Origin of the sequence: Candidatus Vallotia laricis (genome assembly GCF_020541325.1) — a bacterium.
GTDB classification, from domain to species: domain Bacteria; phylum Pseudomonadota; class Gammaproteobacteria; order Burkholderiales; family Burkholderiaceae; genus Mycetohabitans; species Mycetohabitans laricis.
The window spans coordinates 346,030-461,372 of sequence record NZ_CP047399.1 but is presented as its reverse complement, the minus strand read 5'-3'; the positions used below and the strand labels follow the sequence as shown (position 1 = coordinate 461,372).

The 115,343-nt window shown below is 42.5% G+C and carries 75 protein-coding genes, 8 tRNA genes and 1 pseudogene (1 of these 84 running past the window's edge); 21 read left to right on the top strand and 63 right to left on the bottom strand.

The window, feature by feature from the left end; genetic code table 11:
* Positions 1-798 precede the first annotated feature (798 nt).
* The 3 genes from lpdA to aceE all read right to left on the bottom strand — a co-directional run bounded on the left by lpdA (position 799) and on the right by aceE (position 6,638).
* A complete protein-coding gene (gene lpdA / locus GKR41_RS01825; RefSeq protein WP_226810155.1) occupies positions 799-2,508 on the bottom strand; it encodes a dihydrolipoyl dehydrogenase in 1,710 nt (569 codons plus the stop codon).
* Between the two features lie 42 nt (positions 2,509-2,550).
* Entirely contained in the window at positions 2,551-3,846 is a 1,296-nt protein-coding gene (gene aceF / locus GKR41_RS01820; protein ID WP_226810154.1) for a dihydrolipoyllysine-residue acetyltransferase, read from the bottom strand.
* Between the two features lie 92 nt (positions 3,847-3,938).
* The gene (gene aceE / locus GKR41_RS01815; protein ID WP_226810153.1) at positions 3,939-6,638 is read right to left on the bottom strand and encodes a pyruvate dehydrogenase (acetyl-transferring), homodimeric type; all 2,700 of its coding nucleotides are present in this window, start codon (positions 6,636-6,638) and stop codon (positions 3,939-3,941) included.
* A 2,168-nt stretch (positions 6,639-8,806) separates the two neighbouring features.
* On the opposite strand from aceE, the gene folD reads away from it, so the two are divergent.
* Together folD and GKR41_RS01805 are read left to right on the top strand one after the other, a co-directional pair.
* Positions 8,807-9,658, top strand: a complete 852-nt coding sequence (gene folD, locus GKR41_RS01810; protein ID WP_226810152.1) for a bifunctional methylenetetrahydrofolate dehydrogenase/methenyltetrahydrofolate cyclohydrolase FolD — start codon at positions 8,807-8,809, stop codon at positions 9,656-9,658.
* Between the two features lie 86 nt (positions 9,659-9,744).
* Positions 9,745-11,826, top strand: coding sequence for a M3 family metallopeptidase (locus GKR41_RS01805; RefSeq protein ID WP_226810151.1), 2,082 nt, complete (start codon positions 9,745-9,747; stop codon positions 11,824-11,826).
* 1,441 nt (positions 11,827-13,267) lie between these two features.
* Here GKR41_RS01805 and GKR41_RS01800 read toward each other — a convergent pair.
* Positions 13,268-13,341 (bottom strand) — tRNA-Arg (locus GKR41_RS01800).
* Between the two features lie 2,158 nt (positions 13,342-15,499).
* Between GKR41_RS01800 and GKR41_RS01795 the strand changes: the two genes are divergently transcribed.
* The 4 genes from GKR41_RS01795 (at position 15,500) to GKR41_RS01780 (ending at position 18,201) form a co-directional block, all read left to right on the top strand.
* Positions 15,500-15,576, top strand: a tRNA-Pro gene (locus tag GKR41_RS01795).
* 1,354 nt (positions 15,577-16,930) lie between these two features.
* Positions 16,931-17,233 carry an ElaB/YgaM/YqjD family protein gene (locus GKR41_RS01790; RefSeq protein WP_226810150.1) on the top strand — a complete coding sequence of 101 codons (303 nt, stop codon included), beginning with the start codon at positions 16,931-16,933 and terminating at the stop codon, positions 17,231-17,233.
* Between the two features lie 120 nt (positions 17,234-17,353).
* Positions 17,354-17,746 carry a phage holin family protein gene (locus GKR41_RS01785; RefSeq protein WP_226810225.1) on the top strand — a complete coding sequence of 131 codons (393 nt, stop codon included), beginning with the start codon at positions 17,354-17,356 and terminating at the stop codon, positions 17,744-17,746.
* On the top strand, positions 17,743-18,201 hold the full coding sequence (locus GKR41_RS01780) for a DUF3318 domain-containing protein (protein ID WP_226810149.1): 459 nt from the start codon (positions 17,743-17,745) through the stop codon (positions 18,199-18,201). The genes GKR41_RS01785 and GKR41_RS01780 overlap by 4 nt, the downstream gene beginning before the upstream one ends.
* Before the next feature lie 897 nt (positions 18,202-19,098).
* Here the strand turns inward: GKR41_RS01780 and nrdR are convergent.
* On the bottom strand, positions 19,099-19,572 hold the full coding sequence (nrdR, locus tag GKR41_RS01775) for a transcriptional regulator NrdR (RefSeq protein ID WP_226810148.1): 474 nt from the start codon (positions 19,570-19,572) through the stop codon (positions 19,099-19,101).
* Positions 19,573-19,590: 18 nt separating this feature from the next.
* Positions 19,591-20,838, bottom strand: coding sequence for a serine hydroxymethyltransferase (gene glyA, locus GKR41_RS01770; RefSeq protein WP_226810147.1), 1,248 nt, complete (start codon positions 20,836-20,838; stop codon positions 19,591-19,593).
* A 1,708-nt stretch (positions 20,839-22,546) separates the two neighbouring features.
* Here glyA and GKR41_RS01765 point away from each other — a divergent pair.
* Positions 22,547-22,622 (top strand) — tRNA-Lys (locus GKR41_RS01765).
* Positions 22,623-22,776: 154 nt separating this feature from the next.
* On the opposite strand, the gene purF is transcribed toward GKR41_RS01765, so the two are convergent.
* The 19 genes from purF to sdhC all read right to left on the bottom strand — a co-directional run bounded on the left by purF (position 22,777) and on the right by sdhC (position 43,253).
* Complete coding sequence (gene purF / locus GKR41_RS01760; protein WP_226810146.1) at positions 22,777-24,312, bottom strand: amidophosphoribosyltransferase; 1,536 nt, start codon at positions 24,310-24,312, stop codon at positions 22,777-22,779.
* Positions 24,313-24,349: 37 nt separating this feature from the next.
* Positions 24,350-24,868, bottom strand: coding sequence for a CvpA family protein (locus tag GKR41_RS01755; RefSeq protein ID WP_226810145.1), 519 nt, complete (start codon positions 24,866-24,868; stop codon positions 24,350-24,352).
* Positions 24,869-24,887: 19 nt separating this feature from the next.
* The gene (locus GKR41_RS01750; RefSeq protein ID WP_226810144.1) at positions 24,888-25,535 is read right to left on the bottom strand and encodes an SPOR domain-containing protein; all 648 of its coding nucleotides are present in this window, start codon (positions 25,533-25,535) and stop codon (positions 24,888-24,890) included.
* 90 nt (positions 25,536-25,625) lie between these two features.
* Entirely contained in the window at positions 25,626-26,951 is a 1,326-nt protein-coding gene (gene folC, locus GKR41_RS01745) for a bifunctional tetrahydrofolate synthase/dihydrofolate synthase (RefSeq protein ID WP_226810143.1), read from the bottom strand.
* Between the two features lie 28 nt (positions 26,952-26,979).
* Positions 26,980-27,852 carry an acetyl-CoA carboxylase, carboxyltransferase subunit beta gene (gene accD, locus GKR41_RS01740; protein WP_226810142.1) on the bottom strand — a complete coding sequence of 291 codons (873 nt, stop codon included), beginning with the start codon at positions 27,850-27,852 and terminating at the stop codon, positions 26,980-26,982.
* Positions 27,853-27,896: 44 nt separating this feature from the next.
* On the bottom strand, positions 27,897-28,895 hold the full coding sequence (gene trpA / locus GKR41_RS01735; RefSeq protein WP_239024479.1) for a tryptophan synthase subunit alpha: 999 nt from the start codon (positions 28,893-28,895) through the stop codon (positions 27,897-27,899).
* A 738-nt stretch (positions 28,896-29,633) separates the two neighbouring features.
* Positions 29,634-30,827: a tryptophan synthase subunit beta gene (gene trpB, locus GKR41_RS01730; protein WP_226810141.1), complete on the bottom strand. Its 1,194-nt coding sequence runs from the start codon at positions 30,825-30,827 to the stop codon at positions 29,634-29,636.
* Positions 30,828-30,879: 52 nt separating this feature from the next.
* On the bottom strand, positions 30,880-31,599 hold the full coding sequence (locus GKR41_RS01725; protein WP_226810140.1) for a phosphoribosylanthranilate isomerase: 720 nt from the start codon (positions 31,597-31,599) through the stop codon (positions 30,880-30,882).
* Complete coding sequence (gene truA, locus GKR41_RS01720; protein ID WP_226810139.1) at positions 31,596-32,393, bottom strand: tRNA pseudouridine(38-40) synthase TruA; 798 nt, start codon at positions 32,391-32,393, stop codon at positions 31,596-31,598. The genes GKR41_RS01725 and truA overlap by 4 nt, the downstream gene beginning before the upstream one ends.
* 545 nt (positions 32,394-32,938) lie before the next feature.
* Positions 32,939-34,054, bottom strand: coding sequence for an aspartate-semialdehyde dehydrogenase (gene asd / locus GKR41_RS01715; protein WP_226810138.1), 1,116 nt, complete (start codon positions 34,052-34,054; stop codon positions 32,939-32,941).
* 300 nt (positions 34,055-34,354) lie between these two features.
* On the bottom strand, positions 34,355-35,428 hold the full coding sequence (gene leuB, locus GKR41_RS01710) for a 3-isopropylmalate dehydrogenase (RefSeq protein WP_226810137.1): 1,074 nt from the start codon (positions 35,426-35,428) through the stop codon (positions 34,355-34,357).
* Positions 35,429-35,488: 60 nt separating this feature from the next.
* Complete coding sequence (gene leuD, locus GKR41_RS01705) at positions 35,489-36,142, bottom strand: 3-isopropylmalate dehydratase small subunit (RefSeq protein WP_226810136.1); 654 nt, start codon at positions 36,140-36,142, stop codon at positions 35,489-35,491.
* Between the two features lie 231 nt (positions 36,143-36,373).
* Positions 36,374-37,783, bottom strand: a complete 1,410-nt coding sequence (gene leuC / locus GKR41_RS01700) for a 3-isopropylmalate dehydratase large subunit (protein WP_226810135.1) — start codon at positions 37,781-37,783, stop codon at positions 36,374-36,376.
* A gap of 562 nt (positions 37,784-38,345) precedes the next feature.
* Complete coding sequence (locus tag GKR41_RS01695) at positions 38,346-39,632, bottom strand: citrate synthase (protein WP_226810134.1); 1,287 nt, start codon at positions 39,630-39,632, stop codon at positions 38,346-38,348.
* Between the two features lie 55 nt (positions 39,633-39,687).
* Positions 39,688-39,954 carry an FAD assembly factor SdhE gene (locus GKR41_RS01690; RefSeq protein WP_420885670.1) on the bottom strand — a complete coding sequence of 89 codons (267 nt, stop codon included), beginning with the start codon at positions 39,952-39,954 and terminating at the stop codon, positions 39,688-39,690.
* 10 nt (positions 39,955-39,964) lie between these two features.
* On the bottom strand, positions 39,965-40,669 hold the full coding sequence (locus tag GKR41_RS01685; protein ID WP_226810132.1) for a succinate dehydrogenase iron-sulfur subunit: 705 nt from the start codon (positions 40,667-40,669) through the stop codon (positions 39,965-39,967).
* Between the two features lie 30 nt (positions 40,670-40,699).
* On the bottom strand, positions 40,700-42,475 hold the full coding sequence (sdhA, locus tag GKR41_RS01680) for a succinate dehydrogenase flavoprotein subunit (RefSeq protein ID WP_226810223.1): 1,776 nt from the start codon (positions 42,473-42,475) through the stop codon (positions 40,700-40,702).
* Between the two features lie 4 nt (positions 42,476-42,479).
* Positions 42,480-42,842: a succinate dehydrogenase, hydrophobic membrane anchor protein gene (gene sdhD / locus GKR41_RS01675; protein ID WP_226810131.1), complete on the bottom strand. Its 363-nt coding sequence runs from the start codon at positions 42,840-42,842 to the stop codon at positions 42,480-42,482.
* Entirely contained in the window at positions 42,843-43,253 is a 411-nt protein-coding gene (sdhC, locus tag GKR41_RS01670; protein WP_226810130.1) for a succinate dehydrogenase, cytochrome b556 subunit, read from the bottom strand. It lies immediately after the preceding gene.
* 1,203 nt (positions 43,254-44,456) lie between these two features.
* Between sdhC and GKR41_RS01665 the strand changes: the two genes are divergently transcribed.
* The 3 genes from GKR41_RS01665 (at position 44,457) to GKR41_RS01655 (ending at position 50,845) form a co-directional block, all read left to right on the top strand.
* The gene (locus GKR41_RS01665) at positions 44,457-45,440 is read left to right on the top strand and encodes a malate dehydrogenase (RefSeq protein WP_226810129.1); all 984 of its coding nucleotides are present in this window, start codon (positions 44,457-44,459) and stop codon (positions 45,438-45,440) included.
* Positions 45,441-46,525: 1,085 nt separating this feature from the next.
* The gene (gene acnA / locus GKR41_RS01660) at positions 46,526-49,291 is read left to right on the top strand and encodes an aconitate hydratase AcnA (protein WP_226810128.1); all 2,766 of its coding nucleotides are present in this window, start codon (positions 46,526-46,528) and stop codon (positions 49,289-49,291) included.
* Positions 49,292-49,627: 336 nt separating this feature from the next.
* Positions 49,628-50,845: a DUF2863 family protein gene (locus GKR41_RS01655; RefSeq protein WP_226810127.1), complete on the top strand. Its 1,218-nt coding sequence runs from the start codon at positions 49,628-49,630 to the stop codon at positions 50,843-50,845.
* Positions 50,846-51,948: 1,103 nt separating this feature from the next.
* On the opposite strand, the gene GKR41_RS01650 is transcribed toward GKR41_RS01655, so the two are convergent.
* The 27 genes and pseudogenes from GKR41_RS01650 to GKR41_RS01520 form a co-directional block, all read right to left on the bottom strand.
* Positions 51,949-52,563 (bottom strand): NUDIX domain-containing protein, encoded by a 615-nt coding sequence (locus tag GKR41_RS01650; protein ID WP_226810126.1) that lies wholly within the window; start codon positions 52,561-52,563, stop codon positions 51,949-51,951.
* A gap of 186 nt (positions 52,564-52,749) precedes the next feature.
* On the bottom strand, positions 52,750-54,231 hold the full coding sequence (gene nuoN, locus GKR41_RS01645; protein WP_226810125.1) for an NADH-quinone oxidoreductase subunit NuoN: 1,482 nt from the start codon (positions 54,229-54,231) through the stop codon (positions 52,750-52,752).
* A gap of 23 nt (positions 54,232-54,254) precedes the next feature.
* The gene (locus GKR41_RS01640; RefSeq protein ID WP_226810124.1) at positions 54,255-55,757 is read right to left on the bottom strand and encodes an NADH-quinone oxidoreductase subunit M; all 1,503 of its coding nucleotides are present in this window, start codon (positions 55,755-55,757) and stop codon (positions 54,255-54,257) included.
* A gap of 12 nt (positions 55,758-55,769) precedes the next feature.
* On the bottom strand, positions 55,770-57,776 hold the full coding sequence (gene nuoL, locus GKR41_RS01635) for an NADH-quinone oxidoreductase subunit L (RefSeq protein WP_226810222.1): 2,007 nt from the start codon (positions 57,774-57,776) through the stop codon (positions 55,770-55,772).
* A 21-nt stretch (positions 57,777-57,797) separates the two neighbouring features.
* Entirely contained in the window at positions 57,798-58,103 is a 306-nt protein-coding gene (gene nuoK, locus GKR41_RS01630) for an NADH-quinone oxidoreductase subunit NuoK (protein WP_226810123.1), read from the bottom strand.
* A gap of 19 nt (positions 58,104-58,122) precedes the next feature.
* Positions 58,123-58,815 (bottom strand): NADH-quinone oxidoreductase subunit J, encoded by a 693-nt coding sequence (locus tag GKR41_RS01625; RefSeq protein WP_226810122.1) that lies wholly within the window; start codon positions 58,813-58,815, stop codon positions 58,123-58,125.
* A gap of 69 nt (positions 58,816-58,884) precedes the next feature.
* Positions 58,885-59,373 carry an NADH-quinone oxidoreductase subunit NuoI gene (gene nuoI, locus GKR41_RS01620; RefSeq protein WP_226810121.1) on the bottom strand — a complete coding sequence of 163 codons (489 nt, stop codon included), beginning with the start codon at positions 59,371-59,373 and terminating at the stop codon, positions 58,885-58,887.
* Between the two features lie 8 nt (positions 59,374-59,381).
* Positions 59,382-60,446: an NADH-quinone oxidoreductase subunit NuoH gene (gene nuoH / locus GKR41_RS01615; protein ID WP_226810120.1), complete on the bottom strand. Its 1,065-nt coding sequence runs from the start codon at positions 60,444-60,446 to the stop codon at positions 59,382-59,384.
* Positions 60,447-62,783, bottom strand: a complete 2,337-nt coding sequence (nuoG, locus tag GKR41_RS01610; RefSeq protein ID WP_226810119.1) for an NADH-quinone oxidoreductase subunit NuoG — start codon at positions 62,781-62,783, stop codon at positions 60,447-60,449.
* A gap of 86 nt (positions 62,784-62,869) precedes the next feature.
* On the bottom strand, positions 62,870-64,186 hold the full coding sequence (nuoF, locus tag GKR41_RS01605) for an NADH-quinone oxidoreductase subunit NuoF (protein ID WP_226810118.1): 1,317 nt from the start codon (positions 64,184-64,186) through the stop codon (positions 62,870-62,872).
* Positions 64,183-64,659, bottom strand: coding sequence for an NADH-quinone oxidoreductase subunit NuoE (gene nuoE / locus GKR41_RS01600; protein ID WP_226810221.1), 477 nt, complete (start codon positions 64,657-64,659; stop codon positions 64,183-64,185). Before nuoE ends, nuoF begins: the two co-directional genes overlap by 4 nt.
* Positions 64,660-64,781: 122 nt before the next feature.
* Complete coding sequence (locus tag GKR41_RS01595; RefSeq protein WP_226810117.1) at positions 64,782-66,035, bottom strand: NADH-quinone oxidoreductase subunit D; 1,254 nt, start codon at positions 66,033-66,035, stop codon at positions 64,782-64,784.
* Between the two features lie 84 nt (positions 66,036-66,119).
* Positions 66,120-66,722, bottom strand: coding sequence for an NADH-quinone oxidoreductase subunit C (locus GKR41_RS01590; RefSeq protein ID WP_226810116.1), 603 nt, complete (start codon positions 66,720-66,722; stop codon positions 66,120-66,122).
* A gap of 14 nt (positions 66,723-66,736) precedes the next feature.
* Positions 66,737-67,216 (bottom strand): NuoB/complex I 20 kDa subunit family protein, encoded by a 480-nt coding sequence (locus tag GKR41_RS01585; RefSeq protein ID WP_226810115.1) that lies wholly within the window; start codon positions 67,214-67,216, stop codon positions 66,737-66,739.
* 56 nt (positions 67,217-67,272) lie between these two features.
* Positions 67,273-67,638, bottom strand: coding sequence for an NADH-quinone oxidoreductase subunit A (ndhC, locus tag GKR41_RS01580; protein ID WP_226810114.1), 366 nt, complete (start codon positions 67,636-67,638; stop codon positions 67,273-67,275).
* A gap of 162 nt (positions 67,639-67,800) precedes the next feature.
* A tRNA-Leu gene (locus GKR41_RS01575) sits at positions 67,801-67,885 on the bottom strand.
* Positions 67,886-68,047: 162 nt separating this feature from the next.
* On the bottom strand, positions 68,048-68,458 hold the full coding sequence (gene secG / locus GKR41_RS01570; RefSeq protein ID WP_226810113.1) for a preprotein translocase subunit SecG: 411 nt from the start codon (positions 68,456-68,458) through the stop codon (positions 68,048-68,050).
* A complete protein-coding gene (gene tpiA / locus GKR41_RS01565) occupies positions 68,455-69,246 on the bottom strand; it encodes a triose-phosphate isomerase (RefSeq protein ID WP_226810112.1) in 792 nt (263 codons plus the stop codon). The genes secG and tpiA overlap by 4 nt, the downstream gene beginning before the upstream one ends.
* A gap of 105 nt (positions 69,247-69,351) precedes the next feature.
* Positions 69,352-70,356 (bottom strand): NAD(P)H-quinone oxidoreductase, encoded by a 1,005-nt coding sequence (locus GKR41_RS01560; protein WP_226810111.1) that lies wholly within the window; start codon positions 70,354-70,356, stop codon positions 69,352-69,354.
* Positions 70,357-70,466: 110 nt separating this feature from the next.
* Positions 70,467-72,611, bottom strand: coding sequence for a polyribonucleotide nucleotidyltransferase (gene pnp, locus GKR41_RS01555; RefSeq protein ID WP_226810110.1), 2,145 nt, complete (start codon positions 72,609-72,611; stop codon positions 70,467-70,469).
* A gap of 254 nt (positions 72,612-72,865) precedes the next feature.
* A complete protein-coding gene (gene rpsO / locus GKR41_RS01550) occupies positions 72,866-73,135 on the bottom strand; it encodes a 30S ribosomal protein S15 (protein ID WP_226810220.1) in 270 nt (89 codons plus the stop codon).
* A 1,358-nt stretch (positions 73,136-74,493) separates the two neighbouring features.
* Positions 74,494-76,038, bottom strand: a complete 1,545-nt coding sequence (locus GKR41_RS01545; protein ID WP_226810109.1) for a 2-isopropylmalate synthase — start codon at positions 76,036-76,038, stop codon at positions 74,494-74,496.
* Between the two features lie 376 nt (positions 76,039-76,414).
* Positions 76,415-77,266: pseudogene (gene pssA / locus GKR41_RS01540) on the bottom strand (CDP-diacylglycerol--serine O-phosphatidyltransferase); the annotation flags it as partial.
* A gap of 19 nt (positions 77,267-77,285) precedes the next feature.
* Complete coding sequence (locus tag GKR41_RS01535) at positions 77,286-77,924, bottom strand: phosphatidylserine decarboxylase (RefSeq protein WP_226810107.1); 639 nt, start codon at positions 77,922-77,924, stop codon at positions 77,286-77,288.
* A 119-nt stretch (positions 77,925-78,043) separates the two neighbouring features.
* A complete protein-coding gene (gene ilvC / locus GKR41_RS01530) occupies positions 78,044-79,060 on the bottom strand; it encodes a ketol-acid reductoisomerase (RefSeq protein WP_226810106.1) in 1,017 nt (338 codons plus the stop codon).
* Positions 79,061-79,140: 80 nt separating this feature from the next.
* Positions 79,141-79,632: an acetolactate synthase small subunit gene (gene ilvN, locus GKR41_RS01525; RefSeq protein ID WP_226810105.1), complete on the bottom strand. Its 492-nt coding sequence runs from the start codon at positions 79,630-79,632 to the stop codon at positions 79,141-79,143.
* A 69-nt stretch (positions 79,633-79,701) separates the two neighbouring features.
* The gene (locus GKR41_RS01520) at positions 79,702-81,471 is read right to left on the bottom strand and encodes an acetolactate synthase 3 catalytic subunit (RefSeq protein ID WP_226810104.1); all 1,770 of its coding nucleotides are present in this window, start codon (positions 81,469-81,471) and stop codon (positions 79,702-79,704) included.
* Positions 81,472-83,166: 1,695 nt separating this feature from the next.
* Between GKR41_RS01520 and GKR41_RS01515 the strand changes: the two genes are divergently transcribed.
* From GKR41_RS01515 to GKR41_RS01490, 6 genes are all read left to right on the top strand, one after another.
* Complete coding sequence (locus tag GKR41_RS01515; RefSeq protein WP_226810219.1) at positions 83,167-83,712, top strand: LOG family protein; 546 nt, start codon at positions 83,167-83,169, stop codon at positions 83,710-83,712.
* Positions 83,713-85,387: 1,675 nt separating this feature from the next.
* Entirely contained in the window at positions 85,388-86,116 is a 729-nt protein-coding gene (locus GKR41_RS01510) for a YebC/PmpR family DNA-binding transcriptional regulator (protein WP_226810103.1), read from the top strand.
* Between the two features lie 41 nt (positions 86,117-86,157).
* On the top strand, positions 86,158-87,435 hold the full coding sequence (purD, locus tag GKR41_RS01505; protein ID WP_226810102.1) for a phosphoribosylamine--glycine ligase: 1,278 nt from the start codon (positions 86,158-86,160) through the stop codon (positions 87,433-87,435).
* Between the two features lie 522 nt (positions 87,436-87,957).
* Complete coding sequence (locus tag GKR41_RS01500) at positions 87,958-88,626, top strand: nicotinate-nucleotide adenylyltransferase (protein WP_239024478.1); 669 nt, start codon at positions 87,958-87,960, stop codon at positions 88,624-88,626.
* Between the two features lie 1,107 nt (positions 88,627-89,733).
* The gene (gene rng, locus GKR41_RS01495) at positions 89,734-91,200 is read left to right on the top strand and encodes a ribonuclease G (RefSeq protein ID WP_226810100.1); all 1,467 of its coding nucleotides are present in this window, start codon (positions 89,734-89,736) and stop codon (positions 91,198-91,200) included.
* A 545-nt stretch (positions 91,201-91,745) separates the two neighbouring features.
* Positions 91,746-91,822, top strand: a tRNA-Met gene (locus GKR41_RS01490).
* Between the two features lie 189 nt (positions 91,823-92,011).
* On the opposite strand, the gene msbA is transcribed toward GKR41_RS01490, so the two are convergent.
* The 3 genes from msbA to GKR41_RS01475 form a co-directional block, all read right to left on the bottom strand.
* The gene (gene msbA, locus GKR41_RS01485) at positions 92,012-93,799 is read right to left on the bottom strand and encodes a lipid A export permease/ATP-binding protein MsbA (RefSeq protein WP_420885665.1); all 1,788 of its coding nucleotides are present in this window, start codon (positions 93,797-93,799) and stop codon (positions 92,012-92,014) included.
* A gap of 18 nt (positions 93,800-93,817) precedes the next feature.
* Entirely contained in the window at positions 93,818-97,351 is a 3,534-nt protein-coding gene (dnaE, locus tag GKR41_RS01480; protein WP_226810099.1) for a DNA polymerase III subunit alpha, read from the bottom strand.
* A gap of 1,465 nt (positions 97,352-98,816) precedes the next feature.
* On the bottom strand, positions 98,817-100,328 hold the full coding sequence (locus GKR41_RS01475; protein ID WP_226810098.1) for a DEAD/DEAH box helicase: 1,512 nt from the start codon (positions 100,326-100,328) through the stop codon (positions 98,817-98,819).
* A gap of 2,514 nt (positions 100,329-102,842) precedes the next feature.
* Between GKR41_RS01475 and rsxB the strand changes: the two genes are divergently transcribed.
* From rsxB to GKR41_RS01460, 3 genes are all read left to right on the top strand, one after another.
* Complete coding sequence (gene rsxB / locus GKR41_RS01470) at positions 102,843-103,736, top strand: electron transport complex subunit RsxB (protein ID WP_226810097.1); 894 nt, start codon at positions 102,843-102,845, stop codon at positions 103,734-103,736.
* Positions 103,737-103,793: 57 nt separating this feature from the next.
* Positions 103,794-104,438, top strand: coding sequence for an endonuclease III (gene nth, locus GKR41_RS01465; protein WP_226810096.1), 645 nt, complete (start codon positions 103,794-103,796; stop codon positions 104,436-104,438).
* Positions 104,439-105,197: 759 nt separating this feature from the next.
* Positions 105,198-105,274: transfer RNA gene (locus GKR41_RS01460), tRNA-Arg, on the top strand.
* 1,066 nt (positions 105,275-106,340) lie between these two features.
* Here GKR41_RS01460 and rpoZ read toward each other — a convergent pair.
* Genes rpoZ through GKR41_RS01445 form a run of 3 tightly spaced genes read right to left on the bottom strand, consistent with a single transcriptional unit; the run spans position 106,341 to position 108,203 of the window.
* Complete coding sequence (gene rpoZ / locus GKR41_RS01455) at positions 106,341-106,544, bottom strand: DNA-directed RNA polymerase subunit omega (protein WP_226810095.1); 204 nt, start codon at positions 106,542-106,544, stop codon at positions 106,341-106,343.
* Between the two features lie 54 nt (positions 106,545-106,598).
* On the bottom strand, positions 106,599-107,252 hold the full coding sequence (gmk, locus tag GKR41_RS01450) for a guanylate kinase (protein ID WP_226810094.1): 654 nt from the start codon (positions 107,250-107,252) through the stop codon (positions 106,599-106,601).
* Between the two features lie 9 nt (positions 107,253-107,261).
* Positions 107,262-108,203, bottom strand: a complete 942-nt coding sequence (locus GKR41_RS01445; RefSeq protein ID WP_226810093.1) for a YicC/YloC family endoribonuclease — start codon at positions 108,201-108,203, stop codon at positions 107,262-107,264.
* An 853-nt stretch (positions 108,204-109,056) separates the two neighbouring features.
* Here GKR41_RS01445 and hemW point away from each other — a divergent pair.
* Positions 109,057-110,337, top strand: a complete 1,281-nt coding sequence (gene hemW / locus GKR41_RS01440) for a radical SAM family heme chaperone HemW (RefSeq protein WP_226810092.1) — start codon at positions 109,057-109,059, stop codon at positions 110,335-110,337.
* Between the two features lie 111 nt (positions 110,338-110,448).
* Positions 110,449-110,533, top strand: a tRNA-Ser gene (locus GKR41_RS01435).
* A 1,650-nt stretch (positions 110,534-112,183) separates the two neighbouring features.
* Here GKR41_RS01435 and minE read toward each other — a convergent pair.
* The 5 genes from minE to serS all read right to left on the bottom strand — a co-directional run.
* Complete coding sequence (minE, locus tag GKR41_RS01430) at positions 112,184-112,438, bottom strand: cell division topological specificity factor MinE (RefSeq protein WP_226810091.1); 255 nt, start codon at positions 112,436-112,438, stop codon at positions 112,184-112,186.
* A gap of 11 nt (positions 112,439-112,449) precedes the next feature.
* A complete protein-coding gene (gene minD / locus GKR41_RS01425) occupies positions 112,450-113,265 on the bottom strand; it encodes a septum site-determining protein MinD (protein WP_226810090.1) in 816 nt (271 codons plus the stop codon).
* Positions 113,266-113,338: 73 nt separating this feature from the next.
* A complete protein-coding gene (minC, locus tag GKR41_RS01420) occupies positions 113,339-114,127 on the bottom strand; it encodes a septum site-determining protein MinC (protein ID WP_420885669.1) in 789 nt (262 codons plus the stop codon).
* Positions 114,128-115,122: 995 nt separating this feature from the next.
* Positions 115,123-115,213 (bottom strand) — tRNA-Ser (locus tag GKR41_RS01415).
* Between the two features lie 84 nt (positions 115,214-115,297).
* A protein-coding gene (gene serS, locus GKR41_RS01410) for a serine--tRNA ligase (protein WP_226810088.1) crosses the window boundary here: on the bottom strand, positions 115,298-115,343 show its 3' portion. It continues 1,247 nt past the right edge of the window; only the last 46 of its 1,293 coding nucleotides appear in the window; its start codon lies off the right edge, out of view; it ends in the stop codon at positions 115,298-115,300.

Here is a 115,343-nt window from a genome sequence, read left to right as displayed (position 1 = left end):
ACTAATTAATATTCAAGATAGTGCCGCTGATTGCCTTCTTCTAGAAAAATTGAGGCTTATTCATAGAATAAGTTAGCGTTCTATGAATAAACTGAAAATAAATTTAGAAGTGCATCACAGCGATATAATTTATTTCCGGGAGCATAAGACTTAGAAAGTAAATATCAATATGATATTTGGGGTAAGACTTGCATGTAGGTAAAAGATTTATGATTAATATGATTAAAGTTTATGAATACAAAAATGATAGAAGAAATTTAAGGATAAACCTATAGTAAATTCTGAATCAATACTAAAATCTTAGGAAGCACATACCAATCTCTTTTTTAAAAGATTTAGCAAAATTTACCATTACCGCAACTTAGTTACTATAAAGTCGCAAAATAAAAAATTTGAGCTGAGCTATCTTAGCAGCTATATAAGAACACTTTCCAATACAAGATTAGATGCATTTATATTATCGAGAAGCCGCTTGAAAAATCAGGAAAGGAGATGGCTTAAGATCCCTGGGGCTACTAAGAAAGCAGCTAACATTGCAATATCAATATCAGATTCTGATCTAGCGTGAAAACGCTAACATCGAGCGTCAAAAAACCATTATCGGGGACATATAAACGGTAAGAGAGAAACGACATTTCGTCCGAATATACCGCAGCAATCTAGGCGACACTATATATAATTTTATGGCTATGCTCTGCGATTTGTACGGTGTAAAGCCTTAGTATCTCTTGGATAAGCTTTACGAATGTGCGAATAAACCTTTAACCACTTCGCTGCGCAGTAGTCAAGACTTGCGCGCTACTTCTTATATTGCGGAGGCAGATCAGTACAAATGCCTTCGTACAGTTCTGCAGCCATCCCAACTAATTCTCCGAGCGTCGGGTGCGGATGAATTGTTCTACCGATATCCGTCGCATCTGCGCCCATTTCTATAGCTAGGCAAATTTCGCTGATCAGATCGCCAGCATTGATCCCAACGATACCACCGCCAATTACGCGACGTGTCTGCTTATCAAATAGAAGCTTTGTAAAACCTTCGTCTCGGCCATTCGCAATCGCACGGCCAGAGGCGGTCCATGGAAACACAGCCTTACCGTACTGAACTCCTTCAGATTTCAGTTGTAGTTCTGTCTTGCCAGCCCATGCAATTTCTGGGTCAATATATGCTACAGAAGGAATTTGCAGAGCATCAAAGTGAGATATTTCACCAGCAGCAGCTTGTGCTGCCACATGCCCCTCATGTACTGCCTTATGTGCAAGCATTGGCTGCCCTACGATATCACCTATTGCATAAATATCTGGCATGTTAGTGCGCATTTGCTTATCGACATCGATAAAACCAAATTCAGTTACTAAAACACCGGCATGCTCAGCACCGATTCGCTTACCGTTCGGACTTCGTCCGACTGCTACAAGCACTAAATCATAGCGCTGTGGATCTAGTGGTACACTCTCACACTCGAAATTTACATAGATTCCATCTGGCTTAGCTTCAGCAGCCGTAACTCTTGTATTCAACATTACCCTCGAAAAGCGTTTTTCATTAAACTTTTCCCATGCTTTCACCAGATCCTGATCTGCACCCTGTATTAAGCTATGAAGCGTCTCAGCAATATCAATACTCGACCCTAGTGTCGAATATACTGTAGCCATCTCAAGTCCTATAATTCCGCCACCTATTACTAGCATCCGCTTCGCGATTCTCGGCAACTTTAACGCTCCAGTAGAATCAATAATACGAGCATCGTCTGGCAAGAACGGCAATTTTACGGCTTGGGAGCCGGCTGCAATGATTGCTTTTTTAAATCGCACGATCTGCCTACCCTTTTCAGTACACACCTGAAGGTGATAGGGTGCGACGAACGTACCAATTCCAGTTATTACCTGTACGTTACGAGTCTTAACTAAGCTGGCAAGCCCCGTTGTAAGTTTACGTACTACGCTAAACTTAAACTCGCGTAGCTTGACCAAATCGATTTGCGGTCTTCCGAGCATAATCCCATGTGTTACTAGTATCGATACTTCCTCAATAACAGCAGCGATGTGCAGCAATGCTTTTGATGGAATACATCCGACGTTTAAACAAACACCGCCCAGTGTCGAATAGCGCTCGACGAGCACGGTTCTTAGGCCAAGATCGGCGGCACGAAACGCGGCCGAGTAACCACCTGGGCCAGCACCGAGAACTAATAAATCACATGTAATGTTAGCTTTATCAATATGAATCATAGGCGTCTGGTCTGCTATGGTACATGCGTCGTAAGCATATTTCCCCCGGTCTTCAGCTTTTATAACCGCACTCACGGTAGACACTTCATAACCGGCCTTAACCTTAACTTCTTCCTCTGTAGAGTCAGAGTAGCTACTTGGCAACTCCACTGACGCTTTTTTGCTCCCTAGCGTTAATATCGACTGCCCCTTATCGAGGATATTATTGATAGATACATTAATCATGCTGACATCCTTAAAATTGCCAATTTCAGACGCTGTAATTTTAACAAGACTCATTTACCGATCTTTCTATTCGCACGATGTGTTGATAGAGTCTGGTTATAGCATCACACGTCGGAAATCCTTGAGGATTTCGCTTAAGTATGCATTGAATCGTGCGGCTTCTACACCGTCAATTACACGGTGGTCATACGATAGTGAGAGCGGTAATATCAAACGTGGGATAAACTGTTTTCCATCCCAAATCGACTTATAGGCGCTCTTAGAAAGGCCTAAGATTGCTACTTCTGGCGAATTGATGATCGGCGTGAAATGCGTTCCGCCAATCCCGCCAAGTGATGAAATTGATATGGACCCTCCTTGCATCTGATCCGCCCTCAGCTTTCCTTCACGAGCTAGCCTTGCTAGTTCGGCTATTTCCCTGGCAATATCGAGTATCCCTTTACTCTCAGTATTCTTAAGCACTGGCACGACAAGACCATTAGGTGTGTTAGCCGCAAAACCAATATTTAAATATTGTTTAAGTATTAGATTATCTCCGTCTAGACTGGCGTTAAAAATTGGTAATTTTCTCAGCACAGCAACGACCGCTTTAATCACAAACGCGAGCATGGTTACCTTAATCCCTGTCTTATCGTTTTCCTTATTTAGTTGTACACGGAACGTCTCAAGATTAGTAATATCTGCTTCGTCATTATTCGTCACGTGCGGGATCGTGACCCAGTTTCGATGCAAATTCGCCCCCGAGATCTTTTTAATTCTCGATAGTAACGTAGTTTGTATTGGGCCGAATTTAGCAAAATCGATTTTCGGCGAGGGAAGCAAGCCTAATCCTAGATTGTCTAGTTCGGCAGTTGCGTCTATAGGCGGTGCGCATTTTTTATTTATCACACCCTTCACATAAGTAGTCACATCTTCGCGTGCGATCCTACCCCCCGGGGGGTTACCGGGTACGCGATCGATCTTAACACCAAGCTCTCTCGCAAACTTACGTACTGACGGACTGGCATGGCTAGTATGGCGTTCGCAGGAAATCCGAATCTCTTGTGTGCGCATTGGCGCAGCCGGCAACTCCAGGGGCTGTTGAACTAATTCGGACTCTGTAGCTGGTATTGTGGCTGCTAATGGTTGAACCCGCTTAGAGGGATCACAATCAGTACTTTCTAGTAAGACAATCAGTGTGCCTTCTGACACTACGTCACCGACATTAACTTTTAATGTTTTTACTATGCCAGCAATCGGACTTGGCACATCTATTACTGCCTTATCCGACTCGAGCGTGACTAGCGATTGCTCTGGCTCGACGACATCGCCCAGTTTAACCAACACTTCGATTACCGGCACGTTTTTGTAGTCACCGATGTCCGGAACCTTCACTTCGATCACTTCACTCATTTATTTTATCTCCAACAAGCTATATTTCGACGGACAACTATTGCTGTCACATACGGGGCAGGCAGGACATTTATGCGACGCGGGAAATAATATTAGATAGTTATTGGATTCGGCTTATCTAGATCGAGGTGGTATTTCTGCATCGCTTGCGCTACTAGTTTATATTTATCCGCATCTTCGTCAGCTAAGGCGTACAACGCGGCTATAGTAATCCAATAGCGGCCAACCTCGAAGAAATGACGCAGTTTCTCACGCGTATCGGAACGACCAAAGCCATCGGTACCAAGCACTACATATCGACGTGGTACGAATGCACGAATTTGCTCAGCTAGAGACCGAACATAGTCTGTAGACGCGATGACAGGCCCCCGTGTATTCTGCAGCAAGGTTTGCACGTGCGATAACTTGGGCACTGCGAGCGGATTTAGTAGATTCTGGCGCTGTATCGAATGCCCCTCACGAGCTAGTTCAATAAAACTCGGTACACTCCAAAGGTCAGCAGCGATCCCCCAATCATTTTTGAGTAACTCAGCTGCAGCAATTACTTCGTTTAGGATGGTGCCGGAACCTAGTAATTGCACACGTGGTGCATTTTTATTTGCATCAGATTTTTGCAACAAATACATACCTTTAAGAATGTGTTGAGTAACATGCTCACCTTCAGGCATGCCTGGGTGCTCATAGTTTTCATTCATTACTGTTAGGTAATAAAATACATCCTGTTGTTCCCGCAGCATCCGGCGTAAACCATCCTGAATAATTACTGCGAGCTCATAACAAAATGTCGGATCATAACTAACACAATTAGGGATTGATGACGCCCACAATAACGAATGCCCGTCTTCATGCTGCAGCCCTTCGCCATTAAGCGTTGTTCGTCCCGCGGTACCGCCAAGCAAGAAGCCACGAGACCGCATATCACCGGCAGCCCAAACCAAATCACCGACACGCTGGAAGCCAAACATCGAGTAGAAGATGTAAAATGGCACCATAATTTCGTTGTGTGTTGAGTAAGATGTCGCTGCTGCGATCCAGTCGCAAATTCCCCCGGCCTCGTTGATACCTTCCTGCAGAATCTGTCCTGTCATCGATTCTTTATAAAACATCAACTGATCAGAGTCTTCCGGCACATACTTCTGCCCCTCTTGATTCCAGATTCCAATCTGTCGGAACAGCCCCTCCATACCAAAGGTACGCGACTCGTCAGGCACGATAGGCACGACCCGTTTACCGAGAGACTTATCTTTAAGAAGAATATTCAAAATCCGCACAAACGCCATCGTAGTTGAAATCTCTCGTCCTGCGCCGCTACCCCCAAGTAGCGCTCCGAATGCGGACAGCGGCGGTATGTCTAACGAGGTATCGGCTCTCATCCTTCGCTGTGGTAAATACCCGCCGAGCGCTAGTCGTTTCTGACGCATATACTTCAGAGCCTTTGAGTCTTCTTCGAACTTTAGGTAAGGTACCTTAACAATGTCATTGTCTGAGATAGGTAGCTGGAACTGATCTCGGAACTTTTTTAGATGGTCTACCTGCATTTTTTTTTGCTGATGGGTAGTATTCATCGCTTGTCCGGCTCGACCCATTCCATAGCCTTTGATTGTTTTTGCTAGAATCACAGTCGGCTGTCCAACGTTATGTTGAGCTGCGTGAAATGCAGCATAAATTTTATGCGGATCGTGACCCCCTCGGTTCAAATTCCAGATGTCATCATCTGACCAATCTGCTACCAAAGCCTTAAGTTCCGGTGTGTTGAAGAAATGCTTACGCACGTAGGCACCTGACTCCGACTTATACGTTTGGTATTCGCCATCGACCACTTCCATCATCCGACGCATTAATACGCCCGTCTTGTCGCGCGCAAACAGTGCATCCCAGCGGCTGCCCCAAATCACTTTGATCACGTTCCAACCCGAACCGCGGAATTCGGACTCTAATTCTTTAATGATTTTTCCATTGCCTCGTACTGGCCCATCTAATCTTTGTAGATTACAGTTAATCACGAATATAAGATTGTCTAACTTTTCGCGTCCAGCCATACCAATCGCGCCGAGTGACTCCGGCTCGTCCGTCTCACCATCGCCGAGAAATGCCCAAACTTTACGCCCCGTAGTCTGTGCAATGCTCCGCGATTCGAGGTAGCGCATGAAGCGTGCTTGATAGATCGCCATGATCGGGCCTAGACCCATTGATACTGTCGGAAATTGCCAGAAATCCGGCATCAGCCATGGGTGCGGGTATGATGAGATTCCTTTACCTCCAACCTCCTGCCGGAAGTTGTCTAGTTGTTCCTCGGTGAGCCGGCCCAATAGAAATGCACGCGAATAAATGCCAGGAGATGAATGGCCTTGAACAAACACTAAATCGCCGCCATGTTGCGCGCTTGGCGCATGCCAAAAATGGTTATACCCAACGTCATACAGCGTAGCAGCCGACGCGAAAGATGCTATATGCCCACCAACGTTTGTGTTCTTGCTAGCACGCAGCACCATCGCCAGAGCATTCCATCGAGTGTATGAGCGAATCTGGTGTTCAACGTCTTGATCTCCTGGGTTTTGAGCCTGGGCTGACACCGGGATTGTATTAATGTACGGTGCATTCTCAGAGAATGGCAGATGATCTCCATGGGCACGTGCAAATTCAATCTGCTTCTCGATTAAATAATGTGCGCGTTCAGGCCCTACAGCCGACAGAACACCATCCAACGCTTCGAGCCATTCGATAGTTTCTTGTCGGTCATTATCTTTTTTGTCAGCGACATACTTCATCACTTCCTCAGGTGCGGCAGACATGGGTGTCTCCTAGTCCTAAATATGGGGGGGTACGGCACAAGGCGACCAGCTACCGAATCCCGGTCGGGTTTATAAAGAATTGTAAAGACCCGGTCTAAGCCGGCGCAACAAAATTCTTAAACGAGAGATGCTTCCTAAGCATATAAAAATCTTTTCAATATAACCAGGAAACTTAGCATCTCTCTAGGTTCTATCGCGGCACTTTTAGAAACTGATTGCCTTGCGCTTTTAACGTTTTCCCACATTCCTATCTAGTTCACTGAACAGCTTTTAAGCGTGTCGGGTACAGCCCGTATTACGACTTGAGTACTTTTTACGCTTACTCTTTCCATAGCCCAATTAATCTTAATAAGCCCAATTCTTTAAAAACTGCATTAGTATGAACAACGATATTAGAAAGATAGGCTGTATATAGCACCCTTAGAAGGGCCACGTTAAGCGCATAAAACGTTTGACCGCTGTCATAGGACGCATAGAGCTTTTGTAGAGCAGTTATAGTGTGATCTGAACCTCGGTTTATTCATGCAAATGTCGAGGCTCTGTCTAAGCAAGACAATGTTGCACGCCCCTTAATTCGCGCTTCTTCACGAAAGCATAGACCTCAGGTGTGAGCAGATCTGTTTATCAATGCTTACGATAGGTTGATTAATGGCCACGTGACTACTTTAAGAGCTAATTTTCTAGAGGGTCTGAATTTCACAGCACAGAGTCGTTTCTCAAATCATGTTCAGGTAGAATATTCCAGTCGGGCTGACTGGAAGAATTTAATCATTATTAATGAACTGAGATACCATTAACAATATAGGCTTTTTCGTTGGGCTTTTGTATTGCGCATATGCCGAAAGGATAGCACAATCTTTCAAGTATAACTTCATCACCCTCACTTGAGCTTCGCGAACGCTGGATCAGTTAGATATCGTTAATACCGGACATCGCCCAACCAATCAAACATATGTTCCAGTAGCTAGCAAGCGCTCATGCTTCCAGATAAAGCAGATTTATGCTGAGGCGTGAACTAGGCTGAAATATTATTCCTTAGCCACTGTATCAGCATCTATTTTTATATCCGCTCAGATTGCTAACTAAAATTAGCGGGCTCCATATACAACATATGGTAGCTTAGTGTTAATTAACTTGGTTATCACATGGCTAGCTTACCAACAAGCGCCTCCAACTTACAATACGTCTGGCCGACCTATTAATCACTTTATTAGTCGAATCAGCCTCATGAACACTAGTGCCGTAGTAAAGTGCGGTTGCGGGGTTTGTTCAAAATCTTGACAGACGCTTAAGGAAAGAGCTTTGTACGCAGTATGCACTATAGTAATTATAGCGTATCTCGAATTTATCTATCTCATTACCGATATACACACGTAGTTGCTAATTGTTAAAAACCAATGTAAGTAATAATTAAGCAGTTTTCCTAAACCCACTGAGAATCCGGCTTTGTCTTTCATTGCTTATTAGACTTTGAAAAAAGTTTAAAAACGTTTGTAAAAAGGTCTCTTCAGAAGTAGTACTTAAAGGAACACTTACTTAGTTTAGTTACACATAACAGACTGTATTAACAAAAGAGAAAATCTATAGGGGCGCTATGAAAGCGATTAATGCTATCGTCCACCGTTGTCCTATACTCCTTTAATCACTAAAATGATTCTCGATCTTTTAAGTAGATGGCTGAGCTGCTCATTTTAAACGTCCACAGATCTAGCATGTGCCATGCTTAAACCAATAGAAAATACAACTCTGTTAATTATCTATGTTACAAATTATAGCGATATGTCCATGTGCGTATTAGCGATAAAAATTATGATATTTTTGATCTAAAAATCGCTAAATTCGGATAATTAAAATAAGTCAAAAGACAAATAAAACGCTCTTAAAAAATCGATCACATGAAAGCAGGAATATAATAATTGGATTCTGAATCGGTTTTAGCATATTAAGACGATTGAAGTACACAGCGCACGTTTCATGCATACTAAACGTAAATATAGCAAATGACTTTCTACACCTAGCCTTGTCAAAAATAAAGACGCGCGAAACAAAGCAGCAACCCATAGTTGTATAATTCATTTCTAGGCACGCGCAACCACTTGCCGCACCAGCTGAAGTTTATAGTGCCTTCTTACTGCTTCGTACCTCGATTAACCGATCTAATACCCGCCATGACAGCCAGAATCATCGACGGTCTCCTTCTTTCTAAACAACTACGTGCCGAAGCAGCCCAACGTGTGGTCGCACTTACCGCACGAGGTTACCGGCCAGGATTGGCCGTTCTATTAGTTGGCAATAACGCTGCCAGTCAAATCTACGTGCGTAATAAAATCAAGGCGTGTGACGATAATGGATTGTATTCGGTCTGTAATCACTATACAGATAAGCTAACAGAGATCGAACTACTCTCTCGCATTAAAGCGCTGAACCACGATCCTAAGATCCACGGGATTCTAGTCCAGCTACCTCTTCCCCCTCACATCAACACGCATAAGATTATCGAAGCGATATCACCAGAAAAAGATGTTGATGGTTTCCATGTTGCTAACGCTGGTGCATTAATGACTGGCAAGCCCCTATTTCAGCCTTGCACGCCATCGGGCGTGTTAAAAATGTTAGAATGGAAAAATATTCCTCTCGCCGGCTCTAATGCGGTCGTGATAGGTCGCTCAAATATTGTCGGAAAGCCAATGGCGATGTTGCTAATTCAAGCGGATGCAACTGTAACGGTATGCGGCCAGAAGACGCGTAATCTAGCAACACATACACGCAGCGCAGACATTATTGTCACAGCAACAGGCAAAAGTAATTTGATTACGGCCAACATGATTAAACCCGGCGCGACTGTTATTGATGTCGGCATAAGCCGAGATAATAATGGAAAGCTATGTGGCGATGTAGATTTTGACAGCGTTTGTAAGGTTGCTGGATACATTACACCGGTACCTGGTGGCGTTGGTCCAATGACCATTACAATGCTACTCATTAGTACAATCGAAGCAGCAAATCGTACGGCTAGGTAACGGGTGCGATTATGCTGACCTGAGCAGGATGGCTCTCGCACTCTACTAAGCCGACCATCTTTCTTTAAAGATATAACAGGAACATTATGGCTCAGACTAATATTCTGAATCCATTGCTTGATTTGGTAGGGCTGCCTCAATTTACATCAATTCAGGCTGAGCATGTGACCCCAGCTCTTGATGTGCTACTTAAATCTGCGAAAGAGGCGGTACTACACGCTAGTGCGGTACAAACACCAAATACTTGGGAGGCGACGTTCAAACTAGTTGAGGAAGCTACTGAACCGCTGTTGCGCGTATGGGGTCTGATTTGCCATCTAAGTGCTGTTACTGATACACCGGCACTCCGTGCAGCATACGCTAAAAACCTACCGCGTGTGACCGAATTCTGGTCCAATCTTGGTCAAAACCTTGCGTTGCACAAAAAATATACAGCTATTGCATGCAGCAACAAATATGCACATTTAAACGACGTAAGCAAAAAAATTCTTGAAAATGCGCTGCGCAATTTTCGTCTATCTGGTATTGAATTACCGGAGTATAGCAAACTGCGCTTTATACAATTGCGTAAGCAACAAGCCACACTATCTAAGGAATTTTCAGACCATGTACTCGACGCGACGAATGCATACGCATATTTTGTAACAGACGATACACACCTTGCAGGTCTGCCTGTAAACGCGATCGTTGCGGCAAAGTATGCGGCAGAAAAAGATAGCAAGCCGGGCTGGAAATTTACCCTTCACCTTCCCTCATACCTTGCGGTACTGCAATATGCAGAATATCGACCCCTTCGAAGGGCGATGTATCACGCATACATGACCCGCGCCTCAGAACTGGGAACCGACTGCGGCAATAGCAATCTGCAGTGGGATAACACCGAGAATATGAGTAAGCAGCTTAAGCTGCGTGCGGAAGAAGCGGCAATGCTTGGCTATCAAAATTTTGCAGAAGTTTCGCTTGAGTCAAAGATGGCTAACTCGCCTGAGCAGGTTATAGCATTTCTTGATGACTTAGCGCACCGTGCGCGACCATATGCAGAAAGAGACTGGAATCAGCTACAAGTATTTGCGGGTAATAAGCTTGGTCTAACACAGCTTGAGGCATTCGATATCACTTATGCCTCCGAAAAGCTGCGACAAAATCATTATAAATTCTCTGAAGATGAAGCTAAGCAATACTTTCCGGAAGCTAGCGTGTTGCAAGGTCTATTTCATGTTACCGAAGTCTTGTTTAACATACTAATCAAGCCAAGTATGGCGGAAAAATGGCATCCGGACATTCAGTTTTTCCGAGTCGAAAATCATGATGGCACAGAGCTCGCTCACTTCTATCTGGATTTGTATGCCCGAGACGGAAAGCGCGCCGGCGCATGGATGGATGATGGACGCTCACGCTACCGCCGCTCTGACGGAAAGCTGCAAACCCCGGTTGCTTATTTAATCTGTAACTTCTCAGCGCCTCTTAGTGGAAAACCATCTTGCTTTACACATGATGAAGTCATTACTTTGTTTCATGAGTTTGGCCACGGACTACATCACATGCTAACACGCATCGACGAGTTAGGTGCCTCAGGAATTAATGGTGTGGAATGGGATGCAGTCGAGTTACCGTCGCAGTTCATGGAAAACTTTTGTTGGGAGTGGGATGTGCTAACCGGCATGACTTCGCACGTAGATACCGGAGAGCCACTACCGTACCAGCTGTTTGAAAAAATGCTTGCGGCTCGCAACTTCCAAAGCGGACTCGCCACACTTCAGCAAGTCGTCCTCTCGAGGTTTGATATGCTGCTTCACACAACATACGAACCTGAGGGCAAATTAAGTGTTAACGAATTAGCCCGTCAGGTCAATGGTATATGGCATGTTGTACCACAAGCACCGTTTTCTCGCTGGCCAAACTCGTTTAGTCATGTTTTTTCTGGCGGCTATGCGGCAGGATATTATAGCTATAAATGGGCCGAAGTACTCTCAGCCGACGCCTATGCAGCCTTCGAGGAGGCAGCTAGTGCTAGTGGCAACATCCTCAATGCTGAGATAGGAGAACTCTACCGTACACAGATACTCGAGGTTGGCAGCAGCCGCTCTGCAATGGAGTCGTTTAAAGCTTTTCGTGGACGTGAACCGTGTATTAATGCGCTACTTCGGTTGCATGGCATGAGTGAGTAAATAGATACAGAATGATATGTATCATGTTGTATCGTGAACGATATAACTTTATAGTTTCCTGGTACGTGGATATCTGGTAATTTTAAGATGGTCTAGTAAGACCTAGCAAATCTACTCTGAGGATTAATTAGTGTGGATTAGCTTAATATTAGCGCAGGTTTTGCAACAACAGTACAAGTATTATCTTGTATACGCCTATCGCACAATCGTGCGATACTATTCACCCCACCCAAAACTCATTTCTGTCAGGGCATTCCGCCATTTTATTTTAATCCTAGAGGTAATCATGGACGTTTTCTATAGAAATACTCGGGGCCATAGTTAGTCGTTATAACAACCAGAACTCACTTACTGCTAGGTACTGAGAGATACATCTTCGGTAATTTTTATTAATTCAATTAATCTGTAACACGCACGTTATCCCATATTAGACTTTGCTAAAGCACTGTATCAGTATTACTGCAGTATGTAATACTATAGTCAAACAAAATTTATTTGAATAAATGATGCAAGAAATAATAAGTAAACATTATTTAATCGGCGTAGCTTAGAATTTATAATTCTATCCAAAAATTTAAGTTCTAAAGTAGAATCGGTTTCTAATTAAATTAAAGATTTTCACTAAATACTTAAAAGTATTTAGCATTTCTTAACCCCCATAAAAGTTAATATTAGTATTATATATATATCGAAACTAATATTAGTTCCAAATAGTAAACTCTTATAATCAATATCTAAAAATACGATACTTGACGCTTATTCTAATATTTAAGTCAAGCGAACGTTCTTAGCATCCATGGTAATTTGACTAAATTAACTCAAACTATTTATTAGCAGCTTCAATTAACTTTTATACTATTTGTAGTATTTAGCGGTTATGGAGATTAATTCTGCAGTATTGACGAAACAAAAAATTTTTACGTAGAACATTAATTCTTTCAAAATTTTCTTGCAATAGGCAATCAATTAGATGCTTGTATCAAGCAAATCTTGATAATAAGACATACCATTAATAGATATCCGTGTTTAATGTTTAAAGCGTCCGAAAAAAATTTTTTAAAATTTAGCATTAGTATGCTACAAATTTATGTTTAGATTTATGAAATTTTTCAAAACTATAGAATGTTTATTAATTAAAGTAATCTACTATAGAAATATAGCTTTTATATAGCTATATAATATAATTATTTTTTAGACTTGATAATTAAAAATACTTATTTTATACCTTAATAAGTTCTACACATTATATCTATGTTTAATCACTCAATTTAAACTTTCTTATAAATTACTACCAAGAAAAATTAAATTTTTATCTTAAATTTCCACCGAAAAAATAATTCTATACTTGAGATTTTTCGTAAAATTACTATTTAGTTTTTTAGAAAAAATTTTAAAAATTACAAAAGAGAAAAAACATATATTTAAATAATTTATTCACAAGTCCGCCCTGCAGGATTCGAACCTGCGACCTACGGCTTAGAAGGCCGTTGCTCTATCCAACTGAGCTAAGAGCGGGTAGATGGAGTTTTATTATACCGCATGCGTTCTGTTCTCTCTACATGAAATTATAGTTATGAGTCTTAAATTAATATGATATTTACGGATGAACTCTTCAAAAAATCATTTGTTTAATATACCTAACACTAAATCTGGGATAAATTCCAATGCATAGTACTAAAATTAAATAGAAAAATATTTAATAAATTTTAATTAGTAAAAAATAATTAAAATTAATAACTGAAATTTATAAAAACATGTGTATGTTCGTATATAAACATACTTTAATGTTAGTTGATAAGATGTTGAATATCATATTCATCGATTTTACTTATATACAAAAATTACCTAATATAATCTTTCACTTTGGTCTTATAGTATTTTACTATGAATCTATCGATTTATAATAGGATATTCAGGAGGTATACTGAGTATGTTAATAAACAATACACTTCTGTCGACTTTATTACTAGTACGGTAGTCTCTTAATAGACTAAAGAAAACTTTAATAACTAAGACCAGCCTCGCTGTATACCAAAAAACACTATAAAAGTGAAGATAATTTCCAAATTTAAGATAATTAAAAAACAAAAAAATATTTAGAAGACAGATAACGGTATCAAGAGAAGTGACTATAACCCACTGACCGCAAATAGCTTGTCTAAAAAATATACTAAGTCTGCTAAATATATATAATTATGAATTCACCTAGCGGTATTAATGTAAATAAAAATACTGCTTTGAATTTTAAAGCTTTATCAGCTATTGTATACTAGCAAAATCTAGCTACTTGAAAAGTATATTTTTAGTAGATACTCTATTGCGGGCTATGGCATATTGTCTAAGTAATTTCCGCTAATGTGCTAGCCAAAACAAATTTTCTAACTTATAACCGCAGAATAGTAAAAGTTTATATTATAGAAACATCTAATGTTAGTATGTTACAGTAGAAAAAATACTACCAAATAATCTAGTAAGCACCATGTCTAGAAAAAATTCTAGCGCCCTCATGAGCAAAACGGAGAATCTATCGGAAAAATTATATTTAACAATCTTAAGTGGATAATATTAACGCGATTGTAAATAGCCAGAGGCTTCTAATTAAAATAAGCTTTTTGAGTTCAAACAATCATCCTCTTTTGCCCTCGTTTTAGGCTAGAATTTCGTTAGCGGCACTATTGTTAATAGCTAGATGTAATCTAAAGATTACATCTTTTCGAATCTTGAAGCCCGTAGATCAGATAAATGGTTAATCTAAATATAGCCAAAATTGTATTTTGAAAACCTGTTAATATCCGAGATATGTTAAGAGATGCGCGCTGCTGAAATCTAAATTCACTCCAAATGTATTGCAAATAATATAGTCTGGTTCTCAAAAACTTATTGTTAATAATAAGGAAAGTACTGAGTATATAAAATACCTTGTATTCAGGCGCCATTATATCAACGATAAGCATAGTTAGCCGAGTAATGACTTATATCTTGAATCTTGAATAGTGCTCGATAAGTATTTCGCAATATTTATTTAGCCAGTCTGCTAAGGTTACTCGTACAAGCACCTGACTTAGTCTATTGACCCTATAGATATATTAGAGAAAAATGTTGCATCACTTTTAGTGTACAATACCACTTTCATCAAAATACTAAAATTTAGTACAGTTTATTATTAATTAGTCAAAATCCAGATTTTTAATATCGCCATAACACGATTTTTCTTACTTGTTAAGACGGCGTGCAGTCACTTCTATTTAAAGACTCTGCTAGTACGACTGACTAAATAGTAGTAATGCTATCAAGCTGATAAGCGTAAGCTAAAAAATATTGACCATTAGGCTACTATCTGATAAAAATCGAGAATGATACATTGATCTTGTCAAAAATCCTGGGATTTAGCCATTTAGCCATTGACTAATCTTTTCGTATCCTGCGGCATATTATTAAGAATAAAAGCGGTTTTCATGGTAGCGTAATGCTGGAAAGCATCTTCATTAATATTGCAATGACTTATGCAAAGATCTGATCAATACACGAGACCTAAAAATGCATGCGGGACTAATACACGATAGCAACAATACGCGCACTAATATAGACATGATTTATACTATTATTATATTATATTAATATAACGCACTCAGGCAATTGACGTCGCATCTGGCGTTAGCCTATAATCAATTGACGGAGCGTAGCGCAGCCTGGTAGCGCATCTGATTTGGGATCAGAGGGTCGTAGGTTCGAATCCTATCGCTCCGACCAATAAAAGCATGATTTATAAAAGTAGTAACTACACCTTAAATGTCATAGGAAAAATTTAATTTAGCTTGATTAATAAATCTAGGAACACATGTTTAAAACATCCTAATATAAATTTAAGTCTTAAAAATTATATTTTTAACTATATCTCCGATATGGGTTGTCTAAGTATTTAATGAGTCATTCTTGTGGCTCACAACTCTCATCCAATAAAACCACAGGCATAAGTATTATCTTAATTTTATTTATTTTCGAAAAAAGTATAGAGTGCGAAGCTTATCTATGTCATTAAATGACATACTGGTCTTTAGAATTCTCTTATTTGGAATCTGATCGTTAAGTTATAAAGTAAAACTTTATCATTAAAAATAAAAAGTAAATAAAGTGTAATAAGTTAATTATCTATTTTTGAGAATTCTTACTAATGCACAACATTAATTAATGTTACCTTATTACATTTTTTTCAAAAATTATAGAAAAGAATTTTCTTTATCACTCTCTCCATCAAATTCCCGCGTGTTCTTAAAATTTTTTATTAAATAATCTAAATATTTATCCAAATTTACTTCTTCTAAGAGCGTACTTCTAGCGTTCTAGATTATTTATTAATACAGGAATTAAAAATTTTAATTAAAGATTTTTATTTTTAATATTCTGATATATACGAATGATAGTGCTATTATACTTAATGGTTTTAATCTTGTGTAGTATATTACACTTTTCAAAAAATTTTTTGAACCAAAATTACTATAAATAAGTTTAAAATCTAGTAAGATATAGATCTTTTGAAGAAAATTATACATACCAAATATGTATTAACTTTTTGTTATTTAGACTCGTTCATAAACATGATATTTTATACAATATATATACTTACATAGTAAGTCACTTGTATGGTCAAATATTATTATAGAATAATAGTGTCATGAGATGCAAATAATGCTATTGCCAACAGGTACATAAAAGTAGTATATATAAAAGTAGTATATAAAAAAATTACCACCATGAAGATAGCAATACTGTGTGATTGTTAGTGAAATTAGAAGGTCCTAATTCTGCTATTTAAACAGAAATATGCTATTGATTCTTCTGTATGCGACTACCATCTCAGGGTCTGGTGTATATCTAGTGTATAGTCTATACTATCATACTACAATACATATTGTAGCATTCAATGCGAGTACTATCTAATACAGCAAGAATTTATCTCTTGTTTAACAACTTAGATAGTCTAAAATATATTTTTTATGGCTTGGTATCTTTTCATTATTTACATAAAATAACGACCATGCTTAGTATAGAAACACAGTTTCATCACAATTTATAGTGATGATATATTTTATAGGAGGGGGCAATTGTGATGGAAATTAATAAGGAACACCTAATGTCAGATATAAAAACTGTTCTATCGGACGCAGAAGATCTGCTCAAACAGGCAGCAAGTACAACTGGCGAACGCGCTAACGAATTAAGTGAAAAAGCACTTATACGTCTAAAGCAAGCAAAAGAAAAGGCGAGCGATGTCCAGGTTGTAGTTGTAAAAAAAGGTAAAAAAGCTGCTCGTGCCACAGATGATTATGTCCATGACCATCCCTGGACGTCTATTGGCGTTGCTACTGGAATTGGTATGTTGATTGGGCTACTGATTAATCGCAAGTAACGCTGAACTTAGCATATGCGTCTTCTGTTTCTAGCACTTAGTTTTGCCTTGTCCTTTATACGTAATGTGCATTCGTTGGCTAATAAAACATTCTACTGCCGCGCTTCGCGCGATCTGTTGATGAAAAAAAACATTCAACCGACATTGCTAATTTATCGTTCACTACGACGCCTTACTGCATCGGCGTTTTGTCTTTTCCAAACACGCCTAGAATTAATCAGTATTGAACTCGCAGAAGAAAAAGATCGGCTATTTAATATATTTTTCTTCGGCCTTATAGCCATGATGTTTGCGACAATAGGACTTATGACCCTAACTATACTTATGACCGCGGCGTTCTGGGAAACGTATCGATGGCAGACGTTGGCTATACTAACTATAGTATATCTTATTGTAGCTTGTGCATGCATGAGAAAAGTATACGCAGACCTCCGGCGAGGAGCTTTAGTTTTCGAGAAAACACTATCTGAATTTGATAAAGATCGCGCTATTTTGTATAAATCATCATTATGAATAATCCCTATTTAAATAGCCATCCCGCCTATCCAATGCCGATACAAAGTTCAAATTACTCTAAAGCTACAGGTAAAGTTCGGAAACTTCGAAAAGAAGTATTAATTGCACGCGCTGATCGTAATCGACTGGACATTGTAAATGCCAGCCAGGAGATATGCCAAGATATTTCGAGGCTTAATTGGATTAGGTGGCTAATGCCTGGGATTAGTAAATACCAATTATTGTGTGGGTTTTCTTTAACTATCCGTAAATTACTTAATCAGTATCCGCTGTTTAGTTCGATCGCATCGGCTACATTAGCCGCCTCCGTGCGTCGAATGGTTATCCAAAATGCTAAACCATTACTAAAATGGACTGTCATAAGTGCTGCCGCTTGGAAGATCTACGGTCTGTGGAGAGCAGAACGTCTGCATCAAGATGCGACCTCCGATCATGGATGCACTAAGCTGTAGTACAATCGCGTGATTTTTTGCCTTAATCGAGCATACTTACTTAATATGACCTATATCGCAGACGAATTTTTCCAACCAGAGATAAACTAAATTAGTTGGCTATCTCTCAACGTTAAGTTTTAGTAAATTATTTAATAAATCATATAAGTTTTTTATTTGCTAACTTGCTAACTGAGTCAATAGCATAACCGTTTTTTATCTTCTATCATGGTGGGAGATAGCATACATATAATCAGTCTTTGTATAGATATAAGATCCAGAAAGAAAAGTAATCAATAGCCATCGTTAAATACAGTAAGAATAGCAATAAGTTACAGTAACAAAGCGTTTCTTACAAAAGAGTATCGCACTCCAGAACTACCACTAGTTTGCACTGTGCAATGCGGTGCTAACACTACGACTAAAATACCTCTAAATTTATTATCTAGACTAGTAAGTAGATTTCGTCTACTAGATATCTGTATTTTTTATCAGTAGTATTGTAAAATACGTAAAGCTCACTACTATATCCACCTAACCTAAATTCTGCTTACTTTTAGCCTACTCTGAAGTATATCTGCAAGGGTGAGGAACTATTAATTGACTAGCAAGTCTATATCTCTATTACAGATAGAGTAATCTCTCATAAATCTAACCTGGATGCTATAGAATATAGCTAAGTCCTAAATATCTATATTCAAATTTTGAATTATAATAATCCCGGAATCACAATACAAGAGTTTGAAAGATAGTGGTACTATAGAGACATATTAACAAGACTTATTTTCTGATTTAGCGATTATATACCAATGATGTCTAATCAGTTAGGATGCCTAAAACCCTTGAAAATATGCAGCCATAGCAACCGCTTATAGTTTAATAAATAGCTATAATGGAGCTATAAGGTTGCTTTGCAACTTAAGACCGGATGCCGGCAGCTGAAGACCAACCGAACTCATCGATTAGTTTTTTAAACTCGGAAACATCTTCGAAGCGTCTATACACTGATGCAAATCGCACGTAAGCAATCTCATCAAGCTTAAGCAGCTCTTCCATTACCAACTCGCCGAACCATTTGCTACGTACCTCGCGCTCGCCAGAAGCTAGTAATTGATACTCAATGCGTGCGACTACTGCATCGATCTTCTCGGCAGCAACAGGGCGCTTGCGCAAAGCAAGTTGTATGCTAGATAGCATCTTGCTGCGGTCAAATTCCACTCGCGTCCCATCACTTTTGATAACCGTTGGTAATGCAAGTTCAACGCGCTCGTATGTTGTAAAGCGCTTATCACAAGCCGGACAGCGACGACGACGGCGGATTGTTGTACCGTCTTCCGACACACGTGAATCTACTACCTGAGTATTGTCATGCCAGCAAAATGGGCAACGCATAACAATTCGTCCAACAGCCTACTTATACACCGGAAACTGATTTGTGAGTTTAGTAACCTGCTCACGCACACATTCAATAGTTTCGGTATTATTTGGATTGTCGAGTACATCAGCAATCAGATTGCCGATATGCTCGGCTTGGGCCAATCCGAAACCACGAGTGGTCATTGCCGAAGAGCCAATACGTATACCACTAGTTATAAATGGCTTCTCAGGATCATTTGGAATTGAATTTTTATTCACGGTGATATGTGCACTACCTAACACAACTTCCGCACTTTTACCTGTAATCTGTTTTGCGCGCAAATCTACTAGCATCATATGGCTCTCGGTTCGACCAGACACAATTCGTAAGCCACGCTTAATGAGAGTTTCAGCAAGTATACGCGCGTTATTTATGACTTGTTTCTGATATATCTTGAACTCTGGTGCAAGCGCTTCTTTAAATGCAATAGCTTTTGCTGCAATTATATGCATTAATGGACCACCTTGGATGCCTGGAAATATTGATGCATTAATAGCTTTTTCGTATTCCATCTTCATTAAGATTGCACCCCCCCGAGGTCCGCGTAAGCTCTTGTGTGTGGTTGTTGTTACAAAGTCAGCATATGGCACAGGATTTGGGTATACATGAGCCGCAATTAGTCCCGCATAATGCGACATATCTACCATAAAATAAGCTCCGACTGACCTCGCAATCCGCGCTAAGCGTTCGAAGTCGATGCGCAGAGAGAACGCCGATGCACCCGCAATTAGCAGCTTTGGCTTATGTTGGTGCGCGAGATGCTCGGCTGCGTCATAGTCAATATCTTCGTTTTTATTTAGTCCGTAGCTGATAGCATTAAACCATTGGCCGGATAGATTAACTGGCGAACCGTGCGTAAGATGGCCACCGTGGGCAAGGCTCATTCCCATAATCGTATCACCTGGCTTAAGGAGCGCGAAGAATACCCCCTGATTGGCCTGTGAACCTGAATGCGGCTGTACATTCGCTACCTCTGCGCCAAATAGATGCTTGATCCGTTCGATCGCCAAGTGCTCGACTACATCGACATATTCGCAGCCGCCATAGTAGCGCTTACCCGGATATCCTTCAGCATACTTATTGGTCAGTTGAGAACCCTGAGCTGCCATTACTGCTGGGCTCGCATAGTTTTCCGACGCGATGAGTTCAATATGGTGTTCTTGTCTACAGTGCTCATTCTGAATCGCCTGCCAGATCTGCGGATCGCCATTTGCAATAGTTTGCTCAGTCTTGTCTAACATGCGTTAGTTTCCTTCAATATTTAAACGATTAACCTGAATTAGTAAATAGTTTCGTCCTATCATTGACTTCTATAAAATCTTCACGAAAATGACCCCCCGGTCACATAAAAATAGAGCAGTCTAGCTAGCACAATGCTGGAAATTGGATGATTATAGTGGTATATATTCTCCGATTTGAAATTCGTAAATTCTGGTTAGAGTAGATCTAAGTGTATTGGAAGGGTACTAAATAGGCAACTGAACTCGTTATAAAAATGCCCGTGTATTTATTCGGGACTATCACACATGTTTCGATCGAGGCCCACGAATAAATATTCGCTCACCTAAAATACTAGAGCCGCCCACTAAATGTGCTTCTAGCCACACGTACAATGTGTAATATTAAGTAGACTAAGGCTGGCATTACTGTCTGCTATAGCTATTTAATTAGAGTTAATTATGGAGGGTGCTATAGTCTAATATAGCTTACAGCTACTCAGAAGATGATTCGAGCCGTGTGAAAAACCGTTTTTGATTATTAGTTTTGTCAGTCGGTGGTACCTATCTGTTGACTTGCTTATTATCTAGAGTTGCACAGTGTGGATATACCTAGTTCGGGGTATTTTACCAGTGAGGTTAACAAATGAATAGTTACAACACTAAAGTACTATCTCTCCCCACACAATCTGTATGACTTGCATCTATCCCTTTAGTAATCTGGCTCAGTCTATAAGCAGCATGAAGATCTACTTAGCGAACTGTGATGTGTGGATATTACAATATACACATGTCCCATGTGTACTACTACATAAAACGTTAGTCAACTTGGTCTATTTAGACAATCTCTCTAAATAATACATAAACTATAAATAGTTATAGTAACTTACTATTTTAGTAGCTCCTATAGCGGAGCCTTAAGTTGTCTCTACAGACTGAATAAGCTATCGTAGTGCGGCACGTAATGTTTCAAGAATATAATACGAGCGCCTGCACTTCGCCTGACGGTAAGAAGTTTACATATATTGTATGCGTCTTTTAGCATCGTAGATGTATTTATCTAAATCTACATAAGAATTGTCGATGGGATAAGCGATAGCAATAACTGATATAAGATATTTTGAGTCACTAGGTTTCTCTATAAACGGGCAATATCTCCTCTACGCGACCACGATAAATAGTTGTCAAGTCTCGACAGTAGTTTTGACTGATGGCGGTGTGCATCATTATTAACTACTATACAGTTATGGACTTCCATCTCAAAAAGCTGGAATTTTATCAATAAATAATCGAAAAAAAGAAGAGACAGCTGAAGAAATTTATATATTCAGTATAGTATTATAGCTGTTCAAAAAGTAACTTTATTTAGGGCTGCAATCTCGGGATTTAAAGCGTTTGCATCAAAATATTCCTTAACCTATATCAACTAGTAAACTAATACTAGCTTAGCAATTTCTACACGCACATTGTCAATATGCAAATGCTATCAATAATTATACGGGGTATTTTGACGAAATACTCAACCCATTCTTATGCGCTAGAGTATGATTCTCTTTTACAAAAAACTAGCGGGAAAAAGAAAGAGCTGCCGTAAAACACATACTGTTACGACCAATCACATGCTACGCAGGCATCAAAAAAGCGACTATTGCTTAAGAGAGAGTCCGCCCAATGGTTTTTCGTACTCCCGGCTTGACCAATCTATTTTTTATAGATATGCTTCGAGCTACTTGGGTCGTTAGCTCAGCTGGTAGAGCAGCGGACTTTTAATCCGTTGGTCACTGGTTCGAATCCAGTACGGCCTACCAAAAAGTTAAATATTAAATTCGTTTTTTATTTTTATTCATTTTAACGAAAAAATTATAAATTTTTTACCGATTTTTTTATTAATGCGTACGAGCTATTTCTGATATTAAAATATCAGTAAGTGTTGTTAGAATAACAAGTGGGTAGATAGTTTTTTTATTCAATCGATAAATTCAAGTGCGATTGTGGACGGTCGTTACCTTCTACGGTCAGATTACTATCTGACCGTAATATTGGGTCAAGTCGCATTTGTTCTATTTTATCCAGATACTCAGCTGTCACATCGCCGGTAATATAGTGGCCATCAAAGCACGATGCCTCAAAATTCTGCACTTTCGGGTTCGTATCGCGTACTGCCTGCTTCATATCCTCGACGTCTTGGTAAACAAGTGCATCAGCCCCTATAATCTGCGCTACTTCCTGATCAGTCCTACCGTACGCCACTAACTCGTTTCGGGTCGGCATATCTATTCCATACACATTTGGAAAGCGTACTGGCGGTGCCGCTGATGCAAAGATTACTTTATTTGCGCCAGCATCACGCGCCATTTGTATAATCTCTTGTGATGTAGTACCCCGAACGATCGAGTCATCGACAATCAACACGTTACGGCCTTTAAATTCCACTGCCATTGCATTAAGCTTCTGGCGTACTGACTTTTTACGCACTGCCTGTCCGGGCATGATAAAGGTACGGCCAACATAACGGTTTTTGAAAAAACCTTCACGATATTCGATCGTAAGTTTTTTGGCAACCTGCATCGCAGCTGGCCGTGATGAGTCAGGAATTGGCATTACTACATCAATCTGCACGCCTGGTAGGGTACGCTGAATTTTCTCAGCTAAGTAATCACCCATCCGAAGCCGAGCGTTGTAAACGGGCACCCCATCAAGCACTGAATCAGGACGCGCTAGATAAACAAGTTCAAATATACACGGATTTAGACTAGCACACTGCACACATTGTTTTGCATGCAGTGTGCTATCCATACTAATAAATACGGCTTCGCCGGGCGCTATATCTCGCATAAACTCAAAAACAATGCCTTCAAGGGCAACCGATTCAGATGCAATCATCCATTCAGAACCTTTCTTGGTATCGCGCTTACCAATAGCTAGCGGCCTAATACCATGCCGATCACGAAATGCCAATAACCCATACCCAGCAATTATGGCAACAATCGCATAAGAACCCTTAACGCGCCGATATACCCCAGAAACCGCCTTAAAAATCGCGTCAGGCTCCAGCAAGAATCCGGTTGTAGCTAATTGCAGTTCATTTGCGAAGACATTAAGCAAGACTTCGGAATCAGAACTCGTATTGATATGCCGGCGGTCAATACGGAACATTTCGTCCTTGAGCTGTTCACAGTTTGTTACATTCCCATTATGTGCAAGAATAATACCAAACGGGGCATTCACGTAAAATGGTTGGGCTTCCTCTGCACTGCTAGCCGAGCCAGAAGTTGGGTAACGAACTTGACCGATCCCACAGTTTCCCGGCAGTGAGCGCATGTTGCGAGTACGGAACACGTCACGCACCATGCCATTTGCTTTATACATGTGGAACGTACTACCGTTAACCGTTGCAATACCTGCAGCATCTTGACCACGATGCTGCAGCAGTAACAAGCTGTCATAGATCAGCTGATTAATTGGAGATTGGGAAATTACGCCTACAATGCCACACATGGCACGTCCCTTCAAAAATTGAATCCGGATGATGATGTTAAAATGGCATATACGATGCTATTACGGCTGGCAGGAACGGTTTTAGTTCGCGCAAGCAGTGTTCGATATAAGGCCTGGATATTGCGTTGCGCCAAAAATTCTGTTGCGGAAGCTCTGTTAATCTGACAAGCGCTACTAATACGAGTACTAGTAATGCGCCTCGTATCAGTCCAAATAGCATGCCTAATATACGATCAATACTCCGTAGACCACCAATATCAGCGAGCCGTATAATTAGATCGCGGATTATACGGAAGGTAAACAATACAACCAAAATTAGAATAAAGAACGCGATCAGGTATCGTATTAGTGTTCCGCCGGGCCAGTTTACTGGTATATATCGTACTAGTACTGGTACATAGATCGTGGTGACGATCAGGGAAAAGATCCATCCAATTAAGCCGAATAATTCTGCTAAGAGCCCACGCCATATCCCACGCAGCACTGACAAACCAATGACTACTGTTACGGCATAGTCGAATGCGGTTAAGGTCCCGTCTATCACTGCATTAGTCATTATTTACTAATAATAATTGCTATTGACGTCCCGCGTGTCCCGAGTTTAGGTCGACTGCGCGTCGAACCTTTGTTACGGCATTAGTAGCAGCCGAACGATCAGAGAAAGGGCCGGCGCGTAATAGAATACGCTCTTTATTACTGTCGAACTGGTACTGTCTTTCAAAATAAGCTGGCACACCAATAGATTTCAAGCGTCGCACCCAATGTTGCGCGTCGATATCATTATTTAGTACACCTAACTGCACCACATAGTAACTTCCGGAAAGTATGTTTGGCTTACTACCAGGGCTTGCTACATTATTACTACCAGGGCTTACCGCATTAAGTGAGGTATTTATATCGATTTGTGCTTGATCATACCTATCTTTTATTGCGGTCTCTCTACGAGACAGATTATCCGGTACTGATTTGAGGCGCTCCGGAATTTGGATGACAATATCTTCTTTGCTAGATATCTTCGGGGAGGAGTCGAGAATAAGAGGAAACGAAACTATAGCCCCCAGAAGAAGTACAATCGCACCGATCAGACGCCGGCGTGCGCGCTGTTTCATACTCAGCTTTAAATCAGGCAATATCGAATTCTGATCGGAATAACGATCAGCCTTTTTCCCATGCTGGCTTGTTTGGATAGCCTGATTCCACGTACTGGTCCACAACAGATCCACGTCATTCTTACTGCAGAAAGAAAATAATTTCATATGTAGTCGTATAGACGCTAGCAGAGTGCTGGCTTAGCTACCATGCGATTTGTACGGTCAATAATGCTCTATTCCATTAGAAGAAATGACGCCAGATATCGTATAGAAACTACCAGAAACCACGATTCTATCATTTTTAGACGCCCGATTCAGCGCATCTTTATAGGCAATCTGTGGGTTGGAAAACCGCCGGATGGATATGTCTAAAGGCTTAGTAGAATCCCCGCGTGTCACACCAAGTGTGACTAATTTCTGTTCAATGTCAACTGTGCTAATAGCCCGAGATATAGGTAATTCGGTGATGCACCAATAATCTATTACGTCTTTCAAGCATGCCAGCATGCCGGCGACATCTTTATCAGCCATCGCCCCAAACACTAAATAAGTGTACGGAAAGTAACCCATATTGGCTAGATTCTTTGCTAAAACAGCAGCTGCGTGAGGATTATGCGCAACATCTAAAACAATTGCCGGTTTACCAGATAACACCTGGAAACGCCCCGGCAACTCGACATTGGTTAGCCCAAGCCGTATATCTTGTTCGCTAACTGGTAAACGATCTTGTAGCGCCTCGAGGGCAGCAATCGCTGTCGTAGCATTTAATAACTGATTTTCACCGCGCAGAGCTGGATAGGCTAACGCTGCATGTTTTAATGAGCGCCCATGATAGCTCCATTGCCGCCGCTCGTTTTGAGGATAATAATCATAGTAAAAATCACGGTTGAGTAGCCATAGATCGGCACCGATAGCCTCTGCATACTTAATCATGCTGGACGGAGTCAGGAGATCACTAACAATCGCCGGCTTGTTAGAACGAAAGATTCCTGCCTTCTCGTGGCCAATTAGTTCTCGCGTGTTTCCAATGTAATGCTGGTGGTCTAAATCAATACTAGTAATAACTGCACAATCAGTATCGATGATATTTACTGCATCGAGTCGGCCACCCATCCCAACCTCTAGAATCACCACATCAAGCTGCTTAAATGCAAATAAGCGCATAATCGCTAGTATCGTAAATTCAAAGTAGGTCAACGATACTGGTTGTGGCAATGATAACCTGGCGATCTCAATCGCCTCGAAATGGGGCAAAAGTTCACTATCGGTCGCATTAAGACCATCTACGCGCGCTCGCTCGTTGAATTTTATCAGATGCGGCGATGTATGGCATCCTACGTGATAGCCAGCATGTAAAAGAATTGCTTCTAAGATCGCGCATGTTGATCCCTTTCCATTAGTGCCACCCACTGTGATTACAGGACAGTAAAATTGTAGACCAAGCACCGCCTTGACGCGCTGAATACGCACTAGACTCATATCAATACTAACTGGATAGGAAGTTTCTAGATATATCAGCCAATCCCGAAGAGTTACAAAATTTTGCATAAGAGCCCCGGTATAAAACGTCGTCGCTTTACATGACCGCATCTATTGGCTGGCGCGTCAACAGCGCGATCAACTGGGCGATTTCGCCTCGCATTTTGCGCCGGTCTACAATCATGTCAATCGAACCTTTTTTGAGTAAGAACTCTGATCGCTGAAAACCCTCCGGCAGTTTTTCTCGTACCGTCTGCTCAATCACGCGCGGACCAGTAAAACCGATTAGTGCGCGGGGCTCGGCAATTACAAGGTCGCCCAAAAAGGCGAAACTAGCGGACACCCCACCCATAGTTGGATCGGTCAGCACTGAGATAAATGGGAGATTAGCTGTAGAGAGCTTCGTCAGCATCGCCGTAGTCTTAGCCATCTGCATGAGCGATAACACGCTTTCCTGCATCCGTGCTCCACCTGATGCCGAAAAGCAAATAAACGTGGCTTGCTGCTCAAGCGCGTTTTTTACTCCACGCACAAATCGCTCGCCTACTACTGATCCCATGGAACCACCCATGAACGCAAACTCAAAGCAGGCGACTACTACTGGCAATGTATGAAGCGTACCGCTCATTACGACTATAGCGTCAGTCTCTCCAGATTCATCCATTGCGTCCTTAATCCGATCTGGGTACTTTCGACTATCTTTAAACTTTAGTACATCGACTGGTAGTATCTCATAGCCAATTTCACGCCGGCCTTCTGGATCTAGAAACATATTTAAGCGCTCGCGCGCACTAATTCGTATGTGCTGATCGCACTTTGGACAAACGTTCAAGTTTGCCCTAACATCATTCTGGTAAAGTACAGCTTCGCAGTTTAGGCACTTCACCCATAGTCCTTCTGGGATACTCTTTCGGCTGCGTGGATCTGTTTGCTTGATCTTCGGTGGCAGCAATTTATCCAGCCAACTCATAAAAACTCCTCGATACGAAGTTGTATCATAGTATGCCGCTAAGCTTAGCCCGCATAGTCTAGCGCTTGTCGTATATCAGTGATAAATGTCTTCAGTACTTGGATAGCCTCTTTCTCGGGTGTTTGCTCAAGTAGTTGTACAATACAACTCCCGATCACAACCGCATCACTTACTTTAGCGACTGCACGAGCAGTCGCTGCGTCACGAATACCAAAACCAACTCCAATCGGTAAAGGCACTTGTGATTTAATAGTTGATGTTTTACCTGAAATGCTAGAAACATTTAGATTTACGGAACCAGTTACCCCATTGAGAGATACATAATAAATGTATCCGCTTGCTAGCCGCCCTACCGAAGCAATACGCTCTGTAGTAGACGTCGGCGCAAGCATAAAAATTGGATCAATACTGTAGCTGCGCATTGCAGCAGCAAATTCAGAAGCTTCTTCGGGCGGATAGTCGACTACTAGTACACCATCAACACCAGCCTCACGTGCTGCGGCACCGAACACCTCGCACCCCATTTGCTCAATCGGATTGGCATATCCCATGAGAACCACAGGTGTATCGCGATCACGCTCGCAAAATACGCGCACGTAGTCTAGCACACGCCGCAGCGTGATACCGCGAGCTAATGCTCGCTCAGATGAACGCTGAATCACGGGACCGTCAGCCATTGGATCTGAAAACGGAATACCAAGCTCAATAATATCAGCACCGCTAGCAGCTAACGCATGCATAAACTCGACGGTTCGATCTGGGTCCGGGTCTCCTGCAGTCATAAATGGAATTAGGCCCTTGCGTTGATTTCGGGCTAATTCCAAAAACTTTGTTTCAATTCTGGACATGCTATAAGTCTCGTTTAAGAGCGTTTGGCTCGCTCTTAGTTTAGCTAATCGCTGACGAGTAAGTGAGTAGTATTTTGGATTAATCTCGTAGCCAATAAAGAAACGCCGGTGACGCGCATAGGCTACAGCAGTAGTACTGCTACCTATGAATGGATCAAGAACTAAACCACCTGGCGGGCAATTAGATAGTACCATTCGCTCGATAATTTCTAGTGGCTTTTGTGTTGGGTGTACAACGCGCTCCGCATGCTAGCGATGGAGTCGCGATACCGACAAAATGTCTTTCGGGTTATGACCAAGTTCGAGCTATTTACTACCCTCAAAAATACGTCGTGAGCGAGCTTTTTTTGATGATGGAATTATACGGAATACGGACGGAGTTTAAATCAAAGTAATAATTTTTTGATGCCACGAAAAGACCGATATTATTGTGCACCGGCGTAAATCGACGTGTTGTGCTGTCTATACTGGGCACGCATTGGTTTCAGATAATCTCGTTGATCATGCTGAGCGGGAGCTTCAAAAAGCAAAAAATCTCTGGCGCGTATTGCCACGTACGGAGTATATATTATATATATCAAGCCGCTTAGCTTGAGCTTTAGAAGCGCTATTTTAAGCCAACGGTAGGTCCGCGATAAAATTTTGACCAGAGCGCTTATTTGAATCATTACCATAGTCTTTTCCTAGCCTATATAGAGGATCACCTAGGATTAAGTCAATTATTAAGTCAATTGACTGGGCGGCTGTGCAACTTGCGTTGGAGAGAAAATCTTGATTGCGCAACGCCACCCTAGACTGGATATTATCATATGACTGTAGCGTGACAAGCGCCAGCTGATTACCCCCCCATTATCCGGATTGACTTGATTACTTTTAGGTCTCGTTTGTTTTCCAAGTTCGTCATTTTGTATCAGAATAAATTACACAGCTCTTTCAAAATGTGATGCCAGCACGCTCAGCTACCGTATGAATGTCTTTATCGCCCCGGCCCGACAGGTTTACTAGTAAAATCTGATCACGTCCTAGATCCGGAGCAATCTTTGCCGCATATGCAAGCGCGTGGCTGGATTCAAGAGCAGGAATAATGCCCTCGATACGGCAGCAGTCATGAAATGCACTTAATGCCTCATCATCTGTGATTCCAACATACTGTGCGCGACCAGTATCATGCAGCCATGCATGTTCTGGTCCGACACCCGGATAGTCTAGTCCCGCGGAAATTGAATGTGTATTGATAATTTGCCCATTCTGGTCTTGCAATAGATAGGTTCGGTTACCGTGCAGGATACCTGGTGAACCACTGATCAGTGACGCAGCATGACGACATGTCTCTATCCCATCGCCGGCCGCTTCTACGCCAATTAACTGAACTGCTGTATCGCTGATATATGGATAAAAAATACCCATCGCATTTGAGCCACCTCCTACGCACGCAATTACTGCGTCTGGTTGACGACCAACTAACTCAGCCATTTGAACCAGACATTCATCTCCGATTACACACTGGAAATTACGCACCATCATTGGATAGGGGTGTGGACCTGCTACAGTACCAATAATATAAAATGTATTCTCAATATTTGAGACCCAATCGCGCATCGCTTCATTTAATGCATCCTTCAGTGTGCGAGAACCCGAATCAATCGGCACAACAGTTGCTCCAAGCAGTTTCATTCGATAAACATTTGCTGCTTGTCGGCATACATCTAAAATACCCATGTATACTACACACTCCATACCAAGACGAGCCGCAATCGTTGCGGTAGCTACGCCATGTTGGCCGGCGCCAGTTTCCGCAATAATGCGCAGCTTTCCCATGCGACGTGCTAGCAAAGCTTGTCCAATTACATTGTTAATTTTATGCGCACCAGTGTGATTTAAGTCCTCACGCTTTAAATAAATCTGTGCACCACCGAGTAGTTCACTCCAACGCTTCGCGTGATAGATCGGTGACGGACGGCCCACAAAATGCTTTAGCTCGCGCGCATATTCCTCAACAAACTCAGGATTTTTTCGGTATTTTCCGTACGCGTCACGCAAATCGGTGAGCGCATGAAGCAATGTTTCGGCGACGAACACACCACCATACGGGCCAAAGTGACCACGTTCATCAGGCAAGTTGTACATTACAAAACTCTCCTCAGATAAGACCCGTGGACCGGACCGACGATCCTACTATTTAGGGGGTCCCTATAGCGGACGATACTTCATCTGCAGCGCGTACGGCATGAATAAACGCTGCCATTTTAATATAATCTTTAACACCCTTTGCATTCGCTACTTCGATGCCACTAGATACATCTACAGCATATGGGCGTATCCGATGAATAACGTTCGCTACGTTTTGTGAATTCAATCCACCACTAAAAATACCCCGATGTGCAATCTTTGCTGGAATAAGTGACCAATCAAAAACCTTTCCACCTCCGCCATAACCCGCTACTAACGTATCGAATAAAAGGCCTGTTGCACAAGCATAGTTGAGAGCTAATTTATCTAAATCAGTCGGCTTCGTATCTGGACTGATGTGTAGAGTGCGCAGCCAGCGCAGACCCGCTCGGTCTGCTAAGGCCTTGCAACGCTGAGGCGTCTCGTCACCGTGAAATTGAAGAATTCCAAGCGGCACTTCATCGATAACTCGTTCGAATAGAGTATTATCGGCATTAACAAACAGCCCAACCACGGACACAAATGCGGGGATACGACGCACTAGAGCGGAAGCTAGCTCAATACTTACACAACGTGGGCTAGGTGGGTAGAAGACTAATCCAATTGCATCCGCACCGAGTGCAACTGCTAAATCGACGTCCCCCTCACTACATAATCCGCATAGCTTCACGCGCGTTCGGCGTGTGCAGCTATGCTGTTTAGGGGCCATAATAGTGGCGGATTCAGTCATAATTCTATACCCGTGCAGAACGGAAAACACCTAGAATTAGATAGTGGCACATCAAAGTCATCAGGATATCTTACTTGTAGCAAGTAGAGGCCATCTGGCATAAATGTTGGCGCAGCGCGCCTTCGATCTCTAGTAGCTAGCACTTCTGCTACCCAATAGGCTGGGTGCTTATGCCACCCCACCGATACCAAACAACCCATAATATTTCGTACCATACGATATAAAAACGCATTCGCGCGAAATCGAAAATGCACAAACAGTCCATCCTCAACAATATCAATTGCATACAAGTGCTTGATAGGCGTTTTTGCTTGGCAATTAGACGAGCGAAACGACGAAAAATCGTGTTCACCGATCAGGTGCCTGGCAGCCTCTCGCATCATGTCGGTATCTAGTGCTTTATGAACCCACCCAGCACGCTTCGCTAGCATCGGCGAGCGTACCGAATGTACGTATAGCACATAAAAATACACGCGCTCAAATGCAGTAAAGCGCGCATGAAAAGTCGGCGGTACTAGTTTAGCCCACTGTACCGCAATACTTGGCGGTAAAAATGCGTTTACTCCACGAACCCATGAAGATTCTGCTCGGTCAAGCTGTGTATCGAAATGCACGACTTGACCAAGCGCATGTACGCCTCTATCAGTACGACCAGCAACAATAGTAGATAGTGGTACTTGCGCAAAATGCCCTAACGCAAGTTCAAACACGTTTTGCACGGTATTACCGTGTGGTTGTGCTTGCCAGCCGAAAAAATTGGATCCTTCATACTGAAGTCCTAACGCGATACGCATTAACACCCCACCTAATGCGGAACAAGAACGATACACAGCCTACGAATCTTGTCCGATGATATCGGATATTTGACACAAAGACTCTTATCTAATGCACGCGCTGGATTTCCTAATTCTATATATTTTATGGTCAGATCAAGCTTGATACGAGATAATCGCAGTGAACACTGTAGTAGTGAGGTACTAAACGGTTCCGTGATAAATATGCATACATTTAGTATAAATTAATAGCCAAAATTATAAAATCATATTGCTTATATCTTGGGCGACAGAGGATATCGAGACACTTCTAATATAATTTTAGAGATATGCAACACGAGTAGCACCAGCAAAATTTGCTTGCGCAAATCTTGAACTTTACGAGCGTCCTAAAGCAAAAAAACTTATATTGAATATACGTCTATTTATTGTTAACTACGTTGCATATATTTATTAATACTAATTAACTTATTGATAATATAATGAAAATTATAAAACAAAAAAGCGTTAGGCGCCCTAATAATATAATTTCTTTTGCATAAGGTATACGTTTATTTTCTCGTAGATCAACGCTCAATTAAAATGCGCAACATCCTGCGAAGGGGTTCAGCAGCGCCCCATAGTAACTGATCGCCAACTGTAAATGCCGCCAGATATTCCCCCCCCATCGCAAGCTTTCGCAATCGGCCGATCGGGACCGATAATGTACCGGTTACATTAGCTGGTGATAGTTCCTGTATTGATGCATTACGCTCGTTCGATATAACCTTTACCCAATCGCTTGCTGTTTCTAGCATATGATAAATCTCATCGAGCGGAACGTCTTTTTTTAGCTTGATTGTCAAGGCTTGAGAGTGACAGCGCATTGCGCCGATGCGTACGCATAACCCATCGATTGGGATCGACCCTGGTTTACCTATTCCTGGTCGACCTAGGATTTTGTTGGTTTCGGCGCCCCCCTTCCATTCTTCTTTTGATACGCCATCTCCTAGATCTTTATCGATCCATGGAATCAGAGATCCAGCTAGTGGCACGCCAAAATATTGTACGGGCAATGCGGCACTATTCATGATAGAAGACACACGATAATCAATATCTAAAATTGACGACGTTGGATCCGATAGTTGCGACTCAACTGCGTTATATAGTGTCCCCATCTGAGATAAAAGCTCTCGCATATTTTGCGCGCCAGCACCGGATGCGGCTTGATATGTCATTGCGGTCACCCAATCGATTAAATCGTACCGGAATAATCCGCTTAGCGCCATTAGCATTAAACTCACAGAGCAATTCCCGCCAATAAAATCGCGGCCTCCGTGCATCAGCGAATTACGAATCATGTCGAGATTGATCGGATCTAGAATAATTACTGCATCATCTTTCATTCGAAGAGTAGATGCTGCATCGATCCAGTAGCCTTTCCATCCAGCAGCACGTAGCTTTGGATAGATATCTTTTGTATAGCTACTTCCCTGACAGGTAATAATCGCGTCACAGCGTTTTAGTTCCTCAAGATCTGATGCTCCTTTAAGCTTTGTATTAACAAATTCCGGCGCCGATCCGCCCACATTACTAGTACTGAAGAAGATGGGCTCTATTAAGTCCAAATCTCGCTCCTGCTGCATACGTCGCATTAGGACGCTGCCAACCATGCCGCGCCAACCAACAAAACCTACGTTCATGACTTGCCTTTTGGATCAATTCTTTTGTACACCTACCACCAGTATGTCCACCCATAGGAGATAGGGTGGACATAACCAGAAACGATTAAGTTTCGACTGTTTACAAACGTGAATAGCGACCTGCTGTACTAATAATACAGCAGGTCGCTAACGTCGTTTATGACAACTAAGTTTTATAAGTAAATGCCAAGATTAGTTGGGTTATTATATACGAAATTTAGAGGTAGGCAGTACTTGAACAGCTCGAAAAGCGAACTGATTCAGCAATTTACATTACCTTAATCGCTCGATTAAACGTCATCAGTGTGCTAATGCCGCAATGACTGCATTGCCCATTTCGCTCGTACTAACTTGCTTACAACCTGGTGTAATAATATCTAATGTGCGATATCGTTGTGATAGTACAAGTTTAACTGCATTCTCAATCCTATCCGCCTGTTCAGGTCGCCCTAGTGAATACCGTAACATCATTGCTGCCGAAAGGATTGTCGCAAGCGGATTAGCTATACTTTTACCTGCAATATCCGGTGCTGAACCGTGTGATGGCTCGTATAGGCCCTTGTTATTAGCATTGATCGACGCAGAGGGTAACATACCGATCGAACCAGTTAATATTGCTGCCTCATCAGATAAGATATCACCAAATATATTGCCGGTTACAACTACATCGAAAGCCTTTGGTGCTTTCACTAGTTGCATGGCTGCGTTATCAACATACATATGTGACAATTTGACGTCCGGATATTCGAGCGCCAAATCAATCATGACATTTCTCCACAGTTGCGATGTCTCTAGCACGTTAGCTTTATCGATAGATGTCACATGTTTTGTGCGTTTTCTTGCTGCCTGGAAAGCTACGTGCCCAATTCGTCGGACTTCTGGTTCTGCATAACGCATTGTATCGAAACCTTCATGATTACCCTGGAATGGGCCATCTGGTGCGTTGCGAAGACCGCGTGGCTGGCCGAAGTAGATATCCCCACTTAGTTCTCGTACAATCAGGATATCTAGTCCAGAAATAATTTCTGGCTTTAGCGATGACGCACTCGTTAATTCCGGATAGCATATCGCCGGACGAAGGTTTGCAAATAACTGTAGATGCGTGCGCAATCCAAGAATTGCTTGCTCCGGGCGAAACATACGCTCAAGCTTATCATATCTCCAATCACCGACTGCTCCAAACAAAATTGCGTCAGCGTGCTTAGCTAGTGCCAATGTATCATCTGGTAAAGGATTCCCGCTTGCCTCGTAGGCAGCACCGCCAACTAGTGCTAGTTCTAATTCGAAACTCTCGTCGAGCGCTTGGAGCACTTTTACTGCCTCAGTCACAATTTCTGGGCCAATTCCGTCACCCGGCAAAATAGCAATCTTCATAGATTATGTTCCCAAAGAATTCAACTGATAAAACACATAAAGATAAATGCTATCTCAATCTCAATCGATAAGTGTATTAGTTAGCCATGGTTGATGAGCTAATCGTTCAGCTTCAAATTGAGTAATCCGCTGACGATGACGTAGTGTAAGATCAATATCATCGAAACCATGAAGCAAACAGTACTTCCGAAACGGTGTAATATCGAAATTAAATACTTTGTGGCCGCATAGGGTGCGTACTTTCTGTTGATTTAGATCAATTGTTAACTGGAATCCGTCAAATGTAGCGGTATCATTAAATAGCTGCTGCACATCAGAGGTAGGTAAAACTATCGGCAGCAGACCATTCTTCAGGCAATTATTAAAGAAAATATCTGCAAAATAGGGGGCGATTATCGCTCGAAAACCGTACTGCTGTAGTGCCCAGGGCGCATGTTCACGTGAACTACCACAGCCGAAATTCTGGCGCGTAAGCAAGATTGAAGCGCCTTGGTAGCGCGGCCAATTTAGTACGAAATCCGGGTTCAGCGTTCGGCTTAAATAATCTTTGCGCAGCTCGCCATGGTCTAAGTATCGCCATTCATCAAATAGATTAGGGCCAAATCCTGTGCGCTTGATCGACTTCAGAAACTGCTTAGGAATAATAGCATCAGTGTCGACATTCTCACGATCAAGGGGTACAACAATACCGGTATGAACAGTAAATTTTTCCATAACTTCCTTGAACTTAATTGAATGAGGTCAGGCTCGCTGTTATAGGTTATGTTTGGTAATTTTGTGTTACTCTGCTGATGCGGCTGACTTAGTTAGAGTCCTGCTTAAGGGCGTGCTAGCGTCATATGCATGTCTTCTCTAGGAGAAAGTCCATCGATAGTAGCCGAGCATTGCTGAAACCGTTTGTATTGTATGTATTCAATGAATATAGCATTTTGCTTATAATGCGTTTCAAGCCAGCTGACGCACATCAAAAAAATGTCCAGCGATGGCAGCTGCTGCTGCCATCGCTGGACTAACCAGATGGGTACGTCCGCCGTTACCTTGGCGCCCCTCGAAATTACGATTCGATGTCGACGCACACCGATCCCCCGGATCCAGTCGGTCTGCGTTCATTGCTAGACACATTGAACAACCTGGTGCACGCCACTCAAACCCAGCCCCCTTAAATACTTTGTCGAGCTCTTCCCGCTCGGCTTGCTCCTTCACTAACCCAGAGCCCGGTACAACTAAAGCTTGCCGGATACTTGGTGAAATACGCTGCCCAAACTTACGAACTACGTCCGCGGCAGATCGCAGATCTTCAATTCGAGCATTAGTGCAAGAGCCAATGAAAATTTTGTCTAGCCTTATTGCCTCGATTGGCATATTAGGCTTTAGAGCCATATACTGAAGTGCTCGCTCCATCGCATCTCGCTTAACTGGGTCTTTCTCTAGCTTTGGGTTGGGTACTCGTTCGTTAATCGATGTAACCATCTCTGGCGATGTACCCCAGGTTACTTGCGGTAGAATCTGCGACGCACTTAGATTAATAATCTGATCAAAATGTGCACCTTTATCAGAGCAAAATATTCTCCAATATCGAGAAGCTTCTTCAAACGCAGCATCCTTTGGTACAAACGGACGATTACGAAGATAGTCGATTGTTATATCATCGACCGCTATCATTCCGGCACGGGCGCCCGCCTCAATAGCCATGTTGCATATGGTCATGCGACCCTCCATGGAGAGTGCATTGATTGCCAGGCCGCTGAATTCAATCGCATAACCAGTACCACCAGCTGTACCAATGCGCCTGATAATTGCAAGGATAATATCCTTGGCCGCACATCCACGTGGCAATACGCCATCAACTTTGATCAGCATATTCTTGCTTTTTTTCTGAAGTAAAGTCTGAGTGGCAAGTACATGTTCAACCTCGGACGTACCAATTCCGTGCGCAAGGGCACCAAATGCGCCATGCGTTGACGTATGGGAATCACCACAGACTATAGTCATTCCGGGCAATGTTGCTCCCTGCTCCGGCCCAATGATATGAACGATACCCTGTCTCTGGTCGTTCATCTTGAATTGCGTGATTCCATGAGCATCACAGTTAGCATCTAGAGTATCTACCTGTAGTCTAGATACCGGATCTGTAATGCCATAGCTGCGATCAGTAGTTGGTACATTATGGTCCGATACCGCTAAGTTCGCGCTAATACGCCATATCGGTCGTTGTGCCAGCCTCAAGCCTTCGAATGCTTGTGGCGAGGTCACTTCATGTAATAAATGCCGATCAATATATAGTAAAGTAGTGCCGTCTTCCTCAGCATGGACGACGTGCGAACTCCACAGTTTGTCATACAAAGTCTGGAGCATAGTGTTTAGTTTCTAGTTGGGATTCTAGACCGTGATATTGAAAGGATTGAGTAAACCAAGTTGCGTGGATAACAGATGATGTCAGTAGTACAAAACAATTCCCTATCTCTTGGCTAGAAAACATTATAAAAGTATAGGGGCTTATGATGACATTTAAAATACCTAGATAAATACTATGATTGATGCACCTGCACGACTATATCGCACAGTACAGTAGGAAATAGCTACACAGCTTAGCCCCCCCCCCTCTGTAGAGGGGGATTTTATCAAATCGCGCTTGAAAGCACACCCCAGCTCCACTCTGTTAGTTAGGCTGATACTGATACCGATGATTACGAGCAATCTCGACACATATGCAGTAAACATATATATCTACTCAACTCACTATATCCTAACTTGTAAGTATGAAATCAGAGTGCTTTCCTGATGGCTGAGTGCGCTCTATCACTCTACAGTAAACCTCTAACAAATAATTTACGTAGACTGATTATTTAAAATCTGTGGATTACAAGTCTCTGTAACTATTCTTATAAGAGAGGGCTTACTCGGCAAGTAGTGGGCTTTATTTGGTCGCGCGCAGCGCATGACCAATAAACAATTGGCGCGGACGACCTATTTTTTGTTCTGGCTCTGAAATCATCTCGCTCCACTGTGCAATCCAACCCACTGTGCGGGCCATTGCGAATATACATGTGAACATAGATGTTGGGATACCGAGAGCGCGTTGCACAATACCGGAGTAGAAATCTACATTTGGATACAGCTTTCGTGAAACGAAATATTCGTCCTCAAGCGCAATTTTCTCTAGTTCTATTGCTAACTTAAATAGAGGATCATCGCATAAACCCAACTCGCCGAGGACTTCGTGGCACGTTTCACGCATTAACTTGGCTCGCGGATCATAGTTTTTATACACTCGGTGGCCAAAACCCATTAGCTTTACACCAGAATTTTTATTCTTGACCTGTTTAATAAATTCGCGAATTTTATTCGGCGAGCCGATTTCTTCAAGCATATTCAGCGACGCCTCATTAGCGCCGCCATGCGCCGGACCCCATAGGCATGCTATACCAGCAGCAATACACGCAAATGGATTAGCTCCAGACGAACCAGCCAACCTTACAGTTGAGGTCGATGCATTTTGCTCATGGTCAGCATGCAGGATGAGAATACGATCTAGTGCTCGCACTAAAACATCTCTGATCCAATATTCCTCACATGGGTTCGCAAACATCATTCGCATGAAATTTGCACTATACGATAGGTCGTTGCGCGGATAGACGAACGGCTGACTAACACTGTGCTTATAAATCATTGAAACGAGTGTTGGTAGCTTTGCGATTATACGAATTGCTGATACATCACGATGATAAGGATCGTTAGTATTCGGCGAATCATGATAGAACGCTGACAGTGCACCGACAGCTGCTGTAAGAATTGCCATAGGATGCGCATCATGTCGGAAGCCTTGGAAGAAAAACTGCATCTGCTCAGGAACCATCGTGTGCTTTGCTATGATATTAGCAAATTCTTGTTTCTGCTGTTTTTTTGGTAAATCACCCCTGAGTAGTACATAACAAGTCTCGATGAAATCTGCGTTCTGCGCTAGTTCATATATCGAGTATCCTCGATATAATAATTCACCTTTATCACCATCAATATAAGTAATCGCAGAGTTGCAGGACGCTGTAGACATGAATCCTGGATCATAAGTAAATTTTCCAGTCTGGCCATACAGCTTGCGAATGTCGATTACATCCGGACCCATCGTACCCTTATAGATTGGCAGTTCAATACTTGGCGAATTATCGCTAAATGAGAGCGTAGCTTTAACGTTTGACGGGGTCATGGCACATCCTCAATCCTAGTATAGGAAACAAATTTTCGATATCACAACGCATGACTCACACCGCGCGTAGCCAACCTAATACGCGTGCCACTGGAGGTGAAAAGAATTGTGTGCTAGGTTCGCTATCTGAAAGCAACAGATTCATTAGTTCATTATCGGATAGCTCAAGCAGCTGCCTAAGGGCCTCGATATCCACATGGCTTAGCATATGTTCATATCGACTAAAAAAACGCTCTAAAATTAGATCGTTTTCTAGTAGTCCACGACGCGAGCGCCAGCGAAGTCGCTCGTAACGAGGGTCACTATAATGAGGTGATGACATACCGTCCATTTCAGACTGTCCGGCGAAGCATTAGCTCTTTAATCTTGCCAATCGCTTTCGTCGGATTTAGCCCCTTCGGGCATACGTCGACGCAGTTCATAATCGTGTGGCAACGAAATAGACGATATGGATCCTCTAGATTATCTAGCCGTTCTCCGGTTGCCTGGTCTCGGCTATCAGCAATAAATCGATATGCTTGCAATAAACCCGCCGGTCCAACAAACTTGTCTGGGTTCCACCAAAAGCTGGGGCATGACGTTGAGCAACTTGCACATAATATGCACTCGTACAATCCGTCGAGCTCATCACGCTCCTCAGGCGACTGCAAGCGCTCTTTTTCCGGGGGTGGCATATCATTAATTAAGTACGGCTTGATAGAATAATACTGATTAAAGAACTCTGTAAAATCACAAATTAGGTCGCGCACAACCGGTAGTCCAGGCAATGGCCGAAGAATAATCTTATTTGGTAACTCGTTTAGATTCGTTAGGCACGCCAGCCCATTTTTGCCATTGATATTCATCGCATCCGAACCGCAAACACCTTCGCGGCATGATCGGCGGAAGGAGATGGTCTCATCGATTGTCTTAAGCTTAATTAGCGCATCAAGAAGCATTGGGTAGTGTGAGTCGAGATCAAGCTCGTATGTCTGCATGCATGGTGCGGCATTTTTGTCTGGATCGTAGCGGTAAATCTCAAAAATACGTTTTGCCATGTTCGTCTCCTTTAGGTTACCGCGTATCGCTTAGAAAGTCCGTGGTCTAGGGGGGACTGGGTCAACTGTTAATGGTTTCATGTGAACTGGTTTGTATTCTAGACGATCGCCTTCGCTAAACCACAGCGTATGACACAGCCAGTTTTCATCATCACGTCGCTCATAGTCACTATGAGCATGCGCGCCTCGGCTTTCCTTACGCGCTTCGGCTGATACTAATGTCGCACGAGCGACTTCGATTAAGTTAGATAGCTCAAGCGCTTCAACACACGCAGTGTTGAACACTTTGGACTTATCTTTTAGATGCACATCGTTAGCACGCGCGCATACAGCGCGAATTTTGTCGATACCTTCAGTCAGCAGTTTAGAGGTTCGGAACACGCCCGCATACTGCTGCATGGTCTTTCGTATGTCTGCAGCCACTGCGTGGGTGTACTCGCCAGACGAGGAGACCTTAAGCTTATCCAGACGCGATATAGCAAGATCTCCGGCGTCGATCGGGAGCGGTTTATGCTCCTTTACTTCTTTCGCGCACTTGATAATGTGATTTCCAGCTGCTCGGCCAAATACAACGAGATCTAACAACGAGTTAGTACCAAGTCGGTTTGCGCCATGGACTGATACGCATGAGCATTCTCCGACCGCATAGAAACCGTTGACCGGATCTTCATGTCCTTTTGATGTGCCAATAACTTGGCCATGAATGTTTGTGGGAATGCCACCCATCTGGTAATGGATAGTCGGCACAACCGGGATCGGTTCTTTAATCGCATCAACGTTTGCAAACTTCAGAGCAATCTCACGAATCGTCGGAAGACGCTTCATAATCGTCTCTGGGCCAATATGCGATAAATCTAACAGTACATAGTCTTTATTCGCGCCACAGCCCCGCCCTTCTTTGATTTCCTGATCCATTGATCGGGATACAAAGTCACGCGGCGCTAGATCTTTTAGTATCGGCGCATAGCGTTCCATGAAGCGCTCGCCGTTTACATTTCGAAGAATACCGCCCTCGCCGCGTACCCCTTCCGTAATTAGTACTCCAGCACCAGCAACGCCAGTCGGATGGAACTGCCAGAATTCCATATCCTGCAGCGCGATTTTTGCCCGTGCAGCCATCCCTAAGCCGTCGCCAGTATTAATAAAGGCGTTAGTTGAGGCATTAAAGATGCGTCCGGCTCCTCCGGTTGCAAACAACGTACACTTACCCTCTAAAATGTAAAGGTCACCAGTTTCTATCTCGAGCGCAGTCACGCCAAGCACATCGCCCTCTACGTCGCGAATAAGGTCTAGCGCCATCCATTCGATGAAGAAATGCGTTTTAGCTCGTACATTCTGCTGGTACAGCGTATGCAGTAGTGCGTGGCCAGTACGATCTGCAGCCGCGCAAGCACGTTGCACCGGTTTTTCACCATAGTTCACGGTATGGCCTCCGAATGGGCGTTGATAAATCGTTCCATCCGGATTGCGGTCGAACGGCATGCCTAAGTGCTCAAGCTCGTATACCGCGCCCGTTGCCTCACGGCACATAAACTCGATAGCATCTTGATCTCCAAGCCAGTCTGAGCCCTTAATCGTGTCGTAAAAATGGTAATGCCAGTTATCTTCACTCATGTTTCCAAGTGATGCACCGATGCCACCTTGTGCGGCTACTGTGTGCGAGCGAGTCGGGAATACTTTAGAGAGTACGGCGACCGACAAACCAGCCTTCGCGAGTTGTAACGATGCGCGCATCCCAGAGCCTCCCGCCCCGACAATTACCACATCGAATTTGCGACATAACAGCGAACTCTTGATTACAACCATGCCCTTAAACTCTCCAAAGAATCTGTGCAGCATAGCCTGCGCATGCAAGGAGCCAGGCAATTGTTAGCACGTATAGAATAAGACGCACACCGGTCTGCTTTATGTAGTCCATCCAGATATTTCGTACACCAACCCAGGCGTGATAAAAAAGCGCGATGAACGTAATAAATGTCGCGAGCCTCATCCATTGCATTGAAAAGATCGCCGTCCAACCTTTATATGAGAAGTTACCAGCTGAAAAAAAATAGATGAGCAAGATGACCGTATAGATTGCCATAGTTGCCGCTGTCGCGCGCTGCATAATCCAGTCATACAGCCCATAATGAGCGCCAACCACTAGGCGCTTCGCACCAATTCGGTGATTCATTTAAAAAGCTCCGAACAATTTAAAAGCAACGGCGATTGTAAGTATCGATGACACTACGAGCACAAGGATCGACGTTTGCTTACTACCTCTCTTTGTAAGTGCATAGTGCATATCCAGCAATAGATGACGAAGTCCAGCACAGAAGTGAAATAGATATACCCACGACAATACCACCGCAACGAGATTGACTAAAGGATAGGAAAAGCAGGCTTTCAGGAATGCAAAGTTAAGCTCTGAATTCAGGCTTTGCTCAAGTAGGTATAATACAAGAGGTAGCAGAAAAAACAGAAGGGCACCACTTATACGGTGCAGGATGGATACGCGGCCCGCAAGTGGTAGCCTTAACATCAGTATTTGTCGAATATTAATGTTTCGGTACTCTGGTCTTAATTTTTTTACGGCTTCAGCCATAGCTAGACCCCAAAATTGATACATCAATGCATAATTTTAACGCCTTTATTTACGTTACATCGCAATAATATTACGCTCCGTTCTTTTAAAGATGAGCGCTCTATCATTACTTATGTTGCATACGCAACAATAGATACTTATCAGTAGTATGAACTTTTGTTGGCTCAAATCGTTTTGGAAAAATACCTGGATGTTATATACCAGTCTGTCCTATAATAGTGGATAGTCAGCGGAACATCTAGTAGTTCCCTTACTACCGCATTCGCGACTATCGTGCGAATCTTGGGGACGCACGAATTACCCTAATAGTGCACTCAGTATTGAATGGCGCCCCTTATATTCGGATAGCTGCTCTAACGAGAGCCCGCGAAACATCGACCCAGACAGTCAGATTTCGTCAAGTATCATTGGTTTAGCCTCGAACTCAAGAACACATTTGACCAGTACCACTGGATCCGCGTAATTAAGTTCCAATCGACGAGAAATTTTGCCGGTGCGGCAGACGTTTTGTACCTCTAGTAAACGGCTCTTGTGGGGCTGTGGTTTGCCTTAGTCGAGTAGTAATCGCAAAAAAACAGAACCGCACATGATCCCTATTATTAATCGCTACAAATGTGCCTTTTCTCTGACGGCGTACCAGCAGATACCAGTAGCTAACTTGTCTATTGCCTTGCACATAGTACCTTGACTTACTATAGCGGGTAGCTAACTTCACTCTGCTTTAGATAATCTCACCCAGTTTCTATCTCTCCCACTCTAAACTTTAGTAATTAACTTTTTAATTTGTCGGTAAAACGGGCTAAACGTAGGCGAGGATAGAGCCAGACTGTACTAGGGTTGTCTGTCGTTATGTTGCTTGGGCTCGAATATCGAATTTATTCCACCATTTCAGCATGAAAAAAACTGTATAGTCTATCTTCTTAGATCTTACATAAGATATAAGAAGATAGTTGACTTCACCTATTCTGACTCCTAAACTGCATCACTACGCGATGCGGAAGGATAAAAAATTACTGGCGCTATTGTTAGTTGCAAACTAAGTTCTATATTCTAATGAAGCGCTCATGCAGCTAAAGAAACTGCACTGACACGCGAGGAATATCCACTAAAGAATGCCCTCAAAAGCCACCCGATGTGCTTGATAGCGTTTTTTCTGCGTTCAAATATCTTTTTTGCGTTACGTCCTGTTTTGGAGATTTATCAATGCCTAAGCCCGCTAAACGCATTGCTGTCACCGGCGCAGCAGGTCAAATTAATTACTCACTGCTATTTCGTATCGCGAATGGCGATTTACTTGGCAAAGATCAACCTGTTATCTTGCAGCTACAAGACCTCCCGCAAGCGCAAACTGCCGTAATAGGGGTAGTTATGGAGCTTGCAGACTGTTCTTTTCCTCTGCTCTCTAACGTGGTAGTCACGGATAATCCGAAAGTTGCATTTAAGGATGCTGACGTTGCAATACTGGTTGGCGCAAGACCTCGCTCTAAAGGCATGGAGCGAAAAGATTTGCTATCGACTAACGCTAGAATTTTCGCGGCGCAGGGATGTGCGCTCAATGAGGTTAGTAGCCGCGATGTAAAAGTACTGGTAGTAGGCAATCCAGCTAATACTAATGCCTATATTGCGATGAAAGCGGCCCCGGACTTACCTAAGAAAAACTTTACTTCGATGCTACGCCTCGATCATAACCGGGCGCTGTCGCAACTGGCTAGAAAAGCCGATAAGCCGGTTGGGTGTATCGATAAACTGATAGTGTGGGGAAACCATTCACCGACGATGTATCCAGATTTTCGATTCGCAACAGCCGAAGGACATTTACTAACCCAACTGATCAACGACGATTCATGGAATCGCAACGTTTTTATACCCGCAATAGGAGAGCGAGGCGCAGCGATTATTCAGGCTCGTGGATTGTCATCAGCTGCATCTGCGTCTAATGCGGCAATTGATCATATGCGCGACTGGATTCTAGGATCTAATGGCAAGTGGGTTACAATGGGGGTTCCGTCAGATGGTTCATATCGCATTCCAGAAGACATCATCTATGGTGTGCCAGTAATTACTGAGAATGGAGAATATACGCGTGTTCAGGGTCTAGAGATAGATGCTTTTTCTCGTGAGAAGATGGACATCTCGCTCGGCGAACTTCTCGAAGAGCGTGACAGTATAAAGACCATTCTTGGGTAAGCTAGAAAGCTTTCACGCGACATCTCTAAAGATAGTAACTAAAAGTGCCGCGTGCTAACTCGAAACTCGCTCTAGTTACGCGCAGTACACAGTGACTAATTCAAGCCTTCTAAAATATCACGCCTTCTAAAACATCATATCAGAAGTGATAAAGTAAAAATCTTGGCCTAAACAATATCTATTTTGGGGTATGGATGCATGAGATACCTTACAATAAATTAGCAGAGTACTCCCCAATTGCGCTATACGTGTACCTGATATCAGTTGAACTTCGATAATTCACGTACAGAAACCTGTGCTAGCCAATTTTAAGATATATATATCAGTTTTAAAGACTACCATGGGTATGGTAGTCGATCTAATGCAATGGCTCTATTACTTTCCGGAAAAAGCGATTAAGACCACTGCTTAAGAGCATATTATCTCTTAGCCATCAGCGCTCATCTAGACTAAAGCACTAAAGCAGCATCCTAGTCTAGGATAGACTGATTAAGCAGCGCGAGACTGTATCAAAACTCGCTACCTAGATCAATACTCAAACTATATTTAGTACCATCCGTTAAACTGATACCGTTTAGGAGAAATAACGCTACTGCCTTGATAAGATATCCTACATATCCCTCTATATATTCAGGGGCATATCCTATCTGGGCTTAAGAATAGTATAAAAAACGGTTGGATGAGCGGCGAATAGGTGTTAAGTTTCCTATACGTATTCGATCCGCCACCAGAAAGCTATTAAGGCAATAAGTACGTTACATGCGTAACGAGAGACTGGCTGCTAATTGCACCCGAAACGATCCATGCACGCGTAACATTCCATAATATCACAATTATTAGGACTTGATAATTAATCTGAGTTAGTCGAAATTATTTCTATTCATAGATAGTAATGAGTCTAGTTATTAACTGGTTAATTAAAAGTTCCGAGCGAATTTTATGCATTGCTGCACTAACAAGTGGCGCCATACTATTGTTGGTATTTTTCCAGACTAAGACTATTGCGAAGTAGTCCCTGTTAATGAGTGCACTAAGTTTATGCGACTTAGCTGATAATCTACGCGCATCAACCTCAAGGAAATATTATGATTCATAATCTTTATGAAACGCTTAAAGCATTCGATAGCGGCTCAGGTAAGGGTAAATACTACTCATTGCCACAGCTTGGAAAAGCCCTCAATATTCATATTGACCGATTGCCTGTATCAATTCGTATTGTTCTCGAATCTGTACTACGTAATTACGATGGGAAAAAGATAAATGAAGAGCATATTGAACAGTTAGCGATGTGGCAACCAAATTCTGTACGCGTTAATGAGATTCCATTTGTCGTATCACGCGTCGTATTACAAGACTTCACTGGGGTACCTCTTCTGGCAGATATCGCGGCAATGCGCAGCGTCGCACAGCGTGCTGGTAAAAACCCGAAATGTATCGAGCCTTTAGTGCCAGTCGACCTAGTTATAGACCATTCAGTACAGATAGATTATTTTCGACAGAAAGATGCTTTAGACCTAAACATGAGGCTAGAGTTCGAGCGAAATAAAGAGCGCTACCAGTTTATGAAGTGGGGTACGCAGGCATTTAATACATTTAGGGTCATACCACCGGGCGTTGGCATCGTACATCAGGTAAACTTAGAATACCTAGCGCGCGGCGTACATAAAAAGAACGTAGACGGTAATCTACTATATTACCCCGATACACTTGTAGGTACTGACAGCCATACAACGATGATTAACGGCATTGGTGTGGTCGGTTGGGGCGTAGGTGGTATCGAGGCTGAGGCAGGTATGCTCGGTCAGCCAGTATATTTCCTGACACCTGATGTAATTGGCATTGAACTTAAAGGCCAGCTGCGCGCAGGCGTTACTGCGACGGACCTAGTTCTAACAATTACCGAGATGTTACGTAAAGAGAAAGTAGTTGGTAAGTTCGTCGAATTCTTTGGAGAAGGTACTTCATCTCTAACACTGCCAGACCGTGCTACGATTGCGAATATGGCACCAGAGTATGGTGCAACTATGGGTTTCTTCTCGGTTGATGATAAGACAGTTGATTATTTTAAGGGTACTGGCCGGACAAAAGAAGAAATAGTTGCGCTGCAAAAATATTTCAGAGCACAGGGTTTATACGGTACTCCAGGCAGAGGGGAAATTGACTATACGAAAACGCTAACGTTAGACTTGAGAACCTTCGCACCGTCGATTGCTGGCCCAAAACGTCCGCAGGACCGGATTGAAATCGGTAATGTGAAGAGCGTATTCACTGAATTATTTTCATTGCCTATCGCACAAAATGGTTTTTCAAAGAAAGCTGATGACCTAAGTAAAATATACAAGACCGTTGATGGAATCGAGTTAAAGAATGGTGACGTACTTATCGCTGCGATTACTTCATGCACGAATACATCGAACCCAAGTCTGCTAATTGCCGCCGGTCTACTCGCAAAAGCAGCTGTTGATGCGGGGCTTATGGTAGCCCCACACATCAAAACATCGCTCGCACCTGGATCTCGGATTGTTACAGAATATCTGAGTGATACTGGCTTGCTGCCATACCTGGAGAAGCTTGGCTTTACGGTCGCAGCATATGGCTGTACGACTTGTATTGGAAATGCGGGTGATCTAACTACGTCACTTAACAATGCAATTATTAATTATGATATAGTTGCAACTGCAATTTTATCCGGTAATCGTAACTTCGAAGCACGAATACATCCAAATATCCGAGCAAATTTCCTCGCCTCACCGCCGCTAGTAGTTGCTTATGCTATTGCTGGTTCAATCACACGAAACCTAATGATTGAGCCGGTTGGAAAGGGGAAAGATGGTCGAAATATCTACCTTGGTGATATTTGGCCGTCTAGCGAGGAGATCAGTAAGCTTCTAAAATACGCGTTAGACGCGAATAAGTTCATAAGAAACTACTCTCAGTTGACACAAAAAGATGACTTATGGAGCCTCATCCAGGGCGATGAGGGCCAGGTCTATAACTGGCCGAAGTCTACTTATATTGCCGAGCCGCCGTTTTTCGGCAAGCATTTTTCGATGCGGCCGTCTATTCAGTTAATTGGATCAATTAAAAACGCTCGGGCACTGGGCATTTTTGGAGACTCAGTGACAACAGATCATATTAGTCCAGCTGGATTAATCCAGGAAGAATCTCCGGCTGGACGATGGTTAAAAGAAAATGGTGTGCAAAAGTCTGACTTTAATAGCTACGGCTCACGACGTGGCAACCACGATGTGATGATGCGCGGCACATTTGCTAATGTGCGGATCAAGAATCTAATAATTCCGACTAAGCCTAACGGCGCTCAGGTAGAGGGCGGCTTAACTATTCATCAACCAAGCGGTGAACAGATGTCGATTTATGATGCCGCGATGAAATATATTGTCAAGGGCATACCAACTATTGTATTTGCTGGCGAAGAGTACGGAACTGGCTCATCGCGTGACTGGGCGGCTAAAGGTACTCATCTACTCGGTGTAAGAGCGGTCGTAGCTCGCAGCTTTGAGCGTATCCATCGTTCAAACTTGGTAGGTATGGGCATCCTGCCGTTACAGTTTAAGAATATGGATAGCGTTCTATCTCTTGGTATTACTGGTAAGGAAAGCTACGACATTGATTGTTTAACAGCAGATTTAAAACCGCAACAGGAAGTTACGCTAGTTATCAGAGATGAGGTGGGCTTAAAAAGAGTACCAGTGCTACTGCGTATCGACACACCGATTGAAGTCGTCTACTATAAAAATGGAGGCATTCTGCCATTCGTATTACGACAGTTATTAGAAAGTACAACACCAGCTAGCCTAGATAAAATTCTAGACTCTGCCGAAAAGATATAACATAAATGAGGATGTCTGACACGTCTGTATCTCAAAGATTATATTAACATTTAATTAAAATGCAGTTTAACGGCGTCAGACTCTTCGAGTTAGCAACATATAGTATGTACCTATGCTTATCTACTAGTTACTTAGCTCAAACAGTTTTTAGTTGCGTGCTATTAGCCAACAGAAGTTTATGTTAGTGAAAGATATTATATCCGCTTCAAACTCTAAAATAACTACGTTAACAAATATAACGCTAAACAAGATTTACCTTAACTAAATACAGAAAATATACTGTGGAATTAGATCCAGACTATAATTCAGAAGTTTTTGCATTTCAATTGACACATCATGCGCTCGCGTATCGCTAAACGTCTCTCACCCGATGCCGACAGGCTTATAGGTTTGTCACTCGCACTTTTTTCATCTGGAAGCCGTATTGAAGATAGATTCTGGGAAGCAAAGCTCGATGCGCTAATCGAAAAATTGATTCGTAATAGAAACCAGACAACACTAGATATTGCTTTAGAGCATTTGCAAAAAGAACATGCGGATGTTTATAGTACCCTTGCTGATCTAGCTGAGACTCATAGCGAATCAGCCTACGTAGAGCGCGATGGCCAGTCATACAACATGCTCTTAATTGCGGCGCCAGTACTAACTTGGACGCGTTATATGATCCCATCTGGCCCGCTAAAAAGCGATGTCGCTGATGCGCTGCATACGCAGTTGCAAGCGCATATTTTTGCAGTTCGAGCCCGCACTGCTTTAGCGCCATATCTATATAGTATCGATCAATTACCGCGCCATCATGTTGAGACATTCCAGCTTGCTCAAAAGCTTGGCCAAGCCGCACTCTTTGGGGGTGCAATTAAGCTAAATCTTAATGATTTACAGGAAACGCCACCAATCCTTGCTGATCCTAGATTTCTGATATCCGTAGTTGCTGCACCGGCCGGCGAACCATTATTTCGCTGGCAGGAAGAAGAGAACGGTGTTCGGGTTAAGCGCGGACAATGCTTAGAAAAATGGCGCGCACAGGGTAAGGAAAATCTACCGAATGTTCTGCCTGGCTGCGAATTCGACTGTTTACTACCAGATGCATATTACTCGGCTTGCCGACACGCAGATGAGCAAATTCGTCCACATACTATACGTAGTGCAGTTAGGTATCTTGAAGACACGATTATTGCCAAACCAGATAAACTACGTGCGGTTGTTGCGGGTTTTGGGGAGCGGCGCGTAGATGAATATCGCATTGCTTTTACCCGGCGAGGTAGCAATGATGTAATTTATGGTGTGGTATGGCCTCTATATGGCCGTGAAAATAGCGAATTCGATTCAGATAACGAAGTGCTGTTTATTGAAGATCCGGCAGACGGAATTCTTAATAAGATTATTGGACTGCTTAAGGATATTGGTATTACTGATATCCGCTGTCACGCAGCACGATTCGCGCAAGAATACTGTGACGATTGTGGTGTACCACTATATGCTGATCCACTTGGCGAGATCGTACATGCAGAAATGCCAGAGGATGCCAAAGAAACGCAACCCCACTTTCACTAATACTGCGCTCTAGCTACTCATTATATACTGTCTGAATTTATTACTTAACATTTAAAGTTAAGATATACTCTAGAGTATTCTTGCGTTTAATCTAAGTGCTATCAGTAATCCTAAAAAATGCAAAGAACTCAAAGATTACAGCGTCAGCTTAACGAGCCTATATTATCTTTAATATTCAGTAATTTTTAGAAAGTTCTTATACTTCTTGATAGATTATTTGAAATATAACACCCTATATTTAATATATCTATTAAATACTAATAATTATGTTATCTAGATAACAAAGAATTCTAATATTAATTACTAATAGATTTATTAAGTATTCTTAATTTTTTTATAATCTAGGTATAGATAATACTATTATTAATCTCGGACAATATATTATTATTATCAATATTTATATATTAATTAAGAGCTAAAATATGTACGCTAACTTCCACGGCGTATATTTTTTCTCTCTATTTATTAAATAATCAATAACTTTAAGGTTTATATTTTTCTGGATCGTAAAAATCAGTTTAAACTTAATATCTGTAAAAATGTCTAGAAAACTAGATCTATTCGAGCTATTGATTGAATTTTTTAAATTACATAAAATGTATTATAGCAAAATTTTTAGTTAGAATTTAGGTTAATTTTACATCTAAAATACTATACTAGTATAGTATAGCTACTATACTATGAGTAAAACTCTATTTTGTTTTTAAACAAACATACTTTTTTGGTATATACTGCAAAAGAAATTATAAAATACAACACTATTCAATCAAAGTTTGATAGATATAATCGCGTAATAAAAATATCTAAAAAGAAATTTTTATATAAAACTACTAGAATTAAGTATATAAATACTATGCTAAGGGATAGTTATCCTATAAAAAAATATTTACCTATGAGCGAACTACGTTCCCTAAGCAGATAATATGAGTTATAGTTTTTATGAAAGTATGTACTTAGAATTTTCTTTATATACTACACTAAATAACTCTATCGAGTAATAAAATTTACTATTATTCTATGTCGATCTACTCAGAGATATTAAAAATTAGTATTTTTATCGCTTATCGTATTTTGCAACTAACGAATTTAAGATTCTTCCGAATTTAGTGATCTGATTTTCTTCTAGGGTATTCAGTTGGTGTAGAATCTTCAGGCCATATGCCTGCTAGGATTTTCTCCAGCCAAAATGCACCGATAATTGTCTTAACATCGCTAACTTTACCGGATCTAATCCACTCGTACAGCTGTACGAGTTCTACGCTAATTATCTCTAGAAATTCACCATCATCTGGTCGAGGTTCCCCGGGTGTAAGATTGCGCGCTAAATATAAGTCAATATATTCAGTTGAATATGAAATAACTGGGTGGATGCGAGTCAAGTAAATAAACTCATTCGAATGATAGCCAGTCTCTTCGTATAGTTCACGTTGTGCGCATTCGCGCGACCCCTCTTGATAATTTAGTTTTCCCGCTGGAAACTCAATCATTACACAGCTAAGCGGGTAACGATACTGGCGCTCCATTAACACACGACCATCATGTAATATTGGTACTATCATTACAGTACCAGAATGTTTAATAAACTCACGCGTAGCCGTCTTACCATCTGGTAACCGTACAATATCCTGCTTAAGGGCTAGGAAATTGCTTTCATATAAAGTTTGTCCATCGAGATAAATCTCGTTCAAATGAGCATCGTCAGTCTTAGTGTACTGCATATATATTTCTTTAAAAAGCACCTAGTCCAATATGCTTTGTTTGATAACACATACTAAAATAATCTGCAATATACAAAGATAAGCAATAAAATTAACGTAACTATAATCTAAGCCACTACTTGTATATAGACACCAGTTACCCCTACTAGCCTACAGAGAGAATCTACTCTAGTAAGGGGGGGGTAATTATCCGCAAGAACTACCATTAAATGATAATGTCTGACGTACTGCCCACAAACAACTCGACATTAGCGGTCCAGGAAATACGCCTAGTAATAATACTATGAAACCATTACAGATGAGTATTACGCGACTGGCAACATATGAAACAATTGGTGTTTTATCAACTGGCTCATTAAAATACATCAGCTTAATAATGCGAAGATAGTAGAATGCCCCAGATAAGGACGCAATAACCGCAAGCACTGCTAGCCACGTCAAGTTTGCATTTATAGCAGCTTGAAGTACTGCAAATTTTGCATAGAAACCGACTGCTGGGGGAATACCAGCTAACGAGAGCATTATACTTAACATTACAAACGCAAAAAGTCGACTGCGCTTATTTAAGCCTTTAAAATCATCTAGTGTATCGGCTTCAAAATTATAGCGCGCTAAAAGTATTATTACGCCGAATGCGCCTAGCGTAGGCAGCATATACGTAATGCTATAAAAAACTGCAGATCCATATGAATTCACTATATTGCTTGCTTTTCCGTCAATAACACCGGAGATTAGCCCCAGCATTAGGAAGCCCATATTTGAGATGGCTGAATAAGCAAGCATCCGCTTTACATTATGCTGAACGATGCCGGCAATGTTACCTACTATTAGTGATAGTGCGGCTAGAATAGCCAACATCATTTGCCAGTCTACCGCTAGTGGTAATAGTCCTACCATAAGAAATCGTAACACCCATGCAAAGACAGAGACTTTTGCTATCCCACCAACAAGTAATGTTATTGCTGTCGGTGCACCACTATAAACGTCAGGTACCCACATATGGAATGGCACGATACCTATTTTAAAAGAGATGCTTGTAACGATAAAAACAACACCAAATAACAGGGCGGTATGATTTACACTACCTGATGTGATCACAGCAGATACATTATTTAAGTTAAACGAGCCAGTTTCTCCATATATCATTGAGATGCCATACAATAGAAAACCAGATGACAGTGCCCCAAGTACACAGTACTTTATGGCTGCTTCGGTTGACTGTGGCATATTGCGACGTAATGCGATAAGTGCATACAGAGATAGAGACGTAAGTTCTAGTCCTAAATATAACGTCAGGAAATTATTACCTGATACCATCACTAACTGTCCAAGAAGAGAGAACAGTGCGAGAAGATAAAAATCACCCCCAGATAAGTTACGCTCTTTGATATACTGGCGTGAATAAATTAGCGAAACCGCAAAACCGAGCGAAATAAATAACTTCATCAAGCTCGAAAATGGATCAACCACATACATATCGTAAAAGTAGTGGTATACATACGGATCAATTGTGACTACCGCATACCAAAACGAAGAGATTAAAGCAGAAGTAACCGTAGCTACATAAGTTAAACCCTGTCCTTTCTTGCCTGTAATAATATCGCTCAGCCATATAATGATAGTCATTATCATTATGAATACATCGGGCAATAAAGGAGCATTATGCATAATAGTGTTTATCTCCTTCTCCACTAAAGCGTCGCCGGCAGTTTTGACTGCGCAAGATGAGAGAGCAGGTTAATTACTGATTCATGCATCAGATCCATAAATGGCTTTGGAAAAATACCCATATACAGGACGAGCAAGGCTAGTACTGTCAATACCAAAAACTCGCGGACATTTAAGTCAACAAGTTCCGCGACACGGTCGTTTTTGATTGCACCGAAATAAACACGTTTAACCATCCACAAGGTATACGCAGCGCCTAGAATTAAAGTAATTGCCGCAAGGAATCCAATCCAAAAATTAAATTTAATAGCCGAGAGAATCACCATAAACTCACCTACGAATCCAGAGGTTCCTGGCAGTGCACAGTTCGCCATGGCAAATAATGTTGCAAACACTACGAATTTTGGCATCGTGTTTACGACGCCACCGTAGTCAGTAATCTGGCGCGAATGCATACGTTCATATAAAACACCAATGCAAAGAAACATCGCACCCGATACAAAACTATGGGAAAGCATTTGTACGATAGCTCCCTCAACGCTAAGCTGACTAAATAGGAATAAACCTAGTGTGACAAAGCCCATATGCGCAATTGATGAATATGCAACTAGCTTTTTTATATCTGTCTGCACTAATGCAACGAAGCCGATATAAATCAGAGCAAAAAGTGAGAGCGTAATCATGACTGGCGCCATCAGGCGGCTAGCATCTGGCGTAATAGGTAACAAAAGGCGGATGAAACCATAGGCGCCAAGCTTCAGCATAATCGCCGCTAGAACAACTGAACCACCAGTCGGTGCCTCAACATGCGCATCTGGTAACCACGTATGTAACGGCCACATGGGCACTTTTACCGCGAATCCAAGGAAAAATGCGACGAACAACAATACTTGCGGCACTATACGGAGTGGCAATATATGCCAGGCCGATAGCTCAAATGATTGAGACTGGATATGCAAGTAAATCAATGCAACTAGCATCAGCAGTGAGCCGGCTAGCGTATACAGGAAAAATTTAAATGCTGCGTATACGCGGTTTTTGCCACCCCAAATTCCGATAATTAAGTACATCGGAATTAATGTCGCCTCGAAGAAAACGTACAATAACATTCCGTCGGCTGCCGAAAATACACCCACCATAAAACCTGATAGAATCAAAAAAGCAGCCATATACTGTGCTACATGGTCTGTAATAGCCTCCCATCCAGAGATCACAACAAGAACTGTAATAAAAGCAGTCAATACAACAAACCATACTGATATCCCATCAACACCTAGATGGTACATAATCTTAAAACACGCAATCCAGGGTAGGATCTCAACAAACTGAAGCTCAGACGTACTTGAGTTAAAGCCAATAATTAATGGCAGCGTAACAATAAAGCTAAGCACCGATCCGATCAGCGCGGTCCAGCGTGCAATACCTGCAATACCTGGTGTCTTGCCCGCGCCGACTACAAGAACGGCAATACCAAATGTAATTGGCATCCAGATCGCGAGAGTTAAAACTAGAAAATGAGCGTGCATACTATCCTTACGTTATCTTCTCAGGGTAACGAACAGGGTTAGCAACCCTAACATGCCGATAACCATAGCGAAGGCATAGTGGTAAATGTAACCAGTTTGCAGGAGGCGAATCACGCTAGAAAACTTCGACACGGCATGCGCGACGCCGTTGACTAAGCCATCGATGATTATGACATCACATCCCCTCCAAAGGATTTTGCCGAAAATTACTGCTCCTTTAGCGAATATGATGCCGTTAATTTTATCTATATAGTATTTATTATCTAGTAGCCTATAAATAACTGGAAAACGCTTATAAATCGCAACAGGGATGTCTGGTTTCTTCAGATATAGGAACCAAGCGGTAACGATACCAGAAAGCGTAAGCCAGACTGGCAAGCTCAAAATAGAATTAAATGCCATTGATATCCAGCCATGAAACTCTGCGGTTACTTCACGTAGCGCTTGATGATATTCACTAACGTAGATAACATCACTGAATACAACTCCGTGCGAGAAAAAGTCTCCAGAAATTATTGGGCCGACAGCGATTGCGCCAATTACAACAGATGGAATTGCAAGCAGTACTAGTGGTAGTGTAACCATCCATGGAGACTCATGCGGGTTATTATGAGGCGTATGATACAAACGGCGGAAGTTCTCGTGACCGTAAAACACCATAAAAAACATCCGGAACGAGTATAAAGCAGTTACGAATACGCTAGCACTTACCGCAAAATATGCAAATCCAGAACCTGGTAAGGTTGATAACTTTACTGCCTCGATAATAGAATCTTTAGAATAGAAGCCCGAAAAAAACGGTGTACCAATTAAAGAAAGTACACCGATTAGCGAAGTTCCCCAGGTGATTGGCATATACTTTCGCAACCCGCCCATACTCCGCATATCCTGGTTATGATGTATGCCAATAATTACTGAACCAGCACCCAGGAATAGTAGCGCCTTAAAAAAGGCGTGTGTCATTAAGTGGAATACCGAAACTGAGTAAGCAGAAGCACCAAGACCTACAGTCATATAGCCGAGCTGAGATAGCGTTGAGTACGCAATAACTCTTTTAATATCGTTTTGAACGATGCCCAGAAATCCCATAAAAAGGGTAGTAACTGAGCCAATCACTATCATGAATGATAAAGAAGCATCTGACAGCTCAAACAACGGCGACATTCGGGTCACCATAAATATACCTGCAGTCACCATTGTGGCGGCATGAATCAATGCGGAGATGGGTGTTGGACCTTCCATTGAGTCGGGTAACCATACATGCAACGGAAACTGTGCAGACTTACTCATCGCTCCAATAAATAGGCAGATGCAGGTCACCGTGATTAACTGCCATTGCGTGCCCCACAGAGTACCCGCACTAGTCAGTGCATCACGATGTGCAAATACGTCGCTATAGTTTAATGAACTAACATGAGCAAAGACTAGGCCAATTCCAAGTAAAAAACCAAAATCACCGACACGGTTTACAAGAAACGCTTTTAGATTCGCGTGAAGCGCAGTAGGACGAGTGTACCAAAATCCAATTAGTAAATAGGATACCAGCCCAACTGCCTCCCACCCAAAAAACAGTTGCAGAAAATTGTTGCTCATTACAAGCATCAACATAGCAAATGTGAACAGCGAGATATATGAGAAAAATCGCTGGTAGCCAGGGTCTTCAGCCATATAGCCGATCGTATAGATATGCACCATTAAAGAGACAAAAGTGACCACGCACATCATCAATGCGCTCAGCGAGTCGACTAGAAAACCTATTTCAAGCTTTAAATCAGCTTGTCCTGGTGCTATACCTGGTAGTATTGCCCACTCATAAATCGTGCCATTAAAACTAGCATGATCAAGCACGTTAAGGAATACTAGAACAGAGATTGCGAATGCAGTCGCTACGCCGAGGATTGTCACGCGGTGCGCATTATAGCGGCTGATAGCTTTGCTAAATAGACCCGTAATTAGCGCGCCGGCTAGGGGCGCTAGCGGGACCACCAGTAGCAGGTTGGGATTAAGCGTCGTTGCTATAACAGTCAAAACTTTTTCTCCTTAACCTTTCAGTTGGTTGAGATCTTCGATGTTAATCGTGTTAAGACTACGAAACAATGTAACCAAGATTGCAAGGCCAATTGCTGTTTCAGCAGCAGCTACGGTTAGTACAAAGAATACAAAAATTTGACCGTGTATGTCACCAAGATAGTATGAGAATGCAACAAAATTAGTATTTACTGCGAGTAGCATTAGCTCAATCGCCATCAGGATTAAGATTACGTTCCGACGGTTTAGGAAAACCCCAACGATTGAGATCGCAAACAAGATCGCACCGAGCGTAAGATAATGGGCTAGGCTTAACATGGTTTTTTCCTTATCTTAATTAGCAAGTATTGCTAACCGATCCAGCACCAGTATTTTCAGGGGTTACCTGTTGCATTGATGCATCTGGCGACTGATTTTCAGAGGCCATGCGCACGAGTCGCAGACGCTCCTCACGACGTACCTGTATCTGCTCACTAACGCACTGGCGTCTTACATCCTTGCTATCGCGGATTGTTAAGGCAATTGCTGCAATGATAGCTACCAGTAGTACTAAACCTGCAATCTCGAAAGCGAAAATATAGTTGCTATAGATGATTCGTCCAATTAGATGGGTATTGGAAAGTGCTTGCTCAGCTGCAGACATTTGTATCGGATGTATAAGGTTATGTGTGAGCAAGCTATTTGTACCGTAACTACGCCAGATAATAAGGGTGGCCTCGATTACGATGATTGTTCCTACAATCGTTGCCATTGGTACGAATCGGCGGAAATTGCACCGCAATGCGTCGAGATTAATATCTAGCATCATTACGACAAACAAGAATAACACCATTACAGCGCCAACATAGACGAGTACTAACATAATCGCAAGGAACTCGGCTCCAAGCAGTATCCAAATCCCTGCGGCATTAAAAAACGCAAGCACCAAAAAAAGCGCTGAGCTTACAGGATTACGAGCCGTGATCACCTTAAGCCCTGATACGATTATCAGTAGTGCAAATATATAGAAAAGGACGGTTGTAAATTTCATATTTGCCGGATTAGCGTTAGGCGTGTTGTTAGCATAACGTGCGTCTAAATAGACCCACGCGATAGTTTATTACCGGTATGGCGCCTCTGCTGCCCTTGCTAATGCAATTTGCGATTCATAACGATCTCCAATCTCGAGTAGCATTTCCTTTGTGAAATATAAATCGCTACGCTTCTCGCCGTGATACTCAAATATTTGTGTCTCAACAATTGAATCGACTGGACAGCTCTCTTCACAGAAGCCACAGAAAATACACTTTGTTAGGTCAATATCGTAACGCGTTGTACGGCGAGTATTGTCAGCACGTACCTCAGATTCTATTGTTATTGCCATCGCTGGACATACCGCCTCACACAGTTTGCATGCAATACAGCGCTCCTCACCATTTTCGTAGCGACGAAGTGCGTGCAGCCCGCGAAAGCGGGGCGAAATTGGTGTCCTCTCTTCAGGGAACTGAACCGTAATATTTCGACGAAATACATACTTTCCGGTTAAAGCAAGTCCCCTAAGCAATTCAATTAGAAAAAATGTTTTAAAAAAATTCTGAATTTTGTTCATAGTAATGTTTATTCCCAAATATTCAGTGGGGACATAATCCAGCAGCTAACTACTACTAACCATATGACACACACGGGAATGAAGACCTTCCAGCCCAGGCGCATAATCTGATCATAGCGATAACGCGGGAAAGTAGCGCGTATCCAGATGAATACTGATAGCAAGAGAAAAACTTTTAGCAGAAGCCAGGCAATGCCCGGAATAAATGAAAGAAATGCAAATGGAGCGCTCCATCCACCAAGAAATAGCGTTGCGGTAAGCGCCGATATCATAATCATGTTGATATACTCTGCCAGGAAAAATAGCGCAAACGCCATACCGGAGTAGTCGATCATATGCCCAGCAACAAGCTCTGATTCCCCTTCAACAACATCGAAGGGGTGGCGGTTGGTTTCAGCAATTCCTGAGATAAAGTACACGAGGAACATTGGCAACAATGGTAGCCAGTTCCATGATAGAAAGTTTAGTCCTAGTTCAGCGAATAACCCACGCTGTTGTGAATATACAATATTAGATAGGTTTAAACTGCCTGACGTCATTAGCACAACAACTAAAGCTAAGCCCATAGAAATTTCATATGACACCATTTGTGCGGCTGCTCGCATCGCACCGAGAAATGCGTATTTCGAATTTGAAGCCCAACCCGCAAGGCTAACGCCGTACACTCCAATCGAAGAAATGGCGACTGCATATAGTAAACCCGCATCAATATCACCTAGCACTGCCTCAGCCTGGAAAGGAATTACTGCCCAGACACTAAATGCTGGTACTACAACTATAACCGGTGCAATAAGGTAAATCCATTTAGTAGCTTGCACTGGTAGGATTACTTCCTTGAGTAGTAGCTTGATTACATCAGCAATCGGTTGTAATAGTCCCATTGGACCGACCCTGTTTGGTCCGACTCGCACATGCATCCAACCAATTAGCTTGCGCTCCCATAGAATAAGATAGGCTACGCACAGTAGAATCATAACCAATACTGCAAGAATGCGTACTAGCGTCCATACAGTTAACCACGCTCCACCGAACAAATGGCTACCGGCAGCATTAATTGTTTCAAAAACACCCATTTAGGCCTTCTCCACCAGAAGATTACCAAATAAGCTGCCGAGTTCAGCAGAAACAGACGTTGCTGCTGGAATACGTACTACCCCATCATGCAGCCTCTCATCGCGCGTTGCTGCTAGTACTACAGACGCTTCGCCTTGTCGAACGCGTACAGCATCTCCCTCTTTTAATCTAAGTTGTTTGAATAATACGGTTGGCAAAAAGACGTGCAGAGAAGCTTTAGCCACTTTGGTCATATGTAGTGATGACGCACGGCGAACTAAGGCATCAGCGTCGTAGATCGACACGTCAGAAATTCGCTCTAATGTTCCAATAGGGCGTGTTAATGCACCACGTGTTAATGGTACGCAGCGCATCGGCGTGTTTGACAAACAAGATTTTATGTTAACACCTCCTAATGCTGCGGTAGCTATTTCTTCGGCACTAGCATAGTCAAAATCTGGTAGTCCCAGTAGGTTACCTAACATGCTGAGTACTTTCCACCCTGGCTTGGATTTACCTAGTGGTCGTACGATGCTACCGAATGGTTGTACCTTGCCTTCTGCGTTGATAAATGTGCCAGCTGTCTCCGTGAAGGGTGCAATTGGTAATAGCACGTCTATGTAGTCGGCACTAGTTTTAAACGATGATAGTGCAATAATCATATCAGCCCCGGCCAATGCCGTACGGGCTTGCCATGGATTCGCGACGTCGAACTGCGGTTCGACATTGAACAGAATATATGAGCGATACGGTGATGAAAATGCCTGTGCAGCATTAGCACCTCCTTCGTCGGGTAGCGCGCCAATTAAATATGCACCGACGGTGTTAGCTGCTTCTGGTAGAAATCCTAGCGTCGCGCCACTTGTCTTCGCGATCCATTGCGCAATGCTATACAGTTTCGAGAATTCAGGATGGTTTACTGCGCTCGCACCTAACAGGATTACACGTCGCTTACCGTTCGATAACGAGATAGAAATATTCTTCGTTGTAGCATTTGACCGAACACCAGTAAGCCCGACTGGGATTGATATTCCGTGGATCTCAGCTAGTGCAACAGCTACACTAGCTAAAGCATCAACCCAAGCCGATGGTGGTACAACAATTTTATCTACAATATTGATTAACGAATCATCAGCGCTTGCATGCAACAAGCTTACTTTAGAGCCGCTAGCAGCAGCTTGGCGCAGCCGTACGGCTATCAGCGGATGATCGCAACGCAGAAATGAGCCAATCACGAATGCGGAGTCGACGATAGACAACATTTCGAGAGGAATTCCAAGCCATGGCACACCTTGTGCCGGCATAGAAAAATCAGTTTGGCGTAACCGGAAATCTAGATTTGCGCTACCCAATCCACGCGTCAATCTCTTGAGTAAAAACAACTCCTCAAGAGTGCTATGAGGACTAACAATCGTAGCAATTGCATTTGATCCATGCGCGGTCTGAATATTTTTCAGATTACTTATAACACAGGATAGCGCAGTGTCCCAATCGACTTCGCATAACTTTCCACCTTGCCTTAACATCGGCTGTGTCAGACGCTCCGTGCTATTCAGTGCTTCATAAGAAAAGCGATCTTTATCCGAAATCCAGCACTCATTGATCTCTTCATTCTCTAGAGGTAATACACGCATCACTCGATGATTCTGCGAATGTACAATAAGATTTGCACCGACTGAGTCGTGTGGACTAACTGAGTAGCGATGCGATAATTCCCATGATCGTGCACTATAGTGAAATAGCTTACTAGTAATAGCACCAACTGGACATAGATCAATCATGTTGCCCGATAGCTCAGAATCAACTGTATTGCTAAGAAATGTTGCAATCTCTGAGCGCTCTCCTCGGCCAAGCATCCCAAGCTCCATAATCCCAGACACTTCTTGACCAAAGCGCACACAACGTGTGCAGTGAATACAGCGCGTCATCTCTTCCATTGAAATGAGGGGCCCGACGTTCTTGTGGAATACAATGCGCTTTTCTTCTGAATATCGCGATGCAGACTTGCCATAGCCAACCGCTAAGTCCTGCAGCTGGCATTCGCCACCCTGGTCGCAGATCGGGCAATCTAATGGGTGATTAATGAGCAGGAACTCCATAACTGACTGTTGGGCTTTTACTGCCTTATCTGACATTGTTCGCACAACCATGCCAGAAGATACTGGAGTTGCACATGCCGGTAAAGCCTTTGGAATTTGATTTATTTCAACCAGGCACATCCGACAGTTAGCTGCGATTGATAGCTTCTTGTGATAGCAGAAATGAGGAATATACGTATTGACCTTGTGTGCAGCTTGAATAACCATGCTGCCTTCCGGCACCTCAACTTTCTTGCCGTCTATTTCAAGTTCAACCATGCTGATATATTTTCCTAACCTAATCCTGTGCGACTATTTACAATAGGAAGTTGCGCATTTACACAAAAACCCGTGTTTATGAAATCTCAGGATGCGCTGTATCGCAGCGCATCCTGAGATTTCATTGGAACAAGACAGCGCTTATGTTCAACGTGATACTGAAATTCACTCCAAAAGTGCCTCAACATCCCACGAACAGGCATGGCCGCTGCGTCACCTAGCGCGCAGATCGTTCGTCCCATAATATTTTCAGCAACTGAGTTCAGTAAGCTCAAGTCTTCTGGACGTCCCTTTCCGTGCTCTATTCGATGAATAATTCGATAAAGCCAGCCAGTGCCCTCACGGCATGGCGTACATTGTCCGCAAGATTCCTCGTAATAAAAGTACGATAGACGTAGCAGTGCGCGTACCATACAACGTGTATCATTCATTACAATCACAGCACCAGAACCAAGCATTGAACCAACCCTTGAAAGTGAATCATAGTCTAGATCAGTTTTCATCATCTGCTGGCCAGGGACTACGGGCGCAGAGGAACCACCCGGGATCACCGCCTTAATTTTTCCACGCTCGCCGCCAGCGAGCTCCATTAGTTTTTTGAACGACGTGCCAAGCGGAATTTCGTAATTTCCGGGAAAGTGCACATCGCCGGACACTGAGAAGATTTTTGTACCACCGTTATTTAACTTCCCTAGTTTGAGGTATTGTTGTGGTCCAATCGCCAGAAGAAATGGCACTGCCGCGAACGTTTCAGTATTATTAATTGTTGTTGGTTTACCAAATGCACCATAACTAGCCGGAAAAGGCGGTTTAATCCGTGGCCGTCCTCTCTTTCCCTCGAGCGATTCGAGCAATGCTGTTTCCTCACCGCAAATATAGGCACCATAGCCATGGTGTGTATATAACTCAAACGAAAACTCGCTACCTAAAATATTAGTACCGAGATAACCGATAGCACCTGCTTCTTTTAGAGCTATCTCGAATCGCTTGTATACCTCCCAAATCTCACCGTGAATATAGTTGTAGCCAACAGTAATACCCATTGCGTATGCACCAATCGTCATACCCTCGATTAATGCGTGTGGATTCCAACGCAGGATATCACGGTCCTTGAATGTGCCGGGCTCCCCCTCATCGGAGTTACATACTAGGTATTTTTGTCCCGGGAACTGACGTGGCATAAAGCTCCACTTAAGTCCCGTCGGAAATCCTGCTCCACCACGCCCACGCAAGCCAGAGGCTTTTACATCTGCAATCACTTGTTCCGGTGGGATCTTATGCTCGAGAATATGCCTTAGTTGCTGATATCCACCACGAGCAACATAGTCTTCTAAATGCCAGTTTTCGCCATTTAGGCCCGCGAGAATCAGTGGATTGATATGCCGACTGTGCAAAGATGTCATTTTGAAAGCTCCTCGAGCAACTGGTCAATCTTCTCGCGGCTCATGAAACTGCACATCCGATGATTATTTAGCAACACCACCGGAGCATCACCACAGGCGCCAAAACACTCTCCTTCTTTCAAGGTAAATTTACCGTCTGGGGTTGTTTCACCAAAATCGATTCCTAGTTTCTGCTTTAGATATTCTGCAATCTCTTCTGCACCTCCTAGTTCACATGGGAGATTTGTGCATAGTGTAATCTTATATTTACCAACTGACTTAGTTTCGTACATATTGTAAAACGTAGCGACTTCTTGTACAGCGATAGCTGGTATTTTCAGATAGTCAGCGACGAACTGCATTAGCTCCGGCAGTAGCCATCCCCGCTCTCGCTGCGCAATCGCAAGTGCAGCTATTACAGCAGACTGTTGGTGACCGGCGGGGTACTTTGCTACCGCGAGATCGATTTCCTTGAGACCTTCAGGCGAGATCATTTTTAACACAATCCATTCAATGCTTAGCGAAATAAAACCCACCCACAGATCATGCTAGTAAAAAATCTACTTTTTTGATGCGGTAGCATTAACTATATGTGAGCGATATTTCAAGTGGTTACCTATCGGTCAACTTCCCCAAATACAATATCCTGTGTTCCAATAATTGTGACTGCATCAGAGATCATATGACCGCGAGCCATTTCATCAAGAGTAGACAGATGTGCATATCCAGGCGCGCGAATCTTAAGTCTGTACGGCTTATTCGCTCCGTCCGAAATTAAATAAATACCAAACTCGCCTTTTGGGTGCTCGACGGCAACATACACTTCACCCTCTGGTACATGCATGCCCTCTGTAAAAAGCTTGAAATGATGAATAAGCTCTTCCATATTTGACTTCATATTTAGTCGAGACGGCGGCGCGACTTTATGATTGTCAATCATTACTGGTCCTGGATTCTTGCGCAGCCATGCAACACACTGTTTAATAATACGGTTTGATTGACGCATCTCTTCGACGCGCACAAGATACCGATCATAGCAGTCGCCGCGCCTGCCGATCGGTATATCAAAATCGAGTTGATCATATACCTCGTACGGCTGCTTCCTGCGCAAATCCCATGCAATACCCGAAGCACGAAGCATTGGTCCAGTCATACCTAACTGTAGAGCACGCTCTGGCGTCACGATACCGATATTAACTAATCGCTGCTTCCAGATACGGTTATCTGTTAGTAGAGTTTCATACTCATCAACACAGCCAGGAAAACGATCCGTAAAGTTTTCAATGAAATCAAGTAGAGAACCCCGGCGGTTTTTGTTCAGCCGATCAAGCATCTTCTCGCTACGGATCTTCGAGGATTTATATTGCGGCATTTCAGCCGGTAAATCTGAGTGGACACCACCCGGTCGGTAGTATGCCGCATGCATTCGCGCGCCAGATACCGCTTCATAAACATCTATTAAGTCTTCGCGTTCACGAAACGCATAGAGAAATACTGCCATTGCACCAATATCAAGCGCGTGAGCCCCAATCCACATTAGGTGATTTAGAATCCGCGTAATCTCGTCGAACATCACGCGGATATATTTTGCCCGGATTGTTACATTAATACCAAGCAGCTTTTCAATCGCCATGACATACGCGTGCTCATTAACCATCATCGACACGTAGTCCAGACGATCCATATATGGTATAGACTGGATAAACGTTTTATGCTCAGCTAACTTCTCCGTCGCACGATGCAATAAACCAATATGTGGATCAGCACGCTGGATTACCTCGCCATCTAATTCGAGCACAAGTCGTAGCACGCCGTGTGCCGCCGGATGCTGAGGACCGAAGTTTATCGTGTAGTTCTTGATATCAGCCATATTCGCAGGCCTACTAGAAATTAAGCGACTCGAAAAAACCTTTTTTCGCTTTCGAAAAAGATTTGTAGCCTGTTTATTGGGTTATTAATGCTTAAGGCCACCATAGCGATCTTCGCGAATTACGCGCGGCGTAATCTCACGTGATTCAATAGAGACAGGTTGGTAAACGACGCGTTTTTTTTCTGAGTCATATTGCATTTCGACATAGCCAGACAGCGGAAAATCTTTTCGGAATGGGTGGCCGATAAAACCATAGTCAGTGAGAATACGACGAAGGTCAGGATGACCTTCGAATATGATTCCGTATAAATCGAACGCCTCACGCTCATACCAGTTTACTGAATTCCATATTTTAATCAGCGATGGCAAAATTGGCATATCATCATGCGGCGCGAATACCCGAACACGTAGGCGCCAGTTATTACTAATCGATAATAAATGCGATACTACGGCAAAGCGTGGACCATCATATCTACCATTTCTGTATCTCGAATAATCAATACCACATAGGTCGATTAATTGCTCGAAGCCAAGTGTCTGATCATTTCTCAACTGGGTCGCAAGGTCAAGTAGATTATTGGCGGCAATAACAATAGTCAACTGCCCGAGCGACTCGCGCATGCTTTCTAGTTTTTTGCCAAATGCTTTGTCGAGGTTTTCTTTTAATATTTCAAGTTTGCTTTTCATATTAAAATTCTGCATTAGTTCCGGGCAATGGTATTAGTGCGCCGAATTTTTGCCTGCAACTGCATGACCCCATACACAAGCGCCTCAGCAGTTGGAGGACAACCGGGTACGTATATATCAACCGGTACAATCCGATCACATCCTCGTACAACTGAATATGAGTAGTGATAATAACCGCCCCCATTCGCGCATGATCCCATAGAGATTACCCAACGCGGCTCAGCCATCTGGTCATAAATCTTGCGGAGCGCAGGTGCCATTTTATTGCAGAGCGTACCGGCCACTATCATCACATCAGACTGACGCGGACTTGGTCGGAATACAACACCGAAACGATCTAAGTCATAGCGTGCAGCACCGGCATGCATCATCTCAACGGCACAGCAGGCAAGTCCAAAAGTTATTGGCCATAATGAACCGGTCCTTGTCCAGTTGATAAGCTTATCAGCTGTCGTAGTAATAAAGCCTTTATTTAGCATCCCTTCGATACTCATTTTTAACTCCAGGCGGGCGGTAATTCTGAGGCTCGATATTAAGGAACGACTTACACTTATTCCCAGCTTAACCCACCGCGTCTCCAGATATACGCAAAGCCTAACATAAACTCAAGTAGGAAAATCATCATTGCGATGAAACCCGACCAACCAATATCGCGTAACGCAACCCCCCAGGGAAATAAAAAAGCTGTCTCCAAATCAAAAACGATAAAAAGAATAGCCACTAAATAATAGCGCACATCGAACTTCATTCGCGCATCTCCGAATGCTTCAAAACCACACTCATATGGAGAATTTTTATGAATGTCTGGCTTTCTCGGACCAAGAAGCTTACCAAGACTAACTAACCCCCCCCCTAAACCAAGGCCAATAAGAAGAAATAGCAGAACAGGGAAATAGGCAGCAAGATTTAAGAGCATTTTTTATCAATTGGTTGATAGATATTGACTGGATAGATGGCTGCATCTAAGTGGGATTCTGCAAGGATACCCGGTATTAAAAACTTAAGCATTATGACAAAACGGCACTAAAAATTAATGCCACCCGAAGCATAAATGCAAGCGGCTGGCATTAGATAACGCTGGTGCCGATAATGAGACTCGAACTCACACGGCTTTCGCCACTACCCCCTCAAGGTAGCGTGTCTACCAATTTCACCATATCGGCACTATTATAATATGTGAGGATAGTTGTAACGTTAGCTTGTTATTACCACTGTTACCGCAAAGATACTTGATGTCTTAATTTCTTAATTGTAACCGGGTTAAGTTTTTTGTTCAACGTGTAAAAGTACGTTTTTCTATGCGCTATAATCCTACTAATCTCATATTATTTTGGCACATTAAACTGCAATGTAGACGCGGTTCTGGAGGGTACCTCGATGGCGCTAATCGTCTCGGTACCAGGTGTCGGTACTATATTCTCTTTCGAGGCAATTTTTGCTAGTGGCACCTCACCGCTCCACAAAGCTTTTCTATGCATCTTTGAGGGACAGCTACCACTTAGAATGCTTATAAAAAGCGTGCTAGTAAAGAACACAGTAGCAAAAATCGCTGTTGTGCGCGAGAGGAAGTCGACTGAGCCGCTAGCGCCAAATAAACTGCCCGAAGCTCCGCCACTAAACCCCACACCCATATCAGCGGCTTTACCGTGTTGCAGCAAGACAAGCCCAATTACGACCAGCGCAGACAGAATCTGCACCACGATAATGAATGTCTTCAGAAATAAGAAGTGCATCATTTAGAATAACCTAAATTATCGGATGGTGCCTCGCTAGCAGCCGAAGCGATCTTAAGAAAATCGCTAGAGGATAGTGATGCGGCACCAATTAAAGCACCATCAATCTCTGATTGAGAAAATAATTTCAGCGCATTCTCTGGCCTAAGACTACCCCCATATAAAAGTGGTACACATATATCTACTTTTTCCATAAGTTGAGCTCGTATCGCAGCATAAACTGGCTGCACCTGTTGTAGAGTTGGGGTTTGACCCGTACCAATAGCCCAAAACGGCTCGTATGCGATAATTAGTCTCGCCGCATCAGCTTTATCTAGCACGTTAAGTACAGCATTAAGCTGCGTGTGTACAACGCTGTTAGTCTGACCAGACTGCCGCTCATCTAGTGTTTCGCCGACACAAATAATCGGTGTAATACCAGCCTCGAGAGCGCGTTGTGCTTTCGCTGCCACTAATATAGAGGATTCCGCATGAAATATACGACGTTCAGAGTGACCGATAATCGCTAGCGTCGCACCAAACTCAGCGACCATCGGAGCAGAAACCTCGCCCGTATACGCGCCATGCGTATACGCAGATACATCCTGTACTCCATATGCGATTGACGTTCTTGTAAGCCGCATCTGGGCTTGGGCGAGATATGGATACGGTACACATACCGCGAGCTGCACTTTCGGTCCTAGGGTTGCTTCGCGTTGCGCTAATACGTGTAGCAGAGCATCATTTCTGGAGAGGCATCCGTGCATCTTCCAGTTCCCAACTACAAGTTTTGATCGTTGTTTATGCAACATACGTTTTGTACCTGTAACTCGCAAGTGTTAGTCAATAAAAATTGCTAGGATACGTAAATTATACTGAAATACTGAATAGTTCAGATAGCAATCAACCTACTATTTTTACCAGGTAAGTACGATTTTCCCGATGTTTTCTCCCATCTCCATCATCGTATGCGCTGAGGCGGCATTCTCAGCTAGAAACACCCGATGAATTACTGTTTTGATCACACCTTGCTCGATTAGCGGCCACACTTGCTCGTATAATTTCGTAGCAACGGCAGCTTTTAAAGCTGCCGGTTGTGGACGAAGCATCGATCCAGTTAATATTAAGCTGCGGCACAATACCTCGCTTAGGTTAATCTGCGCTTTACCACCCCCTAAAAGGGCGATCAGCAATATACGACCGCCATCAGCCAGCAAACTTAACTCTCGGTCTACATATGTGCCGCCCACCATATCTAAGATTACGTCGACTCCGCGGCTATGAGTTAGTGACTTTACAACAGAAACAAAGTCCTCTGTTTTGTAGTTAATCCCTCGCTTAGCTCCTAGAGATTCACATGCGGCGCATTTTTGTGCATTACCGGCCGTAGCAAATACAGGATGACCAAACGCATGCGCCATCTGAATCGCTGTTACACCAATTCCACTGGAACCGCCCTGTACTAATAAGGTCTCTTTATTACCACTATCATCTGTACTAAGGCGACCACGATCGAATACATTACTCCAAACGGTAAAAAACGTCTCCGGCAATGACGCAGCTTGAATATCTGATAATCCTACTGGTATGGGTAAACACTGCACAAGGGGCGCGGTTGCATACTCGGCGTATCCGCCGCCTTGCGTTAAAGCACATACGCGTTGCCCATTCTTCAGGCTAAACGGATTACTGACACTCTCCAGGGCACCATCAACGATTTGGCCGGAAATTTCCAGTCCGGGAATGTCTGAGGTTCCTGGTGGTACTAGATAATTGCCTTTTCGTTGAAAAATGTCTGATCGATTCACGCCGGATGCCGCAACCTTAATTAGCACTTCTCCGGGCTCGAGTACTGGTATCGGGCGTTCAGTGACTTTTAATACATTAGGGGGACCATATTCTGTAATCTCGATCGCTTTCATACGGAATAATTTAGAATAATTGTTAGTTGACGAAAGAGGGTTAATAAAAAACAGCCGGTAGTGCATATAACACTCCGGCTCTATGAATCTACCTATTACCTTGTAGTTAGTTAACCTAGATTTTCCGGGGATATCACGGGCGCTCTAGGTAATGGCGTTGGAACTTCATTAAGCAAGGCTTTTGCAGATAATCGTATGCGGCCTTTCTCATCGGTCTGGATCACTTTAACTTTTATGTGCTGACCCTCTTTTAGATAATCATTAATATCCTTAATCCGCTCGTTTGCAATCTCAGAAATATGCAGTAGTCCATCACGGCCTGGCAGAATATTCACGATTGCACCAAAATCTAAAAGTTTCAAGATTGCACCTTCATAGATTTGGCCGACTTCTACTTCTGCTGCGATATTCTCAATTCGTTTTTTTGCCTCGGCTAGTCCCTCGGAGCTTGTGCTGGAGATAGTTACAATACCGTCGTCAGAGATATCAATCGTTGTTTTAGTTTCCTCTGTAAGCATACGGATTACCGAACCACCCTTTCCGATTACATCGCGAATCTTTTCCGGATTAATTTTGATTGCGATCATCCGCGGCGCGAACTGCGACAACTGTGTATTTGTCGACGGTACTACCGAAATCATCTTATCTAGGATATGCAAGCGCCCTTCTTTCGCTTGCGCAAGGGCGACTTGCATAATTTCTTTCGTAATGCCCTGTATTTTTATATCCATCTGCAGCGCGGTAATACCTTGTGCGGTACCTGCCACTTTAAAGTCCATATCGCCAAGATGATCTTCATCGCCCAGGATATCAGTTAATACCGCGAACTTATTGCCCTCCAGGATTAGTCCCATCGCAATGCCTGCTACGTGAGCCTTCATAGGTACACCTGCGTCCATCAGCGCTAAAGAGGCGCCACACACGGAGGCCATCGATGATGAGCCATTCGACTCAGTAATCTCAGATACAACCCGAATCGTATAACTAAACTCATTATCGCTCACTAGACATGAAGCAAGCGCGCGCTTAGCAAGCCGCCCGTGACCGATCTCTCGGCGCTTCGGCGATCCAACGCGACCTATTTCTCCGGTCGCGAATGGTGGCATATTATAGTGTAATATAAACCGTTCACGATATTCGCCCTCAATTGCATCGATTATTTGCTCATCACCCCTCGTACCCAGAGTAGCTACTACCAGTGCTTGAGTTTCACCCCGACTAAACAGTGCTGAGCCGTGTGTGCGTGGCAATATCCCGGTCCGGATTTCAATCGGACGCACGGTGCGTGTGTCGCGGCCGTCAATACGTGGTTCACCACTCAAGATCTGACCACGAACGATCTTCGCCTCAAGATCGAATAAGATTCGATCGACTATCTCGACATTAGTGCTAGCCATCCAGGTATATTCGGCCAGTTTCTCTCTAACAGATGCATATATTTCTTTTAGTTTGGCTGAACGTTGTTGTTTCTGTGGTATCTGATATGCCGCCTCTAACTTAGTTAGAGCTAACTCTGTCACGCTTGCAATTATTGCTTGGTTCTGCAGCTCTGGACGCCAATCCCATGTAGGTTTACCCCCTTCTCTAACAAGGTCATGGATTGCATCTATTGCTACCTGCATTTGCCTATGCCCAAACATAACCGCGTTCAGCATTACTTCCTCTGGCAACTGATCTGCTTCAGACTCAACCATGAGCACAGCGCACTCGGTGCCTGCAACTACTAAATCTAGCTTCGATTCGTTAAGCTGCAAACGCGTTGGATTAAGTACAAATTGACTATCGATATAAGCGACTCGCGACGCGCCGATTGGTCCATTGAATGGAATACCAGAGATCGCTAACGCTGCTGATGCACCAATCATTGATGGAATATCCGCTGGAATATCTGGATTAATTGATAGAACATGGATTACTACCTGCACTTCATTATAGAATCCCTCCGGGAACAGCGGACGCAACGGGCGGTCGATTAGCCGAGCAATCATCGTCTCGCTCTCGGAGGGGCGGCCTTCTCGACGAAAGAAGCTGCCTGGAATCTTACCAGCTGCATATGTCTTCTCGATATAATCTACTGTCAGTGGAAAAAAGTTTTGTTCTGACTTGGCTTCTCTAGTCGCCACCACTGTCGCAAGCACGACGGTATCCTCAACATTAACAAGAACTGCGCCGCTTGCTTGACGAGCGATCTCGCCTGTTTCCAGGCGGAACTTATGCTGACCCCACTGAAATTCTTTAATAATCTTATTAAACATTTTTTATTCCTTCAAGACACCGCGCTTATACGCGGCTAGTCTATCGACCGTTCCTTAACCGCTGTCAGACGCTGAAAACAGGGGAGTATTATTATTTAGGCGAGATAGCAAAACCCTGCTACCAAGGAATAACATAAGACTCTGTCTTGTTGCCAGACGGTCGCACGAGGGCGTACGGAACGCGTTATAGAAACGCTAAATAAAATGCCTGCATCAGGTTACCCGATGCAGGCAGAGATCTTTCATCAATATGCTTACTTGCGTAGACCCAGCTTCTGAATCAGAATACGATAGCGATTGGCATCCTTAGCCTTGAGATAATCAAGCAGCTTGCGGCGGCGGCTCACCATGCGCAGAAGACCGCGACGGCTGTGGTAATCCTTCATATGAGCCTTGAAATGCACCGTTAATTCGTTAATACGGCTCGTGAGCAACGCAACTTGCACTTCCGTGGAACCTGTGTCATTCGTGCCACTAGCAAATTGCGCGATAATTTTCGATTTATTAATATTTTCTACAGACATAATTTTCTTTATTGTAGTCAACAGGCGGTCACAGAAGAAAGGCCGTGCCGTGTATTTATAGAAAGGCTCTAATTCTAACATAGCCTAGACTAAGCTATGTATTGACTGAATACTGCGCTTGAGTGCTGCGTGGAATACAGCGCATCTGTACTGCTTATATTTGCGTACTCTGCAATCTAAACCGATATTGCCAAAAGTGTAACTTGGTAACAACGTAAAACTTCGGATTAGAACCTGCTAATGTGTGCTATGTAGCGAGAAACTACTTGAGCACTTAAAGTTTAGTCAATCTACTACCTCTATGGTTCTTATTAAGCTACTGTGTAGTTAGAAAACTATCAAATTTTCCAGACTAGAAAGTAAGTAAATCTTTTAAGATACTAACTTTGTGTTAGCTTAGTTAAATGTTCATTTAATATCTATATGACTAATAAGTAATTAGTCAATAATGAATAATAGGATTGACTGTAGAACTCAGGGTATTCTGATTGTTTCATTTATTTCGAAAATTCTTGGAAAGATTTAATCAACATCATAATACCATGATTATAGTATATAAGCACTACCACCACCTAATACGCATAGCGTACAACTTACATTTACGCTGTGCACCTATAGCTAAGAGCTTCGCGCCAGCTTCAAATCTATTCCATTTTCTTTATCTATACCCATCTAGGTGACTTATCGCTTATTTAAGCCCCCCCCATTATATTCAATCATTGATTGTAGATTAGCATCTTTTCTTGTAGCAAAATTCCTCTCTTTTTAATTATTGTCAAATAAAAAAATTTTGATTGGGTTATCAACATATTCAACCGCATTATTTACATAAAGCATATGCGATAGACATAAGTTACTATCGATTTAGCTATGCTAATGCTACATGATTTAGATTAGTGTTTTATATTAGCCGACTATAGCAATTCAGATTGTACAGCGTAGGTCATTTTGCAAAAAATATATCTCACAAAATATATAAATTTCTATTTTAGAGGAAAGCAGTAAGCGTAGACAACTTATCTAGTGAATGAAAACTGCTATAAAGATTAACGTACGTTAGTACAAGAAAATTATGGAGACTTGATTGGCAATGTAGGACAGAAAATTTCACAAAATGAAGATTAAAAGTAGATAAAAAAATATTTAAGTACGCTTGAACAAGGTTAGAATAAATCGGAAATGCACAGTCTATTATTACGTAGATAGTGATGCCAAATACTATAGGCATTACTTCCACTTTGGTCATCAAAAAAGTCAGCGTTCCTCTCTTATTTGTAACGTACGCTCTGGTACCTAGGGCGTCCATCCAAGGTACTCATAGCAGCAGATAGAGGTAGATGGGTGTGTCAGAGGACGACTTACGAGCATTGTGGGTTAAGCCTTTCAGAGCTTGAACTAAGCTTATTAAGCGCCGCAATATAAGCCTTTGCAGAAGCAGCCACGATATCTAGGTCGGTGCCAACGCCATTGACGATACGCCCCGCTTTAGATAGGCGAACAGTCACCTCGCCTTGCGCCTGCGTGCCTGTCGTAATCGCATTAACTGAATACAGTATTAATTCTGCACCACTATTAATTCGAGACTCGATTGCATGCAGTGTTGCATCAACCGGTCCATTCCCGTACGCCTCGCCGATTGTCTCGCTACCATTGATAGCAAATACTACCTTTGCGGGCGGTCGCTCACCAGTTTCCGAATGTTGCGACAAAGAGACAAATCGATAGGTCTCATGATCAAGAACGGCATTCGCTTCCTGGCTAAGAATTGATAAAATATCCTCATCGAAAATCTCCGCTTTGCGATCGGCTAGTTCTTTAAAGCGCGCGAAAGCGCTATTTAGTTCTGCCTCACTATCTAATACTACCCTTAATTCCTGCAGACGCTGTTTGAAAGCATTTCGGCCTGACAGCTTACCAAGCACAATTTTATTTGCGTTCCAGCCCACATCTTCTGCGCGCATTATCTCGTACGTATCCCGTGCCTTAAGTACTCCATCTTGATGAATTCCTGATGTATGCGCAAATGCGTTAGCTCCTACCACAGCTTTATTTGGTTGCACTACGAAACCTGTCGTCTGAGACACCAGCTTAGAGGTAGGAACAATTTGCGTCGTATCAATACGCACTTCTAACCCAAAGTAATCGCGGCGGGTCTTTACTGCCATTACTACCTCTTCTAGTGCAGTGTTTCCAGCGCGCTCTCCAAGACCGTTTACGGTGCACTCAATCTGCCGTGCTCCGCCCAGCCTCACCGCCGCTAGCGAGTTCGCAACCGCCATGCCCAAATCATTGTGGCAATGCACTGAGAACACCGCCTTATCTGAATTTGGTATTCGTTCCCGAATCCCCCGAATCAACGCCGCATAGCCATCCGGTACTGCATAGCCAACAGTATCCGGAATATTAATGGTAGTCGCACCCTCTTTGATCACTACTTCGAGTACTCGGCATAGAAAATCTATATCTGAGCGGCTACCATCCTCAGATGAAAACTCGATATCATCCGTAAACCGTCTGGCAAAACGCACTGCAAGACGTGCTTGTTCATATACCTGCTTTGGCGTCATACGCAACTTCTTTTCCATATGCAGTGCCGACGTCGCAATAAAGGTATGAATCCTAAAATGCCCGGCCGGCTTCAGCGCCTCAGCTGCACACGTGATATCTTTATTATTAGCGCGTGCTAGAGAACAGACTACGCTATCTTTAACCTGCGAAGCAATTGTTTGAATCGCGTCGAAATCCCCATGCGAACTAGCCGCGAAGCCTGCCTCGATTACATCTACTTTCATACGCTCAAGTTGTCGCGCAATTCGGATTTTTTCTTCCTTCCTCATCGAAGCACCCGGCGATTGCTCGCCATCACGTAATGTCGTATCGAATATGATCAACTTATCTGCCATGTCAGTCTCCGGACTCGAATCAGTGGTGGGTAAGCAACAACATTATCTGTCGGCACCAACGAAAGTAACGCCAAATAGGAGAAACTAAGTGAGGTCGAAATCAATTCGGCGCGATAGATGCGCTAACCGTCAGAGATGGTGAAGCCTTGCAGCCATATTTATTCAGACGACTATAGCGTCAATTTAGCCAAAGTACAACGAGGCTTAACTGCACTATCGGTGAGTAGTCTATTACTATAACCACTCATCCGTATACCGCTTATTATCCCCTACCCCCGTTTATAATATGCTTTTTCGAAAAAGATCTTTCTAGTGTGCGCCCCCTATCTGACTCCTGGTTGGTAAGGTGTTCATAGCTACCTAGCTTAGCTATATCGGACCTGCTTAGATTGAGCTTATGCGATATAGCTTGCCATATCCATAGTGCATACCCGGACAGGCCGTATAATATGAACAAGCAGAATAGAATCAGCGGGGGATCGGAGGAAATTAGAACAAATGCAACTACAACTAACAGTACTGCTGTAAATGGTACTCGATGTCGGATGTCCAGCGCTTTGCCGCTGTAAAAAGGCGCATTAGAGACCATAGTAACGCCGGCGTAGATCGTCAAGCTAAACGCAACCCAAAGTAGGCATTCATGCTTAAGTGGCACTCGATTATCGGTTGCTAGCCATAGAAAACCCGCTACTAGTGCTGCGGCAGCAGGACTGGGTAGACCCTGAAAATAGCGATTATTTAGTACGCTAATATTTGTATTGAAGCGCGCTAAGCGCAGCGCAGCGCCAGCACAGTAGATAAACGAGGCTATCCACCCCAAACGGCCGAGGTCCTTAAGCGCCCATTCATACATCACTAATGATGGAGCAACACCAAAAGATACCATGTCAGATAGACTATCGAACTGCTCGCCGAACGCACTTTGTGTATGCGTCATACGCGCAACACGGCCGTCCATACCATCCAAAACCATGGCGACGAAGATCGCGATAGCAGCGATTTCAAATCGTACGTTCATCGCTTGAACGACAGAGAAAAAACCGCAAAACAATGCAGCAGTTGTAAATGCATTAGGCAAAAGGTAGACGCTGCGTTTGCGCAATAATTGTTGGCGAGCTATTCGCAAACTACGTCGCGCTATCCGCTCCTGTACTGTGCGGTTATGCCGGAATAGCCTCTCCGGTCGAAGCCTTTCTACATCGGGGCCTCGCAGTTTGAAACGAGTCATCAAGCACTCCTCGCGATGCTTAAAGCTCAGCCAAAATCGTTGTTGACGCCTGCGTCTTCTCACCAATCGACACTCTTGGCTTACTACCTAATGGTAGATAAACATCTACACGAGAGCCAAATCGGATAAATCCATAACGCTGCCCACGGGCGAGATTCTCGCCCGTACTCACGTAACAGAGTATACGCCGAGCAAGATATCCAGCTACTTGAACGGAGGTGATGATATGATTGTCTGGAGACTGTAGGATAATAGCGTTTCGCTCGTTTTCTAGCGATGCTTTGTCGATTGCCGCTCTTAAATAAGCACCCGGAAAATATTTAATATCAATCACTGAACCGTCAATTGGGGAGCGCTGCGAATGAACATTAAACACGCTCATAAACACACTAATTTTCAGCGCGTCTCGGTTTGCGTATGGATCATGTGCATTTTCGACTTTTATAATCCGCCCATCAGCCGGGCATAGTACTACATTTGGCTGCTGCGGTACCGGACGCTGAGGATCCCAAAAAAACTGTATAACTAATAGGTTCAGTAGCCAGAAAGGCCATGCCCAGCCAAAACCCATAAACGAATGAATTAGTAGCGCTGCGAAGAATGCAAACGCGATAAAAGGCCAACCTTCACGAGCAATAATCGGGTGAGGATAAGTCATATAGGGAACGCCGGTTCTAAGAAGAAGGGGGATATTACCCTGATCGTGCCCGCGATACGGACGGGCACGACACACCCCATAATATATGCGCAATCGTCTCTATATAGAGAAGTCACTATTTAGTTCTTTGATTGATCAACTAGCTTGTTTTTCGCAATCCAGGGCATCATTGCGCGTAGTTTCGAACCAACTATCTCAATTTGGTGCTCCCCTGTTAGGCGCCGACGCGCTTGTAGGGTTGGTGCGCCAACGCGATGCTCAAGAATAAAGTTTTTTGCGTACTCTCCAGTCTGGATATCACGCAATACGTCTTTCATAACTTTCTTTGTCTCGTCGGTGATCAGGCGCGGACCAGTTGCGTACTCTCCATACTCTGCGTTGTTTGAGATGGAATAGTTCATATTTGCAATGCCACCCTCATAGATAAGATCGACAATCAGCTTTAACTCGTGCAAGCATTCAAAGTACGCCATCTCAGGCGCATAGCCCGCTTCAACTAGCGTTTCAAAGCCAGCCTTGATCAACTCAACCGCGCCTCCACATAGTACGGCCTGTTCTCCAAATAGATCTGTCTCAGTTTCCTCCCGAAAGTTTGTCTCAATAATGCCCGCACGACCACCGCCGTTAGCCACGGCATAGGACAGCGCAATGTTCCTTGCTGTGCCAGACTGATCTTGACCAACTGCGACTAAATGCGGTACACCACTACCCTGGGTATAGGTGTGGCGCACTGTATGTCCTGGAGCTTTTGGGGCAATCATAATCAGGTCGAGGTCAGTACGAGGTATCACTTGGCCATAATGTATGTTGAATCCATGCGCAAATGCGAGCGCTGCGCCTTTTTTGATTTGCCCATGCACATCTCGCTTATAGACGTCAGCAATCTGCTCGTCTGGAAGAAGCATCATCACGACATCAGCACCATTTACCGATTGAGCTACTTCCTTCACACGTAAACCAGCAGTCTCAGCTTTCGCCCACGAAGCACCGTCTCGACGTAGACCTACGGTCACGTCCACACCGCTATCGCGTAAGTTCTGAGAGTGTGCGTGTCCCTGCGAACCGTAGCCGATAATAGTCACTTGCTTACCCTTGATTAGCGAGAGATCAGCATCTTTATCATAATAAACTTTCATATGTTTTCCTTGAGGACTGTTGTTTCAATTCGGTATTTATTGATCTTGTATTACGCTTCAAATAGCGGCATTAAGGCAAGTTAAATCTTGAGGATCCGTTCGCCGTGTCCGATACACGATCCGCCTGTTCGCACTACCTCTAGGATTGCTGTAGCATCAATCCCCGAGATAAATGCATCAAGTTTTTCACTAGCCCCCGTTAATTCGATCGTATAGGTCTTTTCGGTAACATTAATAATGCGGCCGCGGAAGATGTCTGACATTCTTTTCATCTCATCTCTTTCTTTACCAACTGCCCGCACTTTTATCAACATTAGCTCGCGCTCAATATGCGCTCCCTCAGTTAAGTTGATTACTTTTATCACCTCGATCAGACGGTTTAAATGCTTCGTGATCTGTTGAACTACCTCGTCCGAGCCAATTGTTATGATTGTCATACGCGACAGAGAACGGTCTTCGGTCGGAGCGACAGTTAGGGTCTCAATATTGTGGCCACGCGCTGAGAATAAGCCGACTACTCTAGATAATGCACCAGGTGAGTTCTCCAGAAGCACAGAAATAATATATCGCATCTTGTTTCTCTTTTAGGTTTCGATATCCCTACATCCCGCATAGTTTTTCAGGCATAGACGCTTGCGTCATCAGAGGTCCTCTGCGCTAAATAGCATCTCAGTGATACCTTTGCCGGCCTGCACCATCGGCCAGACGTTCTCAGTCGGGTCGGTCTGGAAATCGAGAAATACAGTACGCTCTTTTAGCCGTAACGCTTCTTTCAACGCTGGCTCAACATCTAGGGAGCGCTCTATGCGCAAACCAACATGGCCATATGCTTCGGCAAGCTTTACAAAGTCTGGGAGAGCATCCATATATGAATTCGAATAGCGCTTGTTATATTCAATTTGTTGCCATTGTCGAACCATACCTAGGTAGCGATTATTCAGAGAGATAATCTTGATGGGCGTCTCATACTGCTTACACGTAGAGAGCTCTTGGATGCACATCTGAATAGAGCCCTCACCAGTAATGCAAATCACATCGGCATCACGATGCGCCATTTTTACACCCATCGCAGCTGGCAATCCGAAGCCCATTGACCCAAGCCCCCCGGAATTGATCCAGCGACGAGGTTTATCAAAGCGATAGAACTGCGCGGCCCACATCTGATGTTGTCCGACATCTGAGCATACAAATGCATTGCCACTTGTCAACTCATGAAGCTTCTCAATAACGTACTGAGGCTTAATAATCTCGCTGCCGCGATCGTATTTTAAGCAATTGCGGGCACGCCACTCCTCAATCTGCCGCCACCATATGCTTAATGCAACGCTATCTGGGCCGTGTGGAGCGATGTGCAACTGCTCGATTAATTCTTTAAGCACTTCTTTAATGTCACCTACAATTGGAATATCGACTTTAACTCGCTTGGAAATTGATGATGGATCGATATCAATATGGATAATCTTTCGAGGCGTACTCGCAAAATGTGCTGGGTCACCAATAACACGGTCGTCAAATCGAACGCCAATCGCTATTAACACATCGCAGTGTTGCATTGTCATGTTAGCCTCATACGTTCCATGCATACCTAACATGCCGAGGAATTTGCGATCTGTTGCGCGATAGCCGCCAAGGCCCATTAGAGTATTAGTCACTGGGTAACCGAGTAAATCTGAAAACTGGTTTAACTCGCTCGAGGCTTCTGCTAAAATAACGCCCCCCCCAGTATAGATATATGGGCGCCTCGCAGAGAGCAACAGCGCGACTGCCTTGCGAATTTGGCCCGAATGACCTTTCGTGACTGGATTATAGGAACGTAGTGCAATGTTTTTAACATGCTCGTATTGACATGGTGCTCTCGAGATATCTTTCGGGATATCGATTAACACCGGTCCAGGGCGACCGCTCCTGGCAATATAAAACGCTTTTTTGACTGTTGCGGCGAGTTCATAGACATCCTTCACAAGAAAGCTATGCTTTACACATGGCCGCGTAATTCCCACGGCGTCACACTCCTGGAAAGCGTCTTGGCCAATCGCTGTCGTTGGAACCTGACCGCTGATAACCACCATTGGAATTGAATCCATATATGCAGTGGCAATGCCGGTCACAGCGTTTGTCACACCAGGACCAGAAGTCACTAAACAAACGCCAACATTGCCGGTTGAGCGTGCATAAGCATCCGAAGCGTGTACTGCGGCTTGCTCGTGACGCACTAAAATGTGCTGAATTTTATCTTGCTTATATAGTTCATCATAGATGTAAAGCACTGAACCGCCAGGATATCCCCAAATAAATCTGACATTTTCATCAGCGAGTGAGCGCATTAACACAGTCGCGCCAATGGAGCCAGTTTCAGCTTCAGTAGGAGGGGGGGTGTTTGACGTAGAGCATTTTGCGCTTGTCATATTCATTATTCACCTTTCGAATTTTCGGCAAAAAATTGATCGGGGGCTTTCTACCGGGCTTGTGGCTCGGGTTTGAGCGGCGCCTTTTAGAGAAAATGCAAGTTCTTGAACGTCGCCTCATTGAGGCAATCACATCGTCCCGCGACGATATCATTTATCGAATCACGCAACAAGGATCAAGAAAGAATGCCGGCTTTCTATGGGGCTTTTCTGCCCGAATTCTCGGTATTTTAACCTTTCCGTATGTTGGAATAACTTCAATAAAGCCAGATAGATCGGGAGCTCACCCCCTGTGTCGCTCCCATTGCACTAAATAATTTCATGAGGGCAGCATTAAACAAAAAAATACTCCCCTCTCTGCGCACAGCTTGAAAATTTCCGGATGCGATATAGCTCTCTTGACTGAGAGAGTGGGACCAGTTGCATTTTCATGCATCATCGTACTACGGGTGTGGCTAGCGTACGTCGGAAGTAAAAGAGCCACACTATGAGTCCAGCACTTGAAATAAAGTAATTAGTACTCGATGAGTTGTCGATATCACGCATGTCAAGCGTGAAAATTATCAGTTATCTAAGAAGCTTTCAGTACAGATGCACCGAGCACGGCGTGAAAAACATGGAGAGCGTATTAGGGAATGATTTAATGAATTAAAGCACAAACTGTACCCACGAGAAAGCGCCTACCCAGACCACACTTAGAATACTGCTAACAGATAAGCGTAGCACAAAAGACCGGGTGAGCGCGAGCATACCGGCGCTACTACAGTGCGCTACGCGTTAGTGTTCTATCTCTATAGCATATTTCTGAAATATTTTATTCTCTAGAGCCATATCTCTAACGCCTCTAGTGCTTTATTCAGCTACTAGCTCACCACTATAACCGTAAGTGCACGGCACCTATATTATTTTAGGCGCAATATAAAAATATCTTGTGACTTTTGGGCAGTTTTATACTGAGCAGAACTCAAGCTTTACTGCTTGAGTTCTAATCCTTGTGTCTTCTTATTATCACGCGATGTAAACGTGTTACTTGTATGCCCATGCTGCGCGACATCGAAACTACCTCCGGAGTAATGCTGAGCGCTACTGTGTGGTACTATGTTTGCCGGTTTTTGCTAATAATTAGGTCACTGGTACTGTTTCGACAAAAATCGGCCAAAACTGATTGATCTATTTAAGGAGAATAGTCGAGGCTTTCGATAAACAGAGCGGACACTATAAAATATAACTGCCTCGTCTTACACACTGGCTAAATCTCTAACTTTTATCGAAAATTTTTAGTGCACCCAATATCTACGACGCCACTCGCTAGCAGCGATCGTAGAAGAACTGCGCGGCTGATTGTTTAAGTATGTTGCCTACTGTACCCTATTTGGGACTGAAATAATGACGCAACGTGCAATCATATCAAATATTACGGGCTCACTTTAAGCAAAGTACTACCGATAATTCATTGTATAGCATCAGTTTTTGATAAACTTGCATGAAATGCAAGAGATCTGGGACAAATTGCCAAAACTAGACTTATATACGCTATTGCTAATGTTTAGATTATCTAATCGAAAATTTAAATAATTATTAACATTAATAAACGTATAGTTCCCGATTTAACAATATTCCTAAGGCCGCACAACGATGCGGACGAGATATGATGATGCGATGCAGGTAAAACTGAGACGAAACGCCCAAAGAGGTAAGATAATTAGTTCAGTGTGCGTATACTGCGGCTCGGCTATTGGTTGTCGGGATGAATATCAGCAAGCGGCACGGGCATTTGGGCTTGCTCTTGTACGCTTAGGTATCACGCTAGTTTATGGTGGGAGTCAGCTTGGCTTAATGGGGGAGATTGCAGATGCCGTGTTGCAAGCAGGGGGTCATGTGATTGGCGTGATTCCTCAACTACTGATTGAGAAAAATATCTGTCATCGTAGCTTGACTAAGTTGTATATTGTCGAAAATATGCATGAGCGAAAGAGAATGATGGCTGACTTAAGCGACGCTTTTGTCGCTCTGCCCGGCGGCACTGGTACATTCGAAGAATTATTCGAGATTTACACATGGGCGCAACTCGGATACCATAAAAAACCAGTAGGCTTGCTTAACGTCGCTGGATATTACAATCCGCTACTAGAAATGTTGTACTATTCTGGTAATGAAGGCTTCGTGCGACACGAACACATCAAACTTCTTCAAGTAAAAGAGGATGTTGACGAACTGCTGGACTCGATGAAAATTATATCTAATTGATAGGTATAATTGATAATTAAAAAATCTGATTTAGCTACAGAGTAACTTGCTGTTATCTATCCAGCATATATACATATAGGATAGTTGCGAAAGACGTTTAAATAATATGCCCCCAGTCTACTATAGTGGTCTCAACAAGTTACCAAGAATTTTCTCTATCTATTTTCTATTTTCCCCACGATTATTGTAATCAAGATATAGTAATATTACTAATACGTGTGCGTATATGGGAAGCTCTATTTAATATCGTCGATCCACGTTTCTATCCGCACTAGATATAACAAACACGTTGTGTAGATCCTATAGATAGTAACATGGCTACTGCTTAATGCGTTTGTAATTTAATTAAAGGTATATATATTTAGCATTAATATGCCTGGTACAGCTATATCGCTACGGTATTCATACCGTATAATATAAACATTAATGTCGAAGCAAGATAATGACGATATTATATTTTGCCTCGTTTTATTAGTCTGGAAGATACGAACTTCAGACATATCCACATTTGCCTAATAAGAATGTCACGGCTGCAATTAGCAGTAGTCAAAATCAATGTAATTAAAACCTAGTGGAATTACAGGCGATAATTTGGAGTCGTCTTGTTAGGTTATGAGTTCCCATGTAGGTAGCAGCACAAACAAGACTCCCATACCGCCATTGCCTAACACAAGAAGGCAAAGTAATAACTTCATCTACACTTGATTAACTCCACTAATCCTAGTATGTACAGATAAACGTCTGCGTAAATCCTTAGTTGCATACATCACTACCGCTGATTTAGGTGAAGCTTAATGTTTTCTATCCGTCCCGGAATCCTTAGCCTTTGCCCCGCAACACAGCTATTAGAAATAGTATATTTTATATCAGGGGGGGGTTGCATATAGACGACGATATGCTAATCGCAGCAATTTTCTTGGATTCTTGGAGAGATTTCGGATTTCTATCCAAGATAGCTTACATTAGTCAATTTTACGCCAGACGCGCTTTCCCACTAGATTTATATCACATAGGTAGCAGCAGGTTTACCTAGTATTAATGACGCCACAGCCGAATCGGCTACAATGCTAACCAGTTCTATACAGTGGCTCCCTGGGAGGGCAACTGTATAGAAAACCTCAGAATCCCGCGAACCTTAACAAATAATTTTATTTTGGATACCAACATAGTAAATCGATCTAAACTAGTGCATTTATCTATCAAATTAGCTGAACTTGAAGCTTCTTTATATTAAGCTTTTATCGTACATATTGTATTAATTCTCTTGCCCAGAGAACAGTTCTGGCGTTATCTGGAGATCTGTCTGTGAAAACATAATATTAGTATACTGTTCGGCTGGCGCTATGCAAGAGTGCCCTCCCTATACAAAGTATAGATCGATCTTCTAGTGAAGCTTATAAAGCCAGTCGGTGTTCTTCACAGAAAAACTTAGAGTCGAACCTGAGGGGATTAAATCGAGTTGGAAACATAGCTAGAAGTAGTTGAAATCGAATCATAATATAAAGCTGAATTGTATTATATGCGTATCTCTTATAGGTGCAGCCAGCATGATAAAAACATGCTGTTTTCTGACACAATCTGATTGTTGTTGCTCGCATGAGTGAGCCATAGTTTTCCACAATGTAGATATATTAATCAATGATGCGCACTAGCGTGCTCCATCGGAGAAATTATCATGGCTGGTCATTCAAAATGGGCTAATATTAGGCATAAAAAAGCCGCAGTAGATGCTAAGCGCAGCAATGTTTGGACACGATTAATCAAGGAAATTACCGTTTCTGCGAGGCTTGGCGGCGGCGACGCAGGATTAAACCCGCGCCTACGATTAGCGATCGACAAGGCAGCAGACGTTAACATGCCAAAAGATAATGTTAATCGTGCTATCCAGCGTGGTATAGGTTTCATCGAAAGCTCAAACTACGAAGAAGTTCGCTACGAAGGGTATGGAATCGGGGGTGTAGCGATTATTATTGACACAATCACCGATAATCGCACTCGTACCGTTGCAGAAGTGCGCCACGCTCTTTCCAAGCATGGCGGCAATCTGGGGACCGACGGTTCAGTCTCGTTTCTGTTTAACCATGTTGGCCAATTCCTATTCTTGCCAGGTATATCTGAAGACGAACTCATGGAGGCTGTGCTTGAAGCTAATGCTGATGACGTAACAACTAATATTAACGGCGGTATTGAAATAATCTGTCCGCCAAATAATTTTATCCAAGTCAGGAATGCGCTTAAGAGTAGAGATTTTAGGGCAGTATTGTCAGGGATAACAATGAAACCTCAAACTAAGATCAAGGTTATCGGAGACGACGTGGTTAAACTTCAAAAATTACTTAGCGTACTGGAAAACCTTGACGATGTTCAGGAGATTTATACGAATGCAGATATTGCAGATCAATAACAACCCGTATAGAAGATTTCTTCATTCTGTGAGAGATTTCCATGAAGATATTAGTCGTCGGATCCGGCGGTCGTGAGCATGCACTCGGGTGGAAACTTGCCCAATCTCCCCGGGTCACCGGGGTCTACATAGCGCCAGGCAATGGCGGAACAGCTCTACAAGAGCGCCTGTACAACGTCGATATTACTGATCTTAATGCACTAGCCGACTTCGCCGAGCAGAAGAATATCGCATTTACTGTAGTTGGGCCGGAGGCACCACTTGCAGCAGGTATTGTGAATCTATTTCGCTCGCGCAGCCTAAAAATCTTTGGTCCAACTCGCGAAGCAACTCGGCTTGAAAGCTCAAAAAACTTCGCGAAGACATTAATGAAGTGCTACGGTATTCCAACTGCCGAATACAAGACGTTCTCCGACGCAGACTTAGCACACTCATATATTCAAGAGAAAGGTGCGCCGATTGTGATCAAAGCGGATGGACTCGCGTCTGGCAAAGGCGTTATAGTTGCGCAAACGATAAATGAAGCACACTGTGCAATTGAGATGATGCTTTCCGAAAATAAGCTCGGTAGTGCAGGAGCATGTGTAATTATCGAAGAATATTTGCATGGCGAGGAAGCTAGCTTTATCGTAATGGTCGATGGAAAGCATGTGCTTGCGCTAGCGTCGAGTCAAGATCATAAGCGGTTGCTGGACGGCGACCAAGGTCCAAATACCGGTGGAATGGGTGCCTACTCGCAGGCACCCATTATCACGCCGCAGTTACATACTCGCGTTATGCATGAAATTATCTTACCAACTGTCCGTGCTATGGAGCAAGAAGGCATACACTATACCGGTTTTTTATATGCTGGGTTGATGATCGATCCGCAGGGTAACCCGAAAACACTTGAGTTTAATTGTCGCATGGGTGACCCAGAAACACAGTCAATCATGGCACGGCTAAAAAGTGACTTTGCTAGTATTATTGAGCATGCACTCACAGGAACACTAGACGCTACTACCCAACCAGAATGGGATCAGCGTACGGCAGTGGGGGTTGTACTTGCAGCGCATCAGTATCCATATTCTCCACGCAAGGGGGACTATATCTATAGTATTCCAGCACAGACCGAAACTCTTATTATATTCCATGCAGGAACCGCAATAGTCAATGGTAAATTAGTTACCTCAGGCGGGCGCGTACTATGCGTGGTTGGATTGGCAAACTCAGTACGCGAGGCTCAGTTAATTGCCTATGAGGCAATTAATAGTATTCAATTTGATGGTATGCAGTATCGCCGTGATATCGGTTATCGTGCCTTACACTCCGGAAATTGACTCATAATCGGTTATCTATGAAGGTTTCATTCCCATCTCTCGTTTTATATTTGGCGAACGTGTTGTTCGCTTCATAGCTACATGCGATTCATAGATCTTTCGCTAGTATAAGACTGCCACTTACACTATAGCTACTATTTACAGTACAGCTTTTATATTGCTGATCCGCTCTAGTGCGGAATGGCGTCGTCTTCTAGTGAGCTAAACGGTATTGAAGCTTATTTCCATGGGATTATGCGTCGAGTGCAATATAATTTCTGCGCTTAGTGTTCCGTTTTACTTATAAAGTAGTAAACCAACTAAGCTCACATAATGTTAATTCTTTTTAGAGGAGGATTCATCCGTCATATTAACGGTATGTTGATATGATCAATATCAAGACGCCAAATCGCTCAATATTTAACTTTATTATAATTCTTAGTTGTATCCGGCTAGGTCTAGAATATGTTCTTTTGTTGCATTTTTTCATGGGGCATATCGTCTTCTAAACCTAGTACTGTGAATGTTAGCGTTACGAATAATATGCCTCTTTTGTCTACCCGGATTGGTATCCTAGGCGGTACATTCGATCCTATTCATATAGGTCACCTAGCGGTTGCACGCCAGTTTGATCAATGTCTTGGATTCACTAAACTTGTACTATTGCCAGCGGGGCAGCCGTGGCAAAAGAGCAATGTATCGGCTGCTCGGCATCGGCTCGCGATGACCTGCCTAGCAGCGGTACTTGTGTTACCTACTACACGAGTAATTGTGTCTACCGATGAAATCTATCATCCCGGCCCATCGTATACAACTCAGACACTATCGAAATGGCGCAAGTATTATGGCACCTCGGCATCGCTAACGCTTTTGATTGGGGCTGACCAGTTGGTTCGTCTACACACCTGGAAAAACTGGTGGAGACTATTCGAATTAGCTCACATTGGTATTGCAGCGCGTCCTAGCTTCGACCTGTCGCATGCAGATACTATGGTGCTAGATGAAATTGAACATCGTAGTGGATCGGCAGATATGCTACGTTCAACAACTCATGGCCATGTTTTGCTCGATACTACATTATCCATAGATATTTCATCAACGGATGTGCGTCACTCTCTGCGAGAACGGACGGGTAGTCGCTTTCAAGAGGTTTCTAACGTGCCGGACACAATATGTCGGTATATTTACCAACATCATCTTTATCGGCCTTGAATATCAACAACTAAAAATTTCAATGCTTTTGTAGTAATCTACTTGAGCAAATCCGGAAGCAGACTGTACGTCTTCAATATTGTCAATATAAGTAGGCTTTTTACCATATTAGTTTTTTATAAAATTACCATCAATTAGTAATGAGGCTTTTGCTTTAAAAGCGACTACGATAAGATCGAGAAATAGTCATAACATTGTTAGCATCACAGTCAGAAACATCGTAATTAAATGCTAATTTATACTACTATCTCGAAATTGTCTGTATTGTGCAGCGCACATAAGCTGACCTATTAGCTCAAAATAAACCCCAATCGATGTGTACGATAGCTGCAGCTAAAGTTATAACTACAATACCTTATCACCTTGATTGTCATAATTATACATCTACGCTAGATTGAGCTAGAATTGAGTCTAGATCATACATAATACATACAGCATACTCGCTAAAGTACTGTTTTGTACTGCTTCTAGCTTACAAACTAAGGAAGTGTGCTGCACGCCTAGAAAAAAGATTAATAATAGCTAAACAGCTTATATCAAGTAGCTCTAGATAGAATCTACTACTGCAGTTCTTTAAAAGAAAATTTTTTCGTACATGGGAGACACTAGTCGGAGCAGAAAATCTGCATACACTCCAAACTCTTATTTGCTAAGATCTTTTAAAGATACCACGACCGGGGTAAATACCCCTTAACTTCATATTCAGTGCATGATACTTGCTAAAAAATAGGTTCCCATATATACATAATCAGCTAATTATTGCCTGATACAAACAAGTACTAGTCCCATTGGGGGTTATCCGTGCATACTCTATACATTTAGTAGCGAAATATCGAGTACAAGAATACTAATTACATGCAGATATGCTAGATCTTTATGCTAGCGGAATTCTCTCACTCTATTTGCAAAGCACGATACTTATCGTGAGCAAACTCGATACATCTTCTACTTATAATAGGTAGCGTGCTTTGCTTTTATAAAAAGCAAAGCACGGCATCCTGACTAGGACTCTGAATTTATTAGGAATATTGACAAGTCTTATTTAGGCATCATTGTTCTATCCTTTTTATGTTGCTGCGCGCAATCCCTGTGACGTTCTAATAAATAATGACTGAAGAAATTCTGATCAACGTCACCCCACAGGAAACTCGTGTTGCTATCGTCCAGCAAGGTGCGGTGCAAGAGCTTTATATCGAGAGACAGCTATCACGTGGCCGCGTTGGTAATATCTATCTCGGTAAAGTTATTCGGGTATTGCCCGGTATGCAATCGGCATTTGTTGATATTGGGCTAGAACGCGCCGCTTTTCTGCACGTAGCTGATATTTGGCACCCGCGGATTACGCCGGATGAGTCAGTTAGTATGCCGCAAAAACCGATTGAAAAAATTGTATGCGAGGGGCAAACGTTGTTGGTTCAAGTAGTTAAAGATCCGATTAGCACGAAAGGCGCTCGTCTTTCTACCCGGATTAGTATTGCTGGTCGAACACTTGTTTATTTACCACAAGAGCCGTATCTCGGAATTTCGCAGAAGATTGAGAGCGAAACCAAACGTGCAGCGATCCGTGCTCGTCTGACATCCGTTCTTCCTATAGACGAAAAAGGCGGCTATATTGTACGTACGATTGCCGAGTATGCGTCTAGTACAGAGCTCTTGAACGACATTACTTACCTGCGAAAAACATGGTCCACAATTCAGGATCAGGTAACGCAGATGCCACCGACATTGCTATACCAAGACCTCAACCTATCACAACGGGTATTACGCGATTTTGTTAACGATAACACGGTATGGATTCAGATTGACTCTTATGAGACCTTGAGAATGCTAGTCAAGTTTGCAAATGAATTTATGTCGACTGTCGTCGCTAAGCTACATTACTATTCTGGCGAACGCTCGCTATTCGATATGTATAACATCGAAACTGAGATCCTGCGTGCGCTATCCCGCCGCGTTGACTTAAAGTCTGGTGGATACCTCATGATTGATCAGACTGAGGCTATGACAACGATCGATGTTAATACTGGAGGCTACGTCGGTACACGTAACTTTGATGACACAATTTTTAAAACTAATTATGAAGCCGCTTATGCGATTGCACGGCAATTGCGACTGCGTAACCTAGGCGGAATTATTATTATCGATTTTATCGATATGGGAAATGCTAAGCATCGAGATGCAGTGCTTGTCGAATTAAAAACAGCACTTAGCCGGGATAGAACACGCGTTACCGTTAATAGTTTTTCTCAACTTGGTCTAGTTGAGATGACCCGAAAGCGTACTCGTGAATCGCTCACACATTTACTATGTGAACCATGCTTAGTGTGTCAAGGAAAAGGACAGGTACAAACAGCTCGCACGGTATGCTACGATATTCTTCGTGACATCTTACTCAAGTCTAGGCAGGCTAATGTTAGCGAATTCCATATTGTAGCAACACAGAAAGTAGTTAATCTCCTCCTTAAGGAGGAATCGCAATATCTAGCATTACTTCGTGACTTTATCGGAAAACCAGTGTCACTACATATCGAATCGAATTTAAGCCAAGAACAGTATGAAATCGTTCTAATATAGGAAATATACCTTAGCATAAGTGATCTGTATACATAAAATATGGGCAGATTCTATCGCTATTGGTACCGAAAGCTTCTGATAAATTTTGTTTATTGTTTTTCTCAACCAGTAATAATATAAGGTAGAATGGTCTACGATAAAATATCTAATAATTCCAGATCAATCTCGAGCTCTAATAAACTAAACAAAAGTATAAGGCAATAGTACTTGTACTACAGATGCATATTAGACTGTGGAGTAAATACTTACTAACCGTCTACCCTGAAATATAAATTTCTACCGTTGGTATCTGTACTAAGATTCTAAAATCAGTGCTTACTTTGACTTCTTAGCGTATTAAATAAGTGCTCATAACATTACTACCAGCCTGGGCAGGTCACAACTAGCGGAAACGTAGGAAGGAGTGTGACTATACAGATTTTAAGTTTTATCCTAAGACAAGGGAAATTTAAAGCAGGCGAGTTACTCTTCACCGTCACATATATGATAACAACAATAATAACTATTGACCTAGTCAATAGACTTTAATATAATGAACTTTATGGCGCGGGGTGGAGCAGTCTGGCAGCTCGTCGGGCTCATAACCCGAAGGTCGTAGGTTCAAATCCTGCCCCCGCAACCAAAACTTATAAAAAACAATTGGAAAACACCTATCAAAGCTCCTAATCGCAGATATTCCTATCTAGGGTAGGAATTAATAATTTTGTTTAAACTAAAGAAATTAGGTTAGCCTGAGTTTATTTTTCTATTTTCTATATAAAAAAGTGTATATAGAAAATAGAAATATGATACACATTCATTTTGTGTGTTTCTATACAGATGGATTCTGCAAATGTTGAATTCGGTACAAGTACGCGTATAAACCATTTCGACATAGCAACTGCGCATGTGTACCTTGTTCCACAATCCGGCCTCTATCGAGCACTATTATACGATCAGCTCGCTGAATCGTTGAGAGTCGATGCGTGATAAGTAGTGTAGTCCGTCCACTCATTAGTACTGAGAGCGCGTCTTGTACATGACGCTCTGACTCCGCGTCAAGAGCTGATGTTGCCTCATCAAGAATCAAAATCGGCGAATCCTTATAAATAGCACGGGCAATTGCGAGACGTTGTCGCTGTCCACCAGATAAACGCATACCATTATCACCAACTAGAGTATTAATTCCAGCTGGCATTAGTTCAACCGAATCTATAAGATTCGCTGCGCATAAAGCAGCTTCTGCCCGCTTATAATCTACCGGCCCCCCATAAGCAATGTTAGCTGCAATCGTATCATTAAATAGCACGACATCCTGAGTGACAAAGGCAATCTGGTTACGTAAATCCGGCAATTGATACTCAAGTATCGGTATGCCGTCGACCAATACATGTCCAGTAGACGGATCAAAGAAACGAGGTAACAAATTCACTAGAGTAGTTTTACCACTACCGGATGACCCGGCTATTGCCACAACTTCACCAGGCGAAATCTTAAATGAGATATCGTCAAGAGTCGATTGATATGCCGCCCCATAATTAAAGCTTACATGCTTAAACTCAATACTACCCTTCGCGCGAATAACTTTTCGTTCGCCGCCAGCGTTTTCTACTGGTTCATCAATTAAACCAAAAATTAGCTCGGCAGCAGTCATACCGCTTGTCAATGGTTGATTTATATCAATTAAATGCTTTAGTGGCGAAATTATAAGTAGCATCGACATAATAAACGCGATACATCCACCGACTGTTATGTGATAATTTGCTGATTCGATTACCGCAATTGATACTATAACTGCCAGAGTAACTGATGCGAAGAACTGGGTCATTGGCTGAGCTAACCCACCGGAAATAGCTACCCGCATTGCATAATCACGTAGAAGCTTGGTCATATGTGTGAATCGGCGCATTTCATATAGTTCACCGTTATGCACTTTAATAACTTTATAACCGCCCACTGTCTCTTCAACAATATAAGAAATCTGATTAGTTAGTATTTGCTGTTCACGATTAAGCCGTCGCAGATGCTTATTAAGCTTACTTATTAGCGATCCGCTTGCCGGCAAAATGATCGCAACAATTATTGTTAACTGCCAATTTAAGTAAAGTAAATAGCCAAGCAGGAATACTACTGTCAATGAATCTCGTACAAGTGTGATGAGTACAGTCATCAGTACGTTGAGCACCTGGTTTACCTCAAACACGATCGCACTAATAATCGTGCTAGCTGTCTCGCGCTGAAAAAAATCGGCCGGTACGTGCAGCATTGTTTGGAACATCTGCAGGCGCAAGTGCAATGAAATACAGTTCAACACGTAAGATAGTAGATAATTTGACGCATACTGAGCGATTCCGCGACCTAGCGCAAGTCCAACAAGGGCTATTGGTACATACCAGAAAACTGATAAACTCGAGCCCATTAACCCAAAACCATTATCAATTAACGGTTTAAGCAACGCTGGAATTCCGGTCTCAGTTCCTGCTACTAGCCCCATCGATATGATTGCTAGCACAATAGCCCACCAATGCGGTCGTATAATCCGACCAATACGATATAACACATTAGCGTATGTAATGGGTTTAGCTACACTACTGAAAATTCCGCCCTGAGGTATAGTCAAGTTACTCCCTTAATAGCGTTAGCATTCCGGATACAGAATTTTAACTACTCCAGAATAAAATTCGGCGCGTAGTAGATTAAGAAACTCATCGCTAGAACTCACGCGCCACGCGTCGCCTAATAGCGATTCGCACTGCGCGCTAGTGCCTCGATAGCGGATCCTGACTCGTAAGCCTACTGGCTTGCGGCCACCGATATTATATGATCGGTTTAGTGTGCGCTTAGCTATTGGTGCCTGTTTAGACTGTGATGTTATTTCAAGCCGGTACGGTTCAAGCAGAGTACGTAGCCGTGTCAGATCTACATTGTTATTTATCGAAAGTAGTAGTGAGTCTGCATAGTGGCAGCGAGCGCACTCTAAATTCATAGCACCGTTTACAGTAAAGCGAAGCCCGCCAGTGAAGCTATCGTTACGTGCTTGTCCTTGTACGACAAGCAGCTCATCTTCCTTAAAAATCTCACGATTTTCTTCAAAAATTTTGTTAAATACTGTAACCTCGCACTGACCAGTACCGTCATCTAACACCGCGACTAACATTTTACCGCGTTGCGTTGTCTGCGTACGCATCGTAGTAATGACGCCGGCGATCAGCTGATCTCGCCCCTCCTTTAATTCTCCGATTGTTTGGCGTACGAAATGCCGAACTTCGCGCTTGTATGCATCAAATAAATGCCCAGAAATATAGAAACCAAGCGCTGCTTTTTCCTCCTGCAACTTGCGTTTCTCGGTCCATATTGGCCCAGCGATCAACTCATAATGATGTCCTCGCGAGCCATCTGGCATATCGAAGAGATCACACTGTAGTGCATTTATATCTGCTTGCTCAGCCGCCTCCGTTGCAAGTTGTACTGATGCAAGAAGTTGCCCCCGATCTTTATGTAGCGTATCAAATGCACCAGCCCTAATTAGGGCCTGAATCATACGACGATTTACGATTCGGCGATCAATTCGCTCGCAGAAGTCGAATAGGCCCATAAATGGCCGAAATGCACGGGCCCGAAGAATTTCCTCAATCGCATTTTGCCCACTACCCTTAATCGCACCGAGACCGTAGCGAATTATCTTCGATTGATTATCTAACATATCAGCTACCGGCTCGAAACGGTAGACTGACTGATTAATATCAGGTGGTAAAACTACTAGATGATTTGCTATGCAGTCATCGAAAAGAATCTTTACTTTGTCAGTATCATCCATGGCAAGCGACATATTAGCGGCCATGAATTCAGCCGGATAATGCGCTTTGAGCCAGGCTGTATAATACGCAAGCAATGCATATGACGCCGCATGAGACTTATTAAAACCGTATCCAGCAAACTTCTCCATCAAGTTAAAGATTTCATCAGCTTTTTCTGCACTTAAACCATTCTGGGCCGCTCCTTTTCGGAATAGCTTACGATGCTTTGCCATCTCTTCAGGCTTTTTTTTACCCATCGCTCGACGCAGTAAATCTGCGCTTCCAAGCGAATAGCCACCGATAATCTGTGCCATTTGCATCACCTGCTCTTGATAGACCATAATGCCATAGGTCTCTTTCAGAATAGGTTCAACGCGAGGATCTGGATATTCAACTATTTCTCGTTTATGCTTGCGTGCGCAAAAGCTTGGAATTAAATCCATCGGGCCCGGGCGATATAAAGCCACTAATGCAATAATTTCCTCGAAACGGTCTGGCTGTGCGTCTCTGAGCATGCCTTTCATTCCGCGACTTTCCAACTGGAATACAGCTACCGTATTGGCATTCTTTAGGATCGTGAACGACGCCGCATCTTCTAGCGATATCTGTGCAAGTGACCACTCCCGCTTAGATGGATTTAGTCGACGGATATATCGTTCAGCCCAATCTAGAATTGTAAGCGTTGTTAATCCGAGAAAGTCAAACTTAACGAGCCCGACAGCTTCAACGTCATCTTTATCGTACTGACTAACGATATTACTGTCACTGGCTTGCATGTACAATGGACAGAAATCAGTAAGCTTACCAGGCGCAATAAGCACACCACCAGCATGCATTCCAATATTACGTGTTAACCCTTCAACACGTTGCGCAAGTTCGAGTAACTGACGTACCTCATCTTCGTTGTTAAACCGTTCCTGTAATTGCGGCTCCCCTTTAATCGCATCGGCAATAGTTATATGCTTGCCTGGCTTAAACGGAATCAGTTTCGCGACACTATCGGTAAAGTTATACCCTAAGTCTAGTACGCGACCGATATCACGCACGGCAGCTTTTGCTGCCATAGTGCCAAATGTTGCAATCTGCGAAACTGCATCGGCACCGTATTTGCTTTTCACGTATTGAATGACCCGATCTCGTCCATTCTGGCAAAAGTCGATATCGAAATCCGGCATGGAGACACGCTCAGGATTTAGGAACCGCTCAAAGAGTAGATTGTAACGTAGTGGATCCAGATCTGTGATCCCGAGGGCGAACGCTACTAACGAACCCGCGCCAGAGCCCCTGCCCGGCCCCACTGGAACTCCGTTATTTTTAGCCCAATTAATAAAGTCTGCAACGATCAAGAAGTAACCGGGGAAACCCATCTTGATAATAGTGGTGCACTCAAATGCCAGTCTTTCTTCATATGTCTGACGGTGTATATCTCGTTGCGTTAAATCAGGAAATAGCCTCTCAAGGCGCCGCTCAAGTCCGGCACTAGATAATTGAACAAGATAATCATCTAGTGACATCCCAGCCGGTGTTGGAAATAACGGCAACTTAGGCTTACCTAGTTCAAGCGTAAGGTTGCAGCGCTTGGCAATTTGTACCGTGTTTGCAAGCGCTGAAGGGATATCAGAAAACAGCTCACACATCTGTTGCTGTGTGAAAAAATACTCATCTGTAGAGAAGCGTTTTACACGTTCTGGGTTGGCTAATATATCACCCTCAGAAATACATACGCGCGCTTCATACGCGGTGAAGTCCTCCGACGTCATAAACCGTACTGGATGTGTTGCTACAACGGGAAGCCCTAACCGTGCGGCAAGTGTTACAGCTTGCTGCACATAAAATTCGATACCCGTCTGCTGAATCCTCTGTAGCTCAATATAAAATGCATTTGGGAAAATAGCGCTCCAACGTTGAGCATGCCGAATAGCCGCCTGCATGTTACCAGCAGCTAGTGCAATACCAATATCGCCCTGGTTGGCGCCGGACAGGGCTAGAAGTCCTTCAGCAAAGCTTTCTTCCAGCCAGTGAAAATTAATTTCGGCGCGGCCACGATACTGGTTTGTTAACCACGCGCGGCTGAGGAGTTTGCACAGATTTAGATAGCCACGTCGGTCCATAACCAGTAATAATAGCCGCGCTGGCTTATCTCGATCCTCTAGATTTGAAATCCAAACATCAGCACCAACAATTGGTTTAACGCCGTGCGCACGAGCAGCCTTATAGAAACGTACTAGACCGAAGGCATTAGAAGAATCGGTGAGTGCAAGCGCGCCTTGACCATCCTCTACTGCCCGTTTAACTACATCATTAAGTCGTATAATACCGTCAACAATAGAGAATTCGGAGTAAACGCGCAGATGGATAAACCGTGGATCAGACATATCTGTATTCTACCTTACGGAGAATGCTGTTAGCTGTCGTTGCCATAACGCTTAGCCCAGCAAATAGCTACACTACTGATTTATAGCAACTACCTAATGCTCGAGAAATCATATAACACCGCTGACTGATAACTACTCACTTGAATATAGGATTTTGACAACAGGTTATCGATAATATAGGCATATAACGTAGTTATTTTTAATTATTAGAGACATCTTAGAATTCAGTACTGTGGTTCGTTTATTATAGGTAGTTTTAAGGAAAACGATGCATACATATACATCGACAGCTCGTATTAGATCTAGATGATAGATTCGTTAAATTTTAAGAAAGCCTGTTAACAAGCAAAATTTGAGGCATGCTAGTTGGGCTTAAGCAAAAATTCTTGATATTTAAACTAATGTGACACCTCCTAAGAGGTTAGCTGCATTCCGGCGATGGAGATTCATATGTATGCCACGAAACAACATAACAGCCACTTAAGCACATAAACGCTATAAATTCAGTAATTATGCTTGACATCCGAAATTCGCTTGACTCCGGGATCGATAGACTTTTATATCCACTTTTTAAAAACCCGGCAGTCCGAGGTGTAACGACTAACTAGTTTAGCAAGATAGATATACTTATCTGGTGGATATTTATATCAATGATTGCTATGTCACTGGATAATAAGTAGACTTAATAGTAAGGAGTTTGTTTTTTACTACATAGTAAATATAAAAAATAAAATATAAGATACTAAGAGTATGGTATCTAACTTATCAATACACACTTTAAATATACTAATTTCTTTAAAACTACGTGCAAAACACGTCTGTATAACCAGAAAGTGCGCATTTAGTTAATAAGGAATTATATATTTATCCGTACGGAATAGACGCGAGTGCAGAAATCACTAATTCACTGCTGTAGAAGCATGTTTAATGTAGAATATCAATTTCTATATGAATTCATTGAAGGTAAACTTCACAATAAATAAGCACGCGCATGCAGTATTTGGATATAGTATTTGGGTATCGGAGAGAAAGAATAAAAAATAGAATATTTATCTTTAGATAACCGCTATCTAAAAAAGATGAGTAACTTCTTAATAAGGCGCTCTAATAGCCCCTTAGTTTAGTAGCCCTAGATAGTTGTCATTAATACGCCGTAATAAATAATGAATACTACTACGTAGTACGGAAATGTAGACTATACCCGCGGAAAATATATGCAACGATGCTTTGACATTCGAAATCTATAACTTATACGTATTTATAGTTGCTAATTTATGGGGCGGAACATAAAGAAATAAAATATAACCACTAGTTTATAGCAATCAGAGGCTTAAAGCGCTATTGGATGAGTTTTCATCCTAGGCTCTCATTAAGCCATCCCTAGTCAAGTATATATCTTGGGTATTTTCGTAAGCTTATGCCTTCTTAAAAGGGTTCTGAGGTTTTTTAACACCACCGCCCATCGTCAAGAACGCCGGCGTGGCATACCACATCCGCCTAGTAGGGCAGCTAATCTCTGCTTAGGTAACTTTTTATCGAGTACCTGGCTCTGTTCCTCATGTTCTGGAGTTTGCCGGAGCAAAAATGAGGACTCATACGGCTTTGTAAAGAAGTCATCGACTGGCTGAGCATCAGGTATTGGTGCGCGCGACCGATTAGAAACATAGAGGTGTCGATTGCGATGTCGATCATCGAGATTAACAGGATGATGCGATCGATTCCGAGATGTTGGCTGGTTTAACTCGAGTGGCTGGATAGTTAACTTCCGATTAATAAATTTTTCGATATCCGTCAGTTGCTTACACTCGTTCTCACTGCATAATGATAGTGCATCGCCGGATGCCCCAGCACGACCAGTTCGCCCAATCCTATGAATATAGTCTTCCGCATTAAATGGCAAATCGAAATTGATTACAGCTGGCAACTCTGCGATATCTAGACCACGAGCAGCTACATCGGTTGCAACTAATACCTTAATCTCACCACGCCTAAATGCTTCTAATGCCCGCATTCGAACGCTTTGCGAACGATCACCATGAATTGCGGTGGCTACCACGCCGTCGCTCTCGAGTTGCCTCGCAAGCCGGCTGGCTCCGACCTTGCTGTTGCAGAAAACAATTACTTGCTTGAGTTCACGTTCATGGATCAGATGTACAATCGCAGCTCGTTTATTAGGCTCCGATACTTTGAAAACGATTTGCCGTACGTTTACAGCCGCTGAATTACTGCGAGCTACTTCAATCGTAACTGGATTGCGTAAGTAAGTCGCTGCGAGTTTCTTAATATCAGTGGAAAATGTCGCGGAAAATAGCAACGTCTGTCTTTCACTAGGCAACAAGTTTAGGATCTGTTGCAAATCTGGTAAGAAGCCCATATCGAGCATTCGGTCGGCTTCGTCAAGTACGAGTATCTGCACCTGGGATAACGACGTGCTTTTTTGTCGTACATGATCAAGCAGCCGACCGGGTGTCGCAATCAAGACCTCAATACCACGGCGTAATTCAGTTGTTTGTGGATTAATGTCGACGCCACCAAACACAACTGTGCTACGCAGCGACGTATACTTAGCGTATCCATAGATATTAGTTGCCACCTGATCTGCGAGCTCTCGTGTAGGCGTCAAAATCAGCGCTCGTACCGGGTGACGAGCAGGAGAGGCACTAATACTAGCAAACGGTAACAAGCGCTGAATAATCGGGAGCGAAAAGCTAGCTGTTTTACCTGTACCCGTCTGCGCCGCACCCATAACATCGCAGCCAGCTAGTACCGCAGGGATAGCCTGCGTCTGAATTGGAGTTGGTTTTGTATAACCTTGTTCAATTACCGCCCGAATGATTGGCGCAGAAAAACCGAACTTGTCGAACAATAACGGAAACACCGTTGGCACGGAAATAGTATTATCAAAAATATGAGTGTCAGTTTGAACGGAATACAAGCTGGTAGTTAGATCTGATGACATATGTGAGCATTCGCTCAAGCAGAGGCCTCCCGATAAAATACTAGAATAGTACCAGATTGTGGCACCTTGTGCACTTAAGATTCGTATGACTGGATATATATATCATTTATTATCCTGAATGAAATTTCAGTAACCCTCAGAAAATAAATCGTCTCTTAGCTTAAATTAATACGCTTTAATTCAGTGTATGTAATTTCAATGACGCACTGGTTTACAGAAATACTTCTAAATTTTTCTAGTTGCAATTATATAATAATTTCCCCACACTGAAGTATCTACAATACATGTTGTGTGGATAATTCTATTAATGTGCGGCCCGGATCGATAACCGACCGAAAAGCATGATATCAAGTCGTTAACTTGAACTTTAGTCATAGACTAAGGTGTAGCGGTACTATCGCGCACTGGCTTTTTTCTAGGTGATTCCATTTTATTCTAATAAATCTAGATTTTAGACGCCTAAATATTAATATCGTATGTGTCTCACCTATATAGAGAGTCTCAGCAATTAGGTGCCCCGGTATTCAAGTCTTATTTTCCTGGTATTAGCGATGTGTTAGAAACGCATACTGTAACCGTTAGAGATCGAATAAGTAAGCATCTCAGGTCTGGTCGCTAATTCTTAGCTCACTTGTGTCGAGTGTTATATTTATCTTTTATGAATCGCTGTACTACCTAAGATTTTAGGCTGTACTATTAGCCTACATCTCGGTAATTTCCGCATATCTTATTCTCGAGAAATAATTCTAATGCTAGACAAATTTACGTCAGAGGCGACATAAAAACATAGCCCTCATAAAAGTCGTGCACACTATTTTCCTAATGACGTACTACGCCGAAAAAGAATATAAATCCTGTTAGCTAAACAACGCGCTTCATTTGATATAAGCACTATCGCATATACCAAGCATGTTTACCACCAAACTATTTTCGGATATCCGAGGTGAACTACCACGCTGGTCTGAGTATCTTCATAGGAAAGGCTAAGGTCAGGCTAATTTCGAAGTTTTTTAAGACAAAATAAATCGCTTCAGAATCAGAAACTCTAGAGAGATACTGGGCGAAGTATCCGCATAGAATCTATATTCGGATAATTATCTAATTAGCCGGGGATTTATTTAATAGCAGATTTGTTTTGCTGCGCACATAGTGTATCCAGGAAAGACCGTGTACAAATTTTTAGCTGATAAGAATTAGAGCCTTAAAATTAAATTTATCTGTTGCGAAGAATATGCACGTTATTTCACTAAGTGATTTGTAACGATTTTCTGCGGCGCAATTTGGTTAATCTAACGTTCGAGAGACACGACTACTCAGTCTCGTTGTTTTTCAAAAGAATTAATAACGATTATTGAATCGACAAAATAAATAGCGATTTTCTTATAAGGAAGGTTGAATTGAATCGAATTATTAAATCAGTCAAGCACCTAATACTAATTAATTCAATTACTTTTACATAGCTCTAACTATGTATTGGATTGGTTCACGTAAAATTATACCGGAATAGCTAACAGCTATGTTATTTAGTCCATACTGTAAATAGTGCATGCTGAGGGCTATCTGAGATTAAACCTCACCTAAATCGGCCGTACAATTACTTACCTGCAGTCTCGCTTATAGCCAGTTTGAAATTCAGACATATTACGTAGTATGATATAAACTAATCAATTAGTACTAGAAGTGCAATATTAGCAAGCCAGACTAAACCTGCGCTATTTAGTAGCTCAGTAACAACACTCTTGCAGCCGCACTAAACCTTCTTAGTGCAGAACATATTTCCTATGTAGCACACTAGTCTGCTTATGACCAACATAGTGAAAACATCTTTGATTGTATCAGAGTTCTTAAAATCCCAGTGTAACACGAAATGGAAGTACTACTCGCAGAACATTAGTGCTTACGACGAAGAGTTATAGGTCTAAGCAGTGCTTATAAAGCAATCCCACTAAAATCGGACTATTTTTAGTGCGATGTTAGCTTATGTGTATATATTTATGAATCCTGTGGCTCGTTAAGATATGTGCTGTAATAACAGAATTACACTTATAGTGAGGTACAGCATCTGTATCAGATTATTCTAGTACCAGTTTATTTAGCTTTAACGCACACTTTCTTTGTGTTAATTTTTTTAGTGGCCCCCTATTTTGGAACTCGTTACTATTCTTCGATGCCGAAAGAAATAGCATGGCGTCTGTTGGATAGACCTAGCATAACAAGCAATTTGATCTCATACTTGTTAGACAAAGCCGTCTGCTAATTCTTCCGAGAGAATGCATCGCATTGCGTTTTAAGGTTTTTTAGGGTTTTGATTAACTTATATCCAAAGCATGATGTAGTAACTGCGCTAATTTAGTATTACCACATAATAATATCCCAGCACCTTAGGTGCGGTGTTCCCCGCTCAGTACTTGCTCTAAACGGATATAAATGCAGGTAAATTACGTTAGTAACTTCGACACCGATTCTAGATTAAGCAATAATTACATATTGATAAATATTCGTCATACCCCCTGACGTGCCAGGTTTTACACTGTGAATGCCTCCCCATCGCTTTCGGATCAAATTAACGATCTACTTCCTCAAACCCAATGCACTAAATGTGGCTATGGCGGATGCCGACCTTATGCAGATGCTATTGCAAACGGTACAGCAAACTATAACCAGTGTCCACCTGGAGGACAACAGGGTGTAGCACGGCTAGCGTCTCTGCTCAATAAGCCAATTATCCCGCTCAACCCAATAAACGGCGTCGAGCGAGTACGACTGCGTGCGGTAATTGATGAAACCTTATGCATCGGCTGCACGCTATGTATGAAAGCATGTCCGGTTGATGCTATTGTTGGTGCTCCAAAGCAGCTACATACGGTGCTATTAGATTGGTGTACCGGCTGCGATCTATGCGTCTCTCCGTGTCCCGTCAATTGTATCGAAATGATTCCAGTCACCACAATTGCTACGGGATGGGATGCATGGTCCCCGCAGCAGGCCGTATTGGCCCGACGTCGACACGAGCAGCGCAATATTCGGCTTATAAAAGAGCAAGATAAGGCGCAATATCGAGCTTCCGCTCGTCGTGCAATGCTCGCGCAAATGCCGCTATTAGCCTCAGAATATACATTGCCATCAGCTACCACCATCTCAACCAGATCTTTAGATACCATGCCAATAGCGTTGCCGAAAAAACATGCCGTTGCACGGAAAAAAGCCATTATTAAGATGGCTCTGGCTCGTACCCGCAAGAAAAAGGAAGAACTGGCTGCTCAGGGGATAGTGCCCGGTAACACATCAGATTTGAGCCCAGCTATACAAGCGAAAATTGACTTAATCGAAGCTCGCCGGCAGCGCCTAGGTTGCGTTAGAGACGAAGATAGTCTCGTTCAATCGGAGGAGGAGCCACCACTCTCCTCTCAAAGCATACAGAAGTAGAGCAGATTTACTGGATAAGTCACATCACTCTGGCTTTTTCTAAAATGATGAATCTTTATGAACGCCAATAAGCGCCGCGCACTCTACGAAACTTTTCAAAAACTGAACCCTCAGCCGACCACAGAACTGAAGTATACAACATCTTTCGAACTCCTCATTGCAGTGATACTTTCGGCTCAGGCGACTGATGTTTCCGTTAATAAAGCAATGTCTCAAATGTTCCAAATCGCTAATACACCAAAAGATATTCTAGCGCTCGGCGAAGAGGGCATAGAGAAACATATTAAGGGGATTGGACTGTATCGGGTTAAATCTAAGCATATAATCTCGACCTGCAGAATTTTGTTGGACAAATGCCACGGAAAAGTGCCAGATAATCGCGAAGAACTCGAAGCCCTTCCCGGGGTAGGCCGAAAAACAGCGAACGTTATATTAAATACTATATTTGGGCATTCAGTCATTGCGGTCGATACACATATCTTCCGTGTTGCGAACCGCACTAGGTTAGCACCCGGTAAGGACGTTCGGGCAGTAGAAATAGCGTTAGAAAAATTCACGCCAGCCGAATTCCGGCATGATGCACATCACTGGCTACTTTTGCATGGCCGATATGTATGCCGCTCGCGGATGCCTAAATGCCGGAATTGTGTGATTGAGACACTCTGCGAATTTGAAAGTAAAGCGCGCATTTTCACTCAATAGCATATAGATTATCGCAATGTCCCGTAGATGTATTTATCTAATGCATGAGAATTGTGGTTGTACAAAAAATAACATAGATATCGTATAGATTGAGGTTTCATGAAGATTGAGAGTTCGCCCATGACAAGCTGTTACAGCACCTGATCAGCACCTGATTTTAAATTGATTTAGATCTTCCATAAACAGTACATATTGTAAGTTTTACACTAAATGATACTTGTCTATATGTGCAGCTTTTACGATTTAAGAAATCAAAAATCTGCTAGATTGTCTAGCTTCTCTCATTAGCAAACAAAATTTTTTAGCATTTCGCTTTAATATCGAACAACTGCTTTTATCGATAATTCTTATTTATTCGTTTCTTTTTAGAAAACAGATACTCCGGTCGATCTTGCACGAACACTATGCTTTATTAATAGCATCACTATTCTTAGCGCTACGCTATTGATCTTAGTTCATTTAAGGTCAATCTCACACTACCTCATATTTAAGCAATAGCCACTTTCTAGCATCGTATCATTTTGTCTTGGTAAAAATTTTGGACGAGGAGAATCGTCTTATATCTCGTTTACTATGAATAAAAAATATTTATAGTTAATCAAGGTATACTATATGAAGTGCCACTTATAGAGATTTTATATTAATAAGGAAACGCTTGATCGTTAGTGTTCAGCGCTTGCTTATCCAAGCAGTACATAAAAAGTATATTAATATTCTTCTCACATCCTTAGAAAAATTGCTATAATTCTAGTTTTTCGCGCGGCTGTAGCTCAGTTGGATAGAGTACTTGGCTACGAACCAAGGGGTCGTGGGTTCAAATCCTGCCAGCCGCGCCATATTTTATAAAAATTTTTTAATTAAAAATTATTGATTCTTTGTATAATCTGCTTAAATGAAGCGCTATACGAGCTTAGCTATCAATAAAAAGCCCGCGTGAGAAAAGCAAGTAGAAAAGTTATTATGTATGGTAATTGGTAATTGGCATTAATATTTGAGTGACCACTATAATGATGGTGTTTTGTATAGACACTGATCGCAGTTAATTCGCTTACATCTAGATTAGTTCGAAAATACGCCTAGATTACACTCGCTATATGGAACCGATTACTAAGTAACTATACGCATAGTATTGACATCAGCAGCTATAATATAGCTGCACTACACTAGTAAAAATGTAAAAGTGTTTTTACTAAAACCTAGGTGCGCTATAGTCTATGTAGCATTTATTCAACGATCGTAGTTGCGCTAATAAATGTACTAAATACAAAACAATCAGTCGTATGGATTGACATGCTAGGACCTATTCTCTAGTGTCAGTCGGTAGCTGTGAATTTAGGTATCCTTCATATACTCTTACGTCTTCTAAGCAATATACGCTTTGCTTAGCGAGTGCTAGGACAATGCGCTTCTATAACTTAATATCAGCCAATATTTTTGTTGCAATTTATTATTGGCCAGTACGCAATCTATCTTGTTTCGAATTCCGATGCGACCTCAATAAGCGATTTTTCGATATTAGCCAAGCTGAATCTGTAGTAAAGGAAAATTCAGCTTTACACATATATCTTAGCAAATCATATAAAATCCCAGATTTTTAGTCAGTTTTGCAATCGATATGACGTTGTGCTTGTGCAACTGCTTAGGTGTAGTGGTTTAGAACTAAACACATATTTACATGACTTGATGTACTGCAGTAGCTGCATGCAGACGACATTTTAATCATTATTATATCTACGCTGTCCAGCGATATAGACTAGTAACTCTTTCTAGGTAGACACAGGTGCGTCGAAGATTATTCGATATGCTAATGCAAATTATAATTTAAAAATGCACCAAAAAATCAAAACTTATTTGTCTATCTGGGACTATTGAGCTCTAATCTACTCGCGGCGTGTGTACCGATTAAACCGGTACTTTTTTCAGCATTTCAATGCCTACTTTTGCTTCGGAAATCTCACGTAGTGCCAGTACTGTCGGCTTATCTTTGCTTTCGATTTTCGGTATGTGGCCCTGCGAAAGTTGGCGTGCGCGATACGTCGCTGCAAGCGTAAGCTCGAATCGGTTTGAGATATGTTTTAGGCAGTCTTCGACTGTAATGCGAGCCATATTAAATCCCTTTTCATTATAATGTTATTAATATATACAGCGCTACTCGTATATCTACGAAGCGTAAATACCTAACCTAACAAATAGCTTTTCGTAGCGTGTTCGCTGTGCTGCGAAACATAGCCGTCTTGAAGTGACTATGCTCTGTATTTCAGTCAATGCGCGATCGAAGGTCTCATTGATCAACACGTACTCAAATTCTGACGCATGTGACATCTCGCTTCTAGCGGCTAATAGCCGCCGCGCGATCACGTGTTGCTCATCTTGCCCTCGATTATGTAGTCGCTCTTCTAGCGCATCAAGTGACGGTGGCAAAATAAAAATGCCGACCGTGTTTAGAAACTTATTACGCACTTGCTGAGCACCTTGCCAATCGATTTCCAGCAGAACATCTGCCGCATCCTCCATTTGCCTTTCGATCCATGCGCGCGATGTACCATAGTAATTGCCGTGCACTAGAGCGCACTCGAGAAACTCATCTTTATCATAGCGTTCCTGGAAATTGGACAATGATATGAAATGATATTGCGCGTTATCCTCCTCATTTGGCCGTTGAGGCCTCGTAGTGTACGATACTGACCTTTGGATCATAGGATCGAGGGCTAATAACGCATTAACTAATGTCGACTTACCTGCGCCGGACGGTGCAACTATCATAAACAGATTACCCGGATATTCTCCGGCACAAAAATCTCGATTTTTTTCCATCGTAACAGACTATTCTAAATTCTGAACCTGCTCACGCATCTGTTCGATTAATAGCTTTAGCATCATAGATGCATCGGCTAATTCTTTTATAACAGCTTTAGCCCCCAGAGTATTTGCTTCTCGATTCAGTTCCTGCATCATAAAATCGAGTCGCTTGCCAACCAGGCCGCCCCTGTCAATCATATGACGAGTCTCGGTTAAATGCGCACCTAACCGAGATATCTCCTCAGCGATATCGATACGGATTCCATATATTGTGACTTCTTGACGGAGCCGTTCGATAATTTCCTCATGCGATACGAGTTGTTGGGGGCTATCCGACGCCGCTATACCAAGTGCAGCCTGCAATCTCTCAATAATCTTTTGCTGATAACGTGCAACCAGATCAGGCACCAATGGTGTAATACGGATAACAATTTCTTCCATCTTGGTTATATTAACCAATAGCATTGCAGCTAGTTTCCTTCCCTCGCGTCCACGTGCGATAACTAGTTCATTTAAGGCCTGCTTACTACAATCTAGTACCGTATCGCGTAGCGATGCTGTTGATGGGCCGCTATCGGAAATAACGCCGGGCCAACGCAAAATTTCACTAATATGCAGGCTACTCGCTTGGGGGAACACATCCAGCACTGAGCATTCTAGTGCCGCTAGTTGCAACAGTGCACCGCGATTAAGCGACTTAGTTATCGATACAGACTCGCTACTTTGTATGTGAACTCGAAAATCGATCTTGCCTCGCGAGAGACAGTTAGTTAGCATGTCTCGTAAGATAGGCTCGCATGTGCGGACCTCTTCAGGCATACGAAAATTGAGGTCGAGAAATCGAGAATTTACGCTGCGCAACTCTACTGATATACTGGCAGTATAGGTGCTTCCACTGATCCCAAACGCTCCATTGATAAGTAATTCTCGTGTCACGCTAGCATAGCCTGTCATGCTATAGATCATCTTTGAGTCCCACAATAATTTTTATTAAAACAATAATTATCACATTGAATGCTTATCTATATTGGTTCTAATGAATAATTTCGAGAGAAATCTATGCGCACAAAAATCTTAATTTAGCGCTAAGACATAGTTCCAGATTGGCTGCACTTACTCGAGAATCGCATATAGTTTCTAACTACTTCAATACACAAGTTTCAAATCCGAAGTTGAGTAATCAAGCTACTAAAACATAATAAGTTTCATAGAATAATAATCTTGACTACATCGAGTCAGTATCGGGCAGCAGCTGAAACAGGACACCGATGCTTATCTGAGTACGAAGAAAACATAGTTCAACACCGGCATAAATGCAAAGATATATTGCTTATAAATGAAGCAGCTGAGTTGCCTTCGATATTTATCGAAAATGTGATAGAAAAGCATAGCATGAAGCATACGTTACCGGTTTACCTGCTTCGCTAATAATTCTAAGCTGTTCGCGCATGCGCGGAAGTATGCCAGGCTTTTACTTGGCTAGCTATGCGCAATTAATCAGTGGCTAGAAATCTGATGCAGCCAGCAATACTTGCTTGCTTGAAAATTTTTATGTGCATTCTAACTAGTAAATCTACTATTATTGCGTACTAGTATTACCGAGACATGTCGATAGTCTTGAGCTCTTAATCTCTCTAGGTCAATGGCGTATCAGATTCTCACTGCGGCCTATTCTCAAATAGTTTTAGCTTAATCCGTTATTCTATATCCCTGCTCTACAGAGCAGCGGGAGCCCAGCTACGTTACATTTTAAATAGAAGAACACTTTCAGCCATCGTGCGCTAGCAGAGATGGAGTTGACCCGTTGACTAAAGAATACATGATTAATTATCCTTTTAAAAAATTCATATCTTCATATCCATCATCGCTTTCCAAGAACAATGCGGCAGAATTCATCAAAGCACCGTTCCTAGGTATTACCCCGGGACGTATTTGTCTTACTACTTTACCGCCGTTGTCTCTATATATACATTTTCCATGGTGTGTACGCAAATGTCCGTACTGCGATTTCAATTCGCATGCATTATCACGCACCTCAGGGAGCATACATTTTCCCGAAATCGAGTATATAAACGCACTACGTGCTGACCTAGAAGCAGCGTTGCCATTAATCTCAGAGCGGCCGGTTCATACTGTATTTATCGGCGGCGGGACGCCAAGCCTCCTTTCAGCACAAGCAATTGATAGACTGTTATCAGACTTACGCGCTCTGCTGTTAATAAATGTAGATGCAGAAATCACGCTGGAGGCAAATCCCGGCACGTTCGAAGCCGCTAAGTTTGCAAGCTTTCGAAGTAGTGGAGTTAATCGTCTCTCGATTGGCATTCAGAGCTTTCACGACGCTCACCTGAAGGCACTGGGTCGCATTCATAATGCGGCCCAGTGCCTTCAGGCAGTGGATATCGCGAGTTTAAGTTTCGATAACTTTAATCTAGACTTAATGTTTGCGCTACCGAACCAGACGCTCGAGCAATGCTATGCAGATATAGAGACTGCGCTATCACTTGCACCACCTCACCTGTCTTTGTATCAACTTACGCTTGAGCCAAACACCTATTTCCATAAATATCCGCCTTCGTTACCAGACCACGATACATCAGCCGATATGCAGGATTGGATTCATGCACGCATGCGTAAAGCAGGCTATCAGCATTACGAAGTATCGTCATACGCTAAAGAGCATCAGAAAAGCCGACATAACTTAAATTACTGGCAATTTGGTGACTATTTGGGCATTGGTGCAGGCGCACATTCAAAGTTGTCGTTCCCGGAACGAATAGTGCGACAGATACGACACAAACATCCCATAAGATATCTAGAACAAACCTCTGCAAGAACACCCATTCAGGAGCAACACGAAATTAGTAAGCTTGATTTACCGTTCGAATTTATGCTGAATACGCTACGACTTACTGATGGATTCTCAGAACATCATTTCATTGAGCGGACCGGACTTACAATGAAAGTAATCGATCCAATCCTTACGGGAGCTGAACACCGCGGCTTAATACGCCGCGATCAGGAGAATATTGCGCCTACATCGCTTGGACAGCGTTTCTTAAATGATTTACAATCATTATTTCTAAAGGGTAATATGTGAACTACCATGTTTTTCATGGTAAGGGGGCGACATATATATATTACTATAGTAATCAGTAACAATATAATTTGTCCAATACAGATACTCATCTCGTATAATATTTCGCTTCTTGGAAGCGTGGCCGAGCGGTTTAAGGCACTGGTCTTGAAAACCAGCGATAGGCAACTGTCCGTGAGTTCGAATCTCACCGCTTCCATAAACACGATTCTAAATTAAATAGTCAAAAAATAGCGATCATTAATCACTGACCTTAGATATTTAAATCACTCTTAAGAGCTTCTAGCATAGATACTAGACTTTTTAAAGTATGATAATCTCATTGAGATGATAAACGAGGTGTATTACCTAGAGTAGTACAAAGATATTGACTGGTATATTATATAGTCCACACGAATTTCTAATTAGAATAGACTATATAGTAATAAGATAAATCAGCTCTATATATATTAGAGAGTGGTGCAACATAATTTGCATTTTTAGATATACCGATAACAGTATATCTATCAGCATTGGTGTAGATTTTTTAGAAACACTTATTACCCATGTCTTTTATAGGAAAAGAGTGTTAAAAATTTCTTTTAAAGAAGTGATGTATTATGCCAAACAAAAATTATAATAAGAGAATATATTTATATATTAAAAATAAAACTTCCTAAATATATTAGAAAATATGATATTCTTATAGAAGTCATAAAATGAGCTATTATCGATTACTTATTAGAGGTTTTTTATAAAAAACTTGATTATTTACTTAATGTATACATATAAAATATAATTTATAAAAATATTGTATTTATAACTTTATAAGACTTGAGAATTTGAGCTTATTTAATATTTGTATTAAACAGAGCTATGCTCTACCGAAAAAAATCAAATTTAAGCATCCCCTCAATCGCGATTTGCCTTCATACCAGTATGGTTACATATAACCAGTTCGGCGAGAACATGGATATCCACCACAATAATTGATATCATGACCATTCAGTTTTCAATAAGCAGAATAAGGTAGACTTGTATTGCGCATTAAGCGAAATACAAGTCTACGGTGCCCAATAATGGTTCAAACCAATGAGTGCTGCTACGGAGTTTTGCCTCCGCAGTAGCTAACATTTTAGTACTCTAAGGTAACGCTTTAGCAATCCTCTTTAAATAAGAGGGGTAGATTGAGAATCGCTCCAAGGCATCTCTAGTCTAGACTAGAGTAGTCTGATACAGACTAGCTAATTAGTTTCTATTTATTTTTTTCTCTAAGCTTACTTATTAATAGTATTGCTCTGTAAGATTAAAGACGTCCAGGTACCAATCAATGGTAATATAAGACTAACATCAGTCTATCTATAAATCATTAAACAAAAACCATAGTATTTTCAGAAAATCAACGCTACAGTGGAATTTGAACTATTTCCAGCACTAGCTACTAATACACCCTTGATTTATAGTAGGAGTACAAGCAGCGTTGTTGGTGCGTTGCACAGGTTTTAGAACTAGTGCTGAGTCTCATAGTACAATGTTACTAGTAATTATATCTAATTTCGCACCGTTAGATGTAGCTATGAAGCTACATAGCATTTACTATTATGAATATATTAAATAATACCAATCCAGTATATTTGATATTGATATAAAAATAATTTATATACTTAGTTTAACGAAGTTAACTAAAATTGGTATATGTCCAAAGTAATATTCATTCTGATTTGCACTTTATGATTATTAATCATAATTTATATGTTCGTAATTTTATTCTAAATTACCGTGTTAGTTACTATACGTTTTTATATCATTAAAATATACGATTTAGACGAGCAACATTGCTATATACGGAAAACTATTTAGGTTGGGCGGATTAAGGCTGTGGAATCTCGATCTTAACTTCAAGCACCTCAAGGTCATCCTGCCGATCTAGATGGACCCTAATATCGTTACTCCTAATTCTCACATACTTCGAGATTACCGCGACAAGCTCGCTCTGCAGTGCAGGTAAATAGTCAGCCGGCGCCCGTCCAGCCGCACGTTCATGAGCAATGATCAATTGCAAGCGTTCCTTTGCAACTGATGCAGACCTTCGTTTTTCGCCAAGTAGAAAAGAAAGAATAGACATTTTTTCCTCCCTTACTTACCACCAAACAGGCGTTGCAATAATCCAGGCTCTTGATAATTCACATATCGCAGTGGTTTTTGTTCTCCCAGGAAACGAGCGATTACGTCCCTATACGACTCCGCGACGTCTGTCCCATCTAAATATACCACTGGTACGCCCTGGTTTGATGCATGCAATACTAATTCAGATTCTGGGATCACGCCAACTAGCGGTATTCGCAGAATCTCCTGAATATCATCTAGCGATAACATCTCGCCTTCACTAACGCGCTTTGGGTTATAGCGCGTAATCAGCAGGTGCTCTTTGATTGGCTCCCTACCATCAATCGCGCGTCGTGTCTTAGACGATAGAATGCCAAGGATGCGATCTGAGTCTCGGACCGAGGATACCTCTGGATTTGTAACAATTAATGCTTCATCAGCAAAGTACATCGCCATCAACGCACCAGACTCAATACCGGCCGGAGAATCGCAGACGATGTACTCAAATCCTATATCAATTAAGTCACTGATAATCTTTTCTACGCTTTCTAGAGTCAAGGCATCTTTATCGCGTGTTTGAGACGCTGGCAGTATGTATAACTGCTCGCACTTTTTATCTTTAATCAAGGCCTGATTCAGATTTGCTTCACTCTGGATAACGTTAATCAAGTCGTACACAACACGACGTTCGCAACCCATGATAAGATCAAGATTACGTAAACCGACATCGAAATCGATGATGACAGTTTTATGCATACGTAGCGCAAGTCCAGACCCAAAACTCGCGCTTGTTGTCGTTTTACCGACTCCGCCCTTGCCAGAAGTCACTACAATAATTTTTGTCATAATGTTACCTTGTATTCGGCAATATACGCTGACGATGTCAAAATAAATATTGTCTTCTAATACAAATACGTCCTTATCTTAGACGCAGCGGTTCGATAATCAAGTTCTCATCTTCTAGACGAATTTGTACCGGCTGACTAAGCACCTCGGGGCTAAGTGGTATCTCAGTCGTCCGATAGATACCAGCAATCGAGATTAGTTCTGGCTCTAGACGCATGCAAAAGATTCGAGCGTTATAGTTTCCATGCACGCCAGCTAGTGCGCGTCCACGTAGTGGCGCATAGATATGGATGCTACCTTCAGCCATTACCTCCGCTCCGTAACTAACTAAATTTAATACTATAAGATCACCTTTAGAGTAGACCTGCTGCCCCGAACGCAGCGGTTTCTCTATCACTAGTGTAGTGCTGTTACTACCTGGCTTGCTATCGTCTTGGATAGCGTCGTGTGACTTAATCATCATATCGTGCGGCATAACTTTCGATATAGTTGATGCTGCTTCTATCCGACGCCCCTCTATAGTCTTGTCTCTACGAACAACAAAACTTTCACGCAATTCGACGAACGGTAGCGTATCAAGCTGTACCAATGATCTTTGTTCGTCATTTGCAACGACGCCAGCTGGATGCATCCGAAATGTCTTTAGCATCTCGGCTACCTCTGCGACTAGAATACTCTTAGCTGACGGCAGGCGTCGCACGTCAATTGCTACTATATCGTTCGCAAAAAATTCTGGCGTCATATCAAAGCGTCGACTTAGTTCAGCGCGCATTTCAACTAGATCGGTCGTCTTTACGACAAATAAAAGAGTATTAAGCGTACCACTGCGCAGTTCAAAAAAGGGGGGGGTTTTAGCCAATATCAAAGACCATAAAATTTTTTTGTATTTTACAGACCTGTTGTTCGACTACGCCAAAAAGATGAGCCACATTTTCTAGAAATGATAGCGTAATAGTTTGTAGCTACACTTTCTATAAAAACGCAGTTTTATATAGCATTCTATTCCGAATCAGTTTGAAGAATTCAATAAATAAGAATCTATTTTCACCACGATCAGCTGCGCAGAATCAACGGGAAGTTTGCCGTAATCGAAAACTATTAAAGCCTAATCAAGATGTCGCATTCACTCTAAATACCGGGAGGAATTAGAGCTTTAGAGACGTTAATATGAATAAATACGCTCAGACGGGATAGATAGCCTAAAGCCTAGCATGCAAGCTAGTCATCCACACCGAACAGATGTATGTTGCGACGAAGCTATAGATAACAGGAAATAGGAAATAGACATTACCAGAAACTCGGCTAAATAACTAAACACAATCGCTTGGCAATCGCCATTTTGCTATATAAAACAACTTAAATAAAACCCGCAGAGTATCCCTACACGTTTAGGGGGCCAGATCTTTCGTGAGCTATTTTGCTTACCTTGTGCATAGCCTTGACAGAATCATGGTCTTGTAGAGGACAACCAATCTTGACACCCCCTAGCTAGTGGCTAATACATGCAATATATATCGGTAGCCCACTTAAATACCATGTAAAAATTCTCACACATCTAGAAATGAAGCATAGAAGAAATGATTTTTAGCATCTCTACTCATGTAGACATAGAGCCAGCAAATTAGATTGGAGAACTTATTATAAGGACTACAAAGGGTATGTAAGTTACGAAAATAAGAATAATTCAAAAGCAATTTAAATGATGGTCAGAAACTTATAATTTAATAGTAATAAGAAATAAATAGCTCATAATATTCGATACAGTGATTACACTAAAAATATCGCGCTTGACACGTTAACATAATGTTACATATATCTATACTAAAAATTAATTATCTTAGATAGGATTTACTATCCTGGCGGAAAGGGAGGGGTTCGAACCCTCGATACGGGAAAACCGTATACCGGATTTCGAATCCGGCGCATTCAGCCACTCTGCCACCTTTCCTAAAATTGAGGTACTTCTTAATATAGTAAGATACTATAAACAATCTGTTGAGCAACTCCAAGCGTATTTTGGGGTTATAGATTTTTACTTCTTTGGCTCTAGCAGAGTGATGCCGCCCATGTATGGGCGC

Excerpts from the sequence above, each read along its gene's own strand:
- GKR41_RS01665 (WP_226810129.1), top strand. The coding sequence starts at position 44,457 with ATGCCTAAGCCCGCTAAACGCATTGCTGTCACCGGCGCAGCAGGTCAA.
- trpB (WP_226810141.1), bottom strand. The coding sequence starts at position 30,827 with ATGTACAACTTGCCTGATGAACGTGGTCACTTTGGCCCGTATGGTGGT.
- tpiA (WP_226810112.1), bottom strand. The coding sequence starts at position 69,246 with ATGTTGCATAAACAACGATCAAAACTTGTAGTTGGGAACTGGAAGATG.
- secG (WP_226810113.1), bottom strand. The coding sequence starts at position 68,458 with ATGATGCACTTCTTATTTCTGAAGACATTCATTATCGTGGTGCAGATT.
- GKR41_RS01650 (WP_226810126.1), bottom strand. The coding sequence starts at position 52,563 with ATGCAGTACACTAAGACTGACGATGCTCATTTGAACGAGATTTATCTC.
- aceF (WP_226810154.1), bottom strand. The coding sequence starts at position 3,846 with ATGAGTGAAGTGATCGAAGTGAAGGTTCCGGACATCGGTGACTACAAA.
- GKR41_RS01535 (WP_226810107.1), bottom strand. The coding sequence starts at position 77,924 with ATGACTTATCCTCACCCGATTATTGCTCGTGAAGGTTGGCCTTTTATC.
- sdhD (WP_226810131.1), bottom strand. The coding sequence starts at position 42,842 with ATGAATCACCGAATTGGTGCGAAGCGCCTAGTGGTTGGCGCTCATTAT.
- GKR41_RS01585 (WP_226810115.1), bottom strand. The coding sequence starts at position 67,216 with ATGAGTATCGAAGGGATGCTAAATAAAGGCTTTATTACTACGACAGCT.
- lpdA (WP_226810155.1), bottom strand. The coding sequence starts at position 2,508 with ATGAGTCTTGTTAAAATTACAGCGTCTGAAATTGGCAATTTTAAGGAT.
- folD (WP_226810152.1), top strand. The coding sequence starts at position 8,807 with ATGACAGCCAGAATCATCGACGGTCTCCTTCTTTCTAAACAACTACGT.
- GKR41_RS01805 (WP_226810151.1), top strand. The coding sequence starts at position 9,745 with ATGGCTCAGACTAATATTCTGAATCCATTGCTTGATTTGGTAGGGCTG.
- sdhC (WP_226810130.1), bottom strand. The coding sequence starts at position 43,253 with ATGGCTGAAGCCGTAAAAAAATTAAGACCAGAGTACCGAAACATTAAT.
- nuoE (WP_226810221.1), bottom strand. The coding sequence starts at position 64,659 with ATGATCTCGCCTGAAGGTCTCAAGGAAATCGATCTCGCGGTAGCAAAG.
- aceE (WP_226810153.1), bottom strand. The coding sequence starts at position 6,638 with ATGTCTGCCGCACCTGAGGAAGTGATGAAGTATGTCGCTGACAAAAAA.
- hemW (WP_226810092.1), top strand. The coding sequence starts at position 109,057 with ATGATTAATTATCCTTTTAAAAAATTCATATCTTCATATCCATCATCG.
- GKR41_RS01725 (WP_226810140.1), bottom strand. The coding sequence starts at position 31,599 with ATGACTGAATCCGCCACTATTATGGCCCCTAAACAGCATAGCTGCACA.
- purF (WP_226810146.1), bottom strand. The coding sequence starts at position 24,312 with ATGTGTGGCATTGTAGGCGTAATTTCCCAATCTCCAATTAATCAGCTG.
- GKR41_RS01785 (WP_226810225.1), top strand. The coding sequence starts at position 17,354 with ATGAAAAAAAACATTCAACCGACATTGCTAATTTATCGTTCACTACGA.
- nuoN (WP_226810125.1), bottom strand. The coding sequence starts at position 54,231 with ATGCATAATGCTCCTTTATTGCCCGATGTATTCATAATGATAATGACT.
- rpoZ (WP_226810095.1), bottom strand. The coding sequence starts at position 106,544 with ATGGCTCGCATTACAGTCGAAGACTGCCTAAAACATATCTCAAACCGA.
- acnA (WP_226810128.1), top strand. The coding sequence starts at position 46,526 with ATGATTCATAATCTTTATGAAACGCTTAAAGCATTCGATAGCGGCTCA.
- nuoG (WP_226810119.1), bottom strand. The coding sequence starts at position 62,783 with ATGGTTGAACTTGAAATAGACGGCAAGAAAGTTGAGGTGCCGGAAGGC.
- rng (WP_226810100.1), top strand. The coding sequence starts at position 89,734 with ATGACTGAAGAAATTCTGATCAACGTCACCCCACAGGAAACTCGTGTT.
- GKR41_RS01500 (WP_239024478.1), top strand. The coding sequence starts at position 87,958 with ATGCCTCTTTTGTCTACCCGGATTGGTATCCTAGGCGGTACATTCGAT.
- GKR41_RS01560 (WP_226810111.1), bottom strand. The coding sequence starts at position 70,356 with ATGAAAGCGATCGAGATTACAGAATATGGTCCCCCTAATGTATTAAAA.
- nuoF (WP_226810118.1), bottom strand. The coding sequence starts at position 64,186 with ATGACATCTTTGCACAGTCGGCATATCAATCCACTGATTCTCGCGGGC.
- nuoI (WP_226810121.1), bottom strand. The coding sequence starts at position 59,373 with ATGAACAAAATTCAGAATTTTTTTAAAACATTTTTTCTAATTGAATTG.
- rpsO (WP_226810220.1), bottom strand. The coding sequence starts at position 73,135 with ATGTCTGTAGAAAATATTAATAAATCGAAAATTATCGCGCAATTTGCT.
- minD (WP_226810090.1), bottom strand. The coding sequence starts at position 113,265 with ATGACAAAAATTATTGTAGTGACTTCTGGCAAGGGCGGAGTCGGTAAA.
- GKR41_RS01595 (WP_226810117.1), bottom strand. The coding sequence starts at position 66,035 with ATGGCTGATATCAAGAACTACACGATAAACTTCGGTCCTCAGCATCCG.
- GKR41_RS01690 (WP_420885670.1), bottom strand. The coding sequence starts at position 39,954 with ATGTCATCACCTCATTATAGTGACCCTCGTTACGAGCGACTTCGCTGG.
- ndhC (WP_226810114.1), bottom strand. The coding sequence starts at position 67,638 with ATGCTCTTAAATCTTGCTGCCTATTTCCCTGTTCTGCTATTTCTTCTT.
- trpA (WP_239024479.1), bottom strand. The coding sequence starts at position 28,895 with ATGGTACTATCTAATTGCCCGCCAGGTGGTTTAGTTCTTGATCCATTC.
- gmk (WP_226810094.1), bottom strand. The coding sequence starts at position 107,252 with ATGGAAAAAAATCGAGATTTTTGTGCCGGAGAATATCCGGGTAATCTG.
- leuD (WP_226810136.1), bottom strand. The coding sequence starts at position 36,142 with ATGGAAAAATTTACTGTTCATACCGGTATTGTTGTACCCCTTGATCGT.
- GKR41_RS01445 (WP_226810093.1), bottom strand. The coding sequence starts at position 108,203 with ATGATCTATAGCATGACAGGCTATGCTAGCGTGACACGAGAATTACTT.
- GKR41_RS01655 (WP_226810127.1), top strand. The coding sequence starts at position 49,628 with ATGCGCTCGCGTATCGCTAAACGTCTCTCACCCGATGCCGACAGGCTT.
- dnaE (WP_226810099.1), bottom strand. The coding sequence starts at position 97,351 with ATGTCTGATCCACGGTTTATCCATCTGCGCGTTTACTCCGAATTCTCT.
- GKR41_RS01520 (WP_226810104.1), bottom strand. The coding sequence starts at position 81,471 with ATGAATATGACAAGCGCAAAATGCTCTACGTCAAACACCCCCCCTCCT.
- GKR41_RS01590 (WP_226810116.1), bottom strand. The coding sequence starts at position 66,722 with ATGAAAAGCAAACTTGAAATATTAAAAGAAAACCTCGACAAAGCATTT.
- GKR41_RS01780 (WP_226810149.1), top strand. The coding sequence starts at position 17,743 with ATGAATAATCCCTATTTAAATAGCCATCCCGCCTATCCAATGCCGATA.
- GKR41_RS01685 (WP_226810132.1), bottom strand. The coding sequence starts at position 40,669 with ATGGCAAAACGTATTTTTGAGATTTACCGCTACGATCCAGACAAAAAT.
- pnp (WP_226810110.1), bottom strand. The coding sequence starts at position 72,611 with ATGTTTAATAAGATTATTAAAGAATTTCAGTGGGGTCAGCATAAGTTC.
- asd (WP_226810138.1), bottom strand. The coding sequence starts at position 34,054 with ATGAACGTAGGTTTTGTTGGTTGGCGCGGCATGGTTGGCAGCGTCCTA.
- GKR41_RS01640 (WP_226810124.1), bottom strand. The coding sequence starts at position 55,757 with ATGCACGCTCATTTTCTAGTTTTAACTCTCGCGATCTGGATGCCAATT.
- purD (WP_226810102.1), top strand. The coding sequence starts at position 86,158 with ATGAAGATATTAGTCGTCGGATCCGGCGGTCGTGAGCATGCACTCGGG.
- nuoK (WP_226810123.1), bottom strand. The coding sequence starts at position 58,103 with ATGTTAAGCCTAGCCCATTATCTTACGCTCGGTGCGATCTTGTTTGCG.
- GKR41_RS01695 (WP_226810134.1), bottom strand. The coding sequence starts at position 39,632 with ATGACCCCGTCAAACGTTAAAGCTACGCTCTCATTTAGCGATAATTCG.
- nth (WP_226810096.1), top strand. The coding sequence starts at position 103,794 with ATGAACGCCAATAAGCGCCGCGCACTCTACGAAACTTTTCAAAAACTG.
- GKR41_RS01625 (WP_226810122.1), bottom strand. The coding sequence starts at position 58,815 with ATGAAATTTACAACCGTCCTTTTCTATATATTTGCACTACTGATAATC.
- GKR41_RS01545 (WP_226810109.1), bottom strand. The coding sequence starts at position 76,038 with ATGGCAGATAAGTTGATCATATTCGATACGACATTACGTGATGGCGAG.
- accD (WP_226810142.1), bottom strand. The coding sequence starts at position 27,852 with ATGAGTTGGCTGGATAAATTGCTGCCACCGAAGATCAAGCAAACAGAT.
- leuB (WP_226810137.1), bottom strand. The coding sequence starts at position 35,428 with ATGAAGATTGCTATTTTGCCGGGTGACGGAATTGGCCCAGAAATTGTG.
- GKR41_RS01755 (WP_226810145.1), bottom strand. The coding sequence starts at position 24,868 with ATGACTAATGCAGTGATAGACGGGACCTTAACCGCATTCGACTATGCC.
- nrdR (WP_226810148.1), bottom strand. The coding sequence starts at position 19,572 with ATGCGTTGCCCATTTTGCTGGCATGACAATACTCAGGTAGTAGATTCA.
- GKR41_RS01510 (WP_226810103.1), top strand. The coding sequence starts at position 85,388 with ATGGCTGGTCATTCAAAATGGGCTAATATTAGGCATAAAAAAGCCGCA.
- leuC (WP_226810135.1), bottom strand. The coding sequence starts at position 37,783 with ATGCTCCAGACTTTGTATGACAAACTGTGGAGTTCGCACGTCGTCCAT.
- sdhA (WP_226810223.1), bottom strand. The coding sequence starts at position 42,475 with ATGGTTGTAATCAAGAGTTCGCTGTTATGTCGCAAATTCGATGTGGTA.
- glyA (WP_226810147.1), bottom strand. The coding sequence starts at position 20,838 with ATGTTAGACAAGACTGAGCAAACTATTGCAAATGGCGATCCGCAGATC.
- minE (WP_226810091.1), bottom strand. The coding sequence starts at position 112,438 with ATGTCTATTCTTTCTTTTCTACTTGGCGAAAAACGAAGGTCTGCATCA.
- nuoH (WP_226810120.1), bottom strand. The coding sequence starts at position 60,446 with ATGGGTGTTTTTGAAACAATTAATGCTGCCGGTAGCCATTTGTTCGGT.
- ilvN (WP_226810105.1), bottom strand. The coding sequence starts at position 79,632 with ATGCGATATATTATTTCTGTGCTTCTGGAGAACTCACCTGGTGCATTA.
- ilvC (WP_226810106.1), bottom strand. The coding sequence starts at position 79,060 with ATGAAAGTTTATTATGATAAAGATGCTGATCTCTCGCTAATCAAGGGT.
- folC (WP_226810143.1), bottom strand. The coding sequence starts at position 26,951 with ATGCAAAATTTTGTAACTCTTCGGGATTGGCTGATATATCTAGAAACT.
- truA (WP_226810139.1), bottom strand. The coding sequence starts at position 32,393 with ATGCGTATCGCGTTAGGACTTCAGTATGAAGGATCCAATTTTTTCGGC.